The organism is Bradyrhizobium sp. ISRA436, assembly GCF_029910015.1.
Lineage (GTDB): Bacteria > Pseudomonadota > Alphaproteobacteria > Rhizobiales > Xanthobacteraceae > Bradyrhizobium.
This window is the reverse complement of record NZ_CP094519.1, coordinates 905,001-1,018,416: the sequence shown is the minus strand read 5'-3', so window position 1 is coordinate 1,018,416 and position 113,416 is coordinate 905,001. Positions and strand designations below refer to the sequence as shown.

105 protein-coding genes, 1 tRNA gene and 3 pseudogenes (1 of these 109 running past the window's edge) are annotated in these 113,416 nt (G+C 64.0%); 53 read left to right on the top strand and 56 right to left on the bottom strand.

The window, feature by feature from the left end:
• Positions 1–942 precede the first annotated feature (942 nt).
• Complete coding sequence (locus tag MTX23_RS04780) at positions 943–1,593, bottom strand: CoA transferase subunit B (protein ID WP_280975483.1); 651 nt, start codon at positions 1,591–1,593, stop codon at positions 943–945.
• Entirely contained in the window at positions 1,593–2,321 is a 729-nt protein-coding gene (locus MTX23_RS04775) for a CoA transferase subunit A (RefSeq protein WP_280975481.1), read from the bottom strand. Before MTX23_RS04775 ends, MTX23_RS04780 begins: the two co-directional genes overlap by 1 nt.
• A 241-nt stretch (positions 2,322–2,562) precedes the next feature.
• Between MTX23_RS04775 and MTX23_RS04770 the strand changes: the two genes are divergently transcribed.
• From MTX23_RS04770 to MTX23_RS04755, 4 genes are all read left to right on the top strand, one after another.
• The gene (locus MTX23_RS04770) at positions 2,563–4,521 is read left to right on the top strand and encodes an AsmA family protein (RefSeq protein WP_280975480.1); all 1,959 of its coding nucleotides are present in this window, start codon (positions 2,563–2,565) and stop codon (positions 4,519–4,521) included.
• Between the two features lie 162 nt (positions 4,522–4,683).
• Positions 4,684–6,069: an ABC transporter substrate-binding protein gene (locus tag MTX23_RS04765; protein ID WP_280975479.1), complete on the top strand. Its 1,386-nt coding sequence runs from the start codon at positions 4,684–4,686 to the stop codon at positions 6,067–6,069.
• 195 nt (positions 6,070–6,264) lie between these two features.
• Positions 6,265–7,134 carry a sugar ABC transporter permease gene (locus tag MTX23_RS04760; RefSeq protein WP_280975478.1) on the top strand — a complete coding sequence of 290 codons (870 nt, stop codon included), beginning with the start codon at positions 6,265–6,267 and terminating at the stop codon, positions 7,132–7,134.
• The gene (locus tag MTX23_RS04755) at positions 7,131–7,982 is read left to right on the top strand and encodes a carbohydrate ABC transporter permease (RefSeq protein ID WP_280975476.1); all 852 of its coding nucleotides are present in this window, start codon (positions 7,131–7,133) and stop codon (positions 7,980–7,982) included. Before MTX23_RS04760 ends, MTX23_RS04755 begins: the two co-directional genes overlap by 4 nt.
• Positions 7,983–7,986: 4 nt before the next feature.
• Here MTX23_RS04755 and MTX23_RS04750 read toward each other — a convergent pair whose 3' ends face one another.
• From MTX23_RS04750 to MTX23_RS04740, 3 genes are read right to left on the bottom strand one after another with little or no spacing between them, the layout of a single operon-like run.
• Entirely contained in the window at positions 7,987–8,802 is an 816-nt protein-coding gene (locus tag MTX23_RS04750) for an ABC transporter permease (RefSeq protein ID WP_280975475.1), read from the bottom strand.
• The gene (locus MTX23_RS04745) at positions 8,802–9,716 is read right to left on the bottom strand and encodes an ABC transporter permease subunit (protein ID WP_280975474.1); all 915 of its coding nucleotides are present in this window, start codon (positions 9,714–9,716) and stop codon (positions 8,802–8,804) included. The genes MTX23_RS04750 and MTX23_RS04745 overlap by 1 nt, the downstream gene beginning before the upstream one ends.
• Complete coding sequence (locus MTX23_RS04740) at positions 9,713–10,813, bottom strand: ABC transporter ATP-binding protein (RefSeq protein ID WP_280977973.1); 1,101 nt, start codon at positions 10,811–10,813, stop codon at positions 9,713–9,715. The genes MTX23_RS04745 and MTX23_RS04740 overlap by 4 nt, the downstream gene beginning before the upstream one ends.
• 211 nt (positions 10,814–11,024) lie before the next feature.
• Between MTX23_RS04740 and MTX23_RS04735 the strand changes: the two genes are divergently transcribed.
• Positions 11,025–11,168, top strand: a complete 144-nt coding sequence (locus MTX23_RS04735; protein ID WP_280975473.1) for a hypothetical protein — start codon at positions 11,025–11,027, stop codon at positions 11,166–11,168.
• 45 nt (positions 11,169–11,213) lie between these two features.
• On the opposite strand, the gene MTX23_RS04730 is transcribed toward MTX23_RS04735, so the two are convergent.
• Positions 11,214–12,743, bottom strand: a complete 1,530-nt coding sequence (locus MTX23_RS04730) for an ABC-F family ATP-binding cassette domain-containing protein (protein ID WP_280975472.1) — start codon at positions 12,741–12,743, stop codon at positions 11,214–11,216.
• Between the two features lie 343 nt (positions 12,744–13,086).
• Complete coding sequence (locus MTX23_RS04725; RefSeq protein ID WP_280975471.1) at positions 13,087–15,774, bottom strand: EAL domain-containing protein; 2,688 nt, start codon at positions 15,772–15,774, stop codon at positions 13,087–13,089.
• 258 nt (positions 15,775–16,032) lie between these two features.
• On the opposite strand from MTX23_RS04725, the gene MTX23_RS04720 reads away from it, so the two are divergent.
• A complete protein-coding gene (locus tag MTX23_RS04720) occupies positions 16,033–17,136 on the top strand; it encodes an NAD(P)/FAD-dependent oxidoreductase (protein WP_280975470.1) in 1,104 nt (367 codons plus the stop codon).
• An 83-nt stretch (positions 17,137–17,219) separates the two neighbouring features.
• Here MTX23_RS04720 and MTX23_RS04715 read toward each other — a convergent pair whose 3' ends face one another.
• A complete protein-coding gene (locus MTX23_RS04715) occupies positions 17,220–17,405 on the bottom strand; it encodes a DUF465 domain-containing protein (RefSeq protein WP_280975469.1) in 186 nt (61 codons plus the stop codon).
• 241 nt (positions 17,406–17,646) lie between these two features.
• Between MTX23_RS04715 and MTX23_RS04710 the strand changes: the two genes are divergently transcribed.
• The 3 genes from MTX23_RS04710 (at position 17,647) to MTX23_RS04700 (ending at position 18,546) form a co-directional block, all read left to right on the top strand.
• The gene (locus MTX23_RS04710) at positions 17,647–17,853 is read left to right on the top strand and encodes a DUF465 domain-containing protein (RefSeq protein ID WP_029085523.1); all 207 of its coding nucleotides are present in this window, start codon (positions 17,647–17,649) and stop codon (positions 17,851–17,853) included.
• Between the two features lie 196 nt (positions 17,854–18,049).
• Positions 18,050–18,259 (top strand): hypothetical protein, encoded by a 210-nt coding sequence (locus MTX23_RS04705; RefSeq protein WP_280975468.1) that lies wholly within the window; start codon positions 18,050–18,052, stop codon positions 18,257–18,259.
• 35 nt (positions 18,260–18,294) lie between these two features.
• Positions 18,295–18,546, top strand: a complete 252-nt coding sequence (locus tag MTX23_RS04700) for a hypothetical protein (RefSeq protein ID WP_280975467.1) — start codon at positions 18,295–18,297, stop codon at positions 18,544–18,546.
• Positions 18,547–18,555: 9 nt separating this feature from the next.
• Here the strand turns inward: MTX23_RS04700 and MTX23_RS04695 are convergent, their stop codons facing one another.
• Positions 18,556–19,086, bottom strand: a complete 531-nt coding sequence (locus tag MTX23_RS04695; RefSeq protein ID WP_348637565.1) for a GGDEF domain-containing protein — start codon at positions 19,084–19,086, stop codon at positions 18,556–18,558.
• Positions 19,087–19,393: 307 nt separating this feature from the next.
• On the opposite strand from MTX23_RS04695, the gene purE reads away from it, so the two are divergent.
• Positions 19,394–19,882 (top strand): 5-(carboxyamino)imidazole ribonucleotide mutase, encoded by a 489-nt coding sequence (gene purE, locus MTX23_RS04690; RefSeq protein WP_280975465.1) that lies wholly within the window; start codon positions 19,394–19,396, stop codon positions 19,880–19,882.
• Positions 19,879–20,982 carry a 5-(carboxyamino)imidazole ribonucleotide synthase gene (locus MTX23_RS04685; RefSeq protein WP_280975464.1) on the top strand — a complete coding sequence of 368 codons (1,104 nt, stop codon included), beginning with the start codon at positions 19,879–19,881 and terminating at the stop codon, positions 20,980–20,982. The genes purE and MTX23_RS04685 overlap by 4 nt, the downstream gene beginning before the upstream one ends.
• A gap of 82 nt (positions 20,983–21,064) precedes the next feature.
• Here MTX23_RS04685 and aqpZ read toward each other — a convergent pair whose 3' ends face one another.
• Positions 21,065–21,742 carry an aquaporin Z gene (aqpZ, locus tag MTX23_RS04680; protein WP_280975463.1) on the bottom strand — a complete coding sequence of 226 codons (678 nt, stop codon included), beginning with the start codon at positions 21,740–21,742 and terminating at the stop codon, positions 21,065–21,067.
• Positions 21,743–22,049: 307 nt separating this feature from the next.
• Between aqpZ and rpsU the strand changes: the two genes are divergently transcribed.
• Both rpsU and MTX23_RS04670 read left to right on the top strand, forming a co-directional pair.
• Positions 22,050–22,349, top strand: a complete 300-nt coding sequence (gene rpsU, locus MTX23_RS04675) for a 30S ribosomal protein S21 (protein WP_280975462.1) — start codon at positions 22,050–22,052, stop codon at positions 22,347–22,349.
• A gap of 116 nt (positions 22,350–22,465) precedes the next feature.
• Entirely contained in the window at positions 22,466–23,116 is a 651-nt protein-coding gene (locus MTX23_RS04670; RefSeq protein WP_280975461.1) for a tetratricopeptide repeat protein, read from the top strand.
• 16 nt (positions 23,117–23,132) lie between these two features.
• On the opposite strand, the gene MTX23_RS04665 is transcribed toward MTX23_RS04670, so the two are convergent.
• The 10 genes from MTX23_RS04665 to MTX23_RS04620 all read right to left on the bottom strand — a co-directional run bounded on the left by MTX23_RS04665 (position 23,133) and on the right by MTX23_RS04620 (position 33,525).
• Positions 23,133–23,972, bottom strand: a complete 840-nt coding sequence (locus tag MTX23_RS04665; RefSeq protein WP_280975460.1) for a hypothetical protein — start codon at positions 23,970–23,972, stop codon at positions 23,133–23,135.
• 273 nt (positions 23,973–24,245) lie between these two features.
• The gene (locus MTX23_RS04660; RefSeq protein ID WP_280975459.1) at positions 24,246–24,530 is read right to left on the bottom strand and encodes a cupin domain-containing protein; all 285 of its coding nucleotides are present in this window, start codon (positions 24,528–24,530) and stop codon (positions 24,246–24,248) included.
• Positions 24,531–24,583: 53 nt separating this feature from the next.
• Positions 24,584–25,996: a sodium:proton antiporter gene (locus MTX23_RS04655; RefSeq protein WP_280975458.1), complete on the bottom strand. Its 1,413-nt coding sequence runs from the start codon at positions 25,994–25,996 to the stop codon at positions 24,584–24,586.
• Between the two features lie 10 nt (positions 25,997–26,006).
• Positions 26,007–27,104 (bottom strand): ionic transporter y4hA, encoded by a 1,098-nt coding sequence (locus MTX23_RS04650; RefSeq protein ID WP_280975457.1) that lies wholly within the window; start codon positions 27,102–27,104, stop codon positions 26,007–26,009.
• Positions 27,105–27,159: 55 nt separating this feature from the next.
• On the bottom strand, positions 27,160–27,978 hold the full coding sequence (locus MTX23_RS04645; protein WP_280975456.1) for an alpha/beta hydrolase: 819 nt from the start codon (positions 27,976–27,978) through the stop codon (positions 27,160–27,162).
• Between the two features lie 182 nt (positions 27,979–28,160).
• Positions 28,161–29,558 carry an NAD(P)(+) transhydrogenase (Re/Si-specific) subunit beta gene (locus MTX23_RS04640; protein ID WP_280975455.1) on the bottom strand — a complete coding sequence of 466 codons (1,398 nt, stop codon included), beginning with the start codon at positions 29,556–29,558 and terminating at the stop codon, positions 28,161–28,163.
• Between the two features lie 39 nt (positions 29,559–29,597).
• Complete coding sequence (locus tag MTX23_RS04635) at positions 29,598–29,915, bottom strand: proton-translocating transhydrogenase family protein (RefSeq protein ID WP_280975454.1); 318 nt, start codon at positions 29,913–29,915, stop codon at positions 29,598–29,600.
• A 12-nt stretch (positions 29,916–29,927) separates the two neighbouring features.
• A complete protein-coding gene (locus tag MTX23_RS04630; RefSeq protein ID WP_280975453.1) occupies positions 29,928–31,052 on the bottom strand; it encodes a Re/Si-specific NAD(P)(+) transhydrogenase subunit alpha in 1,125 nt (374 codons plus the stop codon).
• A 137-nt stretch (positions 31,053–31,189) separates the two neighbouring features.
• On the bottom strand, positions 31,190–31,342 hold the full coding sequence (locus tag MTX23_RS04625) for an aa3-type cytochrome c oxidase subunit IV (protein ID WP_280975452.1): 153 nt from the start codon (positions 31,340–31,342) through the stop codon (positions 31,190–31,192).
• A 281-nt stretch (positions 31,343–31,623) separates the two neighbouring features.
• Positions 31,624–33,525: a M3 family oligoendopeptidase gene (locus MTX23_RS04620; protein ID WP_280975451.1), complete on the bottom strand. Its 1,902-nt coding sequence runs from the start codon at positions 33,523–33,525 to the stop codon at positions 31,624–31,626.
• A gap of 139 nt (positions 33,526–33,664) precedes the next feature.
• Here MTX23_RS04620 and MTX23_RS04615 point away from each other — a divergent pair, with 139 nt between their 5' ends.
• The 3 genes from MTX23_RS04615 to MTX23_RS04605 all read left to right on the top strand — a co-directional run bounded on the left by MTX23_RS04615 (position 33,665) and on the right by MTX23_RS04605 (position 39,609).
• Entirely contained in the window at positions 33,665–35,149 is a 1,485-nt protein-coding gene (locus tag MTX23_RS04615) for a sigma-54 dependent transcriptional regulator (RefSeq protein ID WP_280975450.1), read from the top strand.
• Between the two features lie 322 nt (positions 35,150–35,471).
• Positions 35,472–37,757: a L,D-transpeptidase family protein gene (locus MTX23_RS04610; RefSeq protein ID WP_280975449.1), complete on the top strand. Its 2,286-nt coding sequence runs from the start codon at positions 35,472–35,474 to the stop codon at positions 37,755–37,757.
• A gap of 265 nt (positions 37,758–38,022) precedes the next feature.
• Positions 38,023–39,609 (top strand): DUF882 domain-containing protein, encoded by a 1,587-nt coding sequence (locus MTX23_RS04605; RefSeq protein ID WP_280975448.1) that lies wholly within the window; start codon positions 38,023–38,025, stop codon positions 39,607–39,609.
• 35 nt (positions 39,610–39,644) lie between these two features.
• Here the strand turns inward: MTX23_RS04605 and MTX23_RS04600 are convergent, their stop codons facing one another.
• The 3 genes from MTX23_RS04600 to MTX23_RS04590 all read right to left on the bottom strand — a co-directional run bounded on the left by MTX23_RS04600 (position 39,645) and on the right by MTX23_RS04590 (position 42,275).
• Positions 39,645–41,408, bottom strand: a complete 1,764-nt coding sequence (locus MTX23_RS04600; RefSeq protein ID WP_280975447.1) for an adenylate/guanylate cyclase domain-containing protein — start codon at positions 41,406–41,408, stop codon at positions 39,645–39,647.
• A gap of 126 nt (positions 41,409–41,534) precedes the next feature.
• Positions 41,535–41,804 carry a DUF2312 domain-containing protein gene (locus MTX23_RS04595; RefSeq protein WP_280975446.1) on the bottom strand — a complete coding sequence of 90 codons (270 nt, stop codon included), beginning with the start codon at positions 41,802–41,804 and terminating at the stop codon, positions 41,535–41,537.
• A gap of 168 nt (positions 41,805–41,972) precedes the next feature.
• Positions 41,973–42,275, bottom strand: a complete 303-nt coding sequence (locus MTX23_RS04590) for a DUF1244 domain-containing protein (RefSeq protein ID WP_280975445.1) — start codon at positions 42,273–42,275, stop codon at positions 41,973–41,975.
• A gap of 265 nt (positions 42,276–42,540) precedes the next feature.
• Between MTX23_RS04590 and MTX23_RS04585 the strand changes: the two genes are divergently transcribed.
• Together MTX23_RS04585 and pyk are read left to right on the top strand one after the other, a co-directional pair.
• On the top strand, positions 42,541–43,080 hold the full coding sequence (locus MTX23_RS04585; RefSeq protein WP_280975444.1) for a DUF1036 domain-containing protein: 540 nt from the start codon (positions 42,541–42,543) through the stop codon (positions 43,078–43,080).
• Entirely contained in the window at positions 43,077–44,516 is a 1,440-nt protein-coding gene (gene pyk / locus MTX23_RS04580; protein ID WP_280975443.1) for a pyruvate kinase, read from the top strand. The genes MTX23_RS04585 and pyk overlap by 4 nt, the downstream gene beginning before the upstream one ends.
• A 50-nt stretch (positions 44,517–44,566) precedes the next feature.
• Here pyk and MTX23_RS04575 read toward each other — a convergent pair whose 3' ends face one another.
• Complete coding sequence (locus MTX23_RS04575) at positions 44,567–44,995, bottom strand: OsmC family protein (protein WP_280975442.1); 429 nt, start codon at positions 44,993–44,995, stop codon at positions 44,567–44,569.
• Between the two features lie 86 nt (positions 44,996–45,081).
• Positions 45,082–45,756 (bottom strand): TetR/AcrR family transcriptional regulator, encoded by a 675-nt coding sequence (locus MTX23_RS04570; protein ID WP_280975441.1) that lies wholly within the window; start codon positions 45,754–45,756, stop codon positions 45,082–45,084.
• Positions 45,757–46,080: 324 nt separating this feature from the next.
• Between MTX23_RS04570 and MTX23_RS04565 the strand changes: the two genes are divergently transcribed.
• Positions 46,081–47,064 (top strand): phosphatase PAP2 family protein, encoded by a 984-nt coding sequence (locus MTX23_RS04565; RefSeq protein ID WP_280975440.1) that lies wholly within the window; start codon positions 46,081–46,083, stop codon positions 47,062–47,064.
• A 292-nt stretch (positions 47,065–47,356) separates the two neighbouring features.
• Positions 47,357–48,862, top strand: coding sequence for a hypothetical protein (locus MTX23_RS04560; RefSeq protein WP_280975439.1), 1,506 nt, complete (start codon positions 47,357–47,359; stop codon positions 48,860–48,862).
• Between the two features lie 103 nt (positions 48,863–48,965).
• Here MTX23_RS04560 and MTX23_RS04555 read toward each other — a convergent pair whose 3' ends face one another.
• From MTX23_RS04555 to tolQ, 11 genes are all read right to left on the bottom strand, one after another.
• Positions 48,966–49,385, bottom strand: a complete 420-nt coding sequence (locus MTX23_RS04555) for a DUF3052 domain-containing protein (RefSeq protein WP_280975438.1) — start codon at positions 49,383–49,385, stop codon at positions 48,966–48,968.
• Positions 49,386–49,396: 11 nt separating this feature from the next.
• Entirely contained in the window at positions 49,397–51,319 is a 1,923-nt protein-coding gene (ftsH, locus tag MTX23_RS04550; RefSeq protein WP_280975437.1) for an ATP-dependent zinc metalloprotease FtsH, read from the bottom strand.
• A 256-nt stretch (positions 51,320–51,575) separates the two neighbouring features.
• Positions 51,576–52,598, bottom strand: a complete 1,023-nt coding sequence (gene tilS / locus MTX23_RS04545) for a tRNA lysidine(34) synthetase TilS (RefSeq protein WP_280975436.1) — start codon at positions 52,596–52,598, stop codon at positions 51,576–51,578.
• A 52-nt stretch (positions 52,599–52,650) separates the two neighbouring features.
• Positions 52,651–53,688 carry a tol-pal system protein YbgF gene (gene ybgF / locus MTX23_RS04540; protein WP_280975435.1) on the bottom strand — a complete coding sequence of 346 codons (1,038 nt, stop codon included), beginning with the start codon at positions 53,686–53,688 and terminating at the stop codon, positions 52,651–52,653.
• A 254-nt stretch (positions 53,689–53,942) separates the two neighbouring features.
• A complete protein-coding gene (gene pal / locus MTX23_RS04535) occupies positions 53,943–54,437 on the bottom strand; it encodes a peptidoglycan-associated lipoprotein Pal (protein WP_280975434.1) in 495 nt (164 codons plus the stop codon).
• 309 nt (positions 54,438–54,746) lie between these two features.
• Positions 54,747–55,481, bottom strand: coding sequence for a hypothetical protein (locus MTX23_RS04530; RefSeq protein WP_280975432.1), 735 nt, complete (start codon positions 55,479–55,481; stop codon positions 54,747–54,749).
• Between the two features lie 150 nt (positions 55,482–55,631).
• Positions 55,632–57,968 (bottom strand): EAL domain-containing protein, encoded by a 2,337-nt coding sequence (locus MTX23_RS04525; RefSeq protein ID WP_280977972.1) that lies wholly within the window; start codon positions 57,966–57,968, stop codon positions 55,632–55,634.
• Between the two features lie 181 nt (positions 57,969–58,149).
• Positions 58,150–59,478, bottom strand: coding sequence for a Tol-Pal system beta propeller repeat protein TolB (gene tolB / locus MTX23_RS04520; protein WP_280975431.1), 1,329 nt, complete (start codon positions 59,476–59,478; stop codon positions 58,150–58,152).
• Positions 59,479–59,549: 71 nt separating this feature from the next.
• Positions 59,550–60,482, bottom strand: coding sequence for a cell envelope integrity protein TolA (locus MTX23_RS04515; RefSeq protein WP_280975430.1), 933 nt, complete (start codon positions 60,480–60,482; stop codon positions 59,550–59,552).
• Between the two features lie 36 nt (positions 60,483–60,518).
• The gene (locus MTX23_RS04510) at positions 60,519–60,992 is read right to left on the bottom strand and encodes a biopolymer transporter ExbD (RefSeq protein WP_280975429.1); all 474 of its coding nucleotides are present in this window, start codon (positions 60,990–60,992) and stop codon (positions 60,519–60,521) included.
• Between the two features lie 34 nt (positions 60,993–61,026).
• Complete coding sequence (tolQ, locus tag MTX23_RS04505; protein ID WP_280975428.1) at positions 61,027–61,740, bottom strand: protein TolQ; 714 nt, start codon at positions 61,738–61,740, stop codon at positions 61,027–61,029.
• A 905-nt stretch (positions 61,741–62,645) separates the two neighbouring features.
• Between tolQ and MTX23_RS04500 the strand changes: the two genes are divergently transcribed.
• Entirely contained in the window at positions 62,646–63,614 is a 969-nt protein-coding gene (locus MTX23_RS04500; protein ID WP_280972290.1) for an IS481 family transposase, read from the top strand.
• 229 nt (positions 63,615–63,843) lie between these two features.
• Here the strand turns inward: MTX23_RS04500 and MTX23_RS04495 are convergent.
• Together MTX23_RS04495 and MTX23_RS04490 are read right to left on the bottom strand one after the other, a co-directional pair.
• Positions 63,844–64,598: pseudogene (locus MTX23_RS04495) on the bottom strand (IS5 family transposase).
• A 273-nt stretch (positions 64,599–64,871) separates the two neighbouring features.
• Positions 64,872–65,471, bottom strand: a complete 600-nt coding sequence (locus tag MTX23_RS04490) for a superoxide dismutase (protein WP_280975427.1) — start codon at positions 65,469–65,471, stop codon at positions 64,872–64,874.
• Positions 65,472–65,597: 126 nt separating this feature from the next.
• Here MTX23_RS04490 and MTX23_RS04485 point away from each other — a divergent pair, with 126 nt between their 5' ends.
• Together MTX23_RS04485 and MTX23_RS04480 are read left to right on the top strand one after the other, a co-directional pair.
• Positions 65,598–66,128, top strand: a complete 531-nt coding sequence (locus MTX23_RS04485) for a GNAT family N-acetyltransferase (RefSeq protein WP_280975425.1) — start codon at positions 65,598–65,600, stop codon at positions 66,126–66,128.
• A 241-nt stretch (positions 66,129–66,369) separates the two neighbouring features.
• A complete protein-coding gene (locus tag MTX23_RS04480; protein WP_280975424.1) occupies positions 66,370–66,813 on the top strand; it encodes a DUF2147 domain-containing protein in 444 nt (147 codons plus the stop codon).
• A 227-nt stretch (positions 66,814–67,040) separates the two neighbouring features.
• Here the strand turns inward: MTX23_RS04480 and MTX23_RS04475 are convergent, their stop codons facing one another.
• The 4 genes from MTX23_RS04475 to MTX23_RS04460 form a co-directional block, all read right to left on the bottom strand.
• Complete coding sequence (locus MTX23_RS04475; RefSeq protein WP_280975423.1) at positions 67,041–68,195, bottom strand: DUF3095 domain-containing protein; 1,155 nt, start codon at positions 68,193–68,195, stop codon at positions 67,041–67,043.
• A gap of 80 nt (positions 68,196–68,275) precedes the next feature.
• A complete protein-coding gene (htpG, locus tag MTX23_RS04470) occupies positions 68,276–70,141 on the bottom strand; it encodes a molecular chaperone HtpG (RefSeq protein ID WP_280975422.1) in 1,866 nt (621 codons plus the stop codon).
• Positions 70,142–70,254: 113 nt separating this feature from the next.
• A complete protein-coding gene (locus tag MTX23_RS04465; RefSeq protein WP_280977971.1) occupies positions 70,255–71,061 on the bottom strand; it encodes an MBL fold metallo-hydrolase in 807 nt (268 codons plus the stop codon).
• A 131-nt stretch (positions 71,062–71,192) separates the two neighbouring features.
• Positions 71,193–71,546: a hypothetical protein gene (locus tag MTX23_RS04460; RefSeq protein ID WP_280975421.1), complete on the bottom strand. Its 354-nt coding sequence runs from the start codon at positions 71,544–71,546 to the stop codon at positions 71,193–71,195.
• Positions 71,547–71,865: 319 nt separating this feature from the next.
• Between MTX23_RS04460 and MTX23_RS04455 the strand changes: the two genes are divergently transcribed.
• Entirely contained in the window at positions 71,866–73,020 is a 1,155-nt protein-coding gene (locus tag MTX23_RS04455) for an OpgC domain-containing protein (RefSeq protein ID WP_280975420.1), read from the top strand.
• A 36-nt stretch (positions 73,021–73,056) separates the two neighbouring features.
• Here MTX23_RS04455 and copD read toward each other — a convergent pair whose 3' ends face one another.
• The 4 genes from copD to MTX23_RS04435 form a co-directional block, all read right to left on the bottom strand.
• Positions 73,057–73,986 (bottom strand): copper homeostasis membrane protein CopD, encoded by a 930-nt coding sequence (gene copD, locus MTX23_RS04450; protein ID WP_280975419.1) that lies wholly within the window; start codon positions 73,984–73,986, stop codon positions 73,057–73,059.
• 54 nt (positions 73,987–74,040) lie between these two features.
• Positions 74,041–74,367 carry a hypothetical protein gene (locus MTX23_RS04445; protein ID WP_280975418.1) on the bottom strand — a complete coding sequence of 109 codons (327 nt, stop codon included), beginning with the start codon at positions 74,365–74,367 and terminating at the stop codon, positions 74,041–74,043.
• Between the two features lie 173 nt (positions 74,368–74,540).
• Positions 74,541–74,915, bottom strand: coding sequence for a copper homeostasis periplasmic binding protein CopC (copC, locus tag MTX23_RS04440; protein WP_280975417.1), 375 nt, complete (start codon positions 74,913–74,915; stop codon positions 74,541–74,543).
• 98 nt (positions 74,916–75,013) lie between these two features.
• Positions 75,014–75,334, bottom strand: coding sequence for a hypothetical protein (locus tag MTX23_RS04435; RefSeq protein ID WP_280975416.1), 321 nt, complete (start codon positions 75,332–75,334; stop codon positions 75,014–75,016).
• A 251-nt stretch (positions 75,335–75,585) separates the two neighbouring features.
• Between MTX23_RS04435 and MTX23_RS04430 the strand changes: the two genes are divergently transcribed.
• Positions 75,586–75,810 (top strand): metal-dependent hydrolase, encoded by a 225-nt coding sequence (locus MTX23_RS04430; protein ID WP_280977970.1) that lies wholly within the window; start codon positions 75,586–75,588, stop codon positions 75,808–75,810.
• 340 nt (positions 75,811–76,150) lie between these two features.
• Entirely contained in the window at positions 76,151–76,999 is an 849-nt protein-coding gene (locus MTX23_RS04425; RefSeq protein ID WP_280975415.1) for a class I SAM-dependent methyltransferase, read from the top strand.
• Positions 77,000–77,020: 21 nt separating this feature from the next.
• On the opposite strand, the gene MTX23_RS04420 is transcribed toward MTX23_RS04425, so the two are convergent.
• Both MTX23_RS04420 and MTX23_RS04415 read right to left on the bottom strand, forming a co-directional pair.
• Entirely contained in the window at positions 77,021–77,698 is a 678-nt protein-coding gene (locus MTX23_RS04420; RefSeq protein WP_280975414.1) for a cupin domain-containing protein, read from the bottom strand.
• 449 nt (positions 77,699–78,147) lie between these two features.
• Positions 78,148–78,570: a helix-turn-helix domain-containing protein gene (locus MTX23_RS04415; RefSeq protein WP_280975413.1), complete on the bottom strand. Its 423-nt coding sequence runs from the start codon at positions 78,568–78,570 to the stop codon at positions 78,148–78,150.
• A gap of 84 nt (positions 78,571–78,654) precedes the next feature.
• On the opposite strand from MTX23_RS04415, the gene MTX23_RS04410 reads away from it, so the two are divergent.
• The 12 genes and pseudogenes from MTX23_RS04410 to MTX23_RS04355 form a co-directional block, all read left to right on the top strand.
• On the top strand, positions 78,655–79,080 hold the full coding sequence (locus MTX23_RS04410; RefSeq protein ID WP_280975412.1) for a mercuric transporter MerT family protein: 426 nt from the start codon (positions 78,655–78,657) through the stop codon (positions 79,078–79,080).
• 19 nt (positions 79,081–79,099) lie between these two features.
• Entirely contained in the window at positions 79,100–79,393 is a 294-nt protein-coding gene (locus tag MTX23_RS04405) for a cation transporter (RefSeq protein WP_280975411.1), read from the top strand.
• Between the two features lie 179 nt (positions 79,394–79,572).
• A complete protein-coding gene (gene merBA / locus MTX23_RS04400; protein WP_280975410.1) occupies positions 79,573–81,843 on the top strand; it encodes a bifunctional organomercurial lyase/mercury(II) reductase MerBA in 2,271 nt (756 codons plus the stop codon).
• A 462-nt stretch (positions 81,844–82,305) separates the two neighbouring features.
• Positions 82,306–83,940, top strand: coding sequence for a primase-helicase family protein (locus MTX23_RS04395; RefSeq protein ID WP_280975409.1), 1,635 nt, complete (start codon positions 82,306–82,308; stop codon positions 83,938–83,940).
• A 287-nt stretch (positions 83,941–84,227) separates the two neighbouring features.
• Positions 84,228–84,536, top strand: a complete 309-nt coding sequence (locus MTX23_RS04390) for a hypothetical protein (RefSeq protein WP_280990718.1) — start codon at positions 84,228–84,230, stop codon at positions 84,534–84,536.
• Between the two features lie 237 nt (positions 84,537–84,773).
• The gene (locus tag MTX23_RS04385; protein WP_280975407.1) at positions 84,774–85,247 is read left to right on the top strand and encodes a hypothetical protein; all 474 of its coding nucleotides are present in this window, start codon (positions 84,774–84,776) and stop codon (positions 85,245–85,247) included.
• A gap of 49 nt (positions 85,248–85,296) precedes the next feature.
• On the top strand, positions 85,297–87,321 hold the full coding sequence (locus tag MTX23_RS04380) for a hypothetical protein (protein WP_280975406.1): 2,025 nt from the start codon (positions 85,297–85,299) through the stop codon (positions 87,319–87,321).
• Positions 87,322–87,789: 468 nt separating this feature from the next.
• Positions 87,790–88,002 carry a hypothetical protein gene (locus tag MTX23_RS04375; RefSeq protein ID WP_280975405.1) on the top strand — a complete coding sequence of 71 codons (213 nt, stop codon included), beginning with the start codon at positions 87,790–87,792 and terminating at the stop codon, positions 88,000–88,002.
• Between the two features lie 890 nt (positions 88,003–88,892).
• Positions 88,893–89,447, top strand: a complete 555-nt coding sequence (locus MTX23_RS04370) for a hypothetical protein (RefSeq protein WP_280975404.1) — start codon at positions 88,893–88,895, stop codon at positions 89,445–89,447.
• Positions 89,444–89,653, top strand: coding sequence for a hypothetical protein (locus tag MTX23_RS04365; protein ID WP_280975403.1), 210 nt, complete (start codon positions 89,444–89,446; stop codon positions 89,651–89,653). Before MTX23_RS04370 ends, MTX23_RS04365 begins: the two co-directional genes overlap by 4 nt.
• 12 nt (positions 89,654–89,665) lie before the next feature.
• Complete coding sequence (locus tag MTX23_RS04360) at positions 89,666–91,639, top strand: prohead protease/major capsid protein fusion protein (protein WP_280975402.1); 1,974 nt, start codon at positions 89,666–89,668, stop codon at positions 91,637–91,639.
• A 350-nt stretch (positions 91,640–91,989) separates the two neighbouring features.
• Positions 91,990–92,985: pseudogene (locus tag MTX23_RS04355) on the top strand (recombinase family protein); the annotation flags it as partial.
• Positions 92,986–93,207: 222 nt separating this feature from the next.
• Here MTX23_RS04355 and MTX23_RS04350 read toward each other — a convergent pair.
• Positions 93,208–93,492 (bottom strand): hypothetical protein, encoded by a 285-nt coding sequence (locus MTX23_RS04350; protein WP_280975401.1) that lies wholly within the window; start codon positions 93,490–93,492, stop codon positions 93,208–93,210.
• A 61-nt stretch (positions 93,493–93,553) separates the two neighbouring features.
• A tRNA-Met gene (locus MTX23_RS04345) sits at positions 93,554–93,630 on the bottom strand.
• A gap of 314 nt (positions 93,631–93,944) precedes the next feature.
• On the opposite strand from MTX23_RS04345, the gene MTX23_RS04340 reads away from it, so the two are divergent.
• Positions 93,945–95,378, top strand: coding sequence for a coniferyl aldehyde dehydrogenase (locus MTX23_RS04340; RefSeq protein ID WP_280975400.1), 1,434 nt, complete (start codon positions 93,945–93,947; stop codon positions 95,376–95,378).
• Between the two features lie 30 nt (positions 95,379–95,408).
• Positions 95,409–95,537, top strand: a pseudogene (locus MTX23_RS04335) (GMC oxidoreductase); the annotation flags it as partial.
• Between the two features lie 144 nt (positions 95,538–95,681).
• Here the strand turns inward: MTX23_RS04335 and MTX23_RS04330 are convergent.
• Entirely contained in the window at positions 95,682–96,443 is a 762-nt protein-coding gene (locus MTX23_RS04330) for an SDR family NAD(P)-dependent oxidoreductase (RefSeq protein ID WP_280975399.1), read from the bottom strand.
• A gap of 111 nt (positions 96,444–96,554) precedes the next feature.
• Here MTX23_RS04330 and MTX23_RS04325 point away from each other — a divergent pair, with 111 nt between their 5' ends.
• The 3 genes from MTX23_RS04325 to MTX23_RS04315 all read left to right on the top strand — a co-directional run bounded on the left by MTX23_RS04325 (position 96,555) and on the right by MTX23_RS04315 (position 99,130).
• Positions 96,555–97,070: a CvpA family protein gene (locus MTX23_RS04325; RefSeq protein WP_280975398.1), complete on the top strand. Its 516-nt coding sequence runs from the start codon at positions 96,555–96,557 to the stop codon at positions 97,068–97,070.
• A 120-nt stretch (positions 97,071–97,190) separates the two neighbouring features.
• Complete coding sequence (locus MTX23_RS04320) at positions 97,191–97,973, top strand: SDR family oxidoreductase (RefSeq protein ID WP_280975397.1); 783 nt, start codon at positions 97,191–97,193, stop codon at positions 97,971–97,973.
• Positions 97,974–98,140: 167 nt separating this feature from the next.
• Positions 98,141–99,130 carry an NADPH:quinone reductase gene (locus tag MTX23_RS04315; protein WP_280975396.1) on the top strand — a complete coding sequence of 330 codons (990 nt, stop codon included), beginning with the start codon at positions 98,141–98,143 and terminating at the stop codon, positions 99,128–99,130.
• An 18-nt stretch (positions 99,131–99,148) separates the two neighbouring features.
• Here MTX23_RS04315 and MTX23_RS04310 read toward each other — a convergent pair whose 3' ends face one another.
• Complete coding sequence (locus MTX23_RS04310) at positions 99,149–99,565, bottom strand: DUF3775 domain-containing protein (protein ID WP_280975395.1); 417 nt, start codon at positions 99,563–99,565, stop codon at positions 99,149–99,151.
• A 119-nt stretch (positions 99,566–99,684) separates the two neighbouring features.
• On the opposite strand from MTX23_RS04310, the gene MTX23_RS04305 reads away from it, so the two are divergent.
• The 4 genes from MTX23_RS04305 to MTX23_RS04290 all read left to right on the top strand — a co-directional run bounded on the left by MTX23_RS04305 (position 99,685) and on the right by MTX23_RS04290 (position 103,509).
• Positions 99,685–100,533 (top strand): MBL fold metallo-hydrolase, encoded by an 849-nt coding sequence (locus MTX23_RS04305; protein WP_280975394.1) that lies wholly within the window; start codon positions 99,685–99,687, stop codon positions 100,531–100,533.
• A gap of 182 nt (positions 100,534–100,715) precedes the next feature.
• Complete coding sequence (locus tag MTX23_RS04300) at positions 100,716–101,558, top strand: fumarylacetoacetate hydrolase family protein (RefSeq protein ID WP_280975393.1); 843 nt, start codon at positions 100,716–100,718, stop codon at positions 101,556–101,558.
• A 134-nt stretch (positions 101,559–101,692) separates the two neighbouring features.
• On the top strand, positions 101,693–102,304 hold the full coding sequence (locus tag MTX23_RS04295) for a glutathione S-transferase family protein (RefSeq protein ID WP_280975392.1): 612 nt from the start codon (positions 101,693–101,695) through the stop codon (positions 102,302–102,304).
• A gap of 335 nt (positions 102,305–102,639) precedes the next feature.
• A complete protein-coding gene (locus tag MTX23_RS04290; RefSeq protein WP_280975391.1) occupies positions 102,640–103,509 on the top strand; it encodes an MBL fold metallo-hydrolase in 870 nt (289 codons plus the stop codon).
• Positions 103,510–103,571: 62 nt separating this feature from the next.
• Here MTX23_RS04290 and MTX23_RS04285 read toward each other — a convergent pair whose 3' ends face one another.
• Entirely contained in the window at positions 103,572–104,114 is a 543-nt protein-coding gene (locus tag MTX23_RS04285; protein WP_280975390.1) for a methylated-DNA--[protein]-cysteine S-methyltransferase, read from the bottom strand.
• 152 nt (positions 104,115–104,266) lie between these two features.
• Here MTX23_RS04285 and MTX23_RS04280 point away from each other — a divergent pair, with 152 nt between their 5' ends.
• The gene (locus MTX23_RS04280; protein WP_280975389.1) at positions 104,267–105,076 is read left to right on the top strand and encodes an alpha/beta hydrolase; all 810 of its coding nucleotides are present in this window, start codon (positions 104,267–104,269) and stop codon (positions 105,074–105,076) included.
• A 247-nt stretch (positions 105,077–105,323) separates the two neighbouring features.
• Here MTX23_RS04280 and MTX23_RS04275 read toward each other — a convergent pair whose 3' ends face one another.
• The gene (locus MTX23_RS04275) at positions 105,324–105,779 is read right to left on the bottom strand and encodes a carboxymuconolactone decarboxylase family protein (RefSeq protein ID WP_280975388.1); all 456 of its coding nucleotides are present in this window, start codon (positions 105,777–105,779) and stop codon (positions 105,324–105,326) included.
• A gap of 112 nt (positions 105,780–105,891) precedes the next feature.
• On the opposite strand from MTX23_RS04275, the gene MTX23_RS04270 reads away from it, so the two are divergent.
• The 4 genes from MTX23_RS04270 to MTX23_RS04255 all read left to right on the top strand — a co-directional run bounded on the left by MTX23_RS04270 (position 105,892) and on the right by MTX23_RS04255 (position 110,018).
• Positions 105,892–106,758 carry a sigma-70 family RNA polymerase sigma factor gene (locus MTX23_RS04270; RefSeq protein ID WP_280975387.1) on the top strand — a complete coding sequence of 289 codons (867 nt, stop codon included), beginning with the start codon at positions 105,892–105,894 and terminating at the stop codon, positions 106,756–106,758.
• 184 nt (positions 106,759–106,942) lie between these two features.
• The gene (locus MTX23_RS04265) at positions 106,943–107,617 is read left to right on the top strand and encodes a GntR family transcriptional regulator (protein WP_280975386.1); all 675 of its coding nucleotides are present in this window, start codon (positions 106,943–106,945) and stop codon (positions 107,615–107,617) included.
• A gap of 137 nt (positions 107,618–107,754) precedes the next feature.
• Complete coding sequence (locus tag MTX23_RS04260) at positions 107,755–108,555, top strand: phytanoyl-CoA dioxygenase family protein (RefSeq protein ID WP_280975385.1); 801 nt, start codon at positions 107,755–107,757, stop codon at positions 108,553–108,555.
• A 155-nt stretch (positions 108,556–108,710) separates the two neighbouring features.
• Entirely contained in the window at positions 108,711–110,018 is a 1,308-nt protein-coding gene (locus tag MTX23_RS04255; RefSeq protein WP_280975384.1) for a Gfo/Idh/MocA family oxidoreductase, read from the top strand.
• A 196-nt stretch (positions 110,019–110,214) separates the two neighbouring features.
• Here the strand turns inward: MTX23_RS04255 and MTX23_RS04250 are convergent, their stop codons facing one another.
• Positions 110,215–111,300, bottom strand: a complete 1,086-nt coding sequence (locus tag MTX23_RS04250) for an NAD-dependent epimerase/dehydratase family protein (RefSeq protein ID WP_280975383.1) — start codon at positions 111,298–111,300, stop codon at positions 110,215–110,217.
• A gap of 305 nt (positions 111,301–111,605) precedes the next feature.
• On the opposite strand from MTX23_RS04250, the gene dctP reads away from it, so the two are divergent.
• Positions 111,606–112,694 carry a TRAP transporter substrate-binding protein DctP gene (dctP, locus tag MTX23_RS04245; RefSeq protein WP_280975382.1) on the top strand — a complete coding sequence of 363 codons (1,089 nt, stop codon included), beginning with the start codon at positions 111,606–111,608 and terminating at the stop codon, positions 112,692–112,694.
• 114 nt (positions 112,695–112,808) lie between these two features.
• On the opposite strand, the gene MTX23_RS04240 is transcribed toward dctP, so the two are convergent.
• On the bottom strand, positions 112,809–113,416 hold the 3' portion of the coding sequence (locus MTX23_RS04240; RefSeq protein ID WP_280975381.1) for a hypothetical protein. Its footprint extends 10 nt past the window's final position; 608 of the gene's 618 nt are visible here — the last part of the coding sequence; the start codon falls outside the window, past its right edge — the gene reads right to left on this strand; its stop codon occupies positions 112,809–112,811.

Genomic DNA, 113,416 nt, shown 5'->3' with positions numbered 1-113,416 from the left:
ACCTCGTCGCAATGATCAGCGGCGGCACCACCATCGCGGCGGATCTTGGCCGCTGACCCTTCGTCATTCCGGGCTCGCGCCGAGCGGCGTGCCCCGGAAAGACGCGGGATAGAGACCCGCGCCCCTTGGCACTGATTTGCCCGACGGCGCAAGCCCTCGCGGCAGAAATATTTCTGTTTTCCAGAAACGCAACTGAGTGTATGAATCGCCCCGTCTCACCCGACACGAGGGGCGGATCGCGATCGTCACGAACGCGGCGTGAGATGCGGTGGACGCTAGTTGCGCAACTGACGAATGCGCATGAAGCGGACGGCGAAGTCGTGTGGTCTCGACGCCCCAGTGGCAGGTGTCTCCTCGCAAGACGCGGAACGCGTCTTGCTGACGACGGTGACAAAAAAGCCAAGTCTCGCCGGGGAGAGCACGAAGTAAGCCGTAAACCATCGCGCAGGGAAAGCCGGAGTGTTTTCCGGTTTCACCTGTGGTCCTACCCCCGGTGCTTTTTTGTTGCACCGGGCCCATGGGTGCGATCGGCACCCGGCTTTCCCTGCGCCCTCTGATTGATAAGAGGGCGGGAAATAAAGCAAAGCTCGGGCAAAACGCGCCGCGAGGATGCGAGCGCATGACTCACAAGCAATGCAACACGCTCGGTGTCGTCCCGGTGAAAGCCGGGACCCATTACCCCAAATGCTCATTGTTGCGCGACGCTGGGCCAAGATCCCTTCGCCAGGACGACGAACGAGGAGCCCCGCTCACAACGCAGGCCACGGCGTATGGGTCCCTGCTTTCGCAGGGACGACAGTGGTGTATGCGGCGAGATCGAGCGCGATGCCACACCAGCCGCGCGGCAGCGGGCCGCGCTGCGGGGCCAGAGCGATACGAGCGATGAAGGCTGCGTCGCCGGATCGAGCGGGACGGATCGTCGACCGTCCCGCTCCGATCATCTCAGGTGTTCTTCAGCGCGACGCGGAAGTCGGCCTCGGTCTTGGCCTTGACCTCCTCGAGCGTGACGCCATCGGCGAGCTCGATCAACGCCATGCCGTCCTTGCCGTGCTTGTCAATGGTGAACACGGCGAGATCGGTCACGACCATGTCGACCACGCGCTCGCCGGTCAGCGGCAGGCTGCACTGTTTGAGCAGCTTCGGGCCGTCCTTGGCGGAGTGCTCCATCACGACAACGACGCGCTTGACGCCGGCGACGAGATCCATGGCGCCGCCCATGCCCTTCACCATCTTGCCGGGGATCATCCAGTTGGCGAGGTCGCCGTTCTGCGCGACCTGCATGGCGCCGAGAATCGAGAGATCGATATGACCGCCACGCACCATCCCGAACGAATCCGCCGAGGAGAAATAGCTGGTCGAGGGCAGTTCGCTGACCGTCTGCTTGCCGGCGTTGATGAGATCGGGATCGACCTCGTCCTCATAGGGGAACGGGCCCATGCCGAGCATGCCGTTCTCGCTCTGCAGGCTGACGTCCATCCCCTCCGGGATGAAGTTGGAAACCAGCGTCGGGATGCCGATGCCGAGATTGACGTAATAGCCGTCGCGCAGCTCCTTGGCCGCGCGCGCCGCCATCTGTTCGCGGGTCCAGGCCATCAGACTTCTTCTCCGGTTGCAGCCGCCGTGGGGCGCGGCCTTGTGTTGCGGAACTCGATGCGCTTCTTGGCGGTGCCGACCTCGACGATGCGCTTCACGAAAATGCCGGGGGTATGGATATGATCGGGATTGAGCTGGCCCGCCGGCACCAAGTGCTCGACCTCGGCGACGGTGACCTTCGCTGCGGTCGCCATCATCGGGTTAAAGTTGCGCGCGGTCTTGCGATAGATCAGGTTGCCGGCGGTATCGCCCATCCAGGCGTGGACGATAGCGAGGTCGGCAAACAGGCCGCGCTCCATCAGGTACTTCTCGCCGTCGAATTCCTTCACCTCCTTGCCTTCGGCGATCAGCGTGCCGACGCCAGTCTTGGTGTAGAAGGCCGGAATTCCGGCGCCGCCGGCGCGGATGCGCTCGGCGAGCGTGCCCTGCGGGTTGAACTCGAGCTCGAGCTCGCCGGCAAGATATTGCTGGGCGAACAGCTTGTTCTCGCCGACATAGGACGAGATCATCTTCTTGATCTGGCGCGTTTCCAGCAGCCGGCTCAAGCCGATACCGTCGACGCCAGCATTGTTGGAGACGACCGTCAGGCCCTTCACGCCGGAGTCACGAATCGCATCCGACAGGGTCTCGGCGATGCCGCAAAGGCCGAAGCCGCCCGACATGATCATCATGCCGTCCTTGAGAAGACCATCGAGGGCCGATTTCGCGTCGGGATAGACCTTGTTCATGCAATGAATACCTGATGGAGGGCTAACGGCTGTGACAAACCGGATTATTAGGCGAAATCTTCGCAATGCGTCAATCGCGGCCCATTGCGACTATGGGAGGCGGCCTGCGACATCCGGATGGCCTTGAAAGCGACAAGAAAACCCTTCAGGTTGCGTGGGTTGGCACGGGCATGCTGGCACAGCCCGCAATGTTCCGACGACGACCTGACAACCTCCAACCCGACCGGACATGTCATTGACGATGGCCCAAGGAATAAAGCGCCTGGGGATGCCGATTGCGGCGTTGCTTGGCCTGGCGCTGATCGCCCTGGCCGGAACATCGTGGTTCCTCAACCGGGACGCGTTGCAACGCGCGGTGGAGGCGCAGATCCGCGCCGTCACCGGGCTCGAACTGGTCGTCAACGGCAATATTGATGTCTCGATATTTCCCGGCAGCTATGTCTCCTTCCACAATGTCGGGCTGAAGGGCGCCACCACCATCGACCCCGCCTTGCAGGTCGACGTGCTGACCGCGAATCTGCGCCTGCTCCCCCTGCTGCTGCAGCGGTTCGAGATTGCCGACGTCATGATGCTCCGTCCGCATATCCACGTGGTGCGCGACGCCGCGACAGGCGAGAGCAACTGGACCCCGTTCGTCGAGACCATCGCGAAGGCGATGACGCCGGGCTCGGAGAACCAGGTGTCGTTTTCCGAGATCCGCATCCAGGACGGCGAGCTGAACTACGAGGACGCGACCAATCATGTGTCGGAGCAACTCGGTGATATCGATTTGTCGCTGGCCTGGCCCTCGATCTCGCGCTCCTTTGCCGCAACCGGCCAGTTCGACTGGCGCGGCCAGCGCGTCGACGGTTCGATCAGCGCCAGCGATTTCGCCGCGCTGCTGTCGGGTGACCGCTCCGGCCTCAAGGCGCGGCTTGCCAGCGCGCCGCTGAAGGTTGCATTCGACGGAACAGTCGGCAACCGCACCAGCCTGATGATGGAAGGCATCACCACCATGGACAGTCCGTCGCTGCGCAATGCGCTGCGCTGGATGGGTCAGGCGCCGCCCGGCGGCGGAGGTGGCTTCGGCCGCTTCGCGCTGAAGGCGCGCACCAATGTGGTCGGCGGCTCGGTCGCCCTCACCAATGTCAATGTCGAGCTCGACGGCAATGTCGCCGAAGGCGTGATGACCTACTCCAACAACGGCCGGCAGACGCTGCAGGCGACGCTGGCGGCCGGCAACCTCGACTTCACGCCCTACATCTCGACCTTCCGTCTGCTCGCCCGCGGCCAGCGCGACTGGAACAGGCAGCTGTTCGATCTGTCGTCGCTGTCCAGCGTCGATCTCGACATGCGCCTGTCGGCGGCGAAGGTGACGGTTGGGCCGTCCAAGCTCGGCCGCACCGCGTTCGGTGCGAATTTGCGCGGCGGCGCGCTCGCGCTCAGCGTCGGCGAAGCACAGATGTATGGCGGTATCGCCAAGGGCTCGTTCGCGATCGCGCGCTCGGATGCGGTCGCCGATGTCAGGGCGCAATTCCAGTTCAACGATGTCGACCTGCAGGCCTGTGCCAGCGAACTGTTTGGCATCACCAAACTGTCCGGCCGCGGCAACCTCAACGTCTCGCTGACGGCGGCCGGCTCGAGCCCGTTCGGCCTGGCGCAATCGCTCGACGGGACCGCGACGCTGACCGGGCACGACGGCGCGATCGCGGGCTTCAATGTCGAGCAGCTCTTGAAGCGGCTGGAGCGACGGCCGCTGTCGGGCGGCGGCCATTTCCGCTCCGGCACGACCCCCTACGACAATCTCAACATCTCGGTGAAGTTCGCCGACGGCGTCGCGACCGCCGAGGACATTCGCGTCGAGAGCCCGGCGGCGCGGATCACGCTGACCGGCACGGCCTCGGTGCCCGCGCGCGAATACGATCTGAAGGGCGTCGCCAGCCTGACGGCGGCATCCGGCGGCGGCACTGGTTTCGACCTGCCCTTCGTGGTGCAGGGACCGTGGGACGATCCGCTGATTTTCCCCGATCCGGAAAGCCTGATCCGCCGCTCGCCCGCGTCCGCGCCGCTGCTCGATGCGGTGAAGGACCGCAAGACCCGCGACGCGGTGCGCTCGGTGATCGAACGCTTTACCGGCGGCGGAAAATCCAGCACACCCGAAGCCGCGGCGCCGGCCCCGGCCAGCGCACCGACCTCGGCCGAGAATGCAAAGTCGAACTGATCGAGCTGCTCGCTTTCCGCGTGGATGCGACCATGCGACGTCATCCGTGCGCCGTGCGCCCCCTACACAAGTTGGCGGCGTCGCCATCTTTATCAGGTCACAGGCATGCGCTAGTGTTTTCCCCAACCGGTTAAAACCGGTGTGAAAAGGGAGAATAATAACGTGAGGTCCAAGCTTATTGGTGCGCTTTCGCTCGCGGTCGCTGCGGTCGGCCTGTTCGCCGCCACGGCCCCTGCTTTTGCCCAGGGCAAGACGATCACCGTCTGGTGGGGCAAGGGCTTCTACAAGTCCGAAGACGACGCACTGCTCGAGACGATCAAGAAATTCGAGGCCAAGACCGGCATCAAGGTCGAATTGTCGCAATACGCGATCCAGGACATGATTCCGAAGACGGTCGCCGCGCTCGATTCCGGCACCGTGCCCGATGTCGCCTATTCCGACTCTTACGACGTGCAGGCGCAGGGCAAGTGGGCCTATGAGGGCAAGCTCGAGGATCTCTCCGACATCCTGTTGCCGATGAAGGATGCGTTCGCGCCGAACACGCTGGAGACGGCGCTGCTCTACAACGACGCCGCCAAGAAGAAGGCCTATTACGGCTTCCCGCTGAAGCAGCAGAGCATGCACGTCCAAATCTGGGGTGACATGTTGGAGAAAGCCGGCTTCAAGCAGGCCGACATTCCGACCAAGTGGGAGGACTACTGGTCGTTCTGGTGCAACAAGGTGCAGCCCGCGATCCGCAAGGCGACCGGGCAGCGCATCTACGGCGTCGGCCAGCCGATGGGCGTGGAATCGACCGACTCCTTCCAGTCGTTCTACACCTTCATGGACGCCTACCACGTCAAGCTGGTCGACGACGACGGCAAGCTGCTGGTCGACGATCCCAAGGTGCGCGACGGACTGATCCACGCGCTGAAGGATTACACCGACACCTACATCAAAGGCTGCACGCCGCCCTCCTCCACCACCTGGAAGGACCCGGACAACAACGTCGCCTTCCACAACAAGACGATCGTGATGACCCACAACTTCACGATCTCGATCGCTGCGAAGTGGTACGAGGATTCCACCAATCCGGCGCTGACGCCCGAGCAGCGCGCCGCCGGCAAGAAGGCCTATGAGCAGGACATCATCACCGCGTCCTTCCCGAAGGCGCCGGACGGCTCGACGATCAAGTACCGCTCCGACGTCAAGACCGGCCTGATCTTCGCCAACGCCAAGAACAAGGCCGAGGGCAAGGAGTTCATCAAGTTCCTGCTGCAGGAAGAGAACGTCCGTCCCTATATCGAGGGCGCGCTTGGCCGCTGGTTCCCGGTGACCAAGGCAAGCCAGGCGAGCCCGTTCTGGCAGGCCGACCGGCACCGCAAGGCGGTCTACAACCAGTTCACGGGCGGCACCGCGCCGTTCGATTTCACCAAGAACTGGAAGTTCACCATCCTCAACAATGAGAACGTCTGGGCCAAGGCGATGAACCGCGTGGTGAGCGAGAAGGTGCCGGTGGACAAGGCCGTCGACGAACTGATCGCCCGCATCAAGCAGGTCGCGGGTTGATAATGACTCTCCCTCTCCCCGTTCTTCACGGGGAGAGGGTCGGGGTGAGGGGCTCCATCTACGGGTGCAGCTCGCGGAGAGTCCTGTCCCCCTCATCCGAAGCCTTCGGCTTCGACTTCTCCCCGCAAGCGGGGCAAGGTAAAGGACATCGCAGATCGCGGTGCGCGGTCGGTGGCTTGCTCAAAGAGTAGACGAATGGCGATTACACTCTCTGCATCCGATGCCCCCTCGCCGCCCCTGTCGGCACGGCTGTCGCCGCCGCAGGTCTGGGGCATCGTGCTGCTCACGCCCTATTTGCTCGTGTTCCTCGCCTTCGTGCTCTATCCGGTGTGCTACGGCCTGTGGCTGGCGCGTCATCCGGCGAGCTATGTCGCGCTCTATAACGATCCGATCTTCGCGCGCGCCGCGGTCAACACGTTGATCTTCCTGGTCATCGGCATCAACATCAAGATGCTGATCGCGCTGTTCCTCTCCGGCTTCTTTGCCCAGCAGCGTCCCTGGATCAGATGGTTGTCGGTCATCTTCATCCTGCCTTGGGCGGTGCCGTCGATCCCGACCATCCTATCGGTCCGCTTCATGCTCAATCCCGAATGGGGCATGGTCAACCAGCTCATCTTCAAATTCACCGGCGACGACGGCCCGAACTGGCTGAACGATCCGACGGTCGCGCTCGCGATGGCGATCGGCGTGCATATCTGGAAATCGCTGCCGTTCTGGACCCTGATCCTGCTGACCGGACGGCTCGCGATCTCGCACGACCTGTACGAGGCGTCCGACGTCGACGGTGCCAGCTGGTGGCAGAAATTCCGTTACATCACCTGGCCGTCGATGCAGACGCTGTATATCACCTGCACGCTGCTCTCGATGATCTGGACGCTCGGCGACTTCAACAGCGTCTACCTGCTCACCGGCGGCGGGCCCGCCGATCTCACCCACGTGCTGTCGACGCTCGGCATCCGCTATCTCAGGCTCGATCAGCTCTCGCTCGCGATGGCCTCGATCGTGTGCGCGATGCCGTTCGTGCTGCCGCTGGTCTATTTCATGATGAAACGGTTGTCGCGATGAAGCTGCCCACCCTCCGCGAAGTCGGCACCGAAGCCAAGTTGCTCCTGATCGGAATCCCGGTCTTCATCTGGACCATGGTACCGATCTACCACATGTTCGTGTTCGCGATCTCGCCGAAGGAGGATGCGTTCTCCGGCAAGCTGTGGCCGGACCATCCGACGCTGCATAATTTCTCGATCGTGTTCCATCAGCAACACTATTTCCTGCGCGACTTCTGGATCCAGTTCTGGAATTCGACCGTGATCGCGCTCGCCGCCGGCGCGCTGACGCTGCTCGTCGCGACCGCCGCCGCGTTCTCGATCTCGCGGCTGCGCGTGCCGGGCGGCCGCGCCGTGATGAACCTCGCGTTGTTCACCTATTTCATTCCGGCCGCGTTCCTTGCCGTGCCGATGTACCGCACCATGGGCAATTACGGTCTGCTCAATAATCACTGGTCGCTGATCCTGGCGATGGTGACGATCGCCTCGCCTTACGCCATCTGGGTCTTGAAGCAGGCCTCCGACAAGCTGCCGGTCGAGCTGGATGAAGCCGCGACCATGGACGGCGCCACCACGCTGCAGCTGTTCCGCCTGGTTTACGTGCCGCTGATGATGCCCTCGCTGGTCGCGATCGGCACCTACGCGATCCTGCTCGCCTGGAACGAATATCTCTACGCGTTCCTGCTGCTGTCGAACGACACCGACATCACGCTGCCGGTCGCGCTCGGCAACTTCCTCGCCGCGGACGATTCGCCGTGGGAGCTGTTGATGACCACCGGCTTCATCTACGCGCTGCCGCCGGCAGCGATCTACTATGCCTTCAAGCGCTATATGGTGGGCGGGCTGACCGCCGGCGCGGTCAAGTCGTGAGCTCTCACAGCGGCGCGGCGCTCTCGCCGCGCGCGTTCGACAGTTTCGAGGCGAACGAGGCGACCACGATGATCACGGCGATCAGCGCGATCACCAGTGTGCAGATTGCGTTGATCTCGGGCTTCACGCCGAGCCGGACCTCCGAATAGATCCGGATCGGCAACGTCGCCGAGCCGGGACCGGTGGTGAAGCTCGCGATCACGACGTCGTCGAGCGACAGGATGAAGGCCAGCATCCAGCCCGCGACGATGGCGGGCACGATCTGCGGCAACGTCACCAGCAGGAACGCCCGCACCGGATCGCAGCCGAGGTCCATCGCGGCCTCCTCCAGGCTGCGGTCGAGCGAGGTCAGGCGCGACTCCACCACGACGGTGACGAAGCACATCGTCAGCGTGGTGTGGGCGATGGTCACGGTCCAGAAGCCGCGCTCGGCGTTCAGCGCCACGAACAGCAGGAGCAGCGACAGGCCGGAGATCACCTCCGGCATCACCAGCGGCGAATACAGCATGCCGGAGAACAGCGCCCGGCCGCGGAACCGCTCGCCGCGCGCAAGGCCGATTGCCGCCAGCGTGCCGAGCAGGGCGGCGAGCGTCGCCGATACCGCACCGACGGCGAGGCTCATCCAGGCTGCCTCCAACATGGCGCGGTCGTTGAAGAACTCGTGGTACCAGCGCAGCGACCAGCCGCCCCACACCGTAACCAGCCGCGAGGCGTTGAACGAATAGATCACCAGGATGACGATCGGCAGATAGAGGAACGCGAGCCCCAACGCCAGCGACGTCATGTTGAAACGCGTGAGCCTGGTGCCGGTATGTGCCATCAGCTGTGACCTTCGAGCTGACGCCGTTGCAGGCGATCGTAGAGCACGAGCGGCGGCACCAGCAGGAGGAGCAGCGCGACCGCCGCGGCTGATGCCACCGGCCAGTCCTTGTTGGTGAAGAACTCCAGCCACAGCGTCTGCCCGATCATCAAGGAATTGGAACCGGCCAGCAGGTCGGGGATCACGAACTCGCCGACGATCGGGATGAAGCAGAGCAGCGCGCCGGCGGCGACGCCGGGCAGCGAGAGCGGAAAAGTCACCAGCCAGAACGCCCGAAGCGGCGAGGCGCCGAGATCGCTGGCGGCCTCCAGCAGCGATGCATCCATCTTGGCGAGCGTCGCATAGAGCGGCAGGATCATGAACGGCAGGTAGGAATAGACGATGCCGAGATACATCGCGCTGTCGGTCGACAGCCACACCACCGGCACCGAGACGATATGCAACGCCAGCAGAACCTGATTGAGCAGGCCGTCATGCTGCAGGATGTTGATCCAGGCATAGATGCGGATCAGGAACGAGGTCCAGAACGGCACGATCACCAGCATCATCGCCACGCCCTGCCAGCGCCGCGGCAGCCGGGCCATGCCATAGGCGATCGGGTATCCAATCAACAGCAGGATCAGCGTCGAGGTCACCGCGACGACGAGGCTGCGCAGATAGGACAGGATGTAGAGGTTATCAGAGACCAGCAGTCTGAAATTGTCGAACGACAATTGCGAGAAAGCGGCCGCCAGCGCGGCGCGGCCCTCGGTGAAGTCGAAGACCGGCGTATAGGGCGGCTGCGCGATTGCAGTCTGCGACAGGCTGATCTTCAGCACGAAGCCGAACGGCACCAGGAAGAACAGCACCATCCAGAAATAGGGCGCGATCGCAGCAAGCCGCGCCGGACGGGCGAAGATGCGGCGCGCGCTCATTGTTCCAGCACCAGGCAATCGTCGGCCGCGAACCACGCCACCACGCGCTGGCCCGCGAGATAGGCATCGACATCGAGCCGAGCGGTGTTGGCCATCGACGAACGCACCACCGCGCCCGACTCCAGCCTGACCCTGTAGGTCGTGACGCCGCCGAGATAGTTGACGTCGGTGACGACGCCGTTCAACCGATTGATTGCCTGCGTGCCGCCCTCGTCCGATGCCGGCGCCCGGCGCGACAGCTTCACCTTCTCGGGGCGGATCGCGACGCTGACGGCCTCCTTGGTCACCGGCGGCCACAACTCGCTGACCGCGAGCGCCCCCGCATCCGAGGTCGAGACAGTCAGGCGGCTGGGCTCGCGGGACACCACCTTGCCGCTGAACAGATTGATGTCGCCGACGAACTCGGCGATCCAGCGCGAGGCCGGCGCCTCGTAGAGATTGCGGGGGGTGGCGACCTGGACCAGGCGGCCGGCATCCATCACCCCGATCCGGCCGGCCATCGTCATCGCCTCCTCCTGGTCGTGGGTGACGATGATGAAGGTCATGCCGAGCCGGCGCTGCAGCTCCATCAGCTCGTTTTGCGTGCTCTCGCGCAGCTTCTTGTCGAGCGCCGCCAATGGCTCGTCGAGCAGCAGCACCTGCGGGCGGCGCGCCAGCGAGCGCGCCAGCGCCACGCGCTGCCGCTGTCCGCCGGAGAGCTGGTCGGGCTTGCGCTTCTCCATGCCCTCGAGCTTGACGAGAGCGACCATTTCCGCGACGCGGGTCGCGATCTCGGCGCGCGCCATGCCGGCGCGCTTCAGGCCGAAGGCGATGTTGTCGAGCACCGACAGATGCGGGAACAGCGCATAGTTCTGGAACATCATGTTGACGGGCCGCTCGTGCGGCAGCACCTGGGCGATGTCCTTGCCGTCGAGCAGGATACGGCCCTCGTCCGGCGTCTCGAAACCGGCAAGCATGCGCAGCAGCGTCGTCTTGCCGCAGCCGCTCGGACCGAGCAGCGCGAAGAACTCGCCGGCACGAATGTCGACCGAGAGCTTGTCGACGGCGCGGAAATTGCCGAACGACTTGGCAACGCCTTCGATACGCAGCAAAGGCATCTCCGGCGCGGCTGCTTCCGGCGGCGGCCTTGCCGGCTCCGCACTCGCTTCGCTTGATGTCACGTCCTTCCCCGATTCTCCGCCGGTCCGACAAAGCGCGCAAGCTAGCGGCGGATCGTCACCGGCTCAACCGCCTGGCACGACAACTCCCGCAATATTGTCGCTCCTCGCGTCTCTGCTAGACTTCGCCTCCAATTCGGGAGGACAACCGATGCACCACGACCGCTATGGCCTGCGGCTGACGACCGCATCCGACCGCGCCGCCGCCGAGGCAGCCAATCTGATCTCCGACCGGCTGCACCGCCGCCCATCCCGGCGTGACCTCGCATGGTCGCAGGAGGTCGCACGGCAGTAGCCGTGCTCAGTTTTCGTAGCTGCCGGTGATAGCGTCGGCGACGCTCTAGCCTGCACCGGCCGACGCAAAGAAGCGCTCCGGCCCGTCGACTTCCATTAGCTTCCTCCCTTCGATCACCCAGAACCGGTTCGCCACCGTCCGCACGAACTGACGGTCGTGCGAAACCAGCAGGCAACTGGCCTGACGCTCCATCAATTCCTCCTCCAGCGCCTCCTGGCCCTCGATATCGAGGTGATTGGTCGGCTCATCGAGCAGATAGAAGTTGGGCTGAGTGAGCCGCAGCACGAGCAGGCCGAGACGAGCCTTCTGGCCGCCCGATAGCCGCCCGATCGAACGACCCTGCATCTCGATGGACAGCCCCATTCCGGCGAGCAAGCCGCGCGCCCGCTGACCGCCGACCTCGAAGCGGCTGACGATCGCGCGCATCGGCGTATCGGCATCGGCGAGATGGGCAAGCGCCTGGTCGCAATAGCCTGTAACCAGCGACTCCGTGGCCTTGATCTCGGCCGGTGCCGCCTCCGCCGTTTCGATCGCCTGGCGCAACGCCGCGACGAACCGGGTCTTGCCCGCACCATTCGGACCCAGCAGTGCGATCCGGTCGCCCTTGCAGATGAACTGCTTGCCCGTCCTGAACAGCAGCCGTCCGTTGGGTGTGACGATCGCCGCGTCGCTCAACCTGATCAGGACCTTGGCGTGGATGTCACGATTGGCGAGCCTGATGGTTCCGGCCGATCGTTCCAGATGCGCGGGCTTCGCCGGCTCCTCGAGCTTCTTGGCACGCTGCTTCAGTTGCTTGGTCTTCGACAGCAGGAGATCGCTGCCGGAGTTGATGCCGAGGTTGTTGAGCTTTGCGGCCTGCTGGCGAAGCTGCCGGACGGCCTTCATGTCCTTTTGATAGCGCCGCTCGTCCGAGGCATCGAGCTCGTCGAGCGCTGCCCGCGCCCGCGCATAGGGCAACGCGAACAGCTGCGACCGCTCCGGACGCAGGAACAGCGTCCGGTTCGTGGTCGCATCGAGAAAGGCGCGGTCATGGCTTGCAATCACGACCGGCATCTCGCGCGGCAATGTGTTCAACCAGATTTCGAGCCGGCCGATCTTGGCGAGGTCGAGGTCGTTGGTCGGCTCATCGAGCAGCAACGCATCGGGCTCGGTCACCAGCACGCGGGCCAGCATGGCAAATCGCAACCAGCCGCCGCTGAGTTGCTTCAGCGGCCTCTGCCACAGCTCCTCGGGCACCTCGAGCGATTGCAGGGCAACGTCCACCCGCCAGCCTTCGCCGGCCTGTCGCTCCCTGGAAAGCGCCTCGAGCACCGCGGCATGGAACGGTGTATCCAGCAGCGCCGGCGGCGCGTCCTGCGCGACATGGCCGATGGTCAGCCCGCGCGATCTGGTGATCTCGCCTTCATTGGGCTCGATCGCTCCCGCGATACAGCGCAGCAGCGTGGATTTGCCGCGGCCGTTGGCCGCGACGAGCCCGATCCGATCGCCGGCATTGACGACAAGATTCAGTTGGGAGAACAGCGGCGCGTTCAGCGTCACGCCGAGATTACGTACGTTGATAAGGGTCACGATCATTCTCTGGTCTGGCCGGCCATCGCGACATCCGGGCGTGCAGCCATCAACGGATGGGCGTGTCGAAGCGCGGCGAGGGATTAAAGTGCAGGCGCGAACTCAACTGTTCGGCGCCGCACAGCCACGAAGGGCAGACCAGGAAGAGATGTTACGCGAGTTTCCGGTCAGCCCTGCAAACGCATTTGCAGGGCGTTGACGGGGCCACGCCTGAAGTGGCGATCGAGACATGTCACCACGACGCAGCCCTCCTTTCTCGGCTAGAAGTTGTGGTCGCTTGAGGTGTAGCCGGGCATGCAACGCATGGCAAGCTCATGCGGTCAATCCGGTCTGACGGTTCGAACCCCGCCTACCCGGCTTTGCGCACGGCTTCCGCAAGGCGGCTGCCGCCGACCAGCGCGGCAAAATGGCCGATCGGCGCGGGCCTGCCGATCAGATAGCCCTGCACCGCGTCGCAGCCCTCCTCCGAAAGGAAGCCGAGCTGCGCCTCGGTCTCGACCCCCTCGGCGACGATCGACATTTCAAGGCCGTGGCCGAGATCGATGACGGCGCGCACGATGGCGGCCGATTGCGGATTGCGGCCGAGATTGATGACGAAGGCGCGGTCGATCTTGATCTTGTCGAACGGAAACGCCTGCAGGTAGCTCAGCGAGGAATAGCCGCTGCCGAAATCGTCCATCGAGATCCGCACACCGAGCGCCTTCAGCCGTCGCAGCAACGAAAGGCCGCGGTCGAAATCCTCGATCAGCACGCCCTCGGTGATTTCGAGCTCGAGCCGGTCCGGCGTCAGCCCGGTCTCGAGCAGGATCGAATGGACCAGGCCGACGAGGTCACCATGGGTGAACTGCGCCGGCGACAGGTTGACGGCGACCTGCAGCGGAACCGCCCACGAGGCCGCTTCCCGACAGGCTTCGCGCAGGATCCATTCGCCCATCTCGACGATCAGGCCGCTTTCTTCCGCGAGCGGGATGAAATCGCCCGGCGGGACGAAGCCGCGCACCGGATGATGCCAGCGCGCCAGCGCCTCGAAGCCGATGATCTCGCTGCCCGCAACGCTCCCGCCCGCCGCCGCCTGCGGCTGGTAGTAGAGTGACAATTCGCCGTTCTTGATTGCGACCGACAGCTCCTGGTGCAGCACCCGGCGGTCGCGGATCTGCTGGTCCATGTCGGGCTCATAAATCGAGATCGTGCCGCGCGACTTCGCCTTGGCGCGAAACAGCGCCGCGCCCGAATTGGCGAGCAGCGAGGCCGCGTCGGAGCCATTGTGCGGGAACACCGCGATGCCGGTGGTGAGACCGGTGCGAACCGACTTGCCGTCGATCGCAAAATCCTGACCCAACGCCTCGGCGGCCTGCTCGGCCAGCGCAATGCCGGCCGCAGGCTGCCTGCCGTCTATGATGAGGCCGAATTCGTCGCCCGACAGCCGCGCGACCACGCCACCGCGTGCCACCGTCTGCAGGCGCTGCGCGACTTCGATCAACACCTTGTCGCCCATCGCATGACCGAACACGTCATTGATCTCCTTCAGCCCGTCGAGGTCGACGCAAAGCACGGCGAATTCCTCGTCGGTGCCGGCACAAGCCTCGATCATCTGCGTCAGCGCCTGGAGAAAGGCGGCGCGGTTCGGCAGATCAGTCAGGCCGTCGTGATAGGCCATATGCGCCATGCGCGACTCGGTCTGGCGCCGGTCGGTGACGTCTTCATGGGTCTTGATCAGATATTGCGGCTCGCCATTGTCGTCGAGCACGGTCATGCGGCGGGTCAGGAACAGCCGCAACCCATCCTTGGTCGAGATCGGGTGCTCCTCGGCGATCATGCTGCGCTTCCGGATCGCGGCCTCGTCGCGGGCGATGATCAGCTTGGCTTCGCGCGGATTGAAGATGTCGGCGGCGGTGAGGCCCGTGGCGTCCTCGCGGCGGCGGTTGAGGATCGTCTCGGCGCTGCGGTTGGCCAAGAGATAGCGGCCGTCGCTGACGCGCTCGACGATCAGCGAGACCGGGATGTTGTCGACCACGAGCTCAAGGAATTTCTTGTTGTTCTCGAGCTCGCGCGACAGCGTGCGGCGGTCGGTGACGTCCTCGAACAGGGCGATCAGGAATTCCGGTTCGCCGGCCTCGTTGCGGGCGATGACACGATTGGAAGCGACGATGCGCTTCTCCGAACCTCGCTCGACGAAGAATTCGCTGCGGTGATAGCCTTCCGGCGCGTTCACTGCCGCGCGATCTGCGGCCTCGATGCTGGCTGCGGTCTCCGGACGGAACATCTCGTCCGCGCGCTTGCCGACGATATGCTCGCGCGAGAAGCGGGAGAAGCGCTCGAACGCTCGGTTGGCGAAGATGTAGCGGCCATCCTCGATGTTCTTGGCGGCAACGCAGACCGGGACGTTGTCGAGCACCGATTCCAGGAATTGCGTGGTCGAGGCGAGCTTGCGCGACAGCTTACGCTGGTCGGTGCAATCGAGATGCGTCGCGACCGAGCCGCCGTTCGGCAGCGGGAAATACTTCACCAGCACCGATTTGCCATCCGGCAATTCGGTAACCAGCCCCTCGGGCGCCGCTGCCTTCGCAAAAAAATCCTCGGCGCTGACGTCGAGCACGCCGCAGCTGCGGCGCAGCTCCAGCAGTTCGGTGCCGGTCATGTTGCGCCTGATATCGGCGCGGGACAGGCCGTAGATATCGAGATAACGATCGTTGCAGAAGACGATGCGTCCGTGCGCATCCGTCATCACCACGCCCTGGTTCAAGTGGTTAAGGGCTGACGAGACGAAGGCGTTGCGGCGCAGTTGCGCTCGCTTGGCCTTGCGCAACGCCGACAGGATCCAGAGCCCGACCGCGCCGAGGAACGACGCGACGACCATGCTGCCGATCAGCAGCTCCCAGATCACATTGGGGTCGAGATCACCAAGATAGGTCGACGGCGCGAAGGCGCTGGACGCCGACCGGGCCATGCCGCATGGCGTGACGACGGCGATCAGGCCAAGCGCCACCTTTGCCGGAATCGAACTCTTCCTGCCTGCCCGCCAATTCTTGCCAGCCATCAGCCACCCGCGGATTTCCCGAGGAGTGTCCGGCTTCGGCAGTTTGGATCGGGTAAACGCGATCCGATGCAACTTGAAAATGCGGCCTGATTTACGGCAATTGCCCTGACATGATTAATAGTCCACTAACAGGATGGGACGCAGAAACTATCCGAGGCAGCCCAAGCACTTGCCAAGTGAATCGGGCAGGGCAAACGATGATGATTGCGCGCGATGGCAGGGTGTTATCGCGCCGGAATCCCGGATCTGAAGGACGATATGGACAGGGTTGATTGCGTGATCGTGGGGGCGGGGGTGATCGGCCTCGCAGTGGCGCGCCGGCTGGCACAGGCCGGCCGCGAAGTGATTGTCATCGACGAGGCCGAGGCGATCGGCACGGTGACCTCGTCGCGGAACAGCGAGGTGATCCACGCCGGCATTTACTATCGCGCTGGCAGCCTGATGGCGCTGATGTGCGTCAGCGGCAAGCGCGCGCTCTACAGCTACTGCGTCGAGCACGGCATCCCGCACAGGAATTGCGGCAAGCTGATCGTCGCTACCACACCTGCGGAAACCGAGAAGCTGCAGTCGATCCGGGCGCATGCCGCGGCCAATGGCGTCGACGACATGCAGCTTTTGTCCGGCGAGGCCGCGCGCGCGATGGAGCCGGCGCTGAACTGCGATGCGGCCCTGCTGTCGCCCTCCACCGGGATCATCGACAGTCACGCCTACATGCTGGCGCTGCGCGGCGATGCCGAGGAGGCCGGGGCGGCGTTTGCGTTCTACACGCCGCTCACGCGCGCCAAGGCGGCCGCCGGCAGGATCGAGATCGAGGCTGGTGGGGAGGCACCGATGACCTTGGCATGCGACCTCCTGATCAACGCCGCCGGCCTCGGCGCATCGGCGGTCGCGCGCAGCATCGAGGGCATGCCGATCGAACTGATTCCGACAGCCTACCTGGCCAAGGGGAATTACTTCAGCTGTAGCGCGCAAGCGCCGTTTTCGCGGCTGATCTACCCGGTGCCGGAGCCCGGCGGGCTCGGCGTTCACCTCACCCTCGACATGGCGGGCCAGGCCAGGTTCGGCCCCGACGTCGAATGGATCGATCACATGGATTATGCCGTCGACCCTGCGCGGGCCGAACGCTTCTATCCGGCGATCCGGAAATATTGGCCGACCCTGCCGGACGGCGCGCTGATGCCGAGCTATTCGGGAATCCGACCCAAGATCGTGCCGCCGGCGGTCGCGACCCAGGATTTCCTGATCCAGGGACCGCGCGACCATGGCGTCGCCGGCCTTATCAACCTGTTCGGGATCGAATCGCCCGGGCTTACGTCATCGCTGGCCATTGCCGATTATGTCGGCGAATTGGCCGGGCTTTGAGCGTGCACAACCCCGCCAAGGATGGGCGCTCGAGCGTCCATCCTGATGCGGAAAGGCCTGGTTAATTTTTGCGGGGGGACTGGCTAGTGGATGGTACTGTCCGCGGTCTGCTTCAGCCGCTCGATCTCGTCCTTGACCATCAATTTACGGCGCTTCAACTCGAGAATTTGCAGGTCGTCTACTGAAGGGTGCACGAGCGCTTCGTGCAGTTCGTTTTCGAGAATTTTGTGCTTGCGCTCGAGTTCGACGAGATGGGCCTGTATTGCCATACGAACACTCCTCGGTGGGTTAAACCTCAGGTTCGATCCGGACCGGCGAGTGTACACAAGTGAGCGGAGGTGTCGATGGGGAACGCAAAATGCCGCAGTCAGGTTTCTGCGCCTATCTGTAGCCAATCGTGACTATGGAACCAGTTCAGCTTGCGCCCCGCGCGCCCAAGGACGATATTTCAACGGGCGGCGAGTGCTTCGCCCGCCGCAACCTTATCGTGCTTATCAGTTAACGTACACCATGAACGATCAGGATGAGCGCGAACTCCACGCCGAGCTCGCACGTCTGCAACAGGAACACCGCGACCTCGACGCCGCGATCGACGCGTTGCATCAGTCGCCCGCGCCGGATCTCCTGATGCTGCAGCGCTTGAAGAAGCGGAAACTGCAATTGCGCGATCGCATCGCCTTCATCGAAGACCAGATCACGCCCGACATCATCGCGTGACGCGCGCTCCTGGGAGCGCCAAGCGATCGGGTTGACCGGCTCGTCGCGCGCAGACACCTTTCCCCGTGATCCACAGCGGCCGCCTGCTTCACATTCGCGGCAACGGGTTTGCGACTGCGATGCTCCCTCTTGACTCGACCAGAACAAACAGAGAACATATCGACCCAGCCGCCAGACATAGAAAGGGAGTTTCGCCATGCCCGCGCCGCCTTCCCGGCCCGACAACAACCGCTACGAGCAGGCCTGCGACCAGGCGATCGCAATGTGCGACGGCAACCTGCGCAGCACCATCAAGGCGCTGATCATGGCCAATGAATATCTGGAGACCGAGATTGAGGAGCTGCAGGCCGCGATCACCGCGGGCTGTGCACCGGCACCGACGCAGGCGGCGAGCGACGCCGCCTGATCTTCGAGGAGCAAATCCATTTCGAGGAGCAAATCATGGCTGATGTCACCTATTACGTGGCGTTGCCGTTCGTGCAGGACGACGACGGCACGCCGGTCGCGGGCAATGCCGAGGAATGCCAGAGTTCTGCGATCGCGCTGCGGCGCGCTGAGATGATGTCGCGCATGCCCGGCAGCATCGGCGCCGTCGCGTTCAGCCGTACGGGCGATCCTGCGATCGGCGAGTTCGGCGACGCCAAGCTGTTGCGGGCCTTCGGCAAGGTGCCGGAGGATTTGGGCGCGCTCTAGCCTCGTGCCTTAGCCTTGGGTCTGGTGCCGACGCTGCGCCTTGCGCACATACATCGCCCGGTCGGCCTCATCGAGGGCGCGCTCGACGTCCGAATGCGTGCCGAGGATCGCAACCCCCGCCGATGCCCCCGCAGAGACCTGACTGTCGCGGAAGACGAAGGTCAGCCGGTCGATCACGTCTTCCAGCATCGCGGCCTTGGCCCTGGCGTCGGTCTCGCTGAGATTCCACAACAGGATGGCAAACTCGTCACCACCGAGGCGGCCGATCACGTCGGAGGCCCGCACCACGCCCGACAGTGCGGCAACGATCGCCTTCAGCACCTCGTCGCCTGCTGCGTGACCGAACGCATCATTGATCGGCTTGAGACGATCGACATCAAGCACGATCACCGCACCCGAGGCATGGTAGCGCTGGATGAAGGCGATCGCGCGGGCGAGCTCCCGCTCGAAGCCGCGCCGGTTCAGGATATCGAGCAGAAAATCGGTTTCGGCTGTGGCCTGCAGTTCCGCGATCCGGGCCTGGGCCCGCGCCAGCTGCACCTTCAACCGGCGAATCGTCGATTTATCGTTGGCAGCGACCGAGTCCCGCGCGGGAGCCGCGGTTCCCACCCGGCCCGGCCCGGGTTTACGTAGAACTGTCGTGCTTTTCCGCCGTTTTGCCGCCCCGGAGGCGGTCGCGGTCGTCCTCTTCCTCATGCGCATCCTTGTTGAGGCCTGCTTATGAAGGCTTGCCGGGATTCACCAATACAGGATAGTCCATTCTGACCTCCTTGCCACGCCTTGGATGACGTCCTGGCCGCCCCTATAATTGGCCTATGCTTTTGGATTCCTGCACAGAATTGACGAAATGACCGCCCCGATCGCCATCATCATGGGAAGCCAGTCCGATTGGGAGACCATGCGCCATGCCGCCGAGACGCTGTCAGCTCTCGGGGTTGCCTGCGAGACCCGGATCGTTTCCGCCCACCGCACCCCGGACAGGCTCTATGCCTTTGCCAAGGGAGCCAAGGCTGCCGGCCACAAGGTGATAATCGCCGGCGCCGGCGGCGCGGCCCACCTGCCTGGCATGACCGCGGCGCTCACGGAACTTCCGGTGTTCGGGGTTCCCATCGAATCGAAGGCGCTATCCGGCGTCGATTCGCTCTATTCGATCGTGCAGATGCCGGCCGGGATTCCGGTCGGAACCCTCGCCATCGGCAAGGCCGGTGCGATCAACGCCGCACTGCTCGCGGCGAGCGTGCTGGCACTGAACGATTCCGCGTTGGCGGGCCGGTTGGTGGCCTGGCGCCAGCAGCAGACCGATGCGGTGAAGGACCATCCGGAGGCCTCGGCGTGACAGCTTCGACGGCAGTGAAGCTGAAGCCGGGCGACACCATCGGAATCCTCGGCGGCGGCCAATTGGGCCGCATGCTCGCCATGGCGGCGGCGCGCCTGGGGCTCAGGTGCCAGGTGTTTTCGCCGGACCCGGATTCGCCAGCCTTCGACGTGGTGCAGAACGCAACCTGCGCGGAATACGCCGACGTCGAGGCGCTCGAGCTGTTCGCCAACGATGTCGACGTCGTCACCTATGAGTTCGAGAACGTGCCGGCGGCAACCGCTCTGGTGCTCGCCGCGCGACGTCCGGTCCTGCCCGCGCAGAAGATCCTCGAGACCACGCAGGACCGGCTGATCGAGAAGGACTTCGTCAGCAAGCTCGGCATCGGCACCGCTGACTATGCCGACGTCTCCTCGGTCGGCATGGTGCGCGCGGCGATCGAACGCATCGGCCTGCCCGCGGTCATCAAGACCCGTCGTTTCGGCTATGACGGCAAGGGCCAGGCAATCATCCGCGCCGGCGACGACCTCGACCGGGTTTGGCAGGACCTCGGCACCAAGTCGGCGATCCTCGAGGCCTTCGTGCCGTTCGAACGCGAGATCTCGGTGATCGCGGCACGCTCGGCCTCCGGCGAGGTCGAGTGCTTCGACGTTACAGAGAACGAGCATCGCGACCACATTCTGAAGATCTCCCGCGCGCCGGCGGCCATTCCCGACGCAGTCGCCGCGCAGGCACGCGCCATCGCCGAGAAAATCGCAACCGCGTTGAACTATGTCGGCGTGCTGGCGGTCGAGATGTTCGTGGTGCCAGGCAATGGTGCGCCGACGGTCCTGGTCAACGAGATCGCGCCGCGCGTGCACAACTCCGGCCATTGGACACTCGACGGCGCCTCGATCTCGCAGTTCGAGCAGCACATCCGCGCAATCGCCGGTTGGCCGCTGGGCAAGCCGGTGCGTCACGGCGAGGTCACCATGACCAACCTGATCGGCGACGATATCCTGAATTACGAGCAGTGGCTCGCCGTGCCCGGCGCCACCGTGCATCTCTACGGCAAGGGCGCACCGCGCCCCGGCCGAAAGATGGGCCACGTCACCCAGGTGACTCCAGCCCGCAAGCCATAAGTCACGGTCACGCCCGACAGATCAATGTAGATTGACGAATGAAAATGGGATCGTGACGATCACGATCCCATTTGTTGCTTGATCACGCGGTCTTCACACCAACGACGACACCGGTCGGCTCGTCGCTGACCCAGCGATAGATCACGCCGCCCAGCACGCCGCCGATCAACGGTGCAACCCAGAACATCCAGAGCTGTGCCAGCGCCCAGCCGCCGACGAACAGCGCCGGTCCGGTGCTGCGCGCCGGATTCACCGAAGTGTTGGTGACGGGAATGCTGACGAGATGGATCATCACCAGCGCCAGCCCGATCGCGAGCGGCGCAAAGCCCGCCGGCGCCTTGCCATGGGTCGCGCCCATGATGACGAACAGGAACATCATGGTCATCACCACTTCGGTGATGAAGCACACCACCATGCTGTACTGACCGGGCGAGTGCGCGTCATAGCCGTTCGATGCATAGCCCTTGGCCACGTCGAATCCCGGCGCGCCGCTGGCGATCACGTAAAGCAGTGCAGCGGCCACGATCGCACCGGCGACCTGGGCAATGATGTAGGGCAGGATCTGGCCCGTCGGGAAGCGCCCGCCCGCGGCAAGCCCGACCGTGACGGCCGGATTGGGGTGACAGCCAGAGACATGGCCGATGGCGTAGGCCATGGTGACCACGCTCAGACCGAACGTGAGCGCCACGCCGACGAGGCCGATTTCGACCTGCGGAAAGCCGGCCGCAATCACCGCGCTGCCACAGCCGGCGAAAGTCAACTAGAACGTGCCGATGGCCTCGGCCGCATATTTCTTCATATCCATGTCGCATCTCCCCTATTTCCATGTCCGGGTTATCAAAACGCCGGGAGCGGCCCCGATCTCGGCGCCAAACCACCCAAATCAAGGCTGCATAGGGGCAGTTTTGCCGCATTTCGTGGCTTTACTAGGCCCGAAAGTCACTCCACTGGTGGACATGAGCGCATTTCTCTGATACATGCGCGCGCTTAGGGTTAAGGGGCAGGCCTTTTGCCGCCGCTTCACTTTGCCAGAATTCCGAACCGATCAATTCAAAAGAGGATGCCGCGTGCAGGTTCTCGTCCGCGATAACAATGTTGACCAGGCTCTCAAGGCGCTGAAGAAGAAGATGCAGCGCGAGGGCATTTTCCGCGAGATGAAGCTCCGCGGTCATTACGAAAAGCCGTCCGAGAAGAAGGCCCGCGAAAAGGCCGAAGCCGTCCGCCGCGCCCGCAAGCTGGCGCGCAAGAAGCTGCAGCGCGAAGGCCTGCTGCCGATGAAGCCGAAGCCGGTGTTCGGCGCCGGTCCGGGTGGCGATCGTGGTGCCGGTGGCCGTGGTGGCGCAGGCGCTGGTCGCGGCCCGCGCTGAACCGTTTTGCCGATCTGGAAGTCTAACAGCGCGGGCCTGGGGCCCGCGTTGTTGTTTTGAAGCAGGCGGCATTCCGGGTTACCAATGCAAAATCACCTGCAAGAGCATTTTGCATAATGGCTGTTCCGGCGCCCCGCCCCCGTTCCGGACCTGTGTGCCGCCATCGCACGTCGCAATTCACCGCCCTTGCGATCGCCCTTGCCCTCCCCCTTGGAGGCTGCTCCATCGACCTCGGGTCATGGGGCTCCGACGACAAGACGAAGCCGGCGGCCGCCGCCGAGAAGCCAGCCGACACGATCACCGCGCAAGATATCAGCGACGCCAGGGATCACGCGACCCGCGGCCAGACGCTGGCACATTCCGGCAAGCCCGATGAAGCGCTCGCCGAGTTCGACCAGGCGTTGGCGGCAGACCCCTACAACATCCAGGCGCTCTACGGCCGCGGCCTGATCTATCAGGGACAGGGCCAGCATCAGCAGGCGATCGAGGATTTCACCGCGGCGAGCGGCCTGTCACCGCGAAAGGCCGAGCCCCTGCTCGGCCGTGCCACCAGCTACCTCGCGATCGACAAGGCCAAGCAAGCCGCCGCCGACGTCGACGAGGCCGTTCAGGCCGATCCGAACAGCGCGGCGGCGTGGAGCGTCCGCGGCCAGGTCTATGAGCGGCTCGGAGAGAAGGCCAAGGCAGCGGCGTCCTACTATCGCGCGCTCGCGCTGCGGCCAAAGGACGACGGCGCGCGCAGCAGCCTGGCGCGCACCGGCGGCTAAAGCGTCTTCGGGCGGCTTACTTCGGCAGAACCGCGTGGAATACAGACTTGGCGGCGGAGAGCATGTCGTCGGCCACCGTGTGGTCCTGCGGAGGCGGCGGCTCAGATGCCTCGGCACGCAGATCAAGCGGCGCGCGCGCGACCGGAATGTCGGCCGGCGGAGTCAGGCGGTCGGGATCAGAAGCATCGGCCGCATAGGGCGGCCGCGGCTGCGACGACTGATCGACCGATTGATCGGTCGGGTTGGAGACCATGATCGGCGGCGGCAGGGGCCGGATCGACTGCGGCGTCGCGGCGCGCTGCGCCTCGGGCAGCCGGGCCATCTCGGTCGGACGCGGCTCCTGGCGGACAGCTTCCTGCGCACGCGGCGGGCTCTCCTTGCGCAGCCGCTCGATCGCCGCACGGGCAAGGTCATTGGCGTCACGTCCCTCTTCCGGTGCGACCGCGGCCTCGGCCGCGGGGGCTGCCGGCGTGAGCTTCGCCACCGCCTTCGGCGCGGAGTGATGGCGCGTGTCGGCAGGGATGCTCGCGGTCTCGGCCGGCGAATCGGTAGCCTTCACGTCGGCGGATTTCTCAGCCGGCTTTTCGGTGACGGTGGCCTTCTCGGACGCCGACCGTTCGATCAGCGTCTTCTCGGAGATGCCCTTGGCCTTCACGCCAGCTTCGGGGAGGCTGCTGACGACGGTGGGCTTCTCTGCGGGCTTGGCGACGACTGGGGTGGCAGTAGCAGACACCGCCGCCTGTGCCGGTGCTTCCGGCTTGGCGACGATGTAGTGGTTAACGATGTACGCCCCGATGATGGTCGCCGCCACCGAGGGAAAGATGTCCATCGCGAATTTCTTCAAGTAACTCAGCATGGCCCTGCCACTCCCCGCCCCGGATTTCATGCTGGAACTTTGAGGCACATTAAGGGATCAACTGCGTCGGATCAGTGGCAAACGCCTGTTCCGCCGTCACCTTTGGTGTCACTTCAGTTTCAGCCGGAGGCGACTCCATGTGCAAAATCGCGGCGCCGCTTCCGCTTTCCAGATCATCGTGCAGCCGTTAACGCGCGATGAATTTCCACACCCGTCGGCACCGATCTGCCATTCCGGAGTCGCAATTCGGCCGTGAAATGGCCGGCGCAGGTCTCAAGGCTTGAGTTCGACCTCGAGGAACACGATCTCGCTGGCGGTCTCGTTGAGCACGTCATGCTGGACGCCCGCCTTGCGGAAGTAGGACTTGCCGACGCCGAGCTGCGCCTTCGAGCGCTCGCCGTTCGGCGCCACGATCGTCATCTCGCCTGCGGTGATCGGCACGATGACGTAGTCCATCTCATGGGTGTGGGGGCCGGTGGCGCTGCCCGGCGCCAGCCGCCATTCGGTGACCCGCACCTCCGGCGTGTCCACCTGAACGTCCGATGCAGCACTGAGCATGATATTTTCTCCACGTTGACGCGTTGTCTGGCGCGCGAATACCGGATCCGCCGTCAATGGAGAACAGGGGCTATCGGAAGCAAGGTCAAGAGGAGAAACAGCGGAACGAGAATGCCGGAGGCGATGAACAGATAACCGAAGAAGCTCGGCATCTTGATGCCGCGTTCCGCGGCGATCGCGGCAATCATGAAGTTCGGCGCGTTTCCGATATAGGTCAGCGCCCCCATGTACACGGCCCCCATCGAGATCGCTGCCAGCGTGCCCGAGAGCGCATTCATCAAGCTGTCGACATTGCCCCCGGCCAGCTTGAAGAACAGCAGATAGGTCGGCGCATTGTCGAGAAACGCCGACATCAGACCGGTGTACCAGAAATACGCCACCTCCCTGGGGGTGCCGTTGGCCTCGGTGACGGCCGACAGCAGCCAGGCAAAGGCGCCATCCTTGCCGGCGTCGAGCACGGCCAGCACTGGAATGATGGCGACGAAAATCGCGGCGAACAGTTTCGCAACCTCGCGGATGGGCTCCCAGGTGAACCCGTTGGCTTCGCGGTGCTCCTCGCGGGTCAGCCAGAGCGACAGCAGCGCGATCACGATCAGCATGGCGTCGCGCACCAGGTTCTGCAGTTCGAGATGGGTGCCGATGATGTCCACCGCGATTCCGGGCTTCCAGTTCGCCGACAGCAGGACGCAGCCCACGATCGCGGCGATCAGGGGGATATTGAGCAGCCCCCGGATCCTGATCGGCGCAATCGGGGCTGTGACGGAGGCCCCCAGTCGTTCGCCGCGGAAGCGCCAGAGGTCCACGACGGCGAAAATCGCCAGCAGCGAACCGGCCACGATGAGCGTCTGAAGCCAGAGGTTCCGCGTGGTCCAGAAGAAATCCACCCCGTTCAGAAATCCGACGAACAGCGGCGGATCGCCCAGCGGGCTTAGAGCGCCGCCGACATTGGCCACGAGGATGATGAAGAAAATGACCACATGCCGGTTGTGGGGGCGCGCGAGGTTTGCACTGATCAAGGGCCGGACCAGGATCATGCTTGCGCCAGTGGTGCCGACGATGCTCGCCATCACGGTGCCCAGTGCCAGGATGACCGTATTGTTCAGCGGCGTGCCTTTGATGTCGCCGCTGACGAGGATGCCGCCCGCGACCGTGTAGAGCGCGAACAGCAGCACGATGAAGCTCAGATATTCTGCGAGCAGCGCATGGGTGACGGCTGCCAGCGTCACCGCGCCGCCTGCAAGCCACCAGATCGCAGCGAGCGTCACGACAGCCCACCCGGCCGCGATCTTTCCATAATGGTGATGCCAGACCTTGGGAAACAGCAGCGGTCCCACCGCGATCGAGAGCAGCAGACCGATAAAGGGAAGCGCGAACGGCCAGCGCATCGCCGCGCCATCGAGCGTGGCGGCGTCGGCGGATTGCGGAAAGAGCACGAGCAGCAGGGCCGCGACCGGCAGGTATCTCATCAGGCGAGCGCTACGGCACAAAGACCATGAACACGAACAGGGCAAATACCACCATATGCACGAGCCCAAACAGAATGTTGGTGCGCCCGGTGCCGAAGGTGAGCATGCTGACCATGAAGGTGAGCAGCAGGATCAACATATGCTGGTTGCTGAGCCCGAGCACGAGTTCCTTGTCTAGCATATAAGCGGCAACCGCCACGGCGGGAACGGTGAGGCCGATCGTCGCGATCGACGAGCCGAGCGCGAGATTGATGCTCTTCTGCAGATCGTTCTTGCGCGCTGCCGACACCGCGGCGACACTCTCCGGCAGCAGGATCAGGAGCGCGACCACGACGCCGGCAAAAGCCGGCGGCGCGCCGATCTTCGCGGTGACGACATCGACCACGATGGAGAACTTCTTGGCCAGCAGCACGACCGACAGGAGCGCCACCAGCAGCAATACGATACTGATCACCAGCATGCGGTCCGAGATTACCTCGCCATGCTCGGCCGCCTCGTTGGCGCCGCTGACGAAATAGTCGCGGTGGCGGATCATCTGGGTGTAGAGAAACACCGCATAAAGCAGCACGGTGACGGTGCTCACGACGGCAAGCTGGGCCGTGGAATAGACCGGCCCGGGCGCGGTCAGCGTGAAGTTCGGCATGTCCAGCGTAATGGTCGCGAGCACGAACAGGACGCTGAGATACAGGTTCGCGCCGGTGATCTGAAAGTCCTGCTCGCGATACCTGATGCCGCCGATGAAGATGCACAGCCCGACCAGGCCGTTGCAAACAATCATCACCACGGCGAAGACAGTGTCGCGCGCCAGCGTCGGCGCCGGCGTGTCGCCGAGCATGATGGTCGCAATCAGCGCCACCTCGATGACGGTAACGGCGAGCGTCAGGAGCAGCGTCCCGAACGGCTCGCCGATCCGCTCGGCGATCATCTCGGCGTGGTGCACGGCTGCGAACACCGTGCCGAACAGAACCACGAGCAGGACGACCGCGAACAACCAGCCACCGGCCGATGGCGCGAAGGCGTAGCCCGACGCCGTGACGGCGGCAAACAACAGCGCCGCCAGAGCGGGAAACAGCCAGGCCGACCGCGGCATCGGTCCGAGTGCGCTCATGTCGTCAGCCCCCTCAATTCGACTGGTCCGATTATGCGACAGACAATCGCCGCCGTCAGCCTCCCGCGGCGTTGATAAATTGCCGTGCGGTGCGGATCGCACCGAAATCATCGAGGTCGTCGTGCCCGCCACCCGCGAAGCGGACGAACTGCTTGGGCTCGTGGGCAAGGCTGAACAGCCGCTCGCCGAAGCCGATCGGGATCACCGGATCATCGGAGCCATGCATGAACAGGAGCGGCACCGTGACGCTGATGATGCGCCGGTCGGAGTGGAACTGGTCCCGCATCAAGAGGCTGACCGGCACGAAGCGAAACAGCGCGCCGGCGACATCCGCCGTGGAGGTATAGGGCGCCTCGAGGACCAGCTTACCGACGGGATGTTCGGCGGCCACCGCGACGGCCACTCCGCTCCCGAGCGAGAATCCCCAGGCTACGAGCCGCTCTGCGCTGTAGCGTGCGGTGGCGAACGCATAGGCCGCCTCGGCATCCAGCAGCAGTCCGCGCTCGCTCGGCGTCCCGCTCGAGCCGGCGTAGCCCCGATAGGACAGCGCGACCAGCCCGGTGCCGTCGGCCGTGATTCCCTTGAAGCGCACCACGCGGCCGGCCAGGAAGTCGCCGTTGCCGTGAAGGAACAGGACGACGGGCCGCCCCGGCTTCGCCGGCACATGCCAGACGATGACCTTCTCGCCATCGGCGGTGGTCAGGACATGCTCTTCGGCCTCAGGAAATCCCGCGGCATCCGGCGCGGTCCGCCCGACCGGTGGAATCGGAAACAGCATGTCGCGCTGCTTGACGAACAACACCCCGAGCCCGCCGATATAGGCAACGGCAGTGGCAATCAGCAGCCACTTCAGGATTGTGATGACCAACGCCATCCAGGTTGCCGTAGCTACTTCTCGCGCCGGGCTTTGAGCAGCTTCCCGGCGTCAGACCTGATGCTCTCCGGAATAGCCCGGCAAGCGCAAACCAGCGCATGCGCTCCGTGCCAATGATCCGCGGTTTGCGCGTGACCCGGCGCGGCATGCGATTTTGTCGATGCCACTCCCGGTTCAGTGCCCTACATCGTCTTGACGATGCTCTCGGTGACTTTCTTGGCGTCGCCAAGCAGCATCATGGTGTTATCGCGGTAGAACAGCGGGTTGTCGATGCCGGCGTAGCCGGACGCCAGCGAGCGTTTGATGAACATCACGGTGCCGGCCTTCCAGACCTGCAGCACGGGCATGCCGTAGATCGGCGAGTTCTTGTCCTCTTCCGCGGCCGGGTTGGTAACGTCGTTGGCGCCGATCACGAAGGCGATGTCGGCCTGGGCAAACTCCGAGTTGATGTCCTCGAGCTCGAACACCTCGTCATAGGGCACATTGGCTTCGGCCAGCAGCACGTTCATATGGCCCGGCATGCGGCCGGCGACCGGGTGAATCGCGTATTTCACCTCGACGCCTTCCTTCTTCAGGAGGTCGGCCATTTCGCGCAGCGCGTGCTGGGCCTGCGCCACCGCCATGCCGTAGCCGGGCACGATGATGACCTTCGAGGCGTTCTTCATGATGAAGGCTGCATCGTCGGCCGAACCGAGCTTGGCCGGCTTCTGCTCGCCGCTGCCGCCACCCGCGGCCGCCGTCTCGCCGCCGAAGCCGCCGAGGATGACCGAAATGAACGAGCGGTTCATCGCGTGGCACATGATGTAGGACAGGATCGCGCCGGATGAGCCGACCAGCGCGCCGGTGATGATCAGCGCCGAGTTGCCGAGCGTGAAGCCGATGCCCGCCGCGGCCCAGCCGGAGTAGGAGTTCAGCATCGAGATCACGACGGGCATGTCGGCGCCGCCGATCGGGATGATCATGAGCACGCCGAGCGCCAGCGCGAGGATGGTGATCAGCCAGAAGTCGAGCGCGCCGCCCGACATTACGAGGCCAACGATGAAGAACACCAGCGCAAGCGCCAGCACGATGTTGATGACGTGCCGGAACGGCAGGATGATCGGCGCGCCGCTCATCCGCGCGGAGAGCTTCAGGAACGCGATCACCGAGCCGGTGAAGGTCAGCGCGCCGATCGCGACGCCGAGCGACATTTCGATCAGGCTCTGCGGGTGGATGTTGCCGGGCGTGCCGATGTCGAACGCCTCCGGCGCATAGAACGCACCGGCGGCTACCAGCACCGCGGCCATGCCGACCAGCGAGTGGAACGCGGCGACGAGCTCGGGCATCGAGGTCATCGGCACGCGGCGTGCGATGACAGCGCCGATGCCGCCGCCGATCGCGACCGCAAGGATGACGAGCAGCCAGGCGACGCCGTCGGCCGGCGGATGGCTCGCGAGCGTCGTGCCGACCGCGATCGCCATGCCGATCATGCCGAGCAGATTGCCCCGCCGCGAGCTGGCCGGGCTCGACAGGCCACGCAACGACAGGATGAACAGCACGCCTGCCACGAGATACAACAGTGCAGAGAGATTGGCGCTCATCTCAGGCCCCCAATTTTCCTCATCCCGAGGTGTTTGCGCTTACTTCGACTTCTTCTTGTACATCGCCAGCATGCGCTGGGTGACGAGGAAGCCCCCGAAGATGTTGATACAGGCGAACACCAGCGCCACGAAACCGAAGCCGCGGGCCCAGCCCGAGCCGCTCGAGACCATGCCGACGCCGACCGCAAGCAGCGCGCCGACCACGATCACCGACGAGATCGCGTTGGTCACGCTCATCAGCGGCGTATGCAGCGCCGGGGTCACCGACCACACGACGAAATAGCCGACGAACACGGCGAGGACGAAAATCGACAGCCGGAACACGAAGGGATCGACGGCCTGCGCGATATGCTCCATGGCTTTGTCTCCTTATTTCGGCTGGAAGCTAGGATGGACGACGGCGCCGTCCCTGGTCAGGGCGGTGGCCTTCACCAGCTCGTCGTCCCAGTTGACCGCGAGCTCTTTCTTGGCCTTGTCGACCATGGTCTCGATGAATGAGAACAGGTTGCGCGCGTAGAGGCCGGAGGCCGAGGCCGCGACGCGGCCGGCGACATTGGTGTAGCCGACGATCTTGATGCCATCGAGGTCGACGACCTCGCCGGCCTTGGCGCCCTCGACATTGCCGCCGCGCTCGACCGCGAGATCGACGAGCACCGAACCAGGCTTCATCGACTTCACCATCTCGCTCGAGACGAGTTTCGGCGCCGGACGGCCCGGGATCAGCGCGGTCGTGATGACGACGTCCTGCTTCTTGATGTGCTCGGCGGTCAGCGCGGCCTGCTTGGCCTGATACTCCTTGGACATCTCCTTGGCGTAGCCGCCGGCGGTCTGGGCGTTCTTGAACTCCTCGTCCTCGACCGCCAGGAATTTCGCGCCCAGCGATTCCACCTGCTCCTTGGTGGCGGGCCGCACGTCGGTCGCGGTGACGACGGCCCCGAGCCGCCGCGCGGTCGCGATCGCCTGCAGGCCGGCGACGCCGACGCCCATCACGAACACCTTTGCGGCCGGAACCGTGCCAGCCGCGGTCATCATCATCGGGAACGCGCGGCCGAAGGCTTCGGCGCCCTCGATCACCGCCCGGTAGCCCGCGAGGTTGGCCTGGGAAGACAGCACGTCCATCACCTGAGCGCGGGTAATGCGCGGCATCAGTTCCATCGCGAAGGCCGCAATGCCGGCATCGGCCATCGCCTTGAGCGCGGCCTCGTTGCCGTAGGGGTCCATGATCGCGATGACGAGCGCGCCGCGCTTGTATTTGGAGAGCTCGGAGGCCTCGGGCCGCTTCACCTTGATGACGATGTCGGCGTCCTTGACCGCGTCTGCGCTGACGGTGGCGCCCGCCGCGGTGAATTCCGAATCGGGCAGGCCCGACTTGATGCCCGCGCCGGGCTCGACCGCCACCTCGGCGCCGAGCGCCTTGAACTTCTTGATAGTATCGGGCGACGCCGCAACCCGCGGCTCGAACGGATCAATTTCCTTGGCAACGGCAATCTTCATGGGCCCTCCGGCGGCGCAAGCGGCGCGCGCGTCTTCAAACTAGCGTTATTTTCGCCAGATTGGATACCCGGTTTTGCCACCGGGTTGGACAGGAATATGCGCCGCCGAGGCCGGCAGCGCCGCAGCCGATCAAAGGATCAGAGCAGGAAATAGGCCATCAGGATGAGGATAATGGCGACGCTGATGGTGCCGTATTTGACCAGCATGAGAAACCCTTCATAGGTCTGCTCATGCGCCGGATAATCATTGCCCTCAGCGGTCGTGTAGGCCACTTCGCTATGGTTTGCCATCCTTGTCCCCAGTCAGAAATTCGTATCTGGCGAGCCATTACCGCAATCGGGGTGGCAGAGCAACGGCGCGGTCCCGATCAAGTCATTTGCAGGGCCGATTGTCCCGGATCCAGGCCGGCGCGCAACCGTTCGGCGGCGGTTCGTCGCCATTCCGGCAGGATTTATCTCCCGACTGTGAGCGCGGAAGAAAAATCCTGTCGCCCGCCGCACGAAATTGCCGACACAGTTCCTTCCCGACTGCGGTCCGGCCCACGCACTTCGCAAACCCGAATCGATCGGCCTCAGCTCATCGCCTCCAGCTCGTCGATCATCCCGGCGATCACCGACAGGCCGCCGTCCCAGAATTTCGGGTCCTTGGCGTCGAGCCCGAACGGCTTGAGCAACTCGGAATAGTGCTTGGTGCCGCCGGCGGCGAGCATGTCGAGATAGCGCTCGGCGAAGCCCTCGGCGGCGTGCTCGTAGACCGCATAGAGCGAGTTCACTAGGCAGTCGCCGAAGGCATAGGCATAGACATAGAACGGCGAATGGATGAAGTGCGGGATGTACATCCAGAACGTCTCGTAGCCCGGCTTGATCTCGATGGCGGGCCCGAGGCTCTCGCCCTGCACGCTGAGCCAGAGCTGGCCGATCCGCTCGGCGGTGAGCTCACCGTTCTTGCGCTCGGTATGCACCGCGCGCTCGAAGGAATAGAACGCGATCTGCCGCACCACGGTGTTGATCATGTCCTCGACCTTGCCCGCGAGCAGCGCCTGGCGCTGCTTTGCGTTCTTGGTCTGGGACAGGAGCCGCTTGAACGTCAGCATCTCGCCGAACACGCTCGCGGTCTCGGCCAGCGTCAGCGGCGTCGGCGCCATCAGCGCCCCGTTCTTCGCCGCCAGCACCTGGTGGACGCCGTGGCCGAGCTCATGCGCGAGCGTCATCACGTCGCGCGGCTTGCCCTGATAGTTCATCAGCACATAGGGGTGCGCCGACGGCGTGGTCGGATGCGAGAACGCGCCGGGGGCCTTGCCGGGCCGGACCGGCGCATCGATCCAGCGATCGGTGAAGAAGCGCTCCGCGATCTCGGCCATCCGGGGCGAGAAGCCGCGATAGGCCGACAGCACCATGTTGCGCGCCTCGGGCCAGGCGATCGTGCCTGATGCCGCGAACGGCAGCGGCGCGTTGCGGTCCCAGTGCGCCAGCTTCTTCTTTCCGAACCAGCCCGCCTTCAAGACGTAATAGCGATGCGACAGCTTGGGATAGGCCGCGCGCACCGAGGCGACCAGCGCATCAACCACCTCGCGCTCGACGCGGTTGTTGAGATGTCGGGAATCCGCGACATCCTGGAAGCCACGCCAGCGATCGGAGATCTCCTTGTCCTTGGCGAGCGTGTTGGTGACCAGCGCGAACGTGCGCTCATTGTCCTTGAAGGTCTTGGCCAGCGCCTGCGCCGCCGCCTTGCGCTTGTCGCCCACCTTGTCCTGCAACAGGTTCAGTGTCGGCTCGATCGCCAACTCCTTGCCCGCAACCTTGAAGCGGAGGACGGAGATGGTCTGGTCGAACAGCCGGTTCCAGGCCGCGTAGCCGCTCTGCGCCTTCTCGTGAAACAGCTGCTCGACGCGATCCTCGAGCTGATACGGCTTATCCTTGCGCAGATCCTCGATCCACGGCCGGTAATGGCCGAGCTCGGGCTCGGCCATCGCGCGCTCGATCACATCATCGTCAACGCGATTGAGCTCGAGCGAGAAGAACAGCAGATGCACCGACGCAGCGGTCAGCCGCTCGGACACGTCGCCATAGAACTTCGAGATCGCGGGATCGACGCTGTCGCCGGCATGAACGAGGCCGGCATAAGAGCCGAGCCGGCCGGCGAGATCGTCGATCGCCTCATAGCGCCTGACAGCCTCGGCGAGCCATTTGCCGCCGCCGTCGCGATCGGTATTTTCGGCGAGCTTGCCTTTGTAGTCGGTCTCAAACGCGACGCAATCTGCATCCATCTTCGCCAGGTCGCGTGCGACTTCCGGCGCGTCGATACCGGAGTAGAGATCTGTCAGATTCCATTCGGGCAGCTTGCCGGTCTTGCTGGCCGCCCTTTTCGACGCCGGTCTGGCGGTGGCCGATTTGCGTTGGGCAGTTGTCTTGCGGAGTGCGGCTTCTTTGCGGAGAGCGGACTTGTTGGGAGCAGATTTGGAGCGCGAGGTCATCTTGTTCGAAACCCTACATCAGTCGGAAAGACGGCGGCAGCGGAATGAAAGCGGGATAGCAACGTTTAAGAGTGCGTTAATCGGCATCGGCGACAGTGCCCCGATTCGAGACAGATAATCGTAGCGTGCGGGGAAAACCATGGCTGCCACCATTTTGATCGCCGATGACGACGCAGTACAGCGTCGTTTGGTTGAAAACATGGTGCAGAAGTGCGGCTATGAGCCTCTCGTCGTGGACAGTGGCGACGCTGCGATAGCTGCACTCACCGCCCCCGACGCCCGCGCGATCGATGCCGTGGTGCTCGACCTCGTGATGCCCGGCCTCGACGGCCTCGGTGTCCTCGCAAAGATTCGTGAAGCTGGTTTGAACGTCCCCGTCATCGTGCAGACCGCGCATGGCGGTATCGACAATGTGGTGTCGGCTATGCGCGCCGGCGCCCAGGATTTCGTTGTCAAGCCGGCCGGCTTCGAACGGCTCCAGGTCTCCTTGCGCAATGCGCTCAACGCTTCCGCGCTCAAGGGCGAGTTGCAGCGCATCCGGCACAGCCGCGAGGGCCGGCTGACCTTCTCCGACATCATCACCCGCAGCGAGGCCATGACCGGCGTGCTGCGCACCGCGCAGAAGGCGGCCTCCTCGACCATTCCGGTGCTGATCGAGGGCGAATCCGGCGTCGGCAAGGAATTGTTCGCACGCGCCATCCACGGCAGCAGCGAGCGCAAGTCGAAGCCGTTCGTCGCGGTGAACTGCGGCGCGATCCCGGACAACCTCGTCGAATCGATCCTGTTCGGCCACGAGAAGGGCGCCTTCACCGGCGCCACCGAGCGCCATCAGGGCAAGTTCGTCGAGGCCCATGGCGGCACGCTGTTTCTCGACGAAGTCGGCGAGTTGCCGCTGGCCACGCAGGTGAAGCTTTTGCGCGCGCTGCAGGAAGGCACCGTCGAGGCGGTCGGCGGACGCAAGCCGGTGAAGGTCGACGTCCGCATCATCTCGGCGACCAATCGCAAATTGCTCGATCTGGTGAAGGGCGGTCAGTTCCGCGAGGATCTGTTCTATCGCCTGCACGTCCTGCCGCTGACCATTCCGGCGCTGCGGCAGCGGCGCGAAGACATTCCACATTTGTTGCGGCATTTCCTGGCGCGCTTCTGTGCCGAGGAGAACCGCAGCATCAGTGGCATCAGCGGCGAGGCGATGGCGCATCTGTCGCAACTCGACTGGCCCGGCAATATCCGCCAGCTCGAGAATACGGTGTATCGCGCTGTGGTGATGAGCGATGGCGACCAGCTCGGGCTCGCCGATTTCCCGCAGGCGACGGCCCATGCCGCGCCTGAAGGCAAGTCGTTGCAGGGTGAACCGCTGGTCGTATCGCCCTCCACGGCGCCCGCGATGAATTCAGGTAACGAAATACCCATCGCACTGCCCACCGCGGGCAGTCTCTCGATGCTCAACGCCTCAGGCGAGGTGCGTCCCCTGGAAGATCTCGAGAACGAGATCATCCGCTTCGCGATCTCGCACTACCGTGGCCAGATGTCGGAAGTTGCGCGCCGCCTCAAAATCGGCCGCTCGACACTTTATCGCAAGCTCGACGAGGCTGCGGCCGGGGCACGCGCCGCCGACGCCAATTAGGCTTGGCGGCCGCGCTGTGACGCAGGCAAAGGGCTGCACCGCGGGAACCTTTTGAACCGTGGCCTCGCGGTGACAGACAAACATCGGGCTGCGTGGCAATACCGCTCAGCCCGAATGAAATCAGGTGGTTCGGGGTCAGTTTGTCGTGAGTTGCCCCGCATGGCGCTGGCTGCATGAGAGGGGCGTCTGTATCGTCTGCGTTGGTTGCGTGCAGGCGTTGCGAGTCGATCGAGAAGGCCGGCGCTTCCGCGCAAGCTGCGAGACCAAACACTGACTTGAACTGCTCCAGTGCACGGGCAGTTTCGCCCAGGGGGGTGTGACGATGCGTGACTGTTCGAACGACCGTCGGGGATTTGACCGCGTATTGATGGCCGTCGCGGCAACCTTCCTCACGGTATCCGCGCCCGCAGCTTTCGCACAGGACACATCTCGCTCCAGCCCCGCGGAACTCGCGATCGACGCCGCGATCCCGCGTCCCGAACCGGCCAACGTGCCGCCGCCGACCGCCAGCGATTTCAAGATGGACACGACCGCCGCGCTGCCGGACGCCAAGAAGGCGACCGACACGAAGCCGGCCGATGCGCAGGCGACCGACGCCAAGTCCACGGATGCAAAGCCCACGGATGCAAAGTCCACCGACGCCAAGCCCGGCGACGCAAAGGTTGATGCAAAGCCGGCCGAGTCGAGCGCGACGGCGACGACCACCGAGCCGAAGCCCGCCGACGCGCCGAAGACCGATACCGCGGTCGCCCCGGCAACCGCGGCAGCGCCCGCGACAACTCCTGCAACGGCAGCGGCGCCCGCCGCTACTCCGGCTCCCGCCACTGCTGCTGCCCCGGCAACCGAACCTGCCAAGGCCGCGAGCAACGTTCCGGCCGAAGATCAGCCCGTCGCCGACAAGCTGCGCGAGCTGCTCGCCAGCAAGTCGCTGCGCCCCTTCGACCGCAAGAACGAACGCGCGGCAGCCGAGAAATTCTATTCGGCCCGCGACTACGCCCCGGTCTTCACGAAGGCCGGCAAGCTGACCGAGACCGGCAATGGCGTCATCGCGCGCCTGAAGGATGCCGCCTCCGACGGCCTCGATCCGGAAGACTATCCGGTGCCGGATTTCGCCGCCGCGACCTCGCCGGACGCGCTGGCCGAAGCCGAGCTGAAACTCGCCGCCAGCATGCTGGACTATGCGCGGCAGGCGCAAAGCGGCCGCATGCACTGGTCGCAGGTGTCGGCCGACATCCTCTATCCCGAGCACCCGATCGATCCTGCGGAAGTGTTTGCGAACGTGACCTCCGCCAAGGACCCATCCGCGACGCTGGACAGCTACAACCCGCCACACAAGCTCTACAAGGAGTTGAAGAAGAAGCTCGCGGAGCTGCGCGGCCAGGGCGACGGGCCCGTCATCCGGATCGCCGAGGGACCGGTGCTGCGATATGTCGCCGCCCGCGGCAGGAAGCAGGCGGCCGTCGAGATGGACGATCCGCGCGTGCCCGACCTGCGCAGCAAGCTCGGCGTCACGGAGAATCCCGAGAGCACGACGTATGACGCGGCGGTCGCCCGGGCGGTGCAGAAATTCCAGAGCAGCGTCGACCTCAAGCCATCAGGCGTTCTCGACGATCGCACCGTCAAGGCGCTGAACAGCCCGAAGCGCGACAAGCAGATCGACACCGTGATCGTCAACATGGAGCGTTGGCGCTGGCTGCCGCGCCAACTCGGCGCGGCCAATGTCGGTGACGCCTATGTGATCCTGAACATCCCCGACTACACGCTGAAGGTGATGCAGAACGGCGCGCAGGTCTGGTCCACGCGCGTCGTGACCGGCAAGCCCGGCCAGCATGCCACGCCGCTCCTGACCGAGACGATGAAGTACATCACGGTCAACCCGACCTGGAATGTGCCGCCCTCGATCATCTACAACGAATATCTGCCGGCCCTGCAGCAGGATCCGACGGTGCTGCAACGTATGGGCCTCAAGCTCGAGCGAAGCCGCGACGGCACGATCCACATCTCGCAGCCGCCGGGCGAGGCCAACGCGCTCGGCCGCATCCGCTTCAACTTCCCGAACAAGTTCCTGGTCTATCAGCACGACACGCCGGACAAATACCTGTTCGCCAAGCAAGAGCGCGCGTATAGCCACGGCTGCATGCGGGTGCAGAACCCGGACCAGTACGCCTCCATCCTCCTCAACATCACTGAGCCGAATGCGCACTACACGCCGGAGCGGATCCGCAGCATGTATGGCTCGAGCGAAATCGACCTGAAATTCCCGACTCCGATCCCGGTGAACATCACCTACCAGACCGCGTTCGTGGACGACGCCGGCAAGCTGGAGTTCCGCAAGGACATCTACGGCCGCGACGCCACCATGCTGTCGCTGCTCAAGAACAGCCGCGGCAAGGACCTCGAAACGGTGGTGGCGCATGCGCAGCCGAGCTACGCGCGGCCGGCGAGCAGCAGCCTGCCCCCTGGCGTCAGCGTCGCCGGTGATAGCGGCGGCTGGAATTCCTCCGGACCGAACTTCTTCGAGCGCCTGTTCGGGGGGTTCGGACAGCCGGAGCCGCAACCGGTCCGCCGCGGTCAGGCTCAGCAGCAGCGTCGGGTGTACACCCGTTAATCTGTGGCCTGGGCCGGATTTGGGTAAATTTTGAAGTGAAATCAAAGATTTCGTCAAAAGGACGAGATCGTTGACGTTAACCATTACAGGTCGCTGCCACGGTACCGGGCTATTTTTCGCCACACTCAATCAGTTAGTTAAGGCTAACTTGGGGGCGGGTCGGTAAACCTCGGTTAACCCTCCCGCTTTAAGAAAGCGTTCACCGTCATTCGCAGGGGGTCTGCGAAGATGCCGACCGAACGCTCGTCGACTGGGTGGGCTCATAGTGCTGGCTGTTTTCGCACGCCGCTTCATTCCGTTGTCGCTGCCTAAGGCCGGATACCAAGTCGGCCTGACCTCGCTGCTGCTCCTTGCCGGGGCCGGATCGGTTCACGACGCGACCGCGCTGAACGAAACCCGCACCCTCTCCTTCCACCACACCCATTCCGGCGAAGACCTCACCGTCACCTTCAAGCGCGATGGCCGCTACGACGAAGCCGCGCTGAAGCAGCTCAATCACTATTTGCGCGACTGGCGCAATCAGGATGAGACGGTGATGGACCGCCACCTGTTCGACATCCTCTGGGAAGTCTATCGCGATGTCGATGGCAAGCAGCCGATCCAGATCATTTCCGCCTATCGCTCTCCCTCCACCAACGCCATGCTCCGCCGCCGCTCCTCGGGCGTTGCGCGCCACAGCCAGCACATGCTGGGGCATGCGATGGACTTCTACATTCCCGGCGTGCCGCTCGAGCAGATCCGCTACGCCGGCCTCCGCCTGCAGCGCGGCGGCGTCGGCTTCTATCCGACCTCGGGCTCGCCCTTCGTCCATCTCGACACCGGTAATATCCGCCACTGGCCGCGCATGACGCGCGAGCAGCTGGTCAAGGTGTTCCCGGACGGCCGTACCGTTCATATCCCGACCGACGGCACGCCGCTGAAGGGATATGAGCTCGCCAAGGCCGATATCGAGCGGCGCGGCAATGGCGACGACGCAGCGACCATCGCCAAGCCGAGCCTGTTCGCCAAGCTGTTCGGCGGCGGCAAGTCGAATGACGACGAAGACGAAGCCACGGCGCCCGTGAACGACAAGCCCGCGGCCAACACCGTGGTCGCGGCCGCGGCGCCCGCCAAATCCGCCGCCCCCGTGCCGATGCCGCGCGCCAAGCCGCAGATCATGGCTGCGATCCAGCTCGCCGCGGCTGACGCGCAACTCGTTCCGGCAGTGAAGGACAAGCCGCAGGTCCAGGCCGCCGACAGCAGCGGATCGCAGCCGCAGTCGCCCGCCGACATCATCAACGCCCGCGGCTTCTGGGGCGATGCGACGGCCACGCCGAAGCAGGCCTCCCCGGAGCAGATCGCGGCGCTGAAAGCCCGCGAAGCCGTTGGCGCCGCCGATCCGCAGACGACCGCCAGCGCGACGGAGAACTTCAACAAGGCGCTCGCCTACGCGCCGGCCACGTCCTCGCCGGTTGACCGCGCCAACATCGTCGCCGCGTCCGTGCCGGTGCCGCGCAGCGTGCGCCCGACCCGCAACGCCGCCGCGGCCACCGAGATCAACACCGTGGTTGCCAAGGGTGCGCAGGGCCAGGGCGTGATCATGACGTCGGCCCGCATCTCGGCCGCCAAGGGCAACGACGTCTGGATGCGTGTCGTGATGTTGGCGCCAAGCGCCAGCAACGACATGCTGACCACGGTGCTTGGTGATACCGACATGAGCCTGATGCGCGCTCACTTCGTCAAGCCGGAGACGTCAGTCGCGATGACTTTCTCGGATGATCCGATGATGGGGATGACCTGCGACCGCTTCTCGGGGACCGCCACAGCCGTCCTGGCGACCCAGTCGTTCGTGCGCACCGCCTCGCTGCGCTAGACTCCATCTCAATTTCGTCCTCGCGCGCAGCCGGTTCAAGCCGGCAGCCCAGCCTTGAGCAGGCCGGCCTCGTAGCGGGCCCGGTCGAGCTCATGCTTGTAATGCTGGGTGGCCAGATGCGCGGCGACCGAGAACGTCGGTTCGCGCTTCAGCACCTCGGCGGCGTGCGCGCCGGCCGCCACTGCATTGCCCATCTGCGCCAGTGTCGCCGCAAGGAAGGCGTGATGGGTGTGATCGGGCCGCGTAATGCGCGAGAATGCATCGGCGGCATCGGCGTATTTTTCGGCGCAATAGCAGGCTCGGCCGAGATGGCTCCAGAAACGCTCGGGGTGATACGGATTGAGGCGCATCGCCCGCTTGATCCAGTCGATGCCCTCCTCCGGCCGCCCGAGCCAGGTCAAAAGCTCGCCCTGCTGCACGACGACAAGGTCGTAATTCGGGTTGAGCGCGAGCGCGCGTTCCTGATGGAAGGTTGCCTTGTCGTGATCGTCGCGATTGAGGTTCAGCGCGGCGAGGATCCGGTGCACGTCGCTGTCGTTATCGTCGAGCTTGAGCGCGATCTCGAGCTCCGCGGCCACCTGCTCGAAGGTCGCGTCGCGATCGTCGCACCAATTATAGACCCAGGTCTGCCCGAGCACACAGGCCCGCCAGGCGTGCGCATGAGCATAGTTGGGGTCGAGCGCAATCGCGCGCTCCAGCAGACGCTGCGCTTCCGCGTTATCCTCCCGCGCCGAGCGATGGTGCAGAATCTTTGCGGCCAGCACGCATTCATAGGCCGCCATGTTGTCGGTCGGCTTGCGCTTGACGCGGTCATGGGCAGCCGCCTCGACGCGGCCCGGCAACGTCGCCACGATCGCGCGCGTCATCTCGTCCTGGATGGCGAAGATATCGGCCAGCTCGCGGTCATAGCGCTCGGCCCAGACGTGCCGGTCGGCCTCGGCGTCGATCAGCTGTACCGTGACGCGGATGCGGCCGCCCGCCTTCCGCACGCTGCCCTCGAGCACGTAGTCGACCGCAAATTCCTTCGCGACGTCCTGCACCTTCACGGCCTTGCCCTTGTACACGAAAGTCGAGTTGCGCGAGATCACGAGCAGATCGTGGAAGCGCGACAGCTCGGTGATGATGTCCTCGGTGAGGCCGTCGGCGAAGAACTCCTGCTCGGGATCGCCGCTCATGTTGACGAGCGGCAGCACTGCAATCGAGGGTTTCCTGGCGACCGAGGGCGTCGCCGTTCCTTGCGGATGCGCTGGGACGGATTTTGAATCCGACTCAAGACGGATGCGGAAGACGCGGATCGGGCGGACGATGTTCTTGACCGTTTGATCGCCGATATCCTCGAAGCTCAGATCTTCCAGACGATCCCCGACTTGGTCACGGACAGCGGCCGAAACACAGATGCCGCCTGGCTCGGCCAGCGTTTCCAGACGGGACGCGACGTTGACGCCGTCCCCGAAGATGTCGTTGCCGTCAACGATCACATCGCCAAGATTGATGCCGATGCGAAACTGCATCCATCGCGCCGGCGCGACGTCAGTATTGCGCTTCGCCATCCGGCGCTGCACTTCCGCGGCGCACAGCACCGCGTCGACGACGCTGTGGAATTCGACCAGCATGCCGTCGCCGGTGGTCTTGATGATGCGGCCGCGGTTCTTGGTGATGGCCGGATCGATCAGTTCGATCCGATGGGTCTTGAGGCGCGCAAGCGTACCCGTCTCGTCGGCCTCCATGAGCCGACTATAGCCGACCATATCAGCCGCGAGGACCGCAGCGAGCCGGCGCTCTGGTCCTGGCACATCCATCGGCGATCTGCCCGGTTACCTCGCCGGGCAGTGTAGCAAATCCCGGAAATGGACCCAAGACTTAATGGTCCAGACCTTGAAGTGGCGTCCTGAACCAGCCTCCGCCAGCCGGACAGGTCCGCCGGCTTACAGCATCCCGAGCGCCTGCATATAGGTCTCGAGAATCGTCTCCTGCTCCTGACGCTCGTTCGGATCCTGCTTGCGGAGGCGGATGATGGCGCGCAGCGCCTTGACGTCGAAACCGTTGCCCTTGCTCTCGGCATAGACGTCGCGGATGTCGTCCGAGATGGTCTTCTTCTCTTCTTCCAGCCGCTCGATGCGTTCGATGATCGACTTGAGCTGATCCTTGGCAAATCGCGTTGCGGGCTCTTCCTTGACGGCGGCAGACGTGGCCATCGCGCACTCCTGAACTGGCATTGAAATGTCACGCGAATACGCGTCCTGCGCACCGCTTGTTGCGAGCGACCCTCGATTTTGGGGCGCGTTCCGTCAAGGAAACATCGCACTCATCCACAGCGCGCCCACAGGAGATGCGGGTCGCCGATGGAACAATGTCACGCCGGCTTAATGTCCGGGGTGGGATTTCTTCATTGCAGCAAGCTGCTCGGGCGTGGCGCTGCCCTGATATTTGGCCTTCCACTCCTCATAGGGCATGCCGTAGACCGCCTCGCGGCTCTCGTCCTTGCTGACGGCAATCCCCTTGGCGTCGGCCTCCTCCTTCATCCAGTTGGACAGGCAGTTGCGGCAGAAGCCGGCCAGGTTCATCAGATCGATGTTCTGGACATCGGTCCGGCTGCGCAGATGGTCGACGAGGCGCCGGAAGACCGCGGCCTCGAGCTCTGTTCTGGTTTTGTCGTCAATGTTCATTGCCGTCATCCCGATGTTTCGTCGGCACCATATTGGTAACAAGTGGGAATTGTCACAGTTTTTGCCATATCGCCGCGCAAAACAGCACTGGATCGGCCCCATGTACCGCGTGGTAACGCGGAAATGCGCGTCCCGACCGTTGACAGTTCCCGCCAGGGCACGCGAAATCGTCAATGATTTGATATAGCTTCGCCGCATGAGTCCAACAGATTCCCCCGCTTTAATCACCCGCGGCATCCGCCCGATTCTGGCCGGCGTCCTGCCGATGCTGGCACTCGTCGCGGCATGCCTGTGGACGAGTCCGGCGGCCGCCGATTTCCGGCTGTGCAACAACACCTCGAGCCGGGTCGGCATCGCGCTCGGCTACAAGGACGCCGAGGGCTGGACCACCGAAGGCTGGTGGAACGTGTCGTCGCGCGCCTGCGAGACGCTGCTGCGCGGCAATCTGGTCGCGCGTTATTATTACATTTACGCGCTTGATTATGACCGCGGCGGCGAATGGTCCGGCCAGGCGTTCATGTGCTCGCGCGACAAGGAATTCACCATCAAGGGCACCGAGAATTGCCTTGCGCGCGGCTATGACCGCACCGGCTTCTTCGAGGTCGACACCGGCGAGCAGCGTGCATGGACCGTCCAGCTGACAGAGGCCAACGAACAACAGCCGCAGAAATTGCCGGGAATGCCGGGCGGAGTAGCTCCCGACAATCCCGGAGCGATGCCCGGCCTGCCAAATCCGCCGCCGGGCGCAACGCCTCCGGGCGCGTCTGGTCTGCCGCCAGCCGCAACGCCCGGACACAAGCAATGAGACGACTGCGCCGCATCAAGATCCTCGCGACCCTCGGGCCGGCCTCCTCAGACAGCGGGATGATCCGCAAGCTGTTCGAGGCCGGCGCCGACATGTTCCGCATCAACATGAGCCACACCCCGCACGACAAGATGCGGGAGCTGGTCAAGACCATCCGCAATGTCGAATCGAGCTATGGCCGGCCGATCGGCATTTTGGTCGACCTGCAAGGACCGAAGCTGCGGCTCGGCGCCTTCGCGGAAGGGTCGACCCAGCTCAATAACGGCCAGACCTTCATTCTCGATTCCGACAAGACGCCCGGCGACAACAACCGCGTCCAGCTTCCGCATCCGGAGATCCTGGCCGCGCTTCGCCCGGGTCATGCGCTCTTGCTCGACGACGGCAAGGTGCGGCTGATCGCCGAGGAAACCTCGCCCGAGCGCGCCGTGACGCGCGTGGTAATCGGCGGCCGGATGTCGGATCGCAAGGGCGTCAGCCTGCCCGACACCGATCTGCCGGTCTCGGCGATGACGCCGAAGGACCGCGCCGACCTCGATGCCGCGCTGGCCACCGGGATCGACTGGGTCGCGCTTTCCTTCGTGCAGCGCGCCGAGGACGTGCACGAGGCCAAGAAGATGATCCGCGGCCGCGCCGCCGTGATGGCCAAGATCGAGAAGCCGCAGGCGATCGACCGTCTTGCCGACATCATCGACGCGTCGGATGCCCTGATGGTTGCGCGCGGCGATCTCGGCGTCGAGCTGCCGCTGGAACGGGTGCCGAGCCTGCAGAAGCAGATGACACGCATGGCGCGCCGCGCCGGCAAGCCGGTCGTGATCGCCACCCAGATGCTGGAATCGATGATCCAGACGCCGGTGCCGACGCGCGCCGAGGTCTCCGACGTTGCCACCGCCGTCTACGAGGGCGCCGACGCCATCATGCTGTCGGCGGAATCGGCCGCCGGCAAGTTCCCGGTGGAAGCCGTCTCGACCATGAATCGCATCGGCGAGGAGGTGGAACGCGACCCGACCTATCGCGGCGTGCTCAACGCGCAGCGCGTCGATCCCGAGCCGACGGTGGGCGATGCCATTGCCGATGCGGCGCGGCAGATCGCCGAGACGCTCGACCTGTCGGCCATCATCTGCTGGACCTCCTCGGGCTCGACCGCAATCCGCGTCGCGCGCGAGCGGCCCAAGGTGCCGGTGGTCGCGATCACGCCGAACCTCGTCACCGGCCGCAAGCTTTCCGTCGTCTGGGGCGTGCATTGCGTGGTCGCGGAGGACGCGCACGACCTCGACGACATGGTCAACCGCGCCGGCTCGATTGCCTTCAGGGACGGTTTCGCCAAGGCCGGCCAGCGCGTCATCATCGTCGCCGGCGTGCCGCTGCGCGCGCCCGGCACCACCAACATGCTGCGCATCGCCTCGGTCGGGCCGAACGGCGACGCGGAAATTATCTGACCGCGCCGCGCGTTCCGGGCCAGGCCTGACCCGGAACGTGGGTGGACCGATCAGCCTTGCAACGTCGCGTCGAGTGCGATCTTGGTGTTGAGCAGTTTCGACACCGGACATCCGGCCTTTGCCTTGCCGGCAAGCTCCTGAAACTTCGCGTTGTCCGCACCCGGGATTTTCGCGGTCAGCGTCAGGTGCACCGAGGTGATGGCAAAGCCGTCGCCGACCTTTTCCAGCGCCACATCGGCCTTGGTCTCCATGTGCTCGGCCGTCAGCTTGGCTTCGCCCAGGATCAACGACAGGGCCATCGTGAAGCACGCGGCATGCGCCGCGCCGATCAGCTCTTCGGGGTTTGAGCCCGGCTTGCCCTCGAAGCGGCTGGCGAAGCCATAGGGATAGTCCGTCAGCGCGCCGCTCTTGGTCGAGATCGCGCCCTTGCCGTCCTTGATGCCGCCCTGCCATTTGGCCGAGCCATGGGTTGTCGTCATGCGTTGCTCCTAGAGGTTGGCCTTACCCAGCGCCCCGAAGCTACAACGCCGATGCGACAGAAAGTGTTCGCACCGCAGCCCCGATCTCAGGCCCCGACCAGCGCCTTGGCCGGCGTGGTCGCCTGCACCACGAGGCCACGGGCGCGCGCATCCATGACGCCGACCGCGCGCAGCGCGAGCAGGGTCACGGTCTGCACCGCATCGCGCAGCTTCACGGGATCGTCGAGATTGACCGGCGCCAGCGGACCGACAAGCGCCTCGTGCAGCGCGCCGAGCAGGGCCGTGGCCGCCAGGGCGGTGTCCTGGGCCGGCAGATGGCCGGCGCGCACCGCGGCGTCGATGCGCGTCGCAAGCTCGCCGGAAATGTCACGCCGGCAGGCCAAACGCGAGGCGGTGACGTCGACATCGACCGGCTCGGCAAGGATGCCCCAGGCGAGCTTGCGCTGCGACAACACGTGGACCGCGATGGTCGTCACCGCCGCCGCCAGCGCAGATGACGGCCCGGGCGCGGCATCCGCGGCGCGGCGGATTGCGGCGAGCTCATCACGCGACACATCCGCGATCAGTTCCGAGATCAGATCGGCCTTCGAGGGGAAATAGCGATAGACGGTCCCGGCCGCGACATTGGCGCGGACCGCGACCGGCGCGATCTGGACAGCCGCCATACCGCCGTCGGCCGCCGCGTCGCGCGCGGCGGACAGGATTGCGCTGCGCCGGGCAGCCAGCCGTTTCACGACTTGATGAGTGCGCCGATAGACCATGGCGTTGCCGTCCCCCCGACGTGCACCCGGCCGGCGCCCACCGGCAGAACGCACGCGTCTTCAAAGTCTTGAGCGATTGATCCCGCAATCGCCACAAGAAGTGAACAACAATTCAGACAGAAACACAAGGTGGAATTGTAAGGATTTTGCGACGGCCGGAATGCTCGTCAGGATTGCACAAGCGGCCGCTTCTGACGGCGGGCTGGCACCAATCGCCACACATTGTGGGCACGGGACCGAGTCATGAATCGAGATTGCGTACCGCCGTTATCCTCATTTTAAAGGAGGTCGGGGAATCTACCGCTCTCATCTCCGGGTGCGGTCATGACTGAATCGGACACCCGCCTTGCCTGGCGGCTCTTCAATCTCAACTGGATTCCGATTGCAGTGATGAGCAGCGTGCTGCTGCTCGCGGTGCTGTTTGCAGGCTTCTCGCTCGAGCCGGTCGCGTTCGGCGTGATGAGCGGCATGGCCGGCGAATTCGCGCTGATGGTCTATCTGTATTTCTGGGCGCGCGGATCGGCGGCCGATCCGAAACTGATTTTCGGCCTCGGCGCCATCGCCCAGTTGCTCTTGATCGTGACGATCATGGGACCGCTGACCTATGTGGCGCTCGCGCTCAACTGGCCGCTGCAGGATCACACCTTCCTCGCGATCGATCGCGCGATGGGTCTCGATCCCGAAGCGCTCCTCAGCTTCGTGAACGATCACGCATGGCTGATGAGCTCGCTCGTGACCGGATACGGATTCATCAAGTGGTTTCTGCTGGGCGTTCCCATCATCCTGGCGGCAACGCTGCGGCTGGTCAGGCTGCAGCAGTTCATCGCTGCGTTCAGCCTTGCATTGGCCGTCACGCTCGTGATTTCAGCGCTCGTGCCGGCCATCGGCACCTTCTACGGCTTGAACATCTCGCCCGCCGATTTCCCTTCCGTCCACACCAAGGTCTACGAGGCGCAGCTGCGTGACATCCTGGCGGTGCGTTCCGGCGTGCTCCGTCATCTCAAATTATTCGAGCTCGCGGGCGTCGTGTCATTCCCGAGCTTCCACGCCGCGTCCGCTGTGCTCTATTTGTGGGCGCTGTGGCCGGTGCGCGTGATTGGCATCGTGGCGGCCGCGATGAACGTGCTGATGATCGCATCGACGCCGGTGATCGGCGCGCATTACGTCATCGACGTGATCGCCGGGGTTCTGCTCGCGGTGATCTGCATCGCCGCGGCAAAGTACGCCACCGCCTTCCTCGACAGCCGCGCGCCTGTCGCCGAGCTCGGTTATGTCCCGCCGAGGCCCCTCGAAGCAGACGCGCGCTGACTGCAGCTGCTTACGAGTGTGGGACTGATCGTCCGCCATAGTAAATCGCGATCTAAAATGATCGTTCGATTTCGAACTATCTGCGCCGGCACAGCTCGCGATTTCCCGCGGTTCGGCCGATCCTTCGGCCACTTGTGCCGCGCATCGCGTGGCGCGCAGCCGATGAGCGCCTTCCCGCCCCGATCAAAGCCGCACAGGTCGAGCGCGGAGTTTACCCGAATTTATCGGAAACCATGATCCTGTAGGCGTGCGTCGTACCCGACCTTGTCCCCGGTTAAGCCAAGAAAAGCCCATGTCGATTTCCATCACCAGCAGCGTGACGAACCGCAGCATGGCCCGAGGGCTGGTGCCGCTCTGCGCCGGTGCAGGCGTCTATCTGTTCTTCCTGTTCGCGGGCGAAATCCTGCTGCGGGATTCCGACTCGATGTGGCAGATCAAGGTCGGACAATGGATTCTCGAACACGGTGCCGTGCCTTACACGGACGTGTTCTCGTTCACCAAGTATGGCGAAGCCTGGATCTCGAGCTCGTGGCTGTCGCAGGTCCTCCTTGCCATCACCTACGGGCCGGGAGACTGGGCCGGACCGGTGATCCTGTCCTCGATCGCGATTGGCGCGACCATCACGATCTTCCTCTATCTGCTGAGCCCGTATTTCGATTCGGCGCGTTCGATCCTGATCGCGGCGCTGGCGCTGCTGCAATCGGCGTCGCACTTCTTCGCGCGGCCGCACGTGCTGGCGCTGCCGTGCTTGCTGGCCTTTATCGGCGGGCTGATGTCGGCTGCCGACCGCCGCACGCATCCGTCATGGCTCCTGCTGCCGCTGATGACGCTGTGGGCCAACCTGCATGGCGGCTTCGTGCTCGGACTGGCGCTGATCGGACCGATCGGGCTCGAGGCGATCTGGAGCGCTGAGCCGAACCGCCGCATTCAGCTTGCCGTGCGCTGGGCACTGTTCGGCATCGCCGCGCTCGTCGCAAGCTGCGTGACGCCCTATGGCTGGGATACGCTGCTGGGCGCGTTCAGGATCCTCAGCCTCGGCAAGCTGCTGTCGCTGATCTGGGAATGGATGCCGGTCGACTTCAGCAAGTTCACCTTCTTCGAAGCCACGCTTCTGGCGCTGATCGGCGTCGCCTTCTATCGCAAGCTGACGCTCTCGGTGCCGCGGATCCTGCTGCTGGTCGGCCTGATCTGGATGGCGCTGACGCATGTCCGGAACATCGAGGTGTTCGCGTTGCTGGCGCCGCTCGTGCTGGCCAAGCCAATCGCTGAACAATGGGGAACCGCCGGCAACCGCACATCCGCCTTCGAGGAAACTCGATCGGCACCCCTCATCACCATCCTTGCTGCGATCGCGATCCTGATCGGAGGAACGGTGTCGACGAAGACCTTCGCCGCGCATCATCCCTTCCTTTTCAACCCGAGCGCCACTCCCGTCGCCGCGGTTGACCTGCTGCAAAAGCGCGGAGCCCAGCGCGTCTTCAGCACTGCGCCGTTCGGCGGCTATTTGGTCACCCGCGACATGAAGGTGTTCATCGACGGCCGCGCCGAGCTGTATGGCGAGCAATACGTGCTCGATTATTTCGATGCGACCGAAGCCCGCGACGTCGGTCAGATGCTGGGCCTGCTCGACAAATATCGGATCGACGCCACGCTGCTGAATGCAACGTCTCCCATGGGACACGCACTGGATCACGTGCAGGGCTGGAAGCGGATCTACAAAGATGACGTCGCGGTGATCCATGTCCGGTCGGACGAGGCGGCGGAAGGCGCACCGCCCGCCGCGGAGAAATCCAACTAGGGAGAAATCCAACTAGAATGCGATTGCGCGCCGTCCGAGGACGATGTGCGCTCTACGGCGATCCGTTCTCCCGGTCTGGAGGTCGCCGAACAGATCGCGGACGTTATTTTGGCGCCTTGCCCCGCTCCTTGACGGGAATCACGAATTTCAGCCCCGACCAGACCTCGTCCACGGCACAGACCTCGATGTCGACGAGACCGGCCGCAAGCGCGGTCTCGCGCACCGCTGTCTCAGTAAGGTCGGTCGCGACACCCGAACTCTTCTTGGGCCAGGACACCCAGATCGTGCCATCTGGCGCGATCGCCTGCCGGTAGCGGCTGAACTTGGCCGCAAGCCCCTTGGCCTCGGCCGCAAACAGATGCACGACGTCCAGCGGCCCCTTCGCGGTCTTCGCGATCCGCACATCGAGAGGCAATGCGTCGACGACGTCGGCATAGGCCGCGGGCAATCCGTCCACGAAAATACAAAAGCCCGGCTTGAGGCCGAGCTTCTGTACAACTGACTTGCCGGAGCAACCGGCCATGGCTGCGAGGCTTATGCCTGCGGCTGCGGCTCCATACCGGCGTCCGGATCGGGACGCGGGCGCGGCTTGCCGGCCGGCGGCACCGCCGACGCACGCGGCGTTGACGGCTCCAGCACCGACTCGCGATTGGGCTTCTTGCCCTTCAGGAGGTCGGTGATCTCTTCGCCAGTCAGCGTCTCGAACTCGAGCAGGCCCTTGGCCAGCGTCTCGAGATCGTCGTGCTTCTCGGTGAGGATGCGGGTCGCTTCCTTGTAGCCTTCCTCGACCAGACGCTTGATCTCGGAGTCGATCTTCTGGACGGTCGCCTCGGACGCGTTCTGCGTGCGCGAGACCGACATGCCCAAAAACACCTCGTCCTGATTCTCGCCATAGGAGACGGTGCCGAGCTCTTCCGACAGACCCCAGCGCGTCACCATCATGCGGGCAAGGCGGGTCGCCTGCTCGATGTCGGAGGCAGCGCCCGAGGTCACCTTGTCGCGGCCGAAGATCAATTCTTCAGCGACACGGCCACCCATCATGATCGCCAGACGCGACGTCATCTGCTCCAGCGACATCGACAGCTTGTCGCGCTCCGGCAGCTGCATCACCATGCCTAGCGCACGGCCGCGCGGAATGATGGTCGCCTTGTGGATCGGGTCGGTCGCGACGACGTTGAGGCCGACGATGGCGTGGCCGCCCTCGTGATAGGCCGTCAGCAACTTCTCTTCCTCGGTCATAACGAGCGACTTGCGCTCGGCACCCATCATCACCTTGTCCTTGGCCTCTTCGAACTCGGCCTGCGTCACCATCCGCTTGTTGCGGCGGGCGGCGGTCAGCGCGGCCTCGTTGACGAGGTTCATCAGGTCGGCGCCCGAGAAGCCGGGCGTGCCGCGCGCGATGGTCTTGAGGTTGATATCCGGCGCCAGCGGCACCTTGCGGACGTGAACCTTGAGGATCTGCTCGCGGCCAACGACGTCCGGGTTCGGCACCACGACCTGGCGGTCGAAGCGGCCGGGACGCAGCAGCGCGGGATCGAGCACATCGGGACGGTTGGTCGCCGCGATCAGGATCACGCCTTCATTGGCCTCGAAGCCGTCCATCTCGACCAGCAACTGGTTCAGCGTCTGCTCGCGCTCGTCATTGCCGCCGCCGAGACCGGCGCCGCGATGACGGCCGACCGCGTCGATTTCGTCGATGAAGATGATGCAGGGCGCGTTCTTCTTGGCCTGCTCGAACATGTCGCGGACACGGCTCGCGCCGACGCCGACGAACATCTCGACGAAGTCAGAGCCGGAGATGGTGAAGAACGGCACATTGGCTTCGCCCGCGACCGCGCGCGCGATCAGCGTCTTGCCGGTGCCGGGAGGACCGACCAGCAGCACGCCGCGCGGAATGCGTCCGCCGAGGCGCTGGAACTTGCCGGGGTCGCGGAGGAATTCGACGATCTCCTGCAGATCCTGCTTGGCCTCGTCGACGCCGGCGACATCCTCAAAGGTCACACGGCCATGCGCCTCGGTCAGCATCTTGGCGCGCGACTTGCCAAAGCCCATCGCCTTGCCGGCGCCGCCCTGCATCTGCCGCGAAAGGAAGATCCAGACGCCGATCAGCGCGATGAACGGCAACCAGGAGACGAGCAGCGACACGAACCACGGCACGTTGTCGCCCGGCGGCTTCGCGGTGATCGAGACCTTGGCGTCATAGAGACGCTTCACCAGGCTCGGGTCGCTCGGCGCATAGGTCTGGAAGCTGGAACCGTTGGTGAACGTGCCGTGAATCTCCGGTCCCTGGATCACGACGTCGCGGACGTGGCCCTGATCGACTTCAGTCAAAAGCTGCGAAAACGAGATGTCCTGTGAGGACGTGCGCTGGCCCGGATTCTGGAAAAGCGTGAACAACGCCAGCAGCAGCAAAACGATGATGACCCAGAGGGCGAAATTCCGCAGATTGGCGTTCATTGTGTTCCTTCGTGGTCGCGCGGATCGCGGCCTCTCCTATCCTTGGGCCGGCTCTGTGGGAATCCCCAGGGAATCCATCCCGTCGATGCATACAATCTAGGTGCCGCTGGGGTCGATGCCAAGGGAACCACGCATGACTATTTACCGCATCCTAGCGCAATTCCCGGTCAAATAATGGCGTGGAATCCGGTGTTTTTCGGGGGTGGTTGAGCCTCCCTGCCGGATTGTGACGACGATTGAAGCGATCGCCCCAGGGTCAGCGGGAGCGCGCGCCGCGGGGCGGCGCCGGCTCGACCCGGATCCGGCCGCTGGCCACGCTGATGACCGCCCCGGCGAGGGTCTGTTTCAGCCTGGCTCCGCGTTGCGCCACCGCATGATCCACAGCCGCAAGCAAGGTTTCGATCTTGCCAAGTTCGGCGCGCCCTTCATGTCCGGTCCGATCGATGGCGCGCTTCAGGAGGCGCAGGCGAATCTCCTCAGGCATCGCGGCAAACAGGGCGGCATCGAAGCCCGGGCGGGAAGTATCTTGCTCCTTCAACGCGAGATAGCGCTCGGCGCCGTCGACCAGCACCTCAACGGCGGCATTGGCGCGTGCAAGTCGGGCCGCGAGTCGTGCCAGGCTCCTCGCATCGCCACCCTCCTCCGCCAGCGCCGGCATCAGTGCGCGCAGCCGCGGGCGCGTGAATGCGGGATCGCGATTGGTCGGATCGTCCGCGAAACCAATGCGCGCCTTGTTCAGCGTTGCAATCAACCGCGCCTTGGAAATATCGAGCAAGGGCCGCGTCAACCGAACCCCTTCGCGCTCGGTCTCGCGGACCATCGCCGACAGACCGGCGATGCCGCTACCACGCAACATCCGCATCAGGAGCGTCTCGGCCTGATCGTCGCGGGTATGCGCGGTCAGGACATGCGTGGCACCGTACTTGCGCGCAGCCTGCGCCAGCAGCCGATAGCGGGCCGCGCGGGCCGCCGCCGGCACGCCGGTTCTCGGCTTGGGTCCGGTCCAGCGCAACGTGCTGTGGGGCAGGTCGAGGCTTTGAGCCAGCCGTTTGACGTCGCGGGCCTCGCGGGCGGCTTCGGGGCGCAGGCCGTGATCGACGGTGACGGCAATCAGCCGCGGCCCGCGCGAGAGCCCGCGGCGCCAGCGTGCGGCGAGCCACATCAGCGCGACGGAATCAGGACCGCCGGACACCGCGAGCACGATCGCAGGCGCCGACGCAAGGCCCGCGAACAGGCGTTTGGCGTCCCTTGCCGGAATGGCGGATTCGTCGTCGGGCATCGCAGGACCAGCATTTCGCAAGAAGGCCGGATGCGGCCTCCCCAAAGCTGGTTTAGCACTTCACCCGTTTTTGCTCACGATCGACAGCGGCCTTCACGCCGCCGGATGCCCGCGGATATTTGCGCGTCACTTCGCCGAACGCGGCGCAGGCGGCTTCCTTTTCCTTGAGCGCCGCGAGCGACTGGCCGAGCCTCAGCAGCGCGTCCGGCGCCTTGGCCGACTTGTCGTACTTGGTCGTGACGCCGAGGAAGGTCTCGGCGGCGTCCCGATATTGCTGGCGCTGGAAATAGCTTTCGCCGAGCCAATATTGTGAATCCGCGACCAGCGGGTCGCTCGGATATTTCCGGACGAAATTCTTCATGGTCTCTTCGGCGAGCGCGTAGTCCTTGCGCTGCATGTAGCCGATGCCGAGGTCGAACTCGTCCTTCGGCGTGGCCGATGGCGGCAGCGTGGTCAGGCCTGCGCCGACACCGGGGGGGCGCTGCGGGCTCGTATTGCCGAGATCGAGCGGCTCGCCCGCACCGCGGCCGCCGGGAGCACCAATCCCGGCATCGCTGGACATCGGCAACTGACCGCCGCCCAGCGCGCGCGGCGCGCCCGGGGCGTTCGGGTTCTGGCTGGGATCGAAGGCATCGCCGCGGCCGCGACGGCCGGGAGCCGCAGCCGGCGTCGGCTCCTGCACGATCGGCGCTGGAGCGGCGATTTGCGGCTGCTGCTCATAACCGCCCTGCCGCCCGTATCCGGGCTGCGACTGGCCGTAACCCTGCTGCGGCTGCCCATAGCCGGGCTGAGCCTGTGGATAGGCCTGCGGCTGCTGTGCCGGCGGCACCGCCGCGACGCTCGGCTGCGCCGCAGGCTGTCCGGGCGCGCCCGGCGGCTGACCGCCGAGCTGGCGCAGCCGCTCCTCGAGCTGGCGGTTGCGGTACTGCAACTCCTCGTTCTGCCCGGTCAGTTGCCGGAGCTGATTCTCGAGCCGCTCGATCCGCATCTCGGCGTCGGCATCGTCGGATTGTGCAAGAGCTGGAACGGAAACGGCGAGCAGCGCCGCGATCGCCGCGGCGGAAGGAAGAAAATGCAGTCTGGATGACATTTTGCCCTGACGACGATATCGACGTGAAAAGCGAGCCACATTGAGGGACGGAGTGCGCCGGAATTGTGACTGGCCCTTCAAATCCCAGGCCGCGTCACAAGGCTAAGGTTTAGTGCCGGCGCCGGAACAAGCAAGCGGGCAATTCGCCCAACGTCGTTCATCAAGCTGACAGCGCGCTGACAAGGCTGTCGCGCGCCGCGAAAGAAAAACCGGCGCCCGAAGGCGCCGGTTGAAACATTGGCCGAGGCGTTTGCTCAGGAGCTTGCGTTGAGCACGGTGACGGCGCGGCGGTTCTGCGACCAGCATGAGATGTCGTTGCAGACCGCGACCGGGCGCTCCTTGCCGTAGGAGATGGTGCGCATGCGGCTCGGGTCGATGCCGCGCGAGACCAGATAGGCACGGACCGACTGGGCCCGACGGGCACCGAGCGCGATGTTGTATTCGCGGGTGCCGCGCTCGTCCGCGTGGCCTTCGATGGTGAAGGAATAGCGATTGTAGGTCTGCAACCACTGCGCCTGCTTGTCGAGGGTCGCGATCGCCTGCGGGCTCAGATCGGTCTGGTCGCTATCGAAAAATACGCGGTCGCCGACATTGACCACGAAATCCTGCTGACTGCCCGGGGTCGCGGCGCTCGCCATCGCTCCATCGGCGCCCAGCCCGTTCTTGTTGGCGCAGGCACCCATCGACAGCGCCACCGCCAGAACCGCCGCCAGCTTCATACCCTGGAGGATACGCATCTGATGTTTCATTCCGGAGCCTCCACGCTCACGCTCTTCGTACTGTCATCCGATCTACAGGGCGATGGTTAAGCGAACGTTCCGTCAACCTTGACGAGACCTTGCCGGACCGCATCAAATGCCAGCTAATGGCGGAAAGCGCCCCCGATGGTTAATGGGTGGCAAATGTGGCGCGACGGTGAAGAGAAGGCAAGGTCGGCCGGAACCAACCGTTTCTACAGGCAATTTCGTGCCCGCTAGTTGCCGAACGGCGACAGGTCGTGGCGATTCGCGCTGGCGAAGCAGTCCAAACGAGATCGACTTCTGCCGGCTGATTCCCGGTCAGGAATTCGGGACGATCGAGGGACGTTCGAACTTGGCGATGGTCGCCTGCCGAGGCACGTGGTGTTCCCGCTCGAACAGCATGCGGCGCTCGAATGCCGACGAGCGCATCATCGGGTAACGGTCGAACACCTTGTCGCGCATGGTCTGGAAGTCCGACGCCATCAGGCCGACCGGCTTGAGCAGGCCCGGGAACAGGCGCGGCTCGGCGATGGTCTCATGGAAGAAGACGCGACGGTAGAACGCCTGGTGCTCGGGGCGAACGATCGCGAGCCCCAGATCGGCGTTGAAATATTCGCAGGCCATATAGGCCAGGCGCACCGTGACATAGGGCAGTTCCGGCGAACGCCGGGCCCGGTCGGGGTCCGCCACGAAACGCGCCGGATCAATAATGACCTCTCCGCGGTCGAGCTTCGGATGCAGGATCTCGCCGAAAGCCTCGGCCGAGCAGGACTCGCGCCATTCCGGCGTCAGCACGCTGATGCGGACCGAACTGCACAGCTCGGCATCGAGATAGACACCGAAGGTCCAGGAGTTCTCCAGGTCGTCATACTGATCGGTGACGCGCTGCTCCGCCGACTCCTTGACTGCGCCCTCCCGCAGATAGGCGCGGTAGCGGAGATTGTAGATCTCTTCTTTTTCCGCCCGCGTTTGGGCGAGACGATAGTCGACGTGGTCGAGTAGTTCGGATCCCCTCACGAAAGCAACCGGAGACGCTGCGACGGGGGATCTCATGTATTACTCCGCTTCCAACAACTTCTGCGAGCCGATGGAAATCTTAACAGCCTCTTAACGAAATTGCAAAGCATTGACAGTGTTAGGGTTAATCCCGGTCAAGGAGTTTCGCACCCGCGTCCGGCAGCGCTGCTGCCCGCCCGGAAGGCTTCAGGCGATCGATCGTGACGGCAGGGGAATCAGCTTCTCGTCGGGCGAGCGGCGGCCGTGCGAGGCGTTCAAGAGCTGCCTGATCCGCACGGCGGGAACCGGCCGGCTGAACAGATAGCCCTGCGCCTCGGTGACCGCGCCATCAGCGCTGATCAATTCGAGCTGGTCGTTGGTCTCGATGCCCTCGACCACCACGGACATGCCGAGATCAGCGGAGAGTCGCGCCACGCCACGCAGCAGCGTCAGCGGTCGATCGCTGTCGATGCCTTCGAGGAAGGAACGGTCGATCTTGACCTTCTGCAACGGGAAGTTGTGCAAATAGCTCAGTGACGAGTAGCCGGTGCCGAAATCGTCGAGGGAGATCCGCACGCCGAGCGTCCGCAACTGCGACAACAGGTCGTGGGTGAGCTGAGTGTTGTGCAGCAGCGAGGATTCGGTGATCTCGATCTCCAGCCGGTGCGCCGGCAGGCCCGAGACCTCGAGCGCATAACGCACCTCGCTCACCACGTCGCGCTGGTGGAACTGCTGCGGCGAGAAGTTGACGGCGACGCTGACCGCCTCCGGCCACTTCATGCATTCCATGCAGGCCTTGCGCAGGATCCAGCGGCCGAGGTCGACGATCAGGCCCATGTCCTCGGCAACCGGAATGATGTCGACAGGCGAGACCGCGCCGCGCACCGGATGGTTCCAGCGCAGCAGCGCCTCGCAGGTGCTCACCTTGCCGGTCCTCAGGTTGATCAGCGGCTGATAGAACAGCTCGAACTCCTCGTTGGCGAGCGCCTTGCGCAGGTCGAGCTCGAGGATGCGCCGCGCCTCGACGGTTTGCGCCATCTCATCGCGGAAGAAGCAGAAGGTGCCGCGGCCGTCGGCCTTGGCGCGGTAGAGCGCCATATCGGCGTTCTTGAGCAGGGTGTCGGCGCCGACACCGGGCGCGGTCATCGCGATGCCGACGCTGGCGCCAATTTCGACCAGATGGTTGTCGATCTTGTAGCGCTCGCTGAGGCGGTCGACGATGCGACGCGCGAGTGCGGCGGCATCCTCGTGCGAATGGATGTTCTGCTGGAACACGACGAACTCGTCGCCGCCGAACCGCGCCACGAAGTCCTCCGGACGCAGCATCTCGCGCAGCCGGTCGGCAACCGCGCACAGCAGCTGGTCGCCGCAGGGATGGCCGAGCGTATCATTGACCTGCTTGAACTGGTCGAGGTCCACGAACAGCAGCGCCGAGCGCTGCTCGCTGCCGTACCGGGTCGCAAGCAGGCGGCCGATTTCGTCGCGGAAATTGACGCGGTTGGGCAGTTGGGTCAGCTCGTCATAGCGCGCCAGGTGGCTGATCCTGGCCTCGGCGGTCTTGCGCTCGGTGATGTCCTCGACCAGCACAACGGTGCCGCCGCGGCTCATCGGCTGGAAGGTCCATGACAGCGCGCGGCTCTTGCTCGCATCGGGATCGTTGGTGACGATCTCGCCGACCTGCGAGCTCTCGATCTCGGACAGAATCTGCTTCGCCGTCGCGGCGGAGATCGATCCGGACAGGACGCAGGCATTGCAGATGTCGGATGCGCTCGCGCTGCGCTGCACGAAATCATCAGACAGTTCCATCATCGCGATGAAGCGGTGGTTCATCACCGCCAGGCGTCCGTCGGACCGGAACATGCACAGCCCGTGCGGCATATTGTTCAATGCGGTGTCGAACTGGTGCGCCAGCGCCGCCTCGCGGAAGCTCGAGGTCAGCGCCTTGACGAAGATCGCGTGCAGGCTGAGATTGATGCCCTTCAGGCCGAGGAAGAACAGGCCCAGCAGGATCGCCAGGCCGATGTAGTAGACATCGCCGTGCATCGCCAAGGCGATCGACATCGGAGCGCAGGCGACCAGCACGTGGAGCTGGAGCAGCCGCGGCCGCCCGTAATTGCGCGCCGCCCCGCCCGCGGTATAGCCCACCGTCACCGCGACGCAGAGCATGTGGGCGATTGCATCGTCGCTGCCGAGGATGGTGATGAAGCACCAGGCGCCCAGCACCGCGGCATAGACGATCGCGCCGACCGAATAGCGCGGCGCCCAGACCTTGGCCTCCTCGTAGGTCAGCCCGCCGCCCTGCCCCTCGTCGTATTTGCGCATCTGGATCGCGCGCGCCGTGCCGATGGCGATGATCAGGAAGGCGAACGGCCACAGCAGCAAGTTGCCGGTCTTCAGCGCGGTCATCACGGCGGCGGTCGCCGTGCACACGCTGCCGAGGAACATCGCCCAGAAATTCTGGCGCATCGAATCGACGAGCGCAGCGTAGAGCACCGGCTCCAGCTCGTCCTGGTTGCCCCGTTTTTTCTGATCCACCAACTGCATCGGCAGCGTACGCATCCTCTTCGGCTGCGTAGTTCTAACGGCCGCAGATGAAGTCTTTCTGAGCGAAGATCGTTAGTGAGTCGTTGTCGCGTTCAGTGCACGACGGAAATCTGCCTTAGATATCAGTACGCTAGACAACAGTTGCCGGGCGATGCCGGGGATCCCGGCAGCGCCCGCGCTGTCATGACAACAGCGGCGACCAGGCGGGGTCGGAGGCGAAGCCCGGCGTGGGCACCCGCAGCTCGTTGCGGCCGGACACGTCGACGGTGAACAGCGACGGTCCACTGTTACCGCCGGGGTCGCGGAAGAACATCACCACGCGCCCGTTCGGCGCAAAGGTCGGCCCCTCATTGTGGAAACCCGACGTCAGGATGCGCTCGCCAGAACCGTCGGTCTTCATGATGCCGATCGCGAACTGCCCGCCGCCCTGCTTGGTGAAGGCGATGTAGTCGCCGCGCGGCGACCAGACCGGCGTCGAGTAGGTGCCGTCGCCGAACGAGATGCGCTGCGCCTGGCCGCCGGTGGCCGGCATCACGTAGATCTGCGGCTTGCCGCCGCGATCGGATTCGAAGCAGAGCCGCGAGCCGTCGGGCGCGTAGGACGGCGAGGTGTCGATCGCCGGCGTATCGGTCAGCCGCGTCATCGCCTTCGAGCGCAAATCCATGACGAACAGGTTGGAGTTGCCGCCCTGCTGCAAGCTCATGATGATGCGCTGACCGTCCGGCGAGAAGCGCGGCGAGAACGACATGCCGGGGAAATTGCCGACGATCTCGCGCTGGCCGGTTTCGATGTTGAGCAGGTAGACGCGCGGTTCACCCTGCCCGAACTCCATATAGGTGATCTCCTGGGTCGATGGCGAGAACCGCGGCGTGATCACCAGATCCGCACCCCGGGTCAGGTAGCGCACATTGGCGCCGTCCTGGTCCATCAGCGCCAGCCGCTTGACGCGGTGCTGCGCGGCGCCGCTTTCGTCGACGAACACGATGCGGGTGTCGAAATAGCCCTTCTCGCCGGTCATCCGCTCGTAGATCTGATCGGAGATTATGTGGGCGATGCGCCGCCAGTATTCGGCCGACGTGTCGTATTGCTGGCCGGCGAGCTGCTGGCCGGTGTTGACGTCCCAGAGACGGAATTCCGCCTTCACGCGCCCGTTGGCCTGGCGCGTCATGCGCCCGGTCACCAGCGCCTGCGCGTTGATGCTCTTCCAGTTGTTGAAGTTCGGTGCCGCGTCGATGTTGATCGACTTCTCGAGATAGGCGGCCTGATCAATCGGCGCGAACAATCCGCTGCGCTTCAGATTGTTGGTGATGACCTGCGTCACCCCGACGCCGACCTCGGTGTCGCCGGGCGTGCCGGCTGCGAAATTCGGAATCGCGATCGGCACCGGCGCGAAGTCGCCCTCGGGGATCGTGATGCGCTTCTGTGCGAAGGCGGCGCCGCCGCTTCCAGCCAGCGCACCGAGCGCGGCTATTCCGGAAATCATCTGGCGGCGGTTCAGGCGAAACGTCATTGCACGCAAATCTTTTGTGTCGGTCATTGTGGGTAGGCTTTGTTTGCTATCGGCCAAGCGCCGCGGTGGCCTCAGGTCTTTCGCTCTGTGAACACCGGCGCAAAATACTTCCATTCATCGAAATAGGCCGCCGGCAGATTGTACGGCTGGCATTCGATGATCGCCCGCAGCGCGCTCTCCTGGTAGACGCGCAGATAAGGCGTCGCCGGGTTGCCTTCCGGCACCGGCATTCCTTCGAGCGTGCCATCGCGCTTCAGCTTGATCGAGAACACGGCTTCGGTTTGCTGCGCCTCGAGGCCACCATAGGGCTTCTTCCAGCAGCGCTCGACCTGCTGCTTGAACATCGCGCCCCAGGTCGCGGAATTGTCGGCGGCCTTGCCCTTCGACGTGCCGAGCGCGGCGTTGGAATTGAGCGTTTCGCCGGTGATCGAGGCGCGCGTCGGATCGCGCTTGTCGAGCAGCGCCGCGATCTTGCTCTGATCGAACACGCGCTCCTTCGGCTTTTGCTCCGGCGGCGGCTTGGCGGCATGCTGAACCGGCTTCGGCGGCGGCTTCTTCTCTTCCTTCTTGATCGCTTCCGCAATCGGGTCGGGCTTCACTGGGTCGGGCTTCTTCTCGACCGGCTTCGGCTCTTCCTTCGGCTTGTTCTCGACCTTCTTCGGCGGATCCGGTTTCTTCTCTTCCGGCTTTTCCACCTTCGGCGTCGGCGCCGGCGCGGTGTCGGTCACGACCGGCGCCTTCTTGTCATCGATCTTGCCGACGGCGTCGTCGACCGGCTTGGCCTCGGCGACCTTCTCGACCAGCGGCTTGGGATTGTCCTTCTTGCCGTCCTTCTGGCCGGCCATGACGTGGGAGAGCTGGTCGGACGAGATCACGTCGACGGCCACAGTGTCTTCTTCCGGCATCACGAACGCCTTGGTCGAAAACGACACCAGGCCCCACCCGATCACGAGGACGTGCAGGGCAATCGACGCCGCCAGTGTCTTGTCGACCTTGACCTTCAATTCAGGCTTCCCCGTGCCGCTTGCCGGACATGAAGTTTAAGTGCCCCCTTCCGGGATGATGACGATGTTCGCCTTGAACCCGGCGGTCCGGATCTCCCCGAGCAACTTCATCATATCAGTGTAACAAACGTCCTTGTCGCCGCGCAGATAGACCACGCTTTCGGCGTCTGATCGGGTTTCCCGGATCGCCTTGATCTTGGGCAGCAGGTCGGTCGCTGCGATCGGCGCATCGCCGAGATAGAGCTCGATGTTCGAGTTGCAACCGCCGCCAGTGCGCTTGACCGACAGCGTCAGCGGTGGCTGGTTCGACGAGATCGACTTGCCGCCGCTTGCGACCGGCAGGTCGATATCGATGTTCGACGTCATCAGCGGCGCCGCCACCATGAAGATGATCAGGAGCACCAGCATCACGTCGACCATCGGCGTGACGTTGATCTCGGCCATCACCGGCTTGCGCCCGCCGCGGCGGCGTCCGCCGCCGCCGGATGACCCTGCCATGCTCATCGCCATGATCGTGCGCCCGCAAATGTGATCATCGTCTGTCTCAGCCGCGCTCGTCGATCTGGCGCGACAGGATGGCGGAGAACTCGTCGGCGAACCCCTCCAGGCGCTGGGCCTGCCGGTTCACCTCGGAGGTGAACTTATTGTAGAAAATAGTCGCCGGAATTGCGGCGATTAGACCAATTGCTGTAGCAAACAGCGCTTCGGCGATGCCGGGCGCCACTACGGCCAAAGAGGTATTTTTCGACGCTGCGATCGACTGGAAGCTCGACATGATGCCCCAGACGGTGCCGAACAGGCCGACAAACGGGCCCGCCGAGCCGACGGTGGCCAGCACCAATAGCCGCCGCTCCAGCCGCTCCACTTCCCGGGCGATCGAGACGTTCATGACCTTGTCGATCCGCGCCTGGAGGCCGGCAAAGGAGCGCGACTGGCTCTCGAAGGAGCGCTTCCACTCCCGCATCGCGGCCACGAAACAGGCGGCCATCGACTGGGTCGGCTTGGCCGACAGCGCCCGGTAAAGCTCCTCGATCGACTGGCCGGACCAGAAAGCCTGCTCGAACCGGTCCATCGAGCGCTTGGTGCGGGCATAAAGCAGGACCTTGTCGATCGCGATGGCCCAAACCCAGACCGAACAGGACAGAAGTCCCAGCATCACGCATTTGACTACCCAATGGGCCTGCCAAAACAGCGCGATCAGCGACACATCGCTCGATGCCAGGGGCAGAGCTGATTGAGCCACGTCGGCGGGATTCATCGGCAATATCCTCTCAACGCAAGTGTCCCCAATAGGCGGTCCGCAAATCGGCACCGGTTTCACGGCCACGCGCCGGGCGCGGCAAAACTGCGCGAGAGCCTTTTACATCTGTCGCATGGGGGGCCCGTCCAAAGCCGGGCCCTGCTTCCCCTGCCAACATGTCAAAACGAGGGCTTTTCGCGCGGCATTCCGACCCTAACCAAACGCTAATCATGGTTAAGGGGAGGTTACCAAAGGGAGATTCGAAGGCGGGAAATGGCGCCGGATGAGCCGGTTGCCGGGTTCCCGGGGGTGGCCGGTGCGGGTCGCGCTGGATACAGTCCCCGCTGCCGCCGGTCCCCACAGGGTCGTCCCGACGCCTGCCGGAACCCACACTCCGCGGCGGGATTGCCGGCGGGCCTCTCCGCTCGTCGTCCTGAACCACCGCAGTTGCTGGTGAACACGATTCCGGCCCCAGGGTCGCGCAATAATCAATATTTGGTGTGATGGGTCCTGGCTTTCGCCAGGACGACGCCGAGTGTGTTGCGCGTTTTGTGGCTCACACATCCGCATTCTCGCGACGGGAATCGTCCGAGCTTTGCTCTTCGATTCGCCCTCTCTTGATCAGAGGGCGCAGGGAAAGCCGGGTGCCGATCGCACCCATGGGCCCGGTGCAACAAAAAAAGCACCGGGGTAGGACCACAGGTGAAACCGGAGCAATCCCGGCTTTCCCTGCGCGATGGTTTTATGGCTTATACGTGCTCTCCCCGGCGAGACTGGGCTTTGTTGTCACCGTCCTTGCAAAAGCGCTTCGCGCTTTGCAAGGAGACACCTGCCACTAGGTGTGAGCTTTCAGGAGGTTGTCCATCTGGTCTGAACCGAGGAAGCTGAGGCTGCGACGCTTCAGGGTTCCCCGGAGAGACCAGATGAACATCCACAAGAATGCGCCTTTGACGCCAAAAGGTCGAGCGGCGATGGCGCGGAGCGTGATCGAGAGCGGCCTGACGAAGGCCGCCGCCGCGCGCCAATTCAATGTTACGGCGAAGACAGTCGCCAAATGGGTCAAGCGCTTCCGCGCAGAAGGCGTCGATGGTTTGCAGGATCGGTCCTCACGGCCGCATTCCTTGCCAAGCCAAACCCCGGCCGCCACATGCGCCGCTGTCGAGACGTTCCGCCGGCAGCGCCACACCGGCAAGCAGATCGCGCGCGAGGTCGGGGTCTCAGCAGCAACCGTCAGCCGGATCCTGCGCCGGCTCGGTTTGAACCGGCTGGCTGCGCTGGAGCCGGCTGAGCCGATCCGGCGCTATGAGCGCCAGCATCCTGGTGAGCTGATCCACATCGACATCAAAAAGCTCGGCAAGTTCAATCGGATCGGCCATCGGATCACCGGCGATCGACGTGGGGCGAGCAACCTGCGTTCTCGCCGTCAAGGACCAGGTTGGGAATACGTCCATGTTTGCATCGACGATGCGTCGCGGATCGCCTTCAGCCAGGTCATGAAGAACGCGCGAAAGGGCTGTGCCGTCGCCTTCCTCAAGGCGGCGGTGGCCTACTACGTGAGCCTGGGCGTGAAGGTCGAGCGCGTCATGACCGACAACGGCGCGTGCTACAAATCCGCCGCCTTCCGAAAGGCATGTCAGCGCCTCGGCCTCAAGCACATCCGCACCAAGCCCTATACGCCCAAAACCAATGGCAAGGCCGAACGCTTCATTCAGACCAGCCTGCGAGAATGGGCCTACGCGCAGGCCTACAACACCTCAACAGAAAGAGCCGCGGAGCTGCCACGATGGCTTCACCGCTACAACTGGCATCGTCCTCATGGCAGTATCGGCTCAAAGCCGCCGATCAGCAGGCTCGGATTAACCGGGAACAACCTCTTGAGGCTCCACAACTAGGGCGTCAGGCCTGCACGACTTCACCGTCCGCCTCACGCGCACTCGTCAGTTGCGCACTCGGCGTCCACCGCATCTCACACCGCGTTCGTGACGATCGCGATCCGCCCCTCATCGGGTGAGACGGGTGGATCATAGACTGAGTTGCCCTTCCGAAAAACAGAAATATTTTTGCGTGAGGGTCTTGCGCCGTCGGGCAACTCAGTGATTGCGCCTTAAGGTCCGGACTCAATCAGGTCCACCAAATGATAGCGGCAGCAAGATTGACGGCCGAGAGGAAGTTTCTGGCGAGCTTGTCATAGCGGGTTGCAATGCGCCGCCAGTCCTTGAGCCTGCAAAACATGCGCTCGACGAGGTTGCGCCGCTTGTATGCGGCGCGGTCGAACGGATGGAAGCGTTTTCGGGTGGGATTGTTTGGGATGACCGGGGTTGTTCCCCGTTCGATGAGGAATTGCCGCAGTTCGTTCGCGTCATAGGCCGTGTCGGCCGCACAGCAACGCGGTGGTGGCAGAGAGCTGAGCAGGGGCAGCGCCGCGCGGATGTCACCACGCTGACCTGGCGTTACTTCGAGCGCGATGGCGCGTCCGAGACTGTCGCAGACGGCGTGGATCTTGGTGGTCCTGCCACCGCGGGAACGACCGATGGCCTGAGCCTCCGCCCCCCTTTTCCACCGGCCGCCGCACGGTGCGCCTTGGCGGTCGTGGAATCGATGGCCTGGAAGTCGTCATCGGGCGACAGGCCCCGAAGTGCTTCGAACAGATTGCGCCAGACCTCGCGCCGCGACCAGCGGTTCCAGCGATTGTAGACGGTCGTGTAAGGGCCGAACACTGCCGGGCAATCGCGCCAGCGGCAGCCGGACTTCAACACATGGATGATGCCACTGATCACGCGGCGATCATCGACTCGACGAGCGCCGGGCTGATTTTGCGGCAGCAAGGGCTCGATTGCTGCCCACTGCCGATCATTCAACCAAAACTCGCCCGCCATGATCCAAGCCCCGCAAATGCAGAGCTTGAATCATATCTCCACGTAAAATTATACATCTGATTGAGTACAAACCTTAGGGCGGCACCGTCAGGCGGGGGCGTCGGCGCGAATGAAATCAGCGGCAGGGCGGCCTCACAGGCTCTCCACTGAAAGACTGCTCGTGTTGAGAGATGACCCTTCCCCGGTTCGCACTCCGCTTCGCTGCATGCGAATCGACCCTCCCCTTTCGGGGGAGGGTCGAGAAAGCCGTAGAGGAATGACGACCAAGCGCGATCAGCCGGCCTTGCCGAGCAACTCGTCGACGTAATCCCAGTTGATGAGGTTGTCGACGAAGGCCTTCAGATAGTCCGGACGGCGGTTGCGGTAGTCGATGTAGTAGGAGTGCTCCCAGACGTCGACGCCCAGGATCGGGATCGCGCCGTGGACCAGCGGGTTTTCACCGTTCGGCGTCTTGGCAACTTCGAGCTTTCCGCCCTTGACCTGCAACCAGGCCCAGCCGGAGCCGAACTGGCCGGCGCCGGCGGCGGCGAAGTCGGCCTTGAACTTCTCGAAGCCGCCGAGGTCCTCGTTGATCTTCTTCTCCAGCCGGCCAGGCAGCTTGCTGCCACCGCCATTGGGCTTCATCCACTTCCAGAAGTGGATGTGGTTGTAGTGCTGACCGGCATTGTTGAAGACGGCGGCGTTCTTGCCGAACGAGCTCTTCACGATCTCCTCGAGGGACTTGCCTTCAAATTCGGTCCCCTTGATCGCGTTGTTGCCGTTCGTGACGTAGGCCTGATGATGCTTGTCGTGGTGAAACTCCAACGTTTCCTTGGACATATAGGGTGCGAGGGCGTCGTGGGCGTAGGGCAGATCGGGTAGCGTGAAGGTCATGGGGTAATGTCCAACAGTGGTGGGAGACTACACTTAACGGGTCCCCCTTATAGAAGGTTCCAACGCGGAGAAACACCGCATTTTCGGATCGTGTATGACAGATCGGCAGAGCCGGGGACCGGAGATATGAGCATCGAGATCGACGTTCTCAACGGGGATGCGTCATGGCAGCGCGCCGAGCCGCTGCACCGGGCGGTGTGGGGCCGCCATGTCGTGGAAGCGCAACCATGGGCGCATATCGAATGGGCTCACGCGGATTTGCGCGTGCTGATCGACGCGCCCGATGACGGCGGGCTTGCCTGCCATGTCGGCATCTACTTCCGGACCATCACCTGGAATCGCCACAAGGTCCATGTCGGCGGCATCGGCGGGGTCGCGACCCGCCAGGACTGCCGGCGACGCGGCTATGCGAGCCTCGCCATCGACGCCGCCGTGCACACCATGCGCGCCAACGACGCGGTAAAATTCGCGATCCTGTTCTGCGAGCCGCACAACTTCGCCTTCTACGAGGCGCGCGGCTGGCACCCCTTCACCGGCGAAGTGTATTGCGAGCAGCCCTCCGGGCAAATCCGCTTCGAGGCGATGACGCCGTTCGTCTACGACATCGTCCGCGCCCCGCGCGAAGGCAAGATTGACCTATGCGGTCTGCCCTGGTGATCCCTGCGTCGGCGGCGGTGGTTCGCATCGGGCGCAGCTCGATCATCCATCGACCGTAGGCGGCTGGCTGCCTCCGGCGCGCCGGCGTGGACGCTGTTCGCGCTGGTCGGCGGTGCCGTGGTGGCCTCGCCACGATCGTAACGATCAAGCTAACCTGTTGGGGCGATTGATCGCGCGAATATGACATTGCAGAAATCTTTCGACTTGCTATGCAGGCCGGCCGCTTGGGGAATGAAAAATCATGGCCTGCAGACTTGGACTTGTGACCGCAATCCTTGCGGTGGGTATCGTCGTGCCTGCCGCGCACGCAGAGAGCGTCGCTGAGCCGACCGGCATCTGGCAGACCCAGGCCGGCGATGCCCGGGTCAAGATCAGCAAGTGCGGCGGCGGAATCTGCGGCGTGGTGGTGAGCCTGCGCGAGCCGATCGATCCGATGACCGGCAAGCCACAGGTCGACAACAAGAACCCGAACCCGTCGCTGGCCAGCCGGCCGATCATCGGGCTGCCGCTGTTCTCCGGCATGCACCCCGTCGCGTCAGGCAAATGGTCGGGGCAGATCTACAATGCCGACGACGGCGGCACCTACGCCAGCAGCATCACGGTGACCGGCGAGAACACGCTGCGCGTCGAAGGCTGCGTCGGCGCGCTCTGCGGCGGCGAGACCTGGACCAAGGTGGGACGGTAGGCCGCGCCACCGATCTCCAGAGCGAGATTGGATCGAACAGCAACCGCGGAGGGACTGCGCCCCTCTCCCGCTTGCGGGGGAGGGCTGGGGTGGGGGCTCTCTCCACGAATCATATTTTGGAGAGAACCCCCAGCCGTCGCGCTTCGCGCGCCGACCTAAGAGCGAGTTCCGCTCGTCTCGGCCCCGCAAGCGGGAGAGGTGTAGCGAGTTTGCGGCCCGATCGAATCCTACACCGCACGCGCCTTCAGCGCGGTCGCGGCGGTGGCGTAGCCGCCGCGGGCGCCGTCGATGAAATGGACGTGATCGGAACGCATCACCGACGGTGTGAAGCAGGTCATCATCGCGGCATCCTGGCGGTGCAGGCCGTAGCGCACGACGCCTTGAGCGGCCGCGGCGGCAAGGCGCTGCTCGAGCTCGGTCGCGAGGTCGGGTGTGCAGTCGAGGATCATGCGCAGACCATCGTCATATTTGCGGAAGTCTGAATTCTCGACCACCTGCTGCAGATAGAGCTTCGGCACGAACTTGCCGACCTTGATGCCGAGGCGAAACACGACAAAGGCCCAGAACGCAAAACCCAGCACGAGGGCGCGCTGCATCGCGAGCGGGCCGCCGCGCCGCCTGGCGCGCGCTTCGTACTCCATCCCTTGCGGCGGGAAGCGCAGCGGCGGGCCGCTTTCCGGCACCGGCCGTCCGGCCTCGGGACTTTTCTCGACCCGCACGACGATGTCCTCGATCACCTTGCGGAAGGCGGCCGGATCGGCGCCCCTTGCCGGCATCACCAGCACCGACAGGATGACGCCGCGGGCCGAGGCGATCTCCTCGAACCGGCAGGACAGGCCGGACAAATCGGGCTGTATGCCCGGCGGCGCCGGGTCGACGGCGAATTCGCCGCGCTTCATCGCGGCGTCGGCGAAGGCCAGCCCGCCGCCGGAGAACATCGCATAGGACAGATTGGCCGACGGCCCGAAACGCGCGACGCGAACATCGGCGCCCGCCGCACGGATCGCCGCGACCGGCACCAGCGCGACGCGCATCACGAGATCGAGATCGTCGCGGACCCAGCGCGCGGTTGCCGCCAGCGCCTCGCGCGCCTTGTCGCGATCGGCGGGTGCGACCGCGAAGCTCGCGCCATCGCCGCCGAACACGAAGGGAAATTCGCGGCCCTCCAGCGCATTGGTAACGGAGGCGATCACGGAGGCTCCGGCCATGTTGACCGCCTTGTAACGCTGCGCCGCGATCGCCTTGGTGGATTCCACGATGTCGGCGACCCCCACGGTCCAGTCGTCGGGCAAAGGCGCATACAGCGCAGGGTCCATCAGCCGCGTGAAGCCACGGAACACCGGGATGCTGCCGTAGAAAACCTCGCTGCCGTCAGTCGCCATGGCTCCGGTCCGCCTGCCAGATGGATGTAGCAGATACGGCCGATTTTGGAATCGGGTTCGTTGTCAGGCGGGCTACGAACCTACCCCTTCGCCACGCCGCGCAGCACGAGCTGGTTCAGGCGGCTCGCGAAGGCCGCGGGATCGTCGGGCATTTCGCCATCGAGGATTTGCGCCTGCTCGAACAGCAACAGCGACAGATCCTTCGCCTGCGCCCTGTCGGCTGCGAGCGCCGCCACCAGCGGATGACGCAGATTGATCTCGAGGATCGGCTTGGTCACCGCGCCGCGGTTCTGCTGGGCGAGCAGCCGCTCCAGCGCGCGGTCACGCCCATCGCCGCCAGCGACCAGGCAGGACGCGCTCGAGGTCAGCCGCTGCGAGGCGCGGACGTCGGAGACGCGCTCGCCAAGCGCATCCTTGACGATGGCGATCGTCGTCGCCGCGTCGGCCGCAGCGTCGTCCTTCTTGTCTTCGTTGTTGTCGAGCAGCGGGATCAGGCCGAAATCGACGTCACCCTGGCTCAGCGACTTCAGCGGCTTGCCGCCGAACTCGAGCGGCGCCGCGGTCCAGAACGCGTCGACGGGATCGGTCAGCAGCAACACCTCGATGCCGCGGGCGCGCGCCGATTCCAGCTTTGGATTCGACTTCAGCCGATCGATGGTGTCGCCGACGAGATAATAGATGTCGGTCTGGTTCGGCTTGAGGTCGTCGACATATTGCTTCAGCGAGCGCTTCTCGCCCGCGGTGGTGGTGAAGCGCGACAGCGCCAAGAGCTTGTCGCGGCGCTCGAAATCCTCCCACAGGCCTTCCTTGAGCACGGGACCGAACGCGTCCCAGATCTTGGTGAAAGTTTCCGGCTCCTTCTCGCCGAGCGTCTCGAGCTCGCCGATGACTCGGCCCGTGACGGCCTTACGGATCTGCGCGAGCTGCGGATTGTTCTGCAACATCTCGCGCGAAATGTTAAGCGGCAGGTCCTCGCTGTCGATCACGCCGCGGATGAAGCGCAAATAGGCTGGCAGCAACTCGGCGTCGTCGGCGATGAAGACGCGGCGGACGTAGAGCTTGACCTTACCCTTGCGCTCGACCTGGAACAGGTCGAACGGCTTGGTCGACGGCGCAAACAGCAGCACAGCGTAGGACTGCCGACCCTCGGCGCGGTAGTGCAGCGTCATCGCCGGCTCATCGAACGCACCCGCGATCTGCTGATAGGCCTGCTTGTAGTCCTCCGGCTTCAGCTCGGACTTCGATCGCTGCCACAGCGCGCTCGCCGAGTTGATCTGGCGCGGCTCGCCCTCCTCCGGCACCAGCAGAATCGGAAACTGGATATGATCGGAATATTCGTGGACGATGCGCTCGATCTCGTAGGTCTCGAGATATTTCGCCGCGTCCTTCTTCAGATGCAGCACGATTTCGGTGCCGCGCGCGACGCGCTTGGCGGCCTCCTCGCTCGCCGGCGCGATCTCGAAGCCGCTGCCGCCCTCCGACGACCACACCCACACCTCGTCGGTGCCGGCGCGGCGACTGGTGACGACGATCTTCTCGGCGACCATGAAGGCGGCGTAGAAGCCGACGCCGAACTGGCCGATCAAATTGGCGCCGTCCTTGGCCTCGGTCAGCTTCTGCAGGAACGATTTGGTGCCGGAGCGCGCGATGGTGCCGAGATTGTCGATCAGCTCCTGGCGGTCCATGCCGATGCCGCTATCGACCACGGCGAGCGTGTTGGCCTTCTTGTCCGGGATGATCCTGATCTCCGGCGGCGCGCCGTCGGCGATCAGGGCCGGATTGGCGATCGCCTCGTAGCGCAACTTGTCGCAGGCGTCGGATGCGTTCGAGATCAATTCGCGCAGGAAAATATCGGTCTCGGAATAGACCGAATGCACCATCAGGTGCAGCAATTCGGCGACCTCGGCCTGGAACGGCTGGGATTCGGCGGCGGCAGTGGTGGTCATGGGGAACTCAGGCAATTCCGGGTGGTGGGAAAGCCCTGATATAGCGCGACCGCACCGGCTGGCAAGATTTGCGGCCGCGCCCGGTGCGCTGGATTCCGCCTGCCGGAACACCGTCAGTCGGCAATGGCGGCGATATACCGCTGCACCGAGCGATCGAAGGCGGGCTTCGCGCCGGCGGCGATGTTCTTCCCCCACCAGGCGCCGTAGATGCGGTCGAAGGCGAGCGGCTCGACCGCGCGCGCGATCACGCGGACCGCGGCGGCATTGAGCGGGATGTAGTTCGGATAGGAATACATGAAGCTCACCGAGCGGCGGTCCATCGCAACCATCGCGATGTCGCCGGTGAGCAGCGCGCCGCGGCCTTCGGCGCCGGCGCGCCAATGCAGCACGGTGCCGCCGGCGAAATGGCCGCCGGTCCGCGTCAGGAGCACGTCGTCGGAGAGGCGATAGCTGTCGCCCCGCCACGGCACGATCGACGGATACGGCCGCGTCACCCATTGCGCGTCATCGCCGTGCAGATAGACCGGCGCGTCGCCGAACGCCGCACTCCAGTCGGCGACCGCGCCATAATAATGCGGGTGCGAGATCGCGATCGCCTTCAGGCCGCCGAGAGATTTGACATGCGCGATCGCCTCCGCCGTTGCCAGCGGCACGCAGTCCCACATCACGCAGCCGCCGCGATCGGGCACCACGAGCGCGCGCTGCCCGATCGCGAACGTCGGCTCCAGGCCGATCCCGACCAGGCCCAGATCATCGCGCCAGACCAGCTGGTGCCGCTGCGCCAGCTCCTCGCGGGTCAGCCAGGCCTGCCCGTTCCAGTTCACATATTGCCGCTCGTCCTCGCAGATCGGGCAGGACGACGGCGGCACTGTGGTTTCAGGAAATTGCGCGCCGCATTGTTCACAGGTCCAGAGGGGCATCGACACTCACCATCGCTCGCGGAGATAGGAGCGCGATCATACGCTCAAGCGATGGGGCAACATACCAACAGCATCGTGAGCGAGGCCACGCTTGACGCGATGGGTGCCTTGACGCATGAACCGCGTCCCGATCACTGCGTCGCGACGAAGGCCTGCTGGACCGCCTTCGGCTCGGTGATGCCGTTGGCGATCAGGAGCTCCAGCAGTACCCGTGCCTTCTGCGGGTTGAGGTCGAGCGAGACGGCGAAGCCGAGTTCATCGTCGTTGACCTCGACATTCCGGTTGGCCGAGTCATAGGCGTTGCCGGCACGCGCGCTGGCCTGGCCGGCAATGGTGCCGCCGGTGCCGAGCACGAGCGCCCGCGACCGCGCGGCATCGGAGGCTTGCTGCGCGGCAGCGGGAGATGCAAGCAGCCCCGTCACGAGGACGAAGGCGAGGCCGATCGCGGCGATTGCGGAACGGTTCGATCGAAGCGAATGCGGCATCTCTTTCCCCCAGCGATATGTCCACACCAATGCAATCCCTGGTTTTGTCCTCCAACAAATGGACAAAGTTGCGGCAGGTATCATGCGACAGAACATTGACAGCGAGATCACACGCCCGCTCCAGGCGGCGCTCCTTCTGCCTCCTGCAATCGTCGCGGTTGCACGGCCAGGGAGAGCGACCGCAATGCCGCTTCACTCCTTCGGCACGGCACGCGGGCGCGCGTCGAAACATGATGCGGTTGAGAGGAAGCTTGCTAGTATTGTGCCGGGTGCGCCATGCGAACCGGGCCGCGCAGGCCGGATCAGAGGAAACGAACCGATGGACATCAGGGCTGTCCTGCCGCCGCGCGGGCGCGACTATCGACTCGATCTGTTGCGCGGGTTCGCCAACTGGGCGATCTATCTCGATCACATCCCCAACAATGCCGTCAACTGGATCACGCAGAAGAACTTCGGCTTCAGCGATGCGGCCGACCTGTTCGTCTTCATCTCCGGCTACACGGCGTCGTTCGTCTATGCGCGGATGATGCTGGAGCGCGGCTTCGTGATCGGCGGCACCCGCCTGATCAAGCGGGCCTGGCAGATCTACGTCGCGCACGTCCTGTTGTTCGTCATCTATATCGCCGAGATCGGCTATCTCTCCCAGCGCTACCACGACCCGAACCTGCAGAACGAATTCAACGTCGCGGGCTTCATGCAGAATCCGGCCGAGACGCTCTATCAGGGCCTGATTCTGGCGTTCAAGCCCGTCAACATGGACGTGCTGCCGCTCTACATCGCGCTGATGCTGGTGTATCCGCTCGTGCTTTGGGCGATGTTGCGCCGGCCGAACCTAACGCTGGCGGCATCATTCCTGCTCTATCTGGCCGCGCGCCATTTCGGCTGGAACCTGCCGGCCTATCCGACCGGCTCGTGGTACTTCAATCCGTTCTGCTGGCAGTTCCTGTTCGTGTTCGGCGGATGGTTCGCGCTTGGCGGTGCGGCCGAATCGATATCGTTCATCCGCTCGCGCACATTCCTGTGGCTGGGCGCAGCCTATCTGTCATTCGCGCTGGTGATGACGCTGGCGGGCCGCTTCCCCGAGCTTGGCCAGGCGATGCCGGCATGGCTCTACGATGCGTTCAACCCGAACGACAAGACCAACCTCGCGCCCTATCGCGTGCTGCATTTCGTGGTGCTCGCCTTCTTCGTCACGCGCTTCCTGCCGCGCGACTGGGCCGGCCTGCACTGGGCGATCTTCCGCCCGATGATGAAGTGCGGCCAGCAGTCGCTCGAGGTGTTCTGCAGCGGCGTCTTCCTCGCTGTTATCGCGCACGTCGTCCTGGTCGAGGTCTCCAACAGCATATGGATGCAGATTGCGGTGAGCGCGTCCGGCATCGCGCTGATGACGGCGCTCGCCTACTACCGCTCATGGTCGAAGAAGGTTGACAAGGCGCCCGCGAAAGCGCCGCCGAGCCCAGCACCGGCGGAGTAGATGACTTGCGGCTGGGACGCTGCGGGACGGATTTCATCACGATCCCTGGACCGCCGGCGACAGTGTTCCCAGAACACTGACGATGCCGATGACGAGGGCACCGAGAATCTGCTCTGCGACAATATTGCGACGAAGCCTCGCGAGCACGAGGTCGGGCCGGCCGGCGGGCGGCGCTTTCGCCAATGCCGGAACAAGCCAGAACCGGTTGGATGCCGCAAGACACAACATCAGGCCGAACGCACCGAGTTTCATCTGCAGCAGCTCGCCATAACTGGTACCGACCAAGGCCGAGAAGGAGCCGACCAGGAACCAGCCGTTGATCGAGCCGGAAGCCAGAAGAGCAGCGACTGCGCAATAGCCCATGCCGGAAAAGCGCGACAGGACGACGATGGTGCTGTCGTGCGCCAATTGCCGCATCCGGCACGATGCAACGACGACGCCCAGAGGCAGAAGGCCGCCGAGCCAAGCTCCCGCCGCAAGCAGATGCACAGCGTCGGCCGTGACATGGACAATGCCCAGCGCGCCCTCATGGATCTGGGTGTGACCTACCCCGGCCAACGACGACAAAAGGATGGCAGCGAGAGCCGTCAGGAGGATGAGCAAATGGCGTCGCAATAGGGATACGCCCGGCCAAGCCATCGCAACGACGACCAGCATCAGCACGATGCGAGCGACCCATAGGCGCCCGAAGCCGGTTTCCCGCAGCACGGACCAGATCGCCTCAGCGTCAAGCGCACCGGCCAGCGTGCCGCTCATGTTTCCCACAGTGAAGAGAAACCATGCGAGCCCGCTCAAAAGTGCGCCAAGTGCCGCCGCGAGAAGAACACGGGACAGCATGCGCGCCAGACGCGCTGATCCGGACCCGAAGACCGGCGAATACAGGGCGAACAACGCGCCACCAAACAAGATGATGGCGCACGCAAAATGAACGAAGCGAGAGCAAGCAAGCCCCGCATCCACCATCATCTTGGAACCTTGAGCGAAACCCGATGCCTTTTGCGAGCTCCGCCACCGCGGTGGTTAGTCTTCGTCATCTCCGCCATACCAGTCATGGTGCCTGCCATAGTGCCAGTCGTGGTGGCGCCCCGAGTGCGGACCATAGTGCTCGCCGTAATGCCAGCCATAGTACGGGTCCCAGTGCAACCCGCGATGCCAGCCGACATGCGGGCCTTTGTGCCAATCGTCGTGCCACCCGTAGTGCCAGTCGTGACGGCGGGGCTGGTCCCAATCATCGTCGTCATCATGGGCTCTTGCGGCTTGCGTCAACGTCACGAACATTGCCGCTGCAACCAGAAGCCGCAGCCCGAGCGCGGTCCGATCCTTCCCAACTTTGGCTAGTGAACGCATGGAAGTCCTCCTTAACACCGGCATCCCAAACCGTAGCGGCTCGACTCTGAACGCCGGCGAAACGACCCGTTTAGTTCGGGTTTATCGCAGCAATGAAGACTGAACACGGAAAGACAAGCCTGCGCTGCTGAAGGAGCGCAGGAAGCCTGCCGAAGCAACCTCGCTTCGGACAATCAACGTCCCACGCTGAAAGTGTACTGTCCCTGCACGCGATGCGTGTCTTCGGAAACCGCGTGCCAATTGACCGTATAGTGTCCCTGTGCAAGCGGAGCAGACACAGGAACAATGAGGTGTTTCTTGTCCTTGGGATCCGTGGTCGCAGCGCCGGTCGCGACCGTTTTCCCCTGATCGTCCTTGAGTTCCAGGCCTGAGAACTTCGCGATCACGCCTTCGCTGAAGTTGAGCTCGATCTGGCTCGGAGAGCTGGTGCTCCGATCATTGGCCGCAGGGCTCGCGGACTTCAGCAATGGGTGAGCGCAGGCAGGCAGCGTCATCACACCAATCATGGCAAGCGCGAGTGCGCCAACGGAGAGCTTGGGTTGCCACATCTTGTATTCCTTCCGTAACCTGAAAGCACCGTCCAACATCGGGGGTAATGGTCCGCGCCCCCTGATTGATACGGCCATTCGAATGAGCAGCCAGGATATTACCACCCCCAGATCAGGCCGAACCGCGGCCTGACCGCATAGTAGCTGCGATACGGGGTGTAATAGGTGCGGTAGGAGGCACCATAGTCGTTGTCATGGTAGTCGTCGTGCAGATCCCTAAGTGCGCGGTGATAGGCGCGATGCTCGGCGCGGCTGTAGAAGCCCTCCTCGTGCGCGCGTTCATGCGCGGCGGACAACTGGTCGTGGAATTCCTCGTGCTTGCCGTAGCCGTAGTCGTCATCGTCGTGCGCAAGCGCAGGCACAACGGGCGTGGCAAGTATCAGAACAGCTGCCGCCACCAGGATCTTCGTCGCGTTCATGACACATCTCCGTTAGCAGGAGCCCCGCCTTCAATCGTGGGACTTCTGTAATCGCTCTTTTAGGTGGGTCATGCTGAATACATCCGGAAGCCACCTTTCATACGCCGTTCATCGCCCCGCAAGGTGCCGACCAGCACGGCGGCGTCGCAGGTCACCCCGATCTCGCCGGTGACAGCTGGTTCGCGGGCCGAGCGCCCTGCCTGAGCTTCTAGATCATCCGCTCGGGGGACCTTCCGGTGAGCGCTGCCTTCATGCCGCACAGCGAAGCGCAAGCCATCCCCGGCCTGTTCCGCAGCAAGGCCGTCGCTCCGCCGGTCGGAGAGGATGGTCTCGTGCGCATCGTCGAGATTCTCGATCTCGATCGTCAAGCCTGCGGCGGGACGCATCTTGTCTCCACCGGGCGGGCCCGTCCTGCGCGGATCGTCAAGATCGACAACAAGGGCCGTCAGAACCGACGGATCAAGGTTGCGGTCTGATCGGCCGGTGCCCGCCCCCCTAAGAATTGCCCCCTGTTCGGCGCCATCGATCTCAGTTGTTGACACTTTGCTATAGCAAAAGACGACCGACGACGACGTCAAGCAATTCAATGTCTACCTGCCGGTCGGGCTGATCCGGCGGGTGAAGCATCACGCCATCGAGGCGGAGATGTCGCTGTCGGCGATCGTGACCGACGCGTTGCGCGTCTATCTCGATGCGCAGGACAAGCGTGCGTCCAGGAAGGAGAAATGACATGAAACCCGAGGGCATCGAGGCCATCTTCCTGACCACCCACAACCGGGGCAAGTCGGCGAAAGCCGCACAACTGAGGTCACGGCCATGAGCGATGCGCCTGACAGCACCGCTGCACGCGTTGCATTGTGGCACGCGCTGCATGTCGCGATCGATTCCCCACCGCACGTGCTGAATGACGAAGTCGGCCTCAAGCTGCTTGCGCCGGGTGAGGACTGGCGCCAGCGCGGCGACATGGATCCCGCATTCACCCGTCCGTTCCGCGCCTCGATCGTGGCACGTGCGCGCTTCATCGAGGACCTGGTCATCGAGCAGGCCGGCCGCGGTGTCGCTCAATATGTCGTCCTCGGCGCCGGTCTCGACAGCTTTGCGCAGCGCAGGCCGGAGATCGCCTCGCGCCTGAAAATGTTCGAGATCGATCAGCCGGCGCCGCAGGCCTGGAAGCGAAGGCGCCTGATCGAGACAGGCTTCGGCATTCCGGACTGGCTGCGCTTCGTGCCTGTCGATTTCGAGGCGGGCGGATCATGGCGGGAGGGACTTGAGGCCGCGGGCTTCGACACCGCCAAGCCGGCCATCGTGGTCTCCACCGGTGTCAGCATGTATCTCAGCAAGGACGCCAATGCGGCGACGCTGCGCGCGGTCGCATCGCTGGCGCCTGGATCGACGTTCGCGATGACATTCCTGCTTCCGCTGGAGCTGGCGGATGCCGAGGCGCGGCCCGCGCTCGAGATGGCGGTGAAGGGCGCTTGCGCCAGCGGAACGCCCTTCATCAGCTTCTTCACCCCGCCGGAGATCATCGCGCTCGCCCGCGAGGCCGGCTTTGGCGAAGCGCATCATGTCTCGACCGACGATCTCGCCGCGCGCTATTTCGCCGGCCGACCGGACGGCCTGCGCCCACCGCGCAATGCCGAGGAGCTGCTTGTCGCGCGGACCTAGACCGGTCTGCACCGATCGACATCAAGGCAGGCGGCGGACGTCCTGATGGAGCAGGGGCGCATCCTTCAACCAGACCTTCGCGCCTTCGGGACCGGAGACGGCACGCAGCGCTTGTCCCGCCGGGAGACGGGCCCAGCTTTGCGAGGTCAGCATCTGATCGCCGATCGACACGCTCCCCGCGAGGACGAGCGCTTCAAGTCCGCGTACGTTCTCGATCACGATCGGCTTGTCGGGCATCCAGCTCTCGAAACGTACGCTTTCGAAACCGTCGTCGAACAATTCGATCGCGCTCGCCGCGCCCGGTCTCGGCTCGAGCGGACGACCTTCCGCGGGCCGTCGCACGATCTGGCCGCGATCGCCGTCCCGAAACTGCCAAAGGCGGACGAAGATCGTGCAACCGTCGTTCGATGCGGGAATATGCGAGGTCCCGGGCGGGTTGCGGAAGTAACTGCCTGCCGGGTAATCGCCGTGTTCGTCCTGGAAGACGCCGTCGAGAACGACGATCTCCTCGCCGCCGCCATGCGTGTGGCGGGGGAACGCGCTGCGCGGCGCGTATCGCACGATCGACGTGGCGTGCGCCACCTCGTCGCCAATGCGGAACAACATGCGCCGATCGACGCCGGCCGCCGGGCTTGGTGTCCATGGGAGCCGTGCGGCGCGAACGATCACCGGAACCGTTAGGTCGTTATTGATACGCATCGCGCTCCTCCGTCATGGTCTCGATGTGGCAACGTGCTCCCCGGCCGAAGATCCGTCTCGATCCTGCAAGCTACACCCGTGGCCTTCGGAAGAGATGCCGCGAATTGCGGGTACGTCCCGGCGAGTTCGGTCCTGATCTGTCCTCGCATGAACGCCAGCGTCGCGGCCCCTGAGGTCTGGATCTCGCAACGATCGTTGTCGCAGGAAAATCCGGTCATCTCCCGAATGTCACGCGCGCCGGATGCACGCTGTTCAGTCTAAACCTGCCGACGTTACGCTGGAAGGAGAATAGCGCGGCGTTGGCCGGCGGCGCAGGGGGCTGTCCCCTCTGTGAACTCCTTTCTCGCTGACGCCCGGCGCCGAGATGAACTCGACCTGATCGATGCGATTGGATTGAAGTTTTGACCTGCTGGACTACGTACAGGTCCGCCATGTCGCTGGCTGCGCGACTAGTTTCGTCCCGCAAACAACGTCTCAATCAGCGGGCATTCCGGCAGCGTGCCATCGGCACATTGTGCGACCACGCCCCTAAGCACCCGCTCCATGCGCTTGAGATCGGCGATCTTCGCTCGGACGTCATCGAGATGCGCGGCGGCGACAGCACGCGCCTCGGCGCAGGGCTTTTCGCGCTCGTCAACGAGGCGCAGCAGTTCACGAACTTCATCCAGTGAGAAGCCGAGCTCGCGTGCCCGCAGCACGAAGCGAAGACGGCGCTCGTGCGTCGAGTCGTAATTGCGGTAACCCGTCGCCGTGCGCGGTGGTTCCGGCAGAAGACCGACTTTCTCGTAATAGCGCACGGTCTCCAGATTGCAGCCCGTCCGTTCAGCGAGCTCGGCCCGCTGCAGGCCCTTCACCACGGCGTGATCAGGCATCAGCCAAACCCTTCTTGACCCTGTAGTTGCTACAGAGCCCATGTATGGGGCGCAAAGAATTTCGGCAAGTAACGAGGCTTGGAGATGGTTGCATCACGATCCGAAATGGCGGACGTCGCAACGGTTCCAGAGAACTCGCAGGCGTCCGCGCGGAGCGAGGCGAGACGGCAGCGCTTGATCGCGGCTGGCGGCATTCTCGGCGCGCTCGCCGCCTCATCCTGCTGCATCGTGCCCCTGATCTTGTTCAGTCTCGGCATTGGCGGCGCCTGGATCGGCAATCTGACGGCGCTTGCGCCGTACAAGCCGCTGTTCGTCGCTGCGACGGCAGGCTTTCTTGGATACGGCTTTTATCTCGTCTACTGGAAGCCGCGGCAACCTTGCTCCGAAGGCGCAGTTTGCGCGCGTCCAATTCCCAACCTCCTTGTGCGGTTTGCGCTGTGGATCGCAACCGTGCTCGTGGCGGCCGCCTTCGCCTTCGACTATGTCGCACCACTGCTGCTACGCGCCTGACACCACGGGAGACCCACCCATGAAAAAGTATTTGAGCACGGTCGTCCTGATCAACTCGCTCATGGCCGCGCCCGCCGCCCTCGCCGGTGAGCGGACAGTCACCTTCGCTGTCGACAACATGACCTGCGCCTCGTGTCCCTACATCGTGAAGAACTCGATGGCGGCGGTTCCCGGCGTTGCGAAGGTTGCCGTCTCCTTCAAAGCCAAGACCGCGACCGTGACCTTCGACGACGCCAAGACGAACCCGGACGCCATTTCCACCGCCAGCATGAACGCGGGCTATCCGGCTCATAGCGTGCGGCAGGGCAGTTGAGCGAGCGCGGCGCATGACAGTCCAAGCGACGGATCTGGCGCAAACCATCCGAGCGGTGCGGCCGATGGTGCTGCGAGGGATTTTGTAGTCAGCAAGCGCCATAGCGCCGAGCGGCGCATAACATTGATGGCGTGCGTCTGGTCGACCGCGGGAAGCGACTTTCGGGCGAGGCCAAAAATATGAACGATTGCTGCACATCCTCCGCATCCCCGTTTCCGGCACGGCCGAGCTTTGCCGTGCGCCCTGGCGTCACGTTTCCGGACTGGTCGGTGGTCACATCGCCGACCGTCCAAAACGCGCTGTCGGCAATGACCGGCTCCAACCATGTGTTCAATCGCTGGAGCGGCTATGACCCTGTCGCGGACCGCGTACGTGTCGCGCTGCTCCAGCTTTACGCCGAGGACGGACGCGCTCCGACCATCGCCGCGCTTGCTGAACGTGCCGGTTCGAGCGAGCGGGCCATCCTTCCTGTGCTCGAAGAGCTCCGTCGCCGCGACCTGCTCGTCCTCGATGGCGAGCGGATCATGGGGGCCTATCCATTCACCGAGCACGACACGGGCCATCGGGTCATGCTCGGTCGAACCGCTGTTAACGCAATGTGCGCGGTGGACGCGCTCGGCATCGGCGCCATGACCCGCCGCGACGTCGCGATAACATCGCGCTGCCGCCATTGCGGCGCGCCCATCCGTATCGTCACACGGGATCGAGGGACCACGCTGGCCAATGTGGAGCCCATGACCGCCGTCATGTGGCAAAGCATTCGCTACGAGGGCGCATGCGCTGCGAACTCACTGTGCGCAACCACCGTCTTCTTCTGCTCGGACGAGCATCTTTCCGTTTGGCGCCATCAGCGCTCCTCGGACGAGCCGGGCTTTCGATTGTCGATCCAGGAAGGCCTTGAGGCCGGTCGGGCGCTGTTCGGGCCAAGTCTTGCCGGCCTGATTGCGGCGGAACGTTCGGGCGATGGCAGAGCACACGGCAGCGGGCTAATGCCACTGGACGCGGCATCCGGTCCATCGGTGGATCGTCATGCCCGTGCGAACGGCCGCAATGGTAACGCTTACGATCTCGTCGTGATCGGCGCCGGCTCCGCGGGCTTTTCGGCCGCGATCACGGCCGCCGATCAAGGCTCCCAGGTCGCGCTGATCGGCAGCGGAACCATCGGCGGCACTTGCGTCAATATCGGATGCTTACCGTCGAAGACCCTGATCCGTGCGGCGGAGACGCTCCACAATGCGCGCGTGGCTGCACGTTTCGCCGGCATCTCAGCCGAGGCTGAATTGACTGACTGGCGCGCGACCGTTCGTCAGAAGGACGACCTCGTTTCCCAAATGCGCCAGCGCAAGTACATCAACATTCTCCCGGCCCATAACGGCATCGTCTATCGTGAAGGGGCGGCTCGCCTCACGGAGGTTGGCGTCGAGGTGGACGGCACGACCATTCGCGCCGACAAGATCATCATCGCGACCGGCGCACGGCCGACGGTGCCTGCCATCCCCGGTATCGAGACCATTCCGTACCTGACCAGCACCACCGCGCTTGACCTTGCAGAGCTGCCGCGATCGCTGCTGGTGATCGGCGGCGGTTATGTCGGAGCGGAGCTGGCGCAAATCTTCGCCCGCGCCGGCGTCAAGGTGACGCTCGTGTGCCGGTCTCGTCTGCTCCCCGAGGCTGAGCCCGAGATCGGTGCGGCGCTGACGGAGTATTTTGGAGACGAAGGAATCGCCGTCATTTCGGGCGTATCCTACCGCGCGATCCAAAGGACCGGGACTGGTGTCGCGCTAACGATTGTTCGCGACGGCGAGACCACGAGAATCGACGCAGATCAGGTACTGATTGCCACCGGGCGTACACCTAACGTCGAAGGCCTTGGGCTCATCGAACGGGGCATCGCCCTTTCGCAGAAGGGCGGCATTGCGGTCGATGATCGCATGCGGACCACCAAGGCCGGCATCTATGCCGCCGGCGACGTCACCGGCCGCGACCAGTTTGTCTATATGGCCGCCTATGGCGCCAAGCTCGCGGCCAGGAATGCGCTCAATGGCGACAGCTTGCGCTATGACAACAGTGCCATGCCCGCCATCGTGTTTTGCGATCCGCAGGTGGCGAGCGTCGGGCTGACCGAGATCGCGGCGCGCACAGCCGGACATGCGGTTCGTGTCTCGACGATCAGCCTCGACCAGGTCCCGCGCGCACTCGCTGCGCGCAACACCCGCGGCCTCATCAAGCTCGTCGCTGATAGCAGCAGCGGCCGGCTGCTCGGCGCGCATATCCTCGCGCCGGAAGGCGCCGACAGCATTCAGACCGCGGCGCTCGCGATCCGGCAAGGCCTCACGGTTGATGATCTCGCGGAAACGATTTTTCCGTATCTCACCACCGTCGAGGGCCTGAAGCTTGCGGCGCTCTCGTTCGGCAAGGACGTCGCCAAGTTGTCCTGCTGCGCCGGTTAGTCTGGCGAGGCATGACCGGCCCGGTTTGGATGACGTTGAGATGGCAGAAGTCGGAAAGGCAACTGCCAAGAGAGTTCGTCTTTTGCTCGAGCGACCCCAAGATCCAACAACTCCTATTTCTATTTCTTCCGAACCCGACTCACGCGCGATCACGCTGGTCCGGAAAGCCGCACGGGAGTTCGTTCAAGCGGCGATCGGACATCCAGAAACGTGATGATCGTTCTGCTGTTGGTTGCGGGTGATTTGAACCTACGAAACCAAGTTCAGATGAGTTTTCGAGGTCAAAAATGAAAACCCAGCAATCGACTGAGATTGCTGGGTTTTTCTGATCGATCTTGGTTGCGGGGACCCGCAACAAGCGCCCCCTGCGGCTACCCCGAATTCGATTTGCTGCATGAATTCAACGGGTTCTAAAGCCCGGGATTGAGGACGCCGCTTGGCGTCCCAGAGGTAAAGACCAACATGACCGATACCGCAAACGGTGGCCTCCCCGAGGCCGCCGCAAAACCCGTTTCCGACGACATGCCGCCGCACGAGCAAATCGCCGGATGGATCGAATCCGACGGCGACAAGCCGCCGCATGAGCGCATTCTCGCGATCATCGAATCTGACGACGACGGCGCCGACCTTTCCGAGGCGGGCGCCGGCCCCGAGGGGGAGCAAGGCGGCGATAGGGGCGCCGTGGATGCGCCAAACGCGTCCCCGCGCTCTTGGGGGTTCGATGTCGCGGAAATCAACCGCAGCTACGCGCTGGTGATTTTCGGCGGCAAGGCGATGGTGGTGAACGAACAGCCGTCCGGGCCGGTCAATGACCGGGTGCGGATGATGTCTTTCGAGTCCATGAATTCGTGGTTTGCGAACCGCCTCACCGAGATTGAGGGGGCGGATGGTAAGATCAAGACCGTCACCTGGGCCAAGGCTTGGCATGTGCATCGCGATCGCCGGCAATACGCCGGCGTGGAATTCTTTCCGAACCCCGATGGGGTTCCCAGCACGCCCAACTATCTCAACACTTGGCGGGGATTCAGCGTCACGCCGTCACCGGCTGGGAGTTGCGCCCGGTTTAAGGAACATTTGCGTGTGAACGTGTGCCGGGAAAACGAAGAGTACTACCGATATTTGCTTGGTTGGATGGCGCACCTTGTGCAAAAGCCGAGGGAACGCCCGGGAATCGCATTGGTGATGCGCGGCAGGAAGGGCACCGGCAAGACGGTCGTGGGGGATGTGCTAGGTTCGCTCTTCGCACCGCATTACTTCCCCGTCGATGACGCGCGGTATCTCACCGGACAATTCAACATGCACATGTCGAGTTGTTTGCTGTTGCAGGCTGATGAGGCGATGTGGGCCGGCGACAAGGCGGCTGAGGGGCGGCTCAAGGGCCTGCTGACATCGCGAATTCAGATGATCGAGGCTAAGGGCGTCGATCCGGTCCGAATGGAAAACCGCGTTCGCGTGATCATGACTTCCAACGAGGATTGGGTCGTTCCCGCGACGGGCGACGAGCGTCGCTTTTTTGTGCTCGACGTTGGCTCGTACGCCGAGCAGAACAATGAATATTTCGCGGAAATGTACGATGAGTTGGACGCCGGCGGGCGCGAGAAGCTTCTTCACGAGCTCTTGTCGTTCGATCTCGCCAAATTCGACATCTGGCGCATTCCGCAAACAAAAGCGTTGCTCGATCAAAAGCTGCGGTCGCTCGATCCGATCGATGATTTTTGGTTCAACCGGATTTGGGCGGGAACGCTGCTTCATGGCGATGACACATGGCGCAGCGTCGTCATCAGGGATGATCTTTATGGCGAATACCTCAAGGATGCCGCTCGGATGGGCATCGGCCGCAAGCGTAGCAGCGCTGACTTCGGCAAGCGTCTCAAAAAGCTTGCCTCTGGTATCGGGGACTGCCGGCCTTCCGTTGAAAGGGAGCCCGGTGTTGTCAGGCGCACATGGTGTTACTCTATGCCGTCGCTTGACGAATGCCGCGTCGCATTCGATAAACACATGGGCCAACCGATCGATTGGCCGGCGCTTCCCCCGGGAGAGGGCGAGCGAGCGCAATATTCGGCGGCGGCCGGTGACGACGACGAGCCTCCGGTCTAGGCCGTCTAGGCTGGGCGAGTATGCCTAGACGCGAATTGATCAACTAAATCAAGCTCCGGTCTAGGCAGTCTAGGGAGTCTAGGTCGCGCGCGTGTAGGCAAATTATCAGCCGGTCTCAGATTGAGGCCGGCTTTTTGTTCTAACTTCCTCTCTTTCACCTAGACTGCCTAGACATCCTAGACCGACCCTTAAATTACAGGGGTTTCTAGCGTCTAGGTCTCTTTCCGATGCCTAGACTGCCTAGACATCATTCACAACCAACCAACGGCTCTGTTCGCTGAGGTGTCATGTACGCCTTGGGGTGCGGAGCCTTTCTTTTTGAAAAGGACTCATCAGTGACACGACCAACCAAAGACCAAATCGAATTCGCCAAGGCGATGACGATCAAACAGCGCCATGTTTTGCGGGCGCTCGCGATCTATCCGAATGGATGGTTCATGAGCGCGAGCGAGCGCGCTGACCCTGAATTGTATGAACTGTTCCGGCACCGGCTCGTGCAGTGCCATCATGTTTGCGCAACTGGCGGCCTGCCGGCGTGGGGCGTCACCGAGCTTGGCAAGCGGATCGCGGAACGGCAGGCGAAGGGCGTCTACTAGGCGGCGGGTCCTTCCCGGACACCCACCCCCTACGGCCCAAGCGCGCCCCGAAAACGCGGCAGCCAGAAATTCCGAATCTTGGGTTGACGGGTTGCGGCAGTTGACACCGATGGGAAACTCAAAATGAGCAACGATCTAGCAGTCGGTCTATGGCTGTCGATCTCTGAAATTGCCCGGCTGAAAGGCAAATCGCGGCAGGCCATCGCCAAACGCGTTGCCTCGCTCGTCGCTGATGGTTTGCTCGACACGCGGCCCGGCGAGAATGGCACGAAGCTCGTTAACCTCGCGCAATTCGATCGAGCCGTCGGTGACGTTGGCGACGCCATCAAGGAAGGCGCTGCCGAGGCGCGCGCCGAGATCGAGGGAGCCGAAGCGCCAGCTTCGCCAGCGTTGCGCGATCATCAGGCGCGGGCTGCCCAGTACACGGCCGATCTTAAATTCCTCGATCTTGAGGAACGGCTCGGCCGGCTCGTGCCAGTGTCGGAGGTGAAAAGCGCCGGCGCAAAACTCGGCGAGATAGTTGTTCGCGTGATCGAACGCTTACCGACCTTTGCGGAAGCGGTTTCGGCTGCCGCCATCAAGGATGGCGCGCAGGGCGCGCGCGGCACCCTCAAGGAAATCGCGCGTCAGCTTCGCACTGAGATCGCCGAGGCGATGGGTGTGATCGTCGCCGAGGCCGAGCCTTCCTCGATCGAACCGAACCGAGACTAAATGCGCCGGCAAAAGCCGGCGCGGCACCAACGTTTGAAAGGAAATCATCATGGGTACAATTCTTGAAGCCCTTGCCGTCATTAAGGGCAAGGATGCGACCGGCGGCACCTTCGATTCCGTCGCCGCGAAAATCAATCGCATCGCCCGCGCCGCAAGCGCGCTCAACCGCGATGTGCAGAAACAAATGAACATGGCTGCGCTCGCCGAGCGGCAGGCGACGCGATTGGAGCGCGGCGCGACGCTGATCGGCAACGGCGCCAAGACGGCTGCCGGCGCCGCTGCGGCTTACGAGGGATCGCGCGCGCTGCACGCGATCGCCGCGCACACGGTCAAATCCGCCGCCGATCGCGGGCACGAAGAAACGCGCATGGCCGCCGCAGGCATGACGGAAAAGGAGATCAAAGAGGCCGGCGAGCTTGCCGGCTCGATCTCCAAAAGATATCCGTCGCTTTCGCAAACCGAGTTGATGCACACCGCCCGCAATGTGCGCTCGATGGTGGGAACGTTCGAGGAAGCGAGCCACGTGCTCGAACCTCTTGCGCAATTGCGTGTCGTCGCGCTCGGCGCGCATCCCGAGAAGGCCGCCGAGCTTGGCGAGGATTTCGACAAGCTCGCGAAGGGCATGGAGATCAAGGGCGTCACGCAAGACCTTGCTAAGTTCAACCACTACATCGATGGCATGGCGAAGGCGCTCAACGTGTTCGGCGACACGCTGCGGCCGACCGACTATTACGAGATGTTCAAGTACGGCCGCGCCGCCACCAACGCGTTGAGCGACGATTTCATGCTCAAGACGGCGCCGACGCTGGCGCAGGAATTGGGCGGCTCGTCGGCCGGTAAGGCGCTGTCGAGCTTCTACACGCAATTCGTCGGCGGCAAGATGTCGAACAAGGCGCTTGAACAGGCGCTCAAATATGGGCTGATCACCGACGAGTCCAAGGTGATCAAGACATCGACCGGCAACGTTAAGGGCGTGCTGCCCGGTGCCTTCGCCGGGCAGGAATACTTGCAGCCCGGAAAAACCGATCCCTATGGGTGGGTCAACAATGTGCTGTTGCCGGCGCTCGCGAAAAAGGGCGTTACCGATCCGGCGCAGATTCAAGAGGTGCTCGCGGGTCTGTCCTCGCAGCAAACGACGGCGCAAATGCTCTCGATCTTCGCCACGCAACAGGCGCGCATCCTCAAAGATGCCGAGTTGGTGCATGGCGCGAAAGGTGTCGGGGCGGCCGAGGATTTCCAAAAGAACGATCCGAAGGTGATCCGCAAGTCGATTGAGTCGCAGGTTGATAACTTCCTCGGCAACACGGCGGCGCCGTTCCTGCCGTTGACGAATGCCGGCGGCAATTGGCTCGCGAGCGGCCTCAGTTATATGGCCGAGAAGGGGAAAACCGAGCCGGTGCCAACCGCAACACGCCTCGGCTTTGTCTCGATGCTGATCGGTGCGCTCGGCCTGGACTCGGCATCCTCGGCGCTCGGCTCGGCCGGCGCATGGTGGCGCGGTGAAGGCGCCATGTCCGGCGTCAAATTCGGCATGACAAGGGCGTTGATGGAAGTGGCGCCTATGGTTGGCGCGCTGTCGGAGCGCAATTTGCTTGAGCCGACGCCCGAGCTAAAGCGCCTCGCCGGCCTGCACGCCGACAAATTCGACGCGTTGCGCGATATCGAGGCATCGGAAAAGGCGGCCGACATCTACGGCCACGATGATCCGACGTATGACGCGCAACTCAAGGCGATGAACGATGCTAAGCGCGCCAAGATCGAGGCCGAGTTGACCGATCTCGGCTATGCCGGCCCCGGCACGCCGGGGCGCGGGCAAATGGCCTCGCAATGGACGATCGACGATATCCGCAAGGCGACGGGCATCGGCGGCAACGGCGAGCCGGTCAAGGCCGAGGTTGTCGGCGAGGCGACGCTAAAAACCGAGATCACGGTTTCGCCCTCGCCCGACTTCCTCACGCGAATTCAACAGACCGTGCAAAACGGCATCAACGCGTTCCGATCGAGCAACGCGCCGGCAAGCGGCACGGCCGGCTCGACGGGGCGTTCGATGCCCGAGGCGGGGCCGCCGCAGTAGGCTTGGAAGGCGGCTAGGCTTTGCAGCCATAGCCGCCCATGCGTCAAAATCTAAAGCCGGGGAAAGATAGCCCGGCACGTTAAACGGCGGTCGATCGTGGCCGCCGTTTTTGTTTCGTACGATACAATTCGCCGATCACGTCGAAAATTATTTTGTTCGCGAGAGGCGGAAACTAGCGGATCACACTAGTTTCATGAACCTTGTTGAAAAGCCTGAGGTTGCGCGCGCGGCTAAGATCGGGAATGGTTGCTGCGGGTGTAGAAGCCCTGACTCGAACAGCATCGTTTCCAAAACTTGCTGCGGTTTCCCCGCCTTCGCGGGGTGGATCAACTTGGCCGCATGGCCGGGAGGGCCGCGCTATGTCCAGAGCGAAAGCTTAAAAGCGCGACCACCTGTTTCGAGCAGGTTTCTACCTCCCGGCTGCCGGCCCGACGCCGGCTGTAGAAGCCAACTCGAAAGGTTTCCTTTATGACCAAGACCCCAGCATCTTGCCATCGCGTGCGTTTTGCAACCTATCGAAATGACGAAACGGGCGAGACGACGCCGCTTTATCTCCACTCGCACGAGGCGATCGACGCTGAAATTGATCAGCGCATTCGTGCCGATGTGTCGCGGGCTGCACAGCATGAGGCGACCCGCGCTAAGTGGCACTCAGAATTTGGCCGTCGCGTTGCGGCCTAAAGGCGCTTTCGAGAAGCGCGGGCGGGGGGGCGTCCGCGCTTTTTCATTTCGAAAAAAGCGCGCTGATCACCTGCAATCAAGGGGCTTCCTGCAATTCCGTGCGGGGGGTGTTTGATTTCATGGGGAAGTCTTGACATAACCCCGGACGGATCAAAAGGCGTCACAAGACACCAACTCTGCATCAATGAGCGCGAAAACGGTCGCAGCCTGATAAAAGAGGTCCGGAGAAAAGATGCGCCGAACCGCTGTGGTTTAAGGGGTTTGCTGCGATTCCGTGTCCGGGTGATTTGATTTCATGGGGAAGTCTTGACATAACCCCGGACGGATCAGAAGGCATCACAAGACACCAACTCGCATCAATAAGCGCGAAAACGGCCGCGACATGATGGATAAGGGCCGGAAAAAGATGCGCCGAATCGCTGCAATCTAAGGGGTTTCCTGCAATTCCGTGCGGGGGGTGTTTGACGAGGGGGGTAAAGTCTTGACATAACCCCGGACGGATCAAAAGGCATCACGAGACGCCAACTCGCATCAATGAGCGCGAAAACGGTCACCGCCTGATCAAAGAGGGCTGGAGAAAAAATGCGCCGAACCGCTATGATTTAAGGGGTTTGCTGCGATTCCGTGCGAGGGTTGCTTGACCGGAACGGAAGTCCATTCTATCAACTCCGCACTGATGCAAACTGCCACAGAACGGCGCCAGCGAGCGCAACAACGGATCGGCAGTCGATCTCTTTAGGTTAGCCTACGGAAAAAAGAACCCGCCCCATTCGAGGCGGGTTTTTGCATTTCTGCGGCCAACCACGGAATGCAGCGGCTCAAATCGCGTCGCTGAACGTCACATGGCCGCGCGGCCATGCATCTCACTTCACAACATCGGAGTTATCATCATGTTTACACGACAGGACGTTTGCGCCCTGACGGGCATTCCCGTTGCGGCCTTCAAAACTCGGGCACGGCGGGACCAACTGCCGACCGTCAATGTGCCGTCTCAAGGCGCAACCGACGAGATTCGGGATCGCGCAAAGGAACGCGGGTGGAATTGGTTTTCGCCCGTCGATGTCCTTTTCATCGCCGTCCAAGAGCGTTTGATGATGGAGATCGGATACGCCGATGGCTCCAGCGCGGCCACCGCCGCGAAAATCGTCGAGTCCAACGCCGGCGATATCGGGCGCATGTATTGGCTGGCATCGCCAACGATCGGCGAGCCGTCGCCGCACGATCTTTGGGTCGGTTATCTGGGCTACACCGACCAAGGCGGGCGCAACAGCGGCGGGCGCAATCTCGGCGGCGACCTTGTGAGTGTTCTCGGACAACTCAAGGCGGATGCCGAGCAACAGAAAGCGCGGCTTGTCTTGGTGAACACATCAACTGTTCTCCGTGACATCCGCAACAATGCCGCTCGCTTTAACATCACCTTCCCGGTGCCGGCGGATTGGCGGTGACTAGGAAGCCTTGCCCGGCCGATCTTGGACAGCAAATCGCAACAATCCTCGCGCTGGTCTCCGCTGGCGAGCGAATAACAATCGCGACCGCCGCTAAGCGCACCGGAATCCCGGCCGACACCATCACGATCATCCTCGCGATCTACTATGCGGTTACGGATGAAGTGCTGAAACAGGTCGATCCCTTGGGCCAATCGCGCCACTAGGACAATCATATCATGAGCAGAACTGACAAGCCGCGCCGGCGTTCGCCGGCCGCGAACGCTACCGCGCGTGCCACGCGCGGCGCACCATTCCGGGCCGGCGCGGCAGCCGTACGCTCGGCAAGCGAGGACATTGCCGCTCGATTCGCGTCGAGCACCTACAACCCAAAAACGCGAACGGTTATCGCCGTCTTGTCCGTCGGCGCGCGCGTTCCAAGGTTTGGGGCCTTTGAGGAATTGTCGATCGCAACGGATGCGATCGACCTTCGCCGTGTGGCGCTCGGGCAGGTTCGCTTGCTCGATAGCCACGATCGATCCTCGGTCGATGCCATTTTGGGCGTCGTCACCGACGCATGGATCGAGGGCGGCAAACTACTTGGCCGCATCCAATTTTCTGAAACCGACGCCGGTCGCAATGCCGAGGGCATGGTCGCGCGCGGCGAGGTTTCGGCGATTTCGGTCGGCTACCGCGTCAACGTTTGGGCGCGGGTCGGCATCGAAAACGATGTCGAAATCTGGCGCGCGGACGAATGGGAATTGCTGGAAGCATCCCTTGTGTCCGTTCCCGCCGACGCAGATGCGCTGATCCGTTCGGCGCAAACCACTCACAACACACACCTGAAAGGAAACCGGATGGACCCGGAAGTGATTGATAATTCCAACAGTGAAAATACTCGCGAGATCGACGTGCGCTCGCCGCAGAACGATGGCGCGCGGCAGGTGATGTCGGATCGCGAGGTTCGTGAAGCTTACGACATCGCCGAGCGCGCCAGCATCCCGCTCGATTTCGTGCGCCGGCACGTCGACTCCGGCGGCACGATGGCTGATTTCCGCGAACGTGCGTTTGAACGGCTCGCGGACAATGCCAACCGGACTCGCACCGACGCCGCGCGCAGCGACGAGACGTTTGAGAATCCGGACTTTCTGAGCCGGACGATCGTTGATGCGCTGTATTCCAAGATGACCGGCAAGGCCCCGACGGGCGCCGCTGTTGAGATGGCCGGCCGCTCGATGTTGGAGATGGGTGCCATGATCCTGCAGTCGCGGGGCGAGCGGGTGTCTTGGGCCAATCGCGTCACCCTGGCCGATCGCATTCTGACTCGATCTGGCGGGATGCATACGACTTCCGACTTCCCGAATCTGCTTACGCTCGCTGGAAACCGCGTGTTGGCCGATGCGTATCAGATTGCGCAGACTCCGCTGAAACAGCTTGCCCGCCGGCGAACCGCGCCCGACTTCCGGCCTGTCTCGATCTTGCGCCTCAGTGAGGCACCGCGCCTTGAGAAGGTGCTTGAGAGTGGCGAGGTCAAGCACGGCTCTCGGGCCGAGGCTAAGGAAGGATTTGCGGTCAATACTTACGCGAAAATTTTCTCGATCTCGCGGCAGGCGATCATCAATGACAACCTCGGCGCATTCGGCGAAACGTCGGGCGATTTCGGTCGCGCCGCCGCATCGACGGAGGCTGATCTTATCGCCGGCTTGCTGCTGGCGAACGGCGGCGACGGCGCTGATCTCAACGACGGCAATCCCGTCTACAGCACTGTGCGCGGCAACAAGGCGGCGGCCGGCTCGGCGATCACCGTCGCCTCGCTCGGCGCCGGCCGCAAGGTCTTGCGTGACGCCACGGATATCGACGGCATCACGCCTCTGAACGTGGTGCCTCGCCATCTCGTCGTCGGTAGCGCAAAGGAAACCGAGGCCGAGCAAGTGCTGCATGAGCTTTCGGCGGTGCAGGTTGATCAGGTGAACCCTTTCCCGGGCAAGCTCACCCTGCACGTCGAGCCCCGCTTGACCGGCAATTCTTGGCGCCTCTTTGCCGATCCGGGCCAGTTGGCGACGCTCGTTATTGCGTATCTCGCCGGCCACGAAGGCCCGCAGATCAACCTGCAATATGGCTGGGACGTGCTCGGCGTCGAATTCCGCGCCGTGCTCGACTTCGGTTGCGCCATGCAGGATTGGCGCGGCACGTACCTGAATCCGGGCGCGTAAAGCCAGCGCATCAATTTGCGGAGTCGCCCTAGGGCGGCCCCGCACTACCGTGAGTGGGCATCTCCTGTAGGGCGAGCGGCCACGTCCTCGCCGAAAGCGATCCTCCCCGCCCACTCGCGGCTCCGCACGTCGGGGCCAAGGATCGTTGTGGCCGCACTAATTTTCCCAAGGTTTGATCAGATGTGCGACGAGAAAACATTCGCGCGCCACGGCGGCCCGTTGCCGCTGCGGCAGGCGCCGCGAGACTCGTCGCGGGAGGCCTTGAAGGCCCTTGTGCGGGCGCTTGCGCGGGCTGACGCAATCGAGGATTATCGGCGCCGGAATGGCGACCTTGAGGGGGGCGACGGCCGGTGAAAGCAGCAATCTACGCCCGGTTTAGCGACAAAGAGAAGCAAACCGATAAATCGATCGAGGATCAAGTCGCGCTTTGCCGGGCGATGTGCGAGCGCGACGGATTGACCGTCGAGCAAGTCTATTCCGATCACGGAATTTCCGGCGCCAGCACCCTTAACCGGCTCGCCCTGCAACGCCTGATGCGCGACGCCAAGGCCGGCAAGTTTGCCGTCGTCGTCGCGGAATCGCTCGATCGCATCTCGCGCGATCAGGAAGATTTGGCCGGCATACACAAGCGCCTGAACTTCGCCCGCGTCGAGATCAGAACATTCGTCGATAACACCGTCGGCGAGATTCACGTCGGCGTTAAGGGACTCGTCGGTGCCCTCTATCTCAAAGACCTCGCGCAAAAGACGCGACGCGGGCAAGCCGGCGTCGTGCGCGACGGCCGCCACAATGGCGGGCGCAGTTTTGGTTATCGGCCGGTGCTCGGGCGCCCCGGCATTCTGGAAATCGACGAGACCGAGGCCGACACCGTGCGGCGAATTTTCGAGCTATACCTCGACGGAAACACACCCCGCGAGATCGCCGCCCGGCTCAACAAAGAACGCGTGCCCGGCCCGCGCGGCGGCGTGTGGAACGCCTCGACGATCGGCGGCAGTCGCACGCGCCGCAATGGCATCCTGCAAAACGATCTCTATGCCGGGCGCATCATCTGGAATCGGCAATCTTTCGTCAAAGACCCGGAAACCGGCCGGCGCATCAGTCGGCCTAATCCGCGCGACCAATGGATGCAGGCCGACGCCGAGCATCTGCGCATCATCGACGCTAATACATGGGCGCGCGCGCAAGGCCGTGTCGGCGATCGCGCCGGCACGCCGCACAAGGCGCGCCCGGTGCATCTGTTGTCGGGCCTCGTGAAGTGCGGCAAGTGCGGCTCGGGCATGATCGCGTGCGGCTCGGGCAAAGACGGCATCCGCCTCATGTGCTCGCGCCGGAAGGAAACCGGCTTGTGCGACAACGCGCTCGGCGTGCCGCGATCCGTCGTAGAGGAACGCGTGCTCAAGGGGATCGAGCAACACCTCGCCGATCCCGATCTCGTCGCCGAGTATGTCGCCGAGTATCACCGCATGAGTCGCGAATTGAACAGCAAGGCCGCCGGCAAAATCCGGGCGATCGAGAAACGCCTCTCGACGGTTAACACCTCGATCGGCCGGCTCGTCGATGCGATCGTTTCAGGCACCCCGGCCCGCGCGGTGCAAGACCGCCTCGCGGCCCTTGAGGCCGAGCGCGACGAGATCGAGCGCGAGCGCGCGGCCGTCGGCGCCGATCCCGTCGAGTTTCATCCCAACGCGGCCAACGCCTACCGGCTCAAAATCAGGTCGCTCAAGAAATGGCTGGCGGATTCGGGCGAGGAAGCGCGGCAGGCCGCCTTCGCCGGCATCCGTGAGATTGTCGAGAAAGTGACGATCCATCCGCGCGGGCCGGGCGAGCCGGTGGGGATCGAGATCGACGGCCAACTCGCCGCGATCCTGCGACTCTCCGACACCGTTACCGGGGCCGTCGAGTCGCAGGGGGCGATGGTTGCGGGGATAGGATTTGAACCTATGACCTTCAGGTTATGAGCCTGACGAGCTACCGGGCTGCTCCACCCCGCGTTAAACCGTTGCATGCCTTGCAGAAGGGGAGCCCGAGGCGGCCGGCCAACGCTTGATACGGCGCCGATCGATCCGTCCGGGGGCTTCCTGAGAAGGCGACCCGGGCCGAAGCCAGCGGGTGCGGGGCGTATGTATCAACGTCGCCCCGGTTTGGAAAGCCCCGCGAGACGGTTTTTGAGGATTTTGTGACGTCGAAATCACCGGTTTTCCTGGCAAAATTGCCGCGGGGAACCGGCCCTTGCCAGAAACCGCGCAAAAGCGGAGCTTGGCGCCAAACAAAGCCGTCATGGAAACGTCATCTGAGGGGAAACGCCATGGAGCGGTCATTGAAGAGTCCCGGGCTTCACGCGCTCGAAGAGACCTTCCACCGCCAGGTCGAGATGTCGCGGAACGAGCCAGCACCGAGCTTGCAGGCGCGGCTCGACCGGCTCCGCCGCCTGCGGGCCGCGGTCACCGAGAACGAGGCGCGATTCGAGGCGGCGATTTCGGCCGATTTCGGCCACCGCTCCACCGTCGAGACCGTGATCGCCGAGACCATGCTGGTGCTTGGCGAGATCAAGCACGCGGCCACGCACTTGAAGCGCTGGATGGCGCCGCGAAAGATCCCGACCACGCTGCAATTTGCTCCCGCGAAGAACCGATTGATCCCGCAGCCGCTCGGCGTGGTCGGTATCATCGCGCCCTGGAATTATCCGCTGCAGCTGACGCTGGCGCCCGCGGTCGCCGCGATCTCCGCTGGCAACAGCGCGATCATCAAGCCGAGCGAGCTGGTGCCGCGCTTCGCCGAGCTGTTGATGGAGGCGATCGAGAAGAAATTCGACACCACCGAACTCGCGGTGACCGATATCGATGACGAGGTCGCCAGAGCCTTTGCCGCGCTGCCGTTCGATCATCTGATCTTCACCGGCTCGACCCGCGTCGGCCGGCTGATCGCCGAAGCCGCCGGCCGTAATCTAACGCCGGTGACGCTCGAGCTCGGCGGCAAGTCGCCCGCGATCATCGACGGCTCCGCTGATATCGATGAGGCCGCCCGGCGCATCGCCTATGGCAAGCTGCTCAACGCCGGCCAGACCTGCATCGCGCCCGACTATGCGCTGGTGCCGGAAGCTTCCGTGCAGCCCTTCGCGATGCGGCTGCAGGGCCACATGCAGCACATGTACGGCACGAACCCCGCCAACCCGGACTACACATCGATCATCTCGGACCGGCATTACGCAAGGCTTGAGCACCTCTTGGCCGACGCCGCGGCGAAGGGCGCCAACATCATGCAGCCGGCCGCGCCCAACGATCCCGAATGGAAGCGCAAGCGCAAATTCCCGCCGACGGTCATCGTCGATGCGACGCCCGAGATGGCCGTGATGCAGGAGGAAATCTTCGGACCGCTGCTGCCCGTGATGGGGTATCGCGACGCCGCTGAACCTATCGCCTACGTCAACAAGCACGACCGCCCGCTCGCGCTGTACTGGTTCGGCACCGACAATGCCGCCCGCGACGAGGTGCTGGCGCGCACGGTGTCGGGCGGGGTGACCATCAACGACTGCCTGTTCCACATCGCGCAGGCCTATCAGCCGATGGGCGGCGTCGGCGCATCCGGCAGCGGCGCCTATCACGGCGAATGGGGATTCGAGACGCTGACCAAGCTGAAGCCGGTATTCTACCGCTCGCGGCTGAACCGGCTGGCGGACCTCTATCCGCCCTATGGGGCCAAGATCGCGCGGCTGGAGAGACTGATGCGGCTGTTGTCGTAGTGCTGTCGCTCCGGGGCGATGCGTTAGCGCCTGGATGGCTTGCGCGTGGTCGACGCGTCGATCATGCCACCCCTGATCGGCGGCAACACCAACGCACCGACCATCATGATCGGCGAGAAGGCCGCCGACATGATCAGAGCTGAGATGCGGGCGGGGTAACGATCGCAAGCGGCACGAAGAAATCGTAGCCCGGATGGAGCGAAGCGTAATCCGGGACCTTCGCGCCTACACTCCCCGGATTTCGCTTCGCTCCATCCGGGCTACGAACTGATGCGAAGCTTGAGGATTGCAATGACGCGCGGGTCAATTCAGCAGGAACCCGCCATCGACGGTCACCACGGTGCCGGTCATGTAGCGCGAGGCATTCGATGCGAGCAGCATGATCGCACCATCGAGATCGGATTCCGCGCCGACCCGGCGCTGCGGGATCCGCTTGGTCAGTCGCTCGCCCGATGGCGTCGACCAGAAATCGTGGTTCATCTCGGTGTCGATATAGCCCGGAGCCAGCGCGTTGACGCGGATGTTGTTGCCGGCGAGCTCCAGCGCCATCGCCTTGGTGCCCTGGATCATGCCGGCCTTGGAGATCGCGTAAGGCGAGACGGCCTTCAACACGCCCTGGCCGAGCACGGAAGCGATGTTGACGATGTTGCCCGCCTGCTTGCGCGCCATCATGCGGCGCGCCAATTCGGTGGCGAGGAAGAAGGCGCCCTTCAGATTGGAATTGATCACCGCGTCCCAGTCCGCCTCGGTCTGCTCGGTCGACAGCTTCTCGATCGCGATGCCGGCATTGTTGATCAGGACCGTGATCGGACCGAGCGCCGCTTCCGCGGCATCGAGCGCTTTCGCGATGGCGGAAATGTCCGTGACGTCCATCTGCACGGCGGCCGCACGACCGCCCTTTGCCTTGATCTCGTCCTCGAGGCTTTTCAGCTTCGCGGTCTGCCGCGCCGCGAGCACGACCGCGGCACCATGCGCCGCCAGCACGCGGGCGAACTGCCGCCCCAGCCCCTGTGAGGCGCCGGTGACGAGGATGATTTCTTTACTGACATCGAATAGGTCGGACATCGACTGGTTCCTGGATCAGAGCGGCCGATTGATAGCTACAATTGTGCCGATTGTAATCCTGATTCATTGACCAAGGGACCGCGGTACAAATGGGGTGGGGAAATCCCGTCCATGAACAGTTTCGATGCTGTCGTCGCCCTCGGGTTGCTGTTCGCGATCGTGACCGGATTCAGCACCGGCCTGTTGCGCAGTGCGATCACGATCCTCGCCTATCTGGTCGCAATGCCGATCGCGGTGGCCGTGCTGTCGATCGTCGGACCTGGCATCGCGAACCTGCCGGCGTCGCCCTTTCCTCCCAACGGGGTATTGTTGTTCGCGCTCTTTCTCGTGACCGGCGTCGTGCTCGGAAAGCTGGCGCGAACCATGCTCGACGACGCGGTCGGATCGGAGATCGGGATCGCCGATCGCCTCGGCGGCGCGCTGCTTGGCGCGGTCAGGGCCGGGCTCGTCGTGACCACCCTCGTCCTGGTCTTCGATCAACTGGTGCCTTTAGCCAAGCAGCCGCAATTCCTCAACGGATCGCGATTGCGGCCGCTGTTTTCGGCTGCCGGGCAAACCGGCTTCCGCTCGTTGCCACCGGAGATCACCATGACAATCGAGCGGTTGCGGCGCGAACGGCGCACTTAGCCTGTTCCTGTCCGGCATGCACTTATGCATTGCACATACCTTATCGGCGGCGCCGAGCTTGGCTAGAATGCTGCCCTCGAACCTTTTACAAACCGACCCGACATCACAGGGAGCGAAACCGTGGATCTTGGAATCAAAGGCCGCCGCGCCATCGTCTGCGCATCGAGCAAGGGACTGGGCCGCGCCTGCGCGATCGCGCTCGCCAATGAGGGCGTCCATGTCACGCTGACGGCGCGCGGCGCCGAGGCGCTGAAGCAGACCGCCGACGAGATCCGCAAGGCGCACCCCGACGTCACCGTCACCGAGATCGTCGGCGACATCACGACGCCGGCGGGACGCGAGGCCGTGCTGAAGGCCTGCCCCGATCCGGACATCCTGATCAACAATGCCGGCGGCCCGCCGCCCGGCGACTTCCGCAACTGGACCCGCAACGACTGGATCAAGGCGATCGACGCCAACATGCTCACCCCGATCGAGCTGATCAAGGCGACCGTCGACGGCATGATGGCACGCAAGTTCGGCCGCATCGTCAACATCACCTCCGCTGCGGTGAAGGCGCCGATCGAGATTCTCGGCCTCTCCAACGGCGCGCGCGCCGGCCTCACCGGCTTCGTCGCCGGCCTGTCGCGCAAGACCGTGATCAACAACGTCACCATCAACGGCCTGTTGCCGGGCCCGTTCGAGACCGACCGGCTCCGCGGCACCGCCAAGCCCGAGGCCGAGAAGCGCGGCATTCCGATCGAGCAGGTTCTGGCCGATCGCGCCAAGCTCAATCCAGCCGGCCGCTTCGGTCATCCCGACGAGTTCGGTTACGCCTGCGCCTTCCTGTGCGGCGCCAAGGCGGGCTTCATCACCGGGCAGAACATCCTGCTCGACGGCGGCGCCTTCCCGGGCACTCTCTAATGCCGCCGATTTGAAGTTCCTGCACTGTATGCGGCGAGGCCGATTGGAAACTTCAAATCGGTAAAGCGGCATTAGAGACTCATGAGTCTTGCTAGCGCCCTCTTGCTTTCCGAAGTTCGCGCAAGAGGTCGCTGGTCACGTTCACGAACTTCGGAAAGGGGCGCTAGATGAGAGCGGTCTGGTACGAACGGACCGGCGCGGCGCCGACGGTGCTCACCGTCGGCGAGATGCCGACGCCTGATGCGGGCCCCGGCGAGGTCCGCGTCAGCCTGGAAGCCTCCGGCGTCAATCCCGCCGATGTCGGCCGCCGCAGCGGCAATTATCGGCAGATGGAATTTCCGCTGATAATCCCGAACAGCGATGGCGCGGGCGTCATCGACCAGATCGGCGCAGGTGTGACGCGCTTTGCCGTCGGCGATCGCGTCTGGCTGTTCAACGGCCAGCGCAACGGCCGCGCCTTCGGCACCGCGGCCGAGTACATCACGATCGCCGACCATCTGGTGACGCCGCTTGCCGATGACGTGTCCTTTGCCGCTGGTGCGACGCTCGGCATCCCCTGCATGACCGCGTGGTGCGCGCTGTTCGCGGACGGGCCGATCACCGGACGGACGGTGCTTGTCACCGGCGGCGCCGGCGCGGTCGGCCACTATGCCGTGCAACTGGCAAAATGGGGCGGCGCGCGGGTGATCGCGACCGTGAGCTCGCAGGTCAAGGACATGGAAGCACGGCTCGCCGGCGCCGACATGGTGGTGAACTACCGCACCGAGGATGTCATCGCGAAAGTCATGGCGTTCACCGCGAACCGCGGCGTCGACCGCGTGATCGACGTCGATTTCGGCGGCAATCTTGCGACCACGCTGAAGATCATGGCGTTCAACTCGACGATCGCGGTCTACGCCACCAACGGCAACCGCACGCCCACGGTGCCAGTGCGCGAGTTGATGGAGAAATGCATCACGGTGCGTTCGCTGGTGCTGTTCGCGCTACCGCCGACGCTGCTCGCAGCCGCCCAGGCGGACATCACCAAATGGCTCGCAGCCGCTCCCCGCGTGCATAATATCGCCGGGCAGTTCGCCCTGGCCGAGACGGCCCAGGCCCATCTCGCCGTCGAGAAGGACGACAAGATCGGCACGGTGATCGTCGACTGCGCAAGGTGATGCGCCGAAGCGCGGGGCTTAATGTATCGGCGTGGGGCCTTCGTCGCCCGGCAGGAGCCCGAGTTCGTCGAGACCTTCGGCAAGCAGATCACCCAGCATAGGCTCACCCAGCAGGTAGCTCGCGGTATTGTGCCCCCTGTGCCCGCGCGCGGCTTCGCGCCTGAGCTCTGTCCATTCCTCGATCGAGCCGTCGCCGCGACCAAGTCGCATCAGGGCAATGAGATCGACCTGCTCGTCCTCGCTCAGCGCGTCGATGAAACCGGCGATCTCGCGCATCACCGGGTCCGTGCCGTCATCCTCCAATACGTCGATCATGTCGTCGTCAGCGCTGTTCGAGCCGGAGTCCGGATCGACCGCCGCCTCCTTGACGTCGAATTCCCGCGCCTTCTCGATCAGAAAGCCGACCTTTTCGGGAGAGATAGTGAGTTCCGGCATTCGCGCACTCCTTCTTCCCACGAGGCGGTAACGCTGAAGGCGCCGACTTGATCCATTGCACCGCGGCGCGGAAACCCGCATGTTGGCGACAGAGCAACAAGAAACAGAGGACACGCAGCATGCACTGGACCGTGGGCAAGGTCAGGATCACCAAGGTCGTCGAGCTCGAGACCGTCGGCAGCACGCGCTTCATCCTGCCACTCGCTGGCCGGGAGGAGATCCAGCGCCTGCCCTGGCTGATCCCGCATTTCGCCAACGAGGACGGCCGGCTGAAGATGTCGATCCACTCGCTGCTGGTGGAGACGCCAGAGCATCGCATCATCGTCGACACCGGCCTGGGCAACGACAAGCAGGGCCGCAACGTGCCGACCTGGAACAACCGCACGGATCCGTTCCTGGAGAAGCTGACGGAGGCGGGATTCGCACCCGAGAGTATCGACACCGTGCTATGCACGCATCTGCATGTCGACCATGTCGGCTGGAACACCAGGCTCGTCGACGGCAAGTGGGTGCCGACCTTCGCCAATGCACGTTACGTGTTCGGCAAGACCGAGTTCGACCATTGGCGCGACCACAGCAACGATCCCGCGCATGCCGCCGTGTTCGCCGATTCGGTGAAACCGATCTCCGACGCCGGCAAGGCCGAGCTTGTGCCGAGCGACCACCGGCTGACCGACGAGATCACGCTGATCCCGACGCCAGGCCACAGTCCCGGTCATATGAGCATCCACATCAGGTCCGGCGGACAGGAAGGACTGCTGACCGGCGACGTCGCCCATCATCCGTGCCAGATGTACCATCTGGACTGGTCGTCGACGGCGGACTCCGACCAGAAGCAGTCGGCCGCGACGCGGCGCCAACTGTTCTCGCGCTTTGCCGACACGCCGACGCTGGTGATCGGCGGACATTTCAACGCCGGCCACATGAAGCGCGATGGTGACGCCTTCAGGTTCATTGCGCTGACGTGAACCGTACGGTGGGCAAGCCGCCGGTGTGCACACCATCTGCGCAAGCCGACGGCCCCGGCGCGATGGCGCCTTTACCACCCTACCCTGCGCTTTCGGCGGTTGAATTTCCCCGCGTGCTGTTCCATGAAGCGTGCCGAGGTATACCAGCAACAATCCTCAAGACCCCGTAGGGAGTGATCAACATGAAGCTTGTTCGTTATGGCGAAAAGGGTGCGGAAAAGCCCGGTCTGATCGACAAATCCGGCCAGCTCCGCGACCTCTCGGCCCATCTGAAGGACCTCACCGGCGAGGCCTATGCGCCGGAGTCGCTGAGGAAGCTCGCTGGCCTCGATTCCGCCTCCCTGCCCGCCGTTTCCGGCAAGCCGCGCCTCGGCGCGCCCGTCACCGGCATCTCCAAATTCGTCGCGATCGGGCTGAACTATACCGATCACGCCAAGGAGACCGGCAACCCGATCCCGTCGGAGCCGATCTTCTTCCTGAAGGCCAACACCGCGCTGTCGGGGCCGAACGATCCGGTCGAAAAGCCGCGCGGCTCGACCAAGCTCGACTGGGAAGTCGAGATCGCCGCCATCATCGGCACCCGCGCCAAGTACGTCTCGGAAGCCGACGCGTTGAACCACGTCGCGGGCTACTGCATCTGCAACGACGTCTCCGAGCGCAACTTCCAGATCGATCGCCCGGGTCAGTGGACCCGCGGCAAGTCGCACGACACGTTCGGCCCGCTCGGCCCGTGGGTGCTGACCAAGGATGAAGTGCCCGACGTGCAGAACCTCTCGATGTGGCTCGACGTCAACGGCCAGCGCCGCCAGACCGGCTCGACCAAGACCATGATCTTCTCGATCGCGAAGTGCGTCTCCTATCTCTCGCAATTCCTGACGCTGCTGCCCGGCGACATCATCACCACCGGCACCCCGCCCGGCGTCGGCAGCGGCATGAAGCCGCCGACCTTCCTCAATGTCGGCGACGTCGTGACCCTCGGCATCGAAGGCCTCGGCGAGCAACGCCAGGAAATCGTCGCGGCATGAGATCCGGCCAGCGCTACCGTCATTGCGAGCGAAGCGAAGCAATCCATCCCTCCATACATGCGGAAGCCTGGATTGCTTCGTCGCTTCGCTCCTCGCAATGACAGCTCCAGTCCGATAGCTCCAGCGAGGCCTCCATGAAACTCACCTTCTCTCCAGCCTCCCCTTTCGCCCGCAAGGTACGCATCGCCGCGATCGAGCTCGGCCTGATCGACAAGATCGAGCTGGTCCCGGCCACTGTCGCGCCCGGCCAGGCCAATGACGAATATTCGAAGATCACTCCGCTGAAGAAGTTGCCGGTGCTGATCCTGGACCATGGCGATGTGATCCTGGATTCCTACGTCATCGTCGAATATCTCAACGAGCTCGGCAGCGGCCGGCTGATCCCGGGCTACGGCCCGCGGCGCTGGAAGGTGAAAACCGATCATTCGCTGATCAACGGGATGCTCGATTCCATGCTGCTGTGCCGCTACGAGAAGATGGTGCGGCCGCAGGGCTCGGCATGGCCGGCCTGGTACGACGATCACTGGAATCGGGCGTGGACCGGCATGGCGCGGTTCGAGAGCCGGCCCGAGGTACTGAACGGACCGTTCGACATCGCACAGATCGGACTGGTTTGCGTGCTCGGCTACGCCGACTTCCGCTTCGCCGATTGCGGCTGGCGCAAGGCCTATCCCAAACTCGACGCATTCTACCAGAAAATGCAGGAACGGCCGTCGGTGAAGATCTCGGCGCCGCCGCCGGCGTAACACCAGGGGTCATGGGGAAGATGCGCATGCGCGATCGCTCCCCCCTGATCCCTCTTCTCTGTGCGGCCCTGCTCTCGTACATCGTCTGCAGCTTGTCGGGGGCGGACCGGGCGCGCGCTGGCTGCTTGCACGAACGTGAGCTGCATCGCAGCTTTCGGCACGACCAGCGCGCCGCCATTCGCGACCTCGATCTTGTGATGATGACTACGTCACCCTGCACGGCACGCAACCCTGCACAGCAGGCCGCAGCAGGGCCTTGCGGCGATGGACATCGTCGCCAACATCATCATTCCCGCCGTGCGCGACGCGCGCTGATCTTCTCAAGGAAAATCACCATGAGCCTGAAATTCACCGTCGGCGATCTCACCATCCATCGCATCGTCGAGCAGGAGACCACGTTCCTGCCCGCGCTCGACATGCTGCCCGGGCTGACGCCGGAGGTGCTCGCGGAGAACCGCGCCTGGATGAAGGCCGCGGGCGCGCTCGACGACAGCGACACGCTGATCCTGGCGTTCCAGTCCTATGTCGTGAAGACGCCGCACCACACCATCCTGATTGACAGCTGCATCGGCAATGACAAGCCGCGGCCGGGACGGCCGACCTGGAACATGAAGACCGACGACAGCTATTTGCGCGCGCTTGCCGCAGCCGGCTTTTCGGTCGGCGACATCGATTACGTGATGTGCACGCATCTGCATGTCGACCACGTCGGCTGGAACACGCGGCTGGAAAACGGCCGCTGGGTGCCGACCTTCCCGAACGCGCGCTACGTGTTCGACAAGATCGAGTTCGACTACTGGACCGAAACCAACGCAAAGACCGAGGTCGCGCCGTTCGTCGACAGCGTGCTGCCGGTGGTCGAAGCCAACAGGGCCGAGATCGTCCGCAATGACTTCGCGATCGGCGATCACACCCGCATCCTGCCGACGCCCGGCCACACGCCGGGCCATATCGCCTTCACCTTCGGCCGCGGCAAGGACGACGCGGTGTTTTCAGGCGACCTGATGCATTCGCCGATCCAGACGCATTATCCGGAGCTGTCGGCAAAGTTCGATGTCGACCAAACACAGTCCGCGAAGACGCGGCGAAGCTTCCTGGAGCGCTATTGCGACACCGACACGCTGTGCTGCCCCGCGCATTTCCCCTCGCCGTCGGCCGGCAGGATCAAGCGGATGGGCAACGGGTTCGTGTGCGAGATGACGTAGCCGTCTGCTCGCTTCACCTCGCCCCGCGAAGAACGGGGAGAGGGAGCGGACGGACCGCCAGCTCAATCGAACAGGCTCGGCGTGTGGTTCACGATCGCGCCTTCGATCTCGAGCATCTTCAGCTTGGTGACCACGCCGCCATTGGCGGAGAAGCCGCCGGGCTTGTTGCCGGCCGCCAGCACGCGGTGACAGGGCACGACGATCGGGCACGGGTTGCGGCCGAGCGCCTGGCCGACGTCGCGTGACAGTTCGACGCCGCCGAGCTGCTTGGCGATCTCGCCATAGGTCATGGTCTTGCCCGGCGGGATCTTGCGCGCGATGTCGTAAACGCCGCGGTTGAACTCCGGCACGCCGTCAAGATCGAGCGCGATGTCGGCGAGATCGTTCGGCTTGCCAGTCAATAGCTCGACCATGCCGTCAATCGCGTGCTGCACCTCGGCCGGCGGGGCCGCTTCGGTAACGTCACCGCTGCGCTGGAAGATGCGTTTGCGGGTCTTCTCTTCATTGCCCATCGGCAGTTGCACGCCGGTGATGCCGTGCTCGCCCCAGACCACGCCGCAGGCGCCGATCGGGGTCTCGAAAATCGCAAAATTCTGGCCGGTCATGGCTCGCTCCAGATGTTTCTTTAGATATCTCTTGGCTCATGCTCCTGAACCTGATGTTGGGCCGGAATCTAGGCTTGGAGAATGTTGCTATCCACCCGAATCCTGTGGGAACTTGCCTGGAATCAACAACATCACCCAGTCTGCGAGCCCCCATGCAAAGCCTCCACGTCAACGGTTTCGACATGCCCTATCTCGATATCGGCGCGGGCCCGCCGCTGGTCTGCGTGCACGGCTCGCTGTGCGATTTCCGCATCTGGTCGGCCGTGCTGGGGCCGCTGACGCGCAAGCATCGCGTGATCGCGGTCAGCCTGCGGCACTTTTTCCCGGCGCAATGGGACGGCGTTGGCGACACCTATTCGATCGCCCAGCACGTCGACGACGTGATCGCCTTCATCGAGACGTTCGACACCAGGCCGGTCGACCTGATGGGTCACTCCCGCGGCGGCCACATCTCGTTCCGCGTCGCGCAGCGGCGGCCAGACCTGCTGCGCAAGCTGATCCTCGCCGAGCCCGGCGGCGAGCTTGACGGCACGCTCGATCCCGGCTTCCAGCCCGGTCCCTCGCCGCTGGCGGCGCGGATCGCGGCTTCCGCCGACCTGATTGCGAAGGGCGACATCGATAGCGGCATGCAGATCTTCATCGACGCGCTCGAGGGCCCCGGCGCCTGGCGGCGGCTGCCCGCCGCGCCGAAGCAATTGCTGCTCGACAACGCGATGACGCTGATCGGCCAGACCCGTGACAAGCGCCCGCCCTTCTCGAAGGCGGATGCGGAGGCGATCAGGACGCCGACGCTCTTCATCGGCGGCGCGAACACCAAGGGCGTGCTGCCGAAGGTGCTGCGCGCCCTCGCCGCCAATGTGAACGGCGCGCGTGTCGAGATGATCCCGGGCACCACGCATCCGATGTTCGAGCAGGCCCCGCGGCGTTATTGCGAGATCGTGCTGGAGTTTCTGGCGGGCTAAGAAGGTCTGGTCACGTAGGAGATGCACCTCTCCCCTTACAAGGTAGGGGAATCGCATATGCCGGTTATGCCGCGCGTTCGATGCCTGTGGTTTGGTTGGTCTACCCACAAACTCGTCATGCCCGGGCTTGTCCAGGACAGGCCCGGGCATGACGATGTGGAAACGTCACCCCGGAGCCCGGCGATGTCATATGCGATTGCCCTGCCTTACAAGGGGAGAGGGTGCACCATCTGCGCGGCGGGAGATCTCACACCTTCCATACGCCGACGGGTTGGCGCACGGCGACGTTGAGCCGGTTCCAGACATTGATCGCAGCGATCGCGAGAACGAGTGCTGCAAGCTGACGTTCGTCGAAATGCTTGTCGGCCTCGTTCCAGATCGCGTCCGGCACCGGATCCTCGCGGTCGCTGAGCCGGGTCAGCGCTTCCGTGAGCGCCAGCGCGGCGCGCTCGGCTTCGGTGAAATAGGGCGTGTCGCGCCACGCCGCAACGGCGAACAGCCGCTCATCGGTCTCGCCGGCGCGCTTGGCAAGCTTCGGATGCATGTCGACGCAGACGCTGCAGCCGTTGATCTGGCTGGCGCGCAAATGGACCAGTTCGAGCAACCGTTCCGGCAGACCCTGCTTGGTGCTCTCGTTGAGCGCCTGGATCGCCTTCATGGCCTCGGGAATGACCATGACCGGGTGGTTCATACGGGCTTGCATGGTGTCAGTCTCCTGCTTTGCATGTTTTGACGCGGCGGTGCCGATCTGTTGTCACGTCGGCCGGATTTGCTCCGTCATGGCCATGACGGAGCGGACAAAGGGAATGTGACCGATGGACGATAAGAAATTTCTGGCCGAGCAGTTCGAGGCCAGCCGGCCCCGCTTGCGGGCCGTGGCCTATCGCATGCTGGGCTCGACCGCCGAGGTTGACGACGCCGTGCAGGAAACCTGGCTGCGGCTGAGCCGCACCGACGCCGCGACCGTCGACAATCTCAGCGGCTTCCTGACCACCGTGATCTCCCGCATCTGCCTGGACATGCTGAGGTCGCGCAAATCGCGCCGCGAGGAGCCGATGGGCCCGCAGGTGCCGGAGCCGGTCGCCGACAACGACAGCGAACGGGAGGCCGAAATGGCGGATTCCGTCGGCGCCGCACTGCTGGTGGTGCTCGAAACGCTGGCGCCGGCCGAACGGCTCGCTTTCGTGCTGCACGACATGTTCGCGGTGCCGTTCGAGGAGATCGCGCCGATCGTCGGCCGCACACCGGCCGCCGCGCGGCAGCTTGCCAGCCGCGCGCGGCGCCGCGTGCGAGGCACGCCGCACGCGCTGGACGTCGACCTCAGCCGCCAGCGTGGAATCGTCGAGGCGTTTCTCGCGGCATCCCGCAACGGCGATTTCGAGGGGCTGCTTGCGGTGCTTGATCCTGATGTGGTGGTGCGCGCCGATCAGGCCGCGCAGCGCCTCGGCTCGCTTCCGGAAATTCGTGGCGCTGTAGCCGTCGCCGAAGCCTTCAAGGGTCGCGCACAGGCGGCAAGACCCGCGCTCGTCGATGGCGAGATCGGCGCGGCCGTCATCCTCGGCGGCCAATTGCGCATCGTGCTGCGGATCACGATCGCGGACGACAGGATCGCAGCGATCGACGCGGTGGCCGAAGCCGGGGAGATCGAGACGTTCGATGTCGAGGTGTTCGATCGAGCCTGATGTGGCTGAGCCGGGGCGAGGTCGCTTGCCGCAAGCGGCGTCGCCTGGCCACGCCAAGCCAGAACAGAGATCATATTTTTCAATCGCTTAGATAAATCGGAAAACCAAGTCTTGACCATTCGTGGCCAGCACCGTACCCTCAATTTCGAATACGGAATTCCGTATTCCATTATGGATGGCCGGCATGATCCCGTTGGACCCGCTTCCGAACCTGATCGACCAGGTCTATGCGCGGATATTGGAGGCGATCATCGATCGCACGCTGCTGCCCGGCCAACGCATCACCCAGAACGAACTCGCCGAGAAGCTCGGCGTCTCGCGCCAGCCGGTCTCGCACGCGTTGCATCTGTTGCACCGGCAAGGCCTCGTCGCGGAAAGCGGCAGGCGCGGCTTCGAGGTGACGCAGCTCGATCCGCTGCGCATCCGCCAGCTCTATGAAGTCCGCGGCGCGATCGACGCGCTGGCAGCGCGGCTCGCGGCTACGCGCGTGAAGGAGGACGCGGCGGGACGAACACAGCTCGCGACGGCGCTCGAGGCCGGGCACGCGATCGACGGCGACACGCCGCTGTCGCGTCTGATTGCCCTCGACGTCGACTTCCACAGCGCGATCTATCGCCTCGCCGGCAATTCCGCGATCGAGGAAATGATCGCGCCGCAATGGCCGCATATGCGCCGCTCTATGGCCACCGTGCTCGCCGAGCTCGATTATCGCGACAGCGCCTGGGCCGAGCACGAGGCCATCGCCGCGCAGATTTTCTCCGGCAACGCTGCAGCCGCCGAGGCCGCCGCGCTCGCGCATGCGCAGACGGCTGGACGGATGACGGAAGAGAAACTGAGGGCAATCGACGTGGCGGCGTAGCTCGCGGCCGTCCTCATCCTGAGGAGCGGCGCAGCCGCGTCTCGAAGGATGAGCCAGCGAGGCCTCATGATTCGAGACGCGCGAAGATGCGCTCCTCACCATGAGGGGAGAGAGAATAACAACAGGAGGAAAGCACCATGAAACTGACCCCGGAACAGGTCGAATTTTTCCATCGCGAGGGCTGGCTGTTCCTGCCCGAGCTGTTCAGCCAGGAGGAGGTCGATTTCCTCGCGCGCGAGGCGGTCTCGATCTATGACGCCAACCGCCCCGAGGTGTGGCGCGAGAAGAGCGGCGCACCGCGCACCGCATTTGCCGCGCATCTCTACAACGAGGCGTTCGGGGCTCTCGGCGCGCATCCGCGCATGATCGAACCGATCGAGCAGATCTTCGGCGAGAAGGTCTACATGCATCAGTTCAAGATCAACGCGAAGGCGGCCTTCACCGGCGACGTCTGGCAATGGCACCAGGACTACGGCACCTGGAAGCGCGACGACGGCATGCCCGAGCCGCGGGCGATGAACATCGCGATCTTCCTCGACGAGGTGATGCCGATCAACGGTCCCCTGATGCTAGTGCCGAAGAGCCAGACCGCCGGCGACCTCAAGGCCTCGCACGATCTCGAGACCACGTCCTATCCGCTGTGGACGCTGGATGAGGAGACCGTCACGCGGCTGGTGAAGCAGGGCGGCATCGTCGCGCCGACCGGCAAGCCCGGCGGCATGCTGATGTTCCACGGCAATCTGGTGCACGGGTCGAGCGGCAATATCACGCCCTACCCGCGCAAGATCGTCTACCTGACGCTGAATGCGGTCTCGAACTACATCCGCACCCCGACGCGGCCGGACTACATCGCGCACCGCGATTTCACGCCGATCAAGACCGTGGACGACGACGCGCTGCTGCGGTTGGCACGTGCGCCGCGGCAGGCGGCGGAGTAACAATCACGCACACCTCGTCATGCCCGGCCTTGTGCCGGGCATCCAAGTCTTGACACGATCGCTGCAGCAGAAGACGTGGATGGCCGGGCCAAGCCCGGCCATGACAGAAGCTAGGCAGCGATGCTGCAGCTCACGACATTTCGCGGATCCATATCATGAACCTGCATCACCTCCTCAAAACCCGCGCCGCAGCCGGAAAGCCCGTTCGCGTCGCTCTCATCGGCGCCGGAAAATTCGGCTCGATGTTCCTGTCGCAGGTGCCGCATACGCCGGGGCTCGAGGTGCCCGTGATCGTCGATCTCGACCGTGATCGCGCGCGCGAGGCGTGCCGCACGGTTGGCTGGGATGACGAGCGGATCAAGGCGACGACTTTCACCGACGACGGCGCGCGGCCGATCGCAGGCGGCGCATTCGACGTGGTGGTGGAAGCGACCGGCAATCCTGCGGTCGGCATCCGCCATGCCCGCGCGGCGATCGCCGCCGGCAAGCATGTCGTGATGGTCAATGTCGAGGCCGACGTGCTGGCGGGACCGCTGCTGGCCGACGAAGCGCGGAAAGCCGGCGTGGTCTACTCGCTCGCCTATGGCGACCAGCCGGCGCTGACGGCGGAGATGGTCGATTGGGCGCGCGCGACGGGCTTCCGCGTCGTCGCCGCTGGCAAGGGCACGAAGTACCTGCCCGCCTATCACGACGTGACGCCGGAGGGCGTATGGCAGCATTACGGTCTCACGGCCGGCGAGGCACAATCCGCCGGCATGAATCCGCAGATGTTCAACTCCTTCCTCGATGGCACCAAATCCGCGATCGAGATGGCGGCGATCGCCAACGCCTGCACCCTCGACGTGCCGTCGGACGGATTGCTGTTTCCGCCGTGCGGGGTCGACGACCTGCCGCATGTGATGAGGCCGCGCGAGGCGGGCGGCGTGCTGGAGAAATCCGGCATCGTGGAGGTGGTGTCGTCGCTGGAGCGCGACGGCCGCCCGGTGTTCCGCGACCTTCGCTGGGGCGTCTATGTGGTGCTGGAAGCGCCGAACGATTATGCCGCCGACTGCTTCAAGCAGTACGGCCTCAAGACCGACGCATCGGGCCGCTTTGCCGCGATGTACAAGCCCTATCACCTGATCGGGCTCGAACTTAACATCTCCATCCTGTCGGCCGCGCTGCGCAACGAGCCGACCGGGCAGCCGCGCGGCTTCCGCGGCGATGTCGCGGCAGTGGCGAAACGCAATCTGCGCGCCGGCGAGATGCTCGACGGCGAAGGCGGCTACACGGTGTGGGGAAAGCTGATGCCGGCATCCGCCAGCCTCGCCGCCGGCGCGCTGCCGATCGGGCTCGCGCATCGTGTCAAGCTGAAGAACGACATCGCCCATGGCGCGGTGGTGCGCTGGAGCGATGTCGAGGTCGACGAGAGCAACGACACGATCAAGACGCGCAAGGCGATGGAAGCGGCGTTTTCACGCTGATGCTCCCTGCCGCTTGCTCTAATTGAGAGTGCTTCGCCACTTCTCCCCGCGCTTTGCGGGGAGAGGTCGGATCGCGTCAGCGATCCGGGTGAGGGGCGAGGCACACTGCTTAAAACTCGCCGGATAGAAGCCCCTCACCCCGACCCTCTCCCCGGAAGAGCGGGGAGAGGGAGTTGAGAGGGCCCGACCATAATGACTACGGCAGCAACCGGCTCGCCTTCGCCAGCTTGAACCATTTGCGAAACATCACTTCGGTGTCCATCATCTCGGTGAAGCCCGCCTGGTTGATCTTGACCGTCGAGACGATCGAGGGCGGGCCGGGCTCGGTTTGCCCATAGCGCATGCTGTAATCGGCATACTGGAACGACAGGCCGACGAATTCTTCGAGGCCGGGCGCGATCAGACCGTGCGCCTTGCGCAGCTCGTCCCACGACGCAATCCATTTCGGATATTCCTGCGCGAGCGACAGCGGCATGTGCCGGCCGGGCCTCATCTCAAGCGCATCCGCGACCGCCGGCCAGATGTTTTCCCAGGTGAAGACGTCGCCATTGGTGACGTTGAAGGCTTCGTTGCGCGCGGTCTCGGCCTCGCCCGACCAGGCGATCGCGCGGGCCAACAGATCGACATCGACCGCTTGCGCCACGCGCGGCGCGCCACCGGGATAGTCGAGCGGCTTGCCTTCCGCGCGCAGCATGGCGGCATAGACGCCGAGCGGCGGGATCAGGTCCATCGCGCCGCCCATGGCCTCGCCGATGATCAACACGGGACGCAGGATGCTCCAATGCCAGCGCTTGCCCTGTTGCAGGTCGCGCAGGAAATTCTCCTGCGCCCAATAGAAGTTCGGCTGCTCGTACATTTCCGAACGGCCTTCGCGCGCCGGCACCGTGAGCCGCCGGACATGGACGCCATAGGCCTTGGTGCCCTGCAGCAGTGCGACGTGCTTCAATCCGGGCGCGACCGGTTCGAGCGCGCCCATCAGATTGCGCAGCATCAGGTCGTTGGTCGCGATCTGCTGCGCGTCGCGCCAGCCGTCGACCAGGTTCGGGGCTTCATAGAGCGCGGCATAGATCAGATGGGTCGTATCGCTGAGCTCGGCCGCCGCGCGCCGGCAATCCTCCGCACTCGTCAGGTCGATCGGCACGTGACGCGCGCCATGGAGATCGCGCGGCTTGCGGCGCGACAGCGCGACGCGCTCACAATCGCTGGATGCGCCGAAGTGTCGCAAGGCGGCGCTACCCACGAGGCCGGTTGCGCCGGCGACCACGACTTTCTTGTTGGCCATGTCCTTGAACTCCCATCACACTCGCCCCTCTTGCGTAGCAGATCGCGGCGCCTCGGGCAGCTTCGGTCCTGCTCCTCGTATCGCGGAATCTCCACTGGCGTTCGCATCTGCAATGAGCGCGGACGCTTGATTTCCCTTCACGAACGGTCATCCTGATCGCGGAACCGCACGCGCGGGCATCCGCCAACAAGAGCCCGTCGAGGGCCACCAGTCACACTCACCACAGCAACGTCGATCGATCGGCGAAGAAAGACGGCAGCAAGATCGTTCCCTTGTCGAGATATCGGCAAACAGGAGGGAAACGCATGAAGCGTCGTGATTTCTTGAAGGCAGGCGGCATCGGCCTCGCCGCGAGCGCCGTGGCTGCGCCCGCGGTCGCGCAATCGATGCCGGAAGTCAGGTGGCGGCTGACGGCAAGCTGGCCGAAGGCCCTCGATACGCTGTATGGCGGCTGCGAATTCTTCTGCAAGCGCGTCGCCGAGATCACCGACAACCGATTCCAGATCCAGTCATTCGCCGCCGGCGAGATCGTGCCTGGCCTGCAGGTACTCGATGCCGTCTCCAACGGCACGGTCGAGATGGGCAACACCGCGCTCTATTACTACTGGGGCAAGAATCCGGCCTTTACCTTCGGCACATCGCTGCCGTTCGGCCTCAACACGCGCCAGCACATCTCCTGGCTGCAATGGGGCGGCGGCAGCGAACTCATCAACGATCTGCTGAAGGACTACAATTGCGTCGGCATTCCGACCGGCTCGACCGGCGCCCAGATGGGCGGCTGGTTCCGGAAGGAGATCAAGTCGATGGCGGATCTCCAGGGCCTGAAATTCCGCGTCGGCGGCTTCGCCGGCACCATTATCGCCAAGGTCGGCGGCGTGCCACAGCAGATCGCGGGCGGCGACATCTATCCGGCGTTGGAAAAAGGCACCATCGACGCCGCCGAGTGGGTCGGGCCGTATGACGACGAGAAGCTCGGCTTCGTGAAGGTCGCGAAGTTCTATTACTATCCCGGCTGGTGGGAAGGCACCGGCCAGGGCCACAACGTGATGAATGCCCAGAAGTGGAACGCGCTGCCGAAGCATTACCAGGCGGCGATCCAGGCCGCGTCGGAAGATACGTTCACCTGGGTGACGGGCAAGTACGACGCCGTCAATCCGCCGGCGCTGAAACGCCTGATCGTGGCCGGCGCGCAATTGCGGCCGTTCCCGCAGGAAGTGCTGGAAGGCTGCTACAACGCGGCCAACGAGATCTATGCGGACCTCGCCAAAAGCAACCCGCAGTTCGGCAAGATGTATGCGAGCCTGACGAGCTATCGCAACGAATCACTGGCCTGGATGCAGGTCGCCGAGCTCTCGTTCGACAGCTTCATGATGCGAATGCGCACGCGAACATAAATCACCAAGCCTTGCCCGGAGCGGCGGCGAATGTCCACGGCGATGCCTTCGTTTCGGCCCAACAAAGACGCCCCGGAGAATTCTCCGGGGCTGCATCTCGATTAGAGTCACAGCTCAGTTCTCGTCACTGCCGCCGAACTCTGCCATCAGCTTATCGTAGTTCTTCGTGATCAGGTCGATGTTGCCTTTGTTCTCGACCGCGGGCGGCAGCGACTTCAGAGCCTCGTTGAGGTCGGCGAGCGCTTCCTTCTTGTCGTTGGCCGGCATCTTCTTGTCGGCCTGCACCTGGGCGATCTGCGCCTTCAGGACGGCCTCCGGACCCACATATTTCTTGGTCTGCGGATCGAAGCCGCCGAGCACCAGCGCGATGTTGTCGACGACGTTGTTGTAGTCGTCATAGCTCGCAAAGCCGTTCTTCTTGGCGATGCCATCGAGCTGGCCGATGATCTTCGGATCCGGCTTGGCGTTCTCCGGCAGTTTCGCGGTGATCGGATCCATTTCCTTGGACGCGGCGAGCGCTCCGTCGATCTGCTTGTCGGTGAGCGCGATCTGCTTGATCGGGGGCGGCTGATCCTGGGGAGCGGGAGCCGCCTGCGCCGGCTGGTTGGCCGGCGGCGCCATCTGCTGCTGCTTGGCCTGCGCGAACGCGCCGCTGTTCGATGCTGCGGCCATGGACACCGCAAGGCACGCGACGCTCAACGCAGCAAATATGGGGCGGACGA

Coding starts and splice junctions, on each gene's coding strand:
- MTX23_RS04325 (WP_280975398.1), top strand. CDS start 96,555: ATGAACAGTTTCGATGCTGTCGTCGCCCTCGGGTTGCTGTTCGCGATC.
- merBA (WP_280975410.1), top strand. CDS start 79,573: ATGAACGATTGCTGCACATCCTCCGCATCCCCGTTTCCGGCACGGCCG.
- MTX23_RS04275 (WP_280975388.1), bottom strand. CDS start 105,779: ATGCAAGCCCGTATGAACCACCCGGTCATGGTCATTCCCGAGGCCATG.
- MTX23_RS04740 (WP_280977973.1), bottom strand. CDS start 10,813: ATGCCTTTGCTGCGTATCGAAGGCGTTGCCAAGTCGTTCGGCAATTTC.
- ybgF (WP_280975435.1), bottom strand. CDS start 53,688: ATGTCATCCAGACTGCATTTTCTTCCTTCCGCCGCGGCGATCGCGGCG.
- MTX23_RS04710 (WP_029085523.1), top strand. CDS start 17,647: ATGAACGATCAGGATGAGCGCGAACTCCACGCCGAGCTCGCACGTCTG.
- pal (WP_280975434.1), bottom strand. CDS start 54,437: ATGAAACATCAGATGCGTATCCTCCAGGGTATGAAGCTGGCGGCGGTT.
- MTX23_RS04560 (WP_280975439.1), top strand. CDS start 47,357: ATGTCGATTTCCATCACCAGCAGCGTGACGAACCGCAGCATGGCCCGA.
- MTX23_RS04480 (WP_280975424.1), top strand. CDS start 66,370: ATGGCCTGCAGACTTGGACTTGTGACCGCAATCCTTGCGGTGGGTATC.
- MTX23_RS04475 (WP_280975423.1), bottom strand. CDS start 68,195: ATGGCGACTGACGGCAGCGAGGTTTTCTACGGCAGCATCCCGGTGTTC.
- MTX23_RS04305 (WP_280975394.1), top strand. CDS start 99,685: ATGCACTGGACCGTGGGCAAGGTCAGGATCACCAAGGTCGTCGAGCTC.
- MTX23_RS04270 (WP_280975387.1), top strand. CDS start 105,892: ATGGACGATAAGAAATTTCTGGCCGAGCAGTTCGAGGCCAGCCGGCCC.
- MTX23_RS04370 (WP_280975404.1), top strand. CDS start 88,893: ATGTTTACACGACAGGACGTTTGCGCCCTGACGGGCATTCCCGTTGCG.
- dctP (WP_280975382.1), top strand. CDS start 111,606: ATGAAGCGTCGTGATTTCTTGAAGGCAGGCGGCATCGGCCTCGCCGCG.
- MTX23_RS04285 (WP_280975390.1), bottom strand. CDS start 104,114: ATGACCGGCCAGAATTTTGCGATTTTCGAGACCCCGATCGGCGCCTGC.
- MTX23_RS04445 (WP_280975418.1), bottom strand. CDS start 74,367: ATGCGTTCACTAGCCAAAGTTGGGAAGGATCGGACCGCGCTCGGGCTG.
- MTX23_RS04290 (WP_280975391.1), top strand. CDS start 102,640: ATGAGCCTGAAATTCACCGTCGGCGATCTCACCATCCATCGCATCGTC.
- copD (WP_280975419.1), bottom strand. CDS start 73,986: ATGATGGTGGATGCGGGGCTTGCTTGCTCTCGCTTCGTTCATTTTGCG.
- MTX23_RS04635 (WP_280975454.1), bottom strand. CDS start 29,915: ATGGAGCATATCGCGCAGGCCGTCGATCCCTTCGTGTTCCGGCTGTCG.
- MTX23_RS04530 (WP_280975432.1), bottom strand. CDS start 55,481: ATGAGATCCCCCGTCGCAGCGTCTCCGGTTGCTTTCGTGAGGGGATCC.
- MTX23_RS04720 (WP_280975470.1), top strand. CDS start 16,033: ATGGACAGGGTTGATTGCGTGATCGTGGGGGCGGGGGTGATCGGCCTC.
- MTX23_RS04775 (WP_280975481.1), bottom strand. CDS start 2,321: ATGAACAAGGTCTATCCCGACGCGAAATCGGCCCTCGATGGTCTTCTC.
- copC (WP_280975417.1), bottom strand. CDS start 74,915: ATGTGGCAACCCAAGCTCTCCGTTGGCGCACTCGCGCTTGCCATGATT.
- MTX23_RS04575 (WP_280975442.1), bottom strand. CDS start 44,995: ATGACGACAACCCATGGCTCGGCCAAATGGCAGGGCGGCATCAAGGAC.
- MTX23_RS04585 (WP_280975444.1), top strand. CDS start 42,541: ATGCTGGCACTCGTCGCGGCATGCCTGTGGACGAGTCCGGCGGCCGCC.
- MTX23_RS04615 (WP_280975450.1), top strand. CDS start 33,665: ATGGCTGCCACCATTTTGATCGCCGATGACGACGCAGTACAGCGTCGT.
- MTX23_RS04500 (WP_280972290.1), top strand. CDS start 62,646: ATGAACATCCACAAGAATGCGCCTTTGACGCCAAAAGGTCGAGCGGCG.
- MTX23_RS04600 (WP_280975447.1), bottom strand. CDS start 41,408: ATGGATGTGCCAGGACCAGAGCGCCGGCTCGCTGCGGTCCTCGCGGCT.
- MTX23_RS04735 (WP_280975473.1), top strand. CDS start 11,025: ATGCACCACGACCGCTATGGCCTGCGGCTGACGACCGCATCCGACCGC.
- MTX23_RS04565 (WP_280975440.1), top strand. CDS start 46,081: ATGACTGAATCGGACACCCGCCTTGCCTGGCGGCTCTTCAATCTCAAC.
- MTX23_RS04770 (WP_280975480.1), top strand. CDS start 2,563: ATGGCCCAAGGAATAAAGCGCCTGGGGATGCCGATTGCGGCGTTGCTT.
- MTX23_RS04650 (WP_280975457.1), bottom strand. CDS start 27,104: ATGAGCGCACTCGGACCGATGCCGCGGTCGGCCTGGCTGTTTCCCGCT.
- MTX23_RS04430 (WP_280977970.1), top strand. CDS start 75,586: ATGCCGCACAGCGAAGCGCAAGCCATCCCCGGCCTGTTCCGCAGCAAG.
- MTX23_RS04715 (WP_280975469.1), bottom strand. CDS start 17,405: ATGGCAATACAGGCCCATCTCGTCGAACTCGAGCGCAAGCACAAAATT.
- MTX23_RS04610 (WP_280975449.1), top strand. CDS start 35,472: ATGCGTGACTGTTCGAACGACCGTCGGGGATTTGACCGCGTATTGATG.
- MTX23_RS04485 (WP_280975425.1), top strand. CDS start 65,598: ATGAGCATCGAGATCGACGTTCTCAACGGGGATGCGTCATGGCAGCGC.
- MTX23_RS04730 (WP_280975472.1), bottom strand. CDS start 12,743: ATGATCGTGACCCTTATCAACGTACGTAATCTCGGCGTGACGCTGAAC.
- MTX23_RS04625 (WP_280975452.1), bottom strand. CDS start 31,342: ATGGCAAACCATAGCGAAGTGGCCTACACGACCGCTGAGGGCAATGAT.
- MTX23_RS04435 (WP_280975416.1), bottom strand. CDS start 75,334: ATGAACGCGACGAAGATCCTGGTGGCGGCAGCTGTTCTGATACTTGCC.
- MTX23_RS04415 (WP_280975413.1), bottom strand. CDS start 78,570: ATGCCTGATCACGCCGTGGTGAAGGGCCTGCAGCGGGCCGAGCTCGCT.
- MTX23_RS04460 (WP_280975421.1), bottom strand. CDS start 71,546: ATGCCGCATTCGCTTCGATCGAACCGTTCCGCAATCGCCGCGATCGGC.
- MTX23_RS04655 (WP_280975458.1), bottom strand. CDS start 25,996: ATGAGATACCTGCCGGTCGCGGCCCTGCTGCTCGTGCTCTTTCCGCAA.
- MTX23_RS04250 (WP_280975383.1), bottom strand. CDS start 111,300: ATGGCCAACAAGAAAGTCGTGGTCGCCGGCGCAACCGGCCTCGTGGGT.
- tilS (WP_280975436.1), bottom strand. CDS start 52,598: ATGCCCGACGACGAATCCGCCATTCCGGCAAGGGACGCCAAACGCCTG.
- MTX23_RS04340 (WP_280975400.1), top strand. CDS start 93,945: ATGGAGCGGTCATTGAAGAGTCCCGGGCTTCACGCGCTCGAAGAGACC.
- MTX23_RS04395 (WP_280975409.1), top strand. CDS start 82,306: ATGACCGATACCGCAAACGGTGGCCTCCCCGAGGCCGCCGCAAAACCC.
- purE (WP_280975465.1), top strand. CDS start 19,394: ATGACCGCCCCGATCGCCATCATCATGGGAAGCCAGTCCGATTGGGAG.
- MTX23_RS04705 (WP_280975468.1), top strand. CDS start 18,050: ATGCCCGCGCCGCCTTCCCGGCCCGACAACAACCGCTACGAGCAGGCC.
- ftsH (WP_280975437.1), bottom strand. CDS start 51,319: ATGAACGCCAATCTGCGGAATTTCGCCCTCTGGGTCATCATCGTTTTG.
- MTX23_RS04405 (WP_280975411.1), top strand. CDS start 79,100: ATGAAAAAGTATTTGAGCACGGTCGTCCTGATCAACTCGCTCATGGCC.
- MTX23_RS04295 (WP_280975392.1), top strand. CDS start 101,693: ATGAAACTCACCTTCTCTCCAGCCTCCCCTTTCGCCCGCAAGGTACGC.
- pyk (WP_280975443.1), top strand. CDS start 43,077: ATGAGACGACTGCGCCGCATCAAGATCCTCGCGACCCTCGGGCCGGCC.
- MTX23_RS04300 (WP_280975393.1), top strand. CDS start 100,716: ATGAAGCTTGTTCGTTATGGCGAAAAGGGTGCGGAAAAGCCCGGTCTG.
- MTX23_RS04360 (WP_280975402.1), top strand. CDS start 89,666: ATGAGCAGAACTGACAAGCCGCGCCGGCGTTCGCCGGCCGCGAACGCT.
- MTX23_RS04660 (WP_280975459.1), bottom strand. CDS start 24,530: ATGCTCAGTGCTGCATCGGACGTTCAGGTGGACACGCCGGAGGTGCGG.
- MTX23_RS04510 (WP_280975429.1), bottom strand. CDS start 60,992: ATGGCGATGAGCATGGCAGGGTCATCCGGCGGCGGCGGACGCCGCCGC.
- MTX23_RS04700 (WP_280975467.1), top strand. CDS start 18,295: ATGGCTGATGTCACCTATTACGTGGCGTTGCCGTTCGTGCAGGACGAC.
- MTX23_RS04525 (WP_280977972.1), bottom strand. CDS start 57,968: ATGCAGTTGGTGGATCAGAAAAAACGGGGCAACCAGGACGAGCTGGAG.
- MTX23_RS04390 (WP_280990718.1), top strand. CDS start 84,228: ATGTACGCCTTGGGGTGCGGAGCCTTTCTTTTTGAAAAGGACTCATCA.
- MTX23_RS04745 (WP_280975474.1), bottom strand. CDS start 9,716: ATGAGCGCGCGCCGCATCTTCGCCCGTCCGGCGCGGCTTGCTGCGATC.
- MTX23_RS04630 (WP_280975453.1), bottom strand. CDS start 31,052: ATGAAGATTGCCGTTGCCAAGGAAATTGATCCGTTCGAGCCGCGGGTT.
- tolB (WP_280975431.1), bottom strand. CDS start 59,478: ATGACGTTTCGCCTGAACCGCCGCCAGATGATTTCCGGAATAGCCGCG.
- MTX23_RS04640 (WP_280975455.1), bottom strand. CDS start 29,558: ATGAGCGCCAATCTCTCTGCACTGTTGTATCTCGTGGCAGGCGTGCTG.
- MTX23_RS04555 (WP_280975438.1), bottom strand. CDS start 49,385: ATGGCCGGTTGCTCCGGCAAGTCAGTTGTACAGAAGCTCGGCCTCAAG.
- MTX23_RS04255 (WP_280975384.1), top strand. CDS start 108,711: ATGAACCTGCATCACCTCCTCAAAACCCGCGCCGCAGCCGGAAAGCCC.
- MTX23_RS04760 (WP_280975478.1), top strand. CDS start 6,265: ATGGCGATTACACTCTCTGCATCCGATGCCCCCTCGCCGCCCCTGTCG.
- MTX23_RS04265 (WP_280975386.1), top strand. CDS start 106,943: ATGATCCCGTTGGACCCGCTTCCGAACCTGATCGACCAGGTCTATGCG.
- htpG (WP_280975422.1), bottom strand. CDS start 70,141: ATGACCACCACTGCCGCCGCCGAATCCCAGCCGTTCCAGGCCGAGGTC.
- MTX23_RS04315 (WP_280975396.1), top strand. CDS start 98,141: ATGAGAGCGGTCTGGTACGAACGGACCGGCGCGGCGCCGACGGTGCTC.
- MTX23_RS04375 (WP_280975405.1), top strand. CDS start 87,790: ATGACCAAGACCCCAGCATCTTGCCATCGCGTGCGTTTTGCAACCTAT.
- MTX23_RS04380 (WP_280975406.1), top strand. CDS start 85,297: ATGGGTACAATTCTTGAAGCCCTTGCCGTCATTAAGGGCAAGGATGCG.
- MTX23_RS04755 (WP_280975476.1), top strand. CDS start 7,131: ATGAAGCTGCCCACCCTCCGCGAAGTCGGCACCGAAGCCAAGTTGCTC.
- MTX23_RS04750 (WP_280975475.1), bottom strand. CDS start 8,802: ATGGCACATACCGGCACCAGGCTCACGCGTTTCAACATGACGTCGCTG.
- MTX23_RS04725 (WP_280975471.1), bottom strand. CDS start 15,774: ATGGCTGGCAAGAATTGGCGGGCAGGCAGGAAGAGTTCGATTCCGGCA.
- MTX23_RS04310 (WP_280975395.1), bottom strand. CDS start 99,565: ATGCCGGAACTCACTATCTCTCCCGAAAAGGTCGGCTTTCTGATCGAG.
- MTX23_RS04420 (WP_280975414.1), bottom strand. CDS start 77,698: ATGCGTATCAATAACGACCTAACGGTTCCGGTGATCGTTCGCGCCGCA.
- MTX23_RS04490 (WP_280975427.1), bottom strand. CDS start 65,471: ATGACCTTCACGCTACCCGATCTGCCCTACGCCCACGACGCCCTCGCA.
- MTX23_RS04455 (WP_280975420.1), top strand. CDS start 71,866: ATGGACATCAGGGCTGTCCTGCCGCCGCGCGGGCGCGACTATCGACTC.
- MTX23_RS04410 (WP_280975412.1), top strand. CDS start 78,655: ATGGTTGCATCACGATCCGAAATGGCGGACGTCGCAACGGTTCCAGAG.
- MTX23_RS04645 (WP_280975456.1), bottom strand. CDS start 27,978: ATGGCGTTGGTCATCACAATCCTGAAGTGGCTGCTGATTGCCACTGCC.
- MTX23_RS04570 (WP_280975441.1), bottom strand. CDS start 45,756: ATGGTCTATCGGCGCACTCATCAAGTCGTGAAACGGCTGGCTGCCCGG.
- MTX23_RS04620 (WP_280975451.1), bottom strand. CDS start 33,525: ATGACCTCGCGCTCCAAATCTGCTCCCAACAAGTCCGCTCTCCGCAAA.
- MTX23_RS04670 (WP_280975461.1), top strand. CDS start 22,466: ATGGCTGTTCCGGCGCCCCGCCCCCGTTCCGGACCTGTGTGCCGCCAT.
- MTX23_RS04330 (WP_280975399.1), bottom strand. CDS start 96,443: ATGTCCGACCTATTCGATGTCAGTAAAGAAATCATCCTCGTCACCGGC.
- MTX23_RS04590 (WP_280975445.1), bottom strand. CDS start 42,275: ATGAACATTGACGACAAAACCAGAACAGAGCTCGAGGCCGCGGTCTTC.
- tolQ (WP_280975428.1), bottom strand. CDS start 61,740: ATGAATCCCGCCGACGTGGCTCAATCAGCTCTGCCCCTGGCATCGAGC.
- MTX23_RS04780 (WP_280975483.1), bottom strand. CDS start 1,593: ATGGCCTGGACCCGCGAACAGATGGCGGCGCGCGCGGCCAAGGAGCTG.
- MTX23_RS04260 (WP_280975385.1), top strand. CDS start 107,755: ATGAAACTGACCCCGGAACAGGTCGAATTTTTCCATCGCGAGGGCTGG.
- MTX23_RS04665 (WP_280975460.1), bottom strand. CDS start 23,972: ATGCTGAGTTACTTGAAGAAATTCGCGATGGACATCTTTCCCTCGGTG.
- MTX23_RS04280 (WP_280975389.1), top strand. CDS start 104,267: ATGCAAAGCCTCCACGTCAACGGTTTCGACATGCCCTATCTCGATATC.
- MTX23_RS04425 (WP_280975415.1), top strand. CDS start 76,151: ATGAGCGATGCGCCTGACAGCACCGCTGCACGCGTTGCATTGTGGCAC.
- MTX23_RS04595 (WP_280975446.1), bottom strand. CDS start 41,804: ATGGCCACGTCTGCCGCCGTCAAGGAAGAGCCCGCAACGCGATTTGCC.
- MTX23_RS04465 (WP_280977971.1), bottom strand. CDS start 71,061: ATGCCCCTCTGGACCTGTGAACAATGCGGCGCGCAATTTCCTGAAACC.